The organism is Acinetobacter populi (genome assembly GCF_002174125.1).
Classification (GTDB): Bacteria; Pseudomonadota; Gammaproteobacteria; order Pseudomonadales; family Moraxellaceae; genus Acinetobacter; species Acinetobacter populi.
In genome coordinates this window covers 173015-288357 of sequence record NZ_NEXX01000003.1, presented here as the reverse complement: position 1 = coordinate 288357, position 115343 = coordinate 173015, and the positions used below count along the sequence as shown (strand labels likewise).

At 41.1% G+C, this 115343-nt stretch carries 114 protein-coding genes, 1 tRNA gene and 3 pseudogenes (2 of these 118 running past the window's edge); 77 read left to right on the top strand and 41 right to left on the bottom strand.

Annotation, left to right across the window (positions count from 1 at the left end; genetic code table 11):
• On the bottom strand, positions 1 to 373 hold the beginning of the coding sequence (locus tag CAP51_RS10460; protein ID WP_087620698.1) for an alpha/beta fold hydrolase. The gene continues 533 nt to the left of window position 1, outside the view; the window shows 373 of its 906 coding nt (coding positions 1-373); its start codon is at positions 371 to 373; its stop codon lies off the left edge, out of view.
• A gap of 4 nt (positions 374 to 377) precedes the next feature.
• Positions 378 to 929: a PadR family transcriptional regulator gene (locus CAP51_RS10455; RefSeq protein WP_087620697.1), complete on the bottom strand. Its 552-nt coding sequence runs from the start codon at positions 927 to 929 to the stop codon at positions 378 to 380.
• Positions 930 to 1113: 184 nt separating this feature from the next.
• On the opposite strand from CAP51_RS10455, the gene CAP51_RS10450 reads away from it, so the two are divergent.
• Positions 1114 to 3138 (top strand): NADPH-dependent 2,4-dienoyl-CoA reductase, encoded by a 2025-nt coding sequence (locus CAP51_RS10450; RefSeq protein WP_087620696.1) that lies wholly within the window; start codon positions 1114 to 1116, stop codon positions 3136 to 3138.
• A gap of 80 nt (positions 3139 to 3218) precedes the next feature.
• Complete coding sequence (locus tag CAP51_RS10445) at positions 3219 to 3944, top strand: SGNH/GDSL hydrolase family protein (protein ID WP_087620695.1); 726 nt, start codon at positions 3219 to 3221, stop codon at positions 3942 to 3944.
• A 103-nt stretch (positions 3945 to 4047) separates the two neighbouring features.
• Here CAP51_RS10445 and CAP51_RS10440 read toward each other — a convergent pair whose 3' ends face one another.
• The 6 genes from CAP51_RS10440 to rpsU all read right to left on the bottom strand — a co-directional run bounded on the left by CAP51_RS10440 (position 4048) and on the right by rpsU (position 8552).
• On the bottom strand, positions 4048 to 4983 hold the full coding sequence (locus tag CAP51_RS10440) for a hydrogen peroxide-inducible genes activator (protein WP_087620694.1): 936 nt from the start codon (positions 4981 to 4983) through the stop codon (positions 4048 to 4050).
• Positions 4984 to 4997: 14 nt separating this feature from the next.
• Positions 4998 to 5936 (bottom strand): alpha/beta fold hydrolase, encoded by a 939-nt coding sequence (locus tag CAP51_RS10435; RefSeq protein ID WP_087620693.1) that lies wholly within the window; start codon positions 5934 to 5936, stop codon positions 4998 to 5000.
• A gap of 75 nt (positions 5937 to 6011) precedes the next feature.
• Positions 6012 to 7187, bottom strand: coding sequence for an NAD(P)/FAD-dependent oxidoreductase (locus CAP51_RS10430; RefSeq protein ID WP_087620692.1), 1176 nt, complete (start codon positions 7185 to 7187; stop codon positions 6012 to 6014).
• A gap of 85 nt (positions 7188 to 7272) precedes the next feature.
• Positions 7273 to 7437 (bottom strand): rubredoxin RubA, encoded by a 165-nt coding sequence (gene rubA, locus CAP51_RS10425; RefSeq protein ID WP_000760495.1) that lies wholly within the window; start codon positions 7435 to 7437, stop codon positions 7273 to 7275.
• A 408-nt stretch (positions 7438 to 7845) separates the two neighbouring features.
• Positions 7846 to 8292, bottom strand: a complete 447-nt coding sequence (locus tag CAP51_RS10420) for a GatB/YqeY domain-containing protein (RefSeq protein WP_087620691.1) — start codon at positions 8290 to 8292, stop codon at positions 7846 to 7848.
• Positions 8293 to 8336: 44 nt separating this feature from the next.
• Positions 8337 to 8552, bottom strand: a complete 216-nt coding sequence (rpsU, locus tag CAP51_RS10415; protein ID WP_087620690.1) for a 30S ribosomal protein S21 — start codon at positions 8550 to 8552, stop codon at positions 8337 to 8339.
• A gap of 152 nt (positions 8553 to 8704) precedes the next feature.
• Between rpsU and tsaD the strand changes: the two genes are divergently transcribed.
• Together tsaD and CAP51_RS10405 are read left to right on the top strand one after the other, a co-directional pair.
• Positions 8705 to 9712 (top strand): tRNA (adenosine(37)-N6)-threonylcarbamoyltransferase complex transferase subunit TsaD, encoded by a 1008-nt coding sequence (gene tsaD / locus CAP51_RS10410; protein WP_087620689.1) that lies wholly within the window; start codon positions 8705 to 8707, stop codon positions 9710 to 9712.
• A gap of 311 nt (positions 9713 to 10023) precedes the next feature.
• Positions 10024 to 10236, top strand: coding sequence for a KTSC domain-containing protein (locus CAP51_RS10405; RefSeq protein ID WP_087620688.1), 213 nt, complete (start codon positions 10024 to 10026; stop codon positions 10234 to 10236).
• 91 nt (positions 10237 to 10327) lie between these two features.
• On the opposite strand, the gene coq7 is transcribed toward CAP51_RS10405, so the two are convergent.
• On the bottom strand, positions 10328 to 10963 hold the full coding sequence (coq7, locus tag CAP51_RS10400; RefSeq protein ID WP_087620687.1) for a 2-polyprenyl-3-methyl-6-methoxy-1,4-benzoquinone monooxygenase: 636 nt from the start codon (positions 10961 to 10963) through the stop codon (positions 10328 to 10330).
• A gap of 22 nt (positions 10964 to 10985) precedes the next feature.
• Positions 10986 to 12290 (bottom strand): MFS transporter, encoded by a 1305-nt coding sequence (locus CAP51_RS10395; RefSeq protein WP_087620686.1) that lies wholly within the window; start codon positions 12288 to 12290, stop codon positions 10986 to 10988.
• Between the two features lie 665 nt (positions 12291 to 12955).
• Between CAP51_RS10395 and CAP51_RS10390 the strand changes: the two are divergent.
• The 3 genes and pseudogenes from CAP51_RS10390 to CAP51_RS10380 all read left to right on the top strand — a co-directional run.
• Positions 12956 to 15121: pseudogene (locus CAP51_RS10390) on the top strand (autotransporter assembly complex protein TamA); the annotation flags it as partial.
• 27 nt (positions 15122 to 15148) lie between these two features.
• Positions 15149 to 19681, top strand: coding sequence for a translocation/assembly module TamB domain-containing protein (locus CAP51_RS10385; RefSeq protein WP_087620684.1), 4533 nt, complete (start codon positions 15149 to 15151; stop codon positions 19679 to 19681).
• Between the two features lie 320 nt (positions 19682 to 20001).
• Complete coding sequence (locus CAP51_RS10380) at positions 20002 to 22641, top strand: bifunctional aconitate hydratase 2/2-methylisocitrate dehydratase (RefSeq protein ID WP_087620683.1); 2640 nt, start codon at positions 20002 to 20004, stop codon at positions 22639 to 22641.
• A 431-nt stretch (positions 22642 to 23072) separates the two neighbouring features.
• On the opposite strand, the gene sstT is transcribed toward CAP51_RS10380, so the two are convergent.
• The gene (gene sstT / locus CAP51_RS10375; RefSeq protein ID WP_087620682.1) at positions 23073 to 24293 is read right to left on the bottom strand and encodes a serine/threonine transporter SstT; all 1221 of its coding nucleotides are present in this window, start codon (positions 24291 to 24293) and stop codon (positions 23073 to 23075) included.
• Positions 24294 to 24614: 321 nt separating this feature from the next.
• On the opposite strand from sstT, the gene tkt reads away from it, so the two are divergent.
• The 4 genes from tkt to CAP51_RS10350 all read left to right on the top strand — a co-directional run bounded on the left by tkt (position 24615) and on the right by CAP51_RS10350 (position 29241).
• A complete protein-coding gene (tkt, locus tag CAP51_RS10370) occupies positions 24615 to 26600 on the top strand; it encodes a transketolase (RefSeq protein ID WP_087620681.1) in 1986 nt (661 codons plus the stop codon).
• 271 nt (positions 26601 to 26871) lie between these two features.
• Positions 26872 to 27459 (top strand): IMPACT family protein, encoded by a 588-nt coding sequence (locus tag CAP51_RS10365; RefSeq protein WP_087620680.1) that lies wholly within the window; start codon positions 26872 to 26874, stop codon positions 27457 to 27459.
• 211 nt (positions 27460 to 27670) lie between these two features.
• Positions 27671 to 28300 (top strand): acyltransferase, encoded by a 630-nt coding sequence (locus CAP51_RS10355; protein ID WP_087620678.1) that lies wholly within the window; start codon positions 27671 to 27673, stop codon positions 28298 to 28300.
• Between the two features lie 98 nt (positions 28301 to 28398).
• Positions 28399 to 29241: a universal stress protein gene (locus CAP51_RS10350; protein ID WP_087620677.1), complete on the top strand. Its 843-nt coding sequence runs from the start codon at positions 28399 to 28401 to the stop codon at positions 29239 to 29241.
• A 175-nt stretch (positions 29242 to 29416) separates the two neighbouring features.
• Here the strand turns inward: CAP51_RS10350 and CAP51_RS10345 are convergent, their stop codons facing one another.
• Complete coding sequence (locus CAP51_RS10345) at positions 29417 to 30118, bottom strand: O-methyltransferase (protein ID WP_213062691.1); 702 nt, start codon at positions 30116 to 30118, stop codon at positions 29417 to 29419.
• Positions 30119 to 30582: 464 nt separating this feature from the next.
• Here CAP51_RS10345 and pheA point away from each other — a divergent pair, with 464 nt between their 5' ends.
• The 3 genes from pheA to CAP51_RS10330 are packed head-to-tail and all read left to right on the top strand — an operon-like array spanning position 30583 to position 35106.
• Positions 30583 to 31683, top strand: coding sequence for a prephenate dehydratase (gene pheA, locus CAP51_RS10340; protein ID WP_087620676.1), 1101 nt, complete (start codon positions 30583 to 30585; stop codon positions 31681 to 31683).
• A 48-nt stretch (positions 31684 to 31731) separates the two neighbouring features.
• Complete coding sequence (hisC, locus tag CAP51_RS10335; RefSeq protein ID WP_087620675.1) at positions 31732 to 32847, top strand: histidinol-phosphate transaminase; 1116 nt, start codon at positions 31732 to 31734, stop codon at positions 32845 to 32847.
• 6 nt (positions 32848 to 32853) lie between these two features.
• Positions 32854 to 35106, top strand: a complete 2253-nt coding sequence (locus tag CAP51_RS10330) for a bifunctional prephenate dehydrogenase/3-phosphoshikimate 1-carboxyvinyltransferase (RefSeq protein ID WP_087620674.1) — start codon at positions 32854 to 32856, stop codon at positions 35104 to 35106.
• 120 nt (positions 35107 to 35226) lie between these two features.
• On the opposite strand, the gene CAP51_RS10325 is transcribed toward CAP51_RS10330, so the two are convergent.
• From CAP51_RS10325 to ptsP, 3 genes and pseudogenes are all read right to left on the bottom strand, one after another.
• A complete protein-coding gene (locus CAP51_RS10325) occupies positions 35227 to 36960 on the bottom strand; it encodes a fructose-specific PTS transporter subunit EIIC (protein ID WP_087620673.1) in 1734 nt (577 codons plus the stop codon).
• Positions 36961 to 36964: 4 nt separating this feature from the next.
• On the bottom strand, positions 36965 to 37897 hold the full coding sequence (gene pfkB / locus CAP51_RS10320; RefSeq protein ID WP_087620672.1) for a 1-phosphofructokinase: 933 nt from the start codon (positions 37895 to 37897) through the stop codon (positions 36965 to 36967).
• 4 nt (positions 37898 to 37901) lie between these two features.
• A pseudogene (gene ptsP, locus CAP51_RS10315) lies at positions 37902 to 40754 on the bottom strand (phosphoenolpyruvate--protein phosphotransferase).
• Between the two features lie 374 nt (positions 40755 to 41128).
• Here ptsP and CAP51_RS10310 point away from each other — a divergent pair.
• Positions 41129 to 42169 (top strand): NAD(P)H-dependent flavin oxidoreductase, encoded by a 1041-nt coding sequence (locus tag CAP51_RS10310; RefSeq protein WP_087620671.1) that lies wholly within the window; start codon positions 41129 to 41131, stop codon positions 42167 to 42169.
• A 50-nt stretch (positions 42170 to 42219) separates the two neighbouring features.
• Here CAP51_RS10310 and ygaH read toward each other — a convergent pair whose 3' ends face one another.
• Together ygaH and CAP51_RS10300 are read right to left on the bottom strand one after the other, a co-directional pair.
• Complete coding sequence (gene ygaH, locus CAP51_RS10305; protein ID WP_087620670.1) at positions 42220 to 42561, bottom strand: L-valine transporter subunit YgaH; 342 nt, start codon at positions 42559 to 42561, stop codon at positions 42220 to 42222.
• Positions 42551 to 43282: an AzlC family ABC transporter permease gene (locus CAP51_RS10300; protein WP_245809132.1), complete on the bottom strand. Its 732-nt coding sequence runs from the start codon at positions 43280 to 43282 to the stop codon at positions 42551 to 42553. The genes ygaH and CAP51_RS10300 overlap by 11 nt, the downstream gene beginning before the upstream one ends.
• Before the next feature lie 109 nt (positions 43283 to 43391).
• Here CAP51_RS10300 and CAP51_RS10295 point away from each other — a divergent pair, with 109 nt between their 5' ends.
• The 6 genes from CAP51_RS10295 to CAP51_RS10270 all read left to right on the top strand — a co-directional run bounded on the left by CAP51_RS10295 (position 43392) and on the right by CAP51_RS10270 (position 48918).
• Positions 43392 to 43868 carry a hypothetical protein gene (locus tag CAP51_RS10295; protein ID WP_087620668.1) on the top strand — a complete coding sequence of 159 codons (477 nt, stop codon included), beginning with the start codon at positions 43392 to 43394 and terminating at the stop codon, positions 43866 to 43868.
• 424 nt (positions 43869 to 44292) lie between these two features.
• Complete coding sequence (locus CAP51_RS10290; protein ID WP_087620667.1) at positions 44293 to 46245, top strand: TonB-dependent receptor plug domain-containing protein; 1953 nt, start codon at positions 44293 to 44295, stop codon at positions 46243 to 46245.
• 11 nt (positions 46246 to 46256) lie between these two features.
• Positions 46257 to 46793: a molybdopterin-dependent oxidoreductase gene (locus CAP51_RS10285; RefSeq protein WP_171294774.1), complete on the top strand. Its 537-nt coding sequence runs from the start codon at positions 46257 to 46259 to the stop codon at positions 46791 to 46793.
• Between the two features lie 57 nt (positions 46794 to 46850).
• Entirely contained in the window at positions 46851 to 47588 is a 738-nt protein-coding gene (gene modA, locus CAP51_RS10280; protein ID WP_245809139.1) for a molybdate ABC transporter substrate-binding protein, read from the top strand.
• Between the two features lie 17 nt (positions 47589 to 47605).
• Entirely contained in the window at positions 47606 to 48301 is a 696-nt protein-coding gene (modB, locus tag CAP51_RS10275) for a molybdate ABC transporter permease subunit (RefSeq protein WP_087620664.1), read from the top strand.
• Positions 48301 to 48918: a molybdenum ABC transporter ATP-binding protein gene (locus tag CAP51_RS10270; RefSeq protein WP_087620663.1), complete on the top strand. Its 618-nt coding sequence runs from the start codon at positions 48301 to 48303 to the stop codon at positions 48916 to 48918. The genes modB and CAP51_RS10270 overlap by 1 nt, the downstream gene beginning before the upstream one ends.
• A 4-nt stretch (positions 48919 to 48922) precedes the next feature.
• Here the strand turns inward: CAP51_RS10270 and CAP51_RS10265 are convergent, their stop codons facing one another.
• A complete protein-coding gene (locus CAP51_RS10265) occupies positions 48923 to 49276 on the bottom strand; it encodes a winged helix-turn-helix domain-containing protein (RefSeq protein ID WP_087620662.1) in 354 nt (117 codons plus the stop codon).
• A gap of 82 nt (positions 49277 to 49358) precedes the next feature.
• On the opposite strand from CAP51_RS10265, the gene CAP51_RS10260 reads away from it, so the two are divergent.
• Positions 49359 to 49958 (top strand): NTP transferase domain-containing protein, encoded by a 600-nt coding sequence (locus CAP51_RS10260; RefSeq protein WP_087620661.1) that lies wholly within the window; start codon positions 49359 to 49361, stop codon positions 49956 to 49958.
• Positions 49959 to 49997: 39 nt separating this feature from the next.
• Here CAP51_RS10260 and CAP51_RS10255 read toward each other — a convergent pair whose 3' ends face one another.
• The 5 genes from CAP51_RS10255 to moaA form a co-directional block, all read right to left on the bottom strand.
• The gene (locus tag CAP51_RS10255; protein ID WP_087620660.1) at positions 49998 to 51230 is read right to left on the bottom strand and encodes a molybdopterin molybdotransferase MoeA; all 1233 of its coding nucleotides are present in this window, start codon (positions 51228 to 51230) and stop codon (positions 49998 to 50000) included.
• On the bottom strand, positions 51227 to 52150 hold the full coding sequence (gene moaCB, locus CAP51_RS10250; protein WP_087620659.1) for a bifunctional molybdenum cofactor biosynthesis protein MoaC/MoaB: 924 nt from the start codon (positions 52148 to 52150) through the stop codon (positions 51227 to 51229). Before moaCB ends, CAP51_RS10255 begins: the two co-directional genes overlap by 4 nt.
• Positions 52151 to 52247: 97 nt before the next feature.
• Positions 52248 to 52754: a molybdenum cofactor biosynthesis protein MoaE gene (locus CAP51_RS10245; protein ID WP_087620658.1), complete on the bottom strand. Its 507-nt coding sequence runs from the start codon at positions 52752 to 52754 to the stop codon at positions 52248 to 52250.
• 7 nt (positions 52755 to 52761) lie between these two features.
• Positions 52762 to 53010: a MoaD/ThiS family protein gene (locus CAP51_RS10240; protein ID WP_087620657.1), complete on the bottom strand. Its 249-nt coding sequence runs from the start codon at positions 53008 to 53010 to the stop codon at positions 52762 to 52764.
• Positions 53011 to 53081: 71 nt separating this feature from the next.
• Complete coding sequence (moaA, locus tag CAP51_RS10235; RefSeq protein WP_087620656.1) at positions 53082 to 54104, bottom strand: GTP 3',8-cyclase MoaA; 1023 nt, start codon at positions 54102 to 54104, stop codon at positions 53082 to 53084.
• A gap of 323 nt (positions 54105 to 54427) precedes the next feature.
• Here moaA and CAP51_RS10230 point away from each other — a divergent pair, with 323 nt between their 5' ends.
• A complete protein-coding gene (locus tag CAP51_RS10230; RefSeq protein ID WP_087620655.1) occupies positions 54428 to 55303 on the top strand; it encodes a MaoC/PaaZ C-terminal domain-containing protein in 876 nt (291 codons plus the stop codon).
• Between the two features lie 101 nt (positions 55304 to 55404).
• Here the strand turns inward: CAP51_RS10230 and CAP51_RS10225 are convergent, their stop codons facing one another.
• Complete coding sequence (locus CAP51_RS10225) at positions 55405 to 55869, bottom strand: hypothetical protein (RefSeq protein WP_140404430.1); 465 nt, start codon at positions 55867 to 55869, stop codon at positions 55405 to 55407.
• A 240-nt stretch (positions 55870 to 56109) separates the two neighbouring features.
• Here CAP51_RS10225 and CAP51_RS10220 point away from each other — a divergent pair, with 240 nt between their 5' ends.
• From CAP51_RS10220 to CAP51_RS10175, 10 genes are all read left to right on the top strand, one after another.
• Positions 56110 to 57750: a CTP synthase gene (locus CAP51_RS10220; RefSeq protein WP_087620653.1), complete on the top strand. Its 1641-nt coding sequence runs from the start codon at positions 56110 to 56112 to the stop codon at positions 57748 to 57750.
• A 15-nt stretch (positions 57751 to 57765) separates the two neighbouring features.
• Positions 57766 to 58623, top strand: a complete 858-nt coding sequence (gene kdsA / locus CAP51_RS10215) for a 3-deoxy-8-phosphooctulonate synthase (RefSeq protein WP_087620652.1) — start codon at positions 57766 to 57768, stop codon at positions 58621 to 58623.
• A gap of 61 nt (positions 58624 to 58684) precedes the next feature.
• Positions 58685 to 59974 carry a phosphopyruvate hydratase gene (eno, locus tag CAP51_RS10210; RefSeq protein ID WP_087620651.1) on the top strand — a complete coding sequence of 430 codons (1290 nt, stop codon included), beginning with the start codon at positions 58685 to 58687 and terminating at the stop codon, positions 59972 to 59974.
• Between the two features lie 21 nt (positions 59975 to 59995).
• Positions 59996 to 60379 carry a septum formation initiator family protein gene (locus CAP51_RS10205; RefSeq protein ID WP_087620650.1) on the top strand — a complete coding sequence of 128 codons (384 nt, stop codon included), beginning with the start codon at positions 59996 to 59998 and terminating at the stop codon, positions 60377 to 60379.
• Positions 60348 to 61055 (top strand): 2-C-methyl-D-erythritol 4-phosphate cytidylyltransferase, encoded by a 708-nt coding sequence (gene ispD, locus CAP51_RS10200; protein ID WP_087620649.1) that lies wholly within the window; start codon positions 60348 to 60350, stop codon positions 61053 to 61055. Before CAP51_RS10205 ends, ispD begins: the two co-directional genes overlap by 32 nt.
• Before the next feature lie 169 nt (positions 61056 to 61224).
• On the top strand, positions 61225 to 61761 hold the full coding sequence (locus tag CAP51_RS10195) for an RNA polymerase sigma factor (protein WP_087620648.1): 537 nt from the start codon (positions 61225 to 61227) through the stop codon (positions 61759 to 61761).
• The gene (locus CAP51_RS10190; protein ID WP_087620647.1) at positions 61758 to 62654 is read left to right on the top strand and encodes a FecR family protein; all 897 of its coding nucleotides are present in this window, start codon (positions 61758 to 61760) and stop codon (positions 62652 to 62654) included. Before CAP51_RS10195 ends, CAP51_RS10190 begins: the two co-directional genes overlap by 4 nt.
• A gap of 123 nt (positions 62655 to 62777) precedes the next feature.
• Positions 62778 to 65333 (top strand): TonB-dependent receptor, encoded by a 2556-nt coding sequence (locus CAP51_RS10185; protein WP_245809131.1) that lies wholly within the window; start codon positions 62778 to 62780, stop codon positions 65331 to 65333.
• 39 nt (positions 65334 to 65372) lie between these two features.
• Positions 65373 to 65969 (top strand): biliverdin-producing heme oxygenase, encoded by a 597-nt coding sequence (locus CAP51_RS10180; RefSeq protein WP_087620646.1) that lies wholly within the window; start codon positions 65373 to 65375, stop codon positions 65967 to 65969.
• A 9-nt stretch (positions 65970 to 65978) separates the two neighbouring features.
• Positions 65979 to 66407: a YbaN family protein gene (locus CAP51_RS10175; RefSeq protein WP_087620645.1), complete on the top strand. Its 429-nt coding sequence runs from the start codon at positions 65979 to 65981 to the stop codon at positions 66405 to 66407.
• A gap of 110 nt (positions 66408 to 66517) precedes the next feature.
• On the opposite strand, the gene lpxB is transcribed toward CAP51_RS10175, so the two are convergent.
• Positions 66518 to 67696: a lipid-A-disaccharide synthase gene (lpxB, locus tag CAP51_RS10170; RefSeq protein WP_087620644.1), complete on the bottom strand. Its 1179-nt coding sequence runs from the start codon at positions 67694 to 67696 to the stop codon at positions 66518 to 66520.
• 230 nt (positions 67697 to 67926) lie between these two features.
• On the opposite strand from lpxB, the gene mtlD reads away from it, so the two are divergent.
• From mtlD to CAP51_RS10150, 4 genes are all read left to right on the top strand, one after another.
• Positions 67927 to 70086: a bifunctional mannitol-1-phosphate dehydrogenase/phosphatase gene (gene mtlD / locus CAP51_RS10165; RefSeq protein ID WP_087620643.1), complete on the top strand. Its 2160-nt coding sequence runs from the start codon at positions 67927 to 67929 to the stop codon at positions 70084 to 70086.
• 272 nt (positions 70087 to 70358) lie between these two features.
• Positions 70359 to 71237, top strand: a complete 879-nt coding sequence (locus CAP51_RS10160; RefSeq protein ID WP_087620642.1) for a sulfite exporter TauE/SafE family protein — start codon at positions 70359 to 70361, stop codon at positions 71235 to 71237.
• A 108-nt stretch (positions 71238 to 71345) separates the two neighbouring features.
• Entirely contained in the window at positions 71346 to 72437 is a 1092-nt protein-coding gene (locus tag CAP51_RS10155) for a 3-deoxy-7-phosphoheptulonate synthase (protein ID WP_087620641.1), read from the top strand.
• A 35-nt stretch (positions 72438 to 72472) separates the two neighbouring features.
• Positions 72473 to 72985 (top strand): protein tyrosine phosphatase family protein, encoded by a 513-nt coding sequence (locus tag CAP51_RS10150; RefSeq protein ID WP_213062686.1) that lies wholly within the window; start codon positions 72473 to 72475, stop codon positions 72983 to 72985.
• Positions 72986 to 72992: 7 nt separating this feature from the next.
• Here CAP51_RS10150 and CAP51_RS10145 read toward each other — a convergent pair whose 3' ends face one another.
• A complete protein-coding gene (locus CAP51_RS10145; protein ID WP_425426799.1) occupies positions 72993 to 73535 on the bottom strand; it encodes a DUF1287 domain-containing protein in 543 nt (180 codons plus the stop codon).
• A gap of 50 nt (positions 73536 to 73585) precedes the next feature.
• Positions 73586 to 74062: a 2-C-methyl-D-erythritol 2,4-cyclodiphosphate synthase gene (gene ispF, locus CAP51_RS10140; RefSeq protein WP_087620639.1), complete on the bottom strand. Its 477-nt coding sequence runs from the start codon at positions 74060 to 74062 to the stop codon at positions 73586 to 73588.
• A gap of 128 nt (positions 74063 to 74190) precedes the next feature.
• Here ispF and CAP51_RS10135 point away from each other — a divergent pair, with 128 nt between their 5' ends.
• Entirely contained in the window at positions 74191 to 74835 is a 645-nt protein-coding gene (locus CAP51_RS10135) for an A1S_1983 family putative colistin resistance protein (RefSeq protein WP_087620638.1), read from the top strand.
• Positions 74836 to 74837: 2 nt separating this feature from the next.
• On the opposite strand, the gene CAP51_RS10130 is transcribed toward CAP51_RS10135, so the two are convergent.
• Positions 74838 to 75410 carry a 5-formyltetrahydrofolate cyclo-ligase gene (locus CAP51_RS10130; protein WP_425426789.1) on the bottom strand — a complete coding sequence of 191 codons (573 nt, stop codon included), beginning with the start codon at positions 75408 to 75410 and terminating at the stop codon, positions 74838 to 74840.
• Positions 75411 to 75540: 130 nt separating this feature from the next.
• Here CAP51_RS10130 and pnuC point away from each other — a divergent pair, with 130 nt between their 5' ends.
• The 5 genes from pnuC (at position 75541) to CAP51_RS10105 (ending at position 79196) form a co-directional block, all read left to right on the top strand.
• On the top strand, positions 75541 to 76116 hold the full coding sequence (pnuC, locus tag CAP51_RS10125; protein ID WP_087620637.1) for a nicotinamide riboside transporter PnuC: 576 nt from the start codon (positions 75541 to 75543) through the stop codon (positions 76114 to 76116).
• A gap of 118 nt (positions 76117 to 76234) precedes the next feature.
• On the top strand, positions 76235 to 77728 hold the full coding sequence (locus CAP51_RS10120; protein WP_087620636.1) for a DUF3336 domain-containing protein: 1494 nt from the start codon (positions 76235 to 76237) through the stop codon (positions 77726 to 77728).
• Positions 77729 to 77734: 6 nt separating this feature from the next.
• Complete coding sequence (locus CAP51_RS10115) at positions 77735 to 78544, top strand: protein kinase domain-containing protein (RefSeq protein WP_087620635.1); 810 nt, start codon at positions 77735 to 77737, stop codon at positions 78542 to 78544.
• Positions 78545 to 78631: 87 nt separating this feature from the next.
• Positions 78632 to 78716, top strand: a tRNA-Leu gene (locus tag CAP51_RS10110).
• A 177-nt stretch (positions 78717 to 78893) separates the two neighbouring features.
• The gene (locus tag CAP51_RS10105; protein ID WP_087620634.1) at positions 78894 to 79196 is read left to right on the top strand and encodes a helix-turn-helix domain-containing protein; all 303 of its coding nucleotides are present in this window, start codon (positions 78894 to 78896) and stop codon (positions 79194 to 79196) included.
• A 16-nt stretch (positions 79197 to 79212) separates the two neighbouring features.
• On the opposite strand, the pseudogene CAP51_RS17485 reads toward CAP51_RS10105, so the two are convergent.
• From CAP51_RS17485 to CAP51_RS10065, 8 genes and pseudogenes are all read right to left on the bottom strand, one after another.
• Positions 79213 to 79719, bottom strand: a pseudogene (locus CAP51_RS17485) (tyrosine-type recombinase/integrase); the annotation flags it as partial.
• 12 nt (positions 79720 to 79731) lie between these two features.
• A complete protein-coding gene (locus tag CAP51_RS17480; protein WP_245809128.1) occupies positions 79732 to 80418 on the bottom strand; it encodes an Arm DNA-binding domain-containing protein in 687 nt (228 codons plus the stop codon).
• A 246-nt stretch (positions 80419 to 80664) separates the two neighbouring features.
• Entirely contained in the window at positions 80665 to 81066 is a 402-nt protein-coding gene (locus tag CAP51_RS10090) for a hypothetical protein (protein WP_087620633.1), read from the bottom strand.
• Positions 81067 to 81074: 8 nt separating this feature from the next.
• Entirely contained in the window at positions 81075 to 81440 is a 366-nt protein-coding gene (locus CAP51_RS10085) for a hypothetical protein (RefSeq protein ID WP_087620632.1), read from the bottom strand.
• Between the two features lie 16 nt (positions 81441 to 81456).
• The gene (locus tag CAP51_RS10080) at positions 81457 to 81888 is read right to left on the bottom strand and encodes a hypothetical protein (RefSeq protein ID WP_087620631.1); all 432 of its coding nucleotides are present in this window, start codon (positions 81886 to 81888) and stop codon (positions 81457 to 81459) included.
• Between the two features lie 11 nt (positions 81889 to 81899).
• Entirely contained in the window at positions 81900 to 82190 is a 291-nt protein-coding gene (locus CAP51_RS10075; protein ID WP_087620630.1) for a hypothetical protein, read from the bottom strand.
• A 26-nt stretch (positions 82191 to 82216) separates the two neighbouring features.
• Complete coding sequence (locus CAP51_RS10070) at positions 82217 to 82510, bottom strand: hypothetical protein (protein WP_087620629.1); 294 nt, start codon at positions 82508 to 82510, stop codon at positions 82217 to 82219.
• A gap of 127 nt (positions 82511 to 82637) precedes the next feature.
• On the bottom strand, positions 82638 to 82820 hold the full coding sequence (locus CAP51_RS10065; protein WP_087620628.1) for a hypothetical protein: 183 nt from the start codon (positions 82818 to 82820) through the stop codon (positions 82638 to 82640).
• Positions 82821 to 83136: 316 nt separating this feature from the next.
• Between CAP51_RS10065 and CAP51_RS10060 the strand changes: the two genes are divergently transcribed.
• On the top strand, positions 83137 to 84072 hold the full coding sequence (locus CAP51_RS10060; protein WP_087620627.1) for a DNA cytosine methyltransferase: 936 nt from the start codon (positions 83137 to 83139) through the stop codon (positions 84070 to 84072).
• Here CAP51_RS10060 and CAP51_RS10055 read toward each other — a convergent pair.
• The 3 genes from CAP51_RS10055 to CAP51_RS10045 all read right to left on the bottom strand — a co-directional run bounded on the left by CAP51_RS10055 (position 84056) and on the right by CAP51_RS10045 (position 86764).
• On the bottom strand, positions 84056 to 85084 hold the full coding sequence (locus CAP51_RS10055; RefSeq protein ID WP_213062685.1) for a none: 1029 nt from the start codon (positions 85082 to 85084) through the stop codon (positions 84056 to 84058). The genes CAP51_RS10060 and CAP51_RS10055 overlap by 17 nt on opposite strands.
• 13 nt (positions 85085 to 85097) lie before the next feature.
• Positions 85098 to 86258 (bottom strand): hypothetical protein, encoded by a 1161-nt coding sequence (locus CAP51_RS10050; protein WP_087620626.1) that lies wholly within the window; start codon positions 86256 to 86258, stop codon positions 85098 to 85100.
• Positions 86259 to 86371: 113 nt separating this feature from the next.
• Positions 86372 to 86764: a hypothetical protein gene (locus CAP51_RS10045; protein ID WP_087620625.1), complete on the bottom strand. Its 393-nt coding sequence runs from the start codon at positions 86762 to 86764 to the stop codon at positions 86372 to 86374.
• Between the two features lie 149 nt (positions 86765 to 86913).
• Between CAP51_RS10045 and CAP51_RS10040 the strand changes: the two genes are divergently transcribed.
• The 24 genes from CAP51_RS10040 (at position 86914) to CAP51_RS09925 (ending at position 103762) form a co-directional block, all read left to right on the top strand.
• Complete coding sequence (locus tag CAP51_RS10040) at positions 86914 to 87165, top strand: hypothetical protein (protein ID WP_087620624.1); 252 nt, start codon at positions 86914 to 86916, stop codon at positions 87163 to 87165.
• 24 nt (positions 87166 to 87189) lie between these two features.
• The gene (locus tag CAP51_RS10035) at positions 87190 to 87660 is read left to right on the top strand and encodes a phage regulatory CII family protein (RefSeq protein WP_087620623.1); all 471 of its coding nucleotides are present in this window, start codon (positions 87190 to 87192) and stop codon (positions 87658 to 87660) included.
• The gene (locus CAP51_RS10030; protein WP_087620622.1) at positions 87653 to 88651 is read left to right on the top strand and encodes an SH2 domain-containing protein; all 999 of its coding nucleotides are present in this window, start codon (positions 87653 to 87655) and stop codon (positions 88649 to 88651) included. The genes CAP51_RS10035 and CAP51_RS10030 overlap by 8 nt, the downstream gene beginning before the upstream one ends.
• 2 nt (positions 88652 to 88653) lie before the next feature.
• Positions 88654 to 89988 (top strand): replicative DNA helicase, encoded by a 1335-nt coding sequence (locus CAP51_RS10025; RefSeq protein WP_087620621.1) that lies wholly within the window; start codon positions 88654 to 88656, stop codon positions 89986 to 89988.
• A gap of 2 nt (positions 89989 to 89990) precedes the next feature.
• Entirely contained in the window at positions 89991 to 90932 is a 942-nt protein-coding gene (locus tag CAP51_RS10020; RefSeq protein ID WP_087620828.1) for a hypothetical protein, read from the top strand.
• Positions 90933 to 90994: 62 nt separating this feature from the next.
• Entirely contained in the window at positions 90995 to 91750 is a 756-nt protein-coding gene (locus tag CAP51_RS10015; protein WP_087620620.1) for a hypothetical protein, read from the top strand.
• 320 nt (positions 91751 to 92070) lie between these two features.
• Positions 92071 to 92763 carry a DUF3800 domain-containing protein gene (locus CAP51_RS10010; protein ID WP_245809127.1) on the top strand — a complete coding sequence of 231 codons (693 nt, stop codon included), beginning with the start codon at positions 92071 to 92073 and terminating at the stop codon, positions 92761 to 92763.
• A gap of 195 nt (positions 92764 to 92958) precedes the next feature.
• The gene (locus CAP51_RS10005) at positions 92959 to 93150 is read left to right on the top strand and encodes a hypothetical protein (RefSeq protein ID WP_087620826.1); all 192 of its coding nucleotides are present in this window, start codon (positions 92959 to 92961) and stop codon (positions 93148 to 93150) included.
• A 110-nt stretch (positions 93151 to 93260) separates the two neighbouring features.
• The gene (locus tag CAP51_RS10000) at positions 93261 to 93461 is read left to right on the top strand and encodes a hypothetical protein (protein ID WP_087620619.1); all 201 of its coding nucleotides are present in this window, start codon (positions 93261 to 93263) and stop codon (positions 93459 to 93461) included.
• Between the two features lie 177 nt (positions 93462 to 93638).
• Positions 93639 to 94127, top strand: a complete 489-nt coding sequence (locus CAP51_RS09995; protein ID WP_087620618.1) for a DUF2280 domain-containing protein — start codon at positions 93639 to 93641, stop codon at positions 94125 to 94127.
• Complete coding sequence (terL, locus tag CAP51_RS09990) at positions 94105 to 95631, top strand: phage terminase large subunit (protein ID WP_087620617.1); 1527 nt, start codon at positions 94105 to 94107, stop codon at positions 95629 to 95631. The genes CAP51_RS09995 and terL overlap by 23 nt, the downstream gene beginning before the upstream one ends.
• 8 nt (positions 95632 to 95639) lie before the next feature.
• A complete protein-coding gene (locus CAP51_RS09985) occupies positions 95640 to 96953 on the top strand; it encodes a DUF1073 domain-containing protein (RefSeq protein ID WP_087620616.1) in 1314 nt (437 codons plus the stop codon).
• Positions 96922 to 97737 (top strand): phage head morphogenesis protein, encoded by an 816-nt coding sequence (locus tag CAP51_RS09980; RefSeq protein ID WP_245809126.1) that lies wholly within the window; start codon positions 96922 to 96924, stop codon positions 97735 to 97737. Before CAP51_RS09985 ends, CAP51_RS09980 begins: the two co-directional genes overlap by 32 nt.
• 36 nt (positions 97738 to 97773) lie before the next feature.
• The gene (locus tag CAP51_RS09975) at positions 97774 to 98970 is read left to right on the top strand and encodes a DUF2213 domain-containing protein (RefSeq protein WP_087620615.1); all 1197 of its coding nucleotides are present in this window, start codon (positions 97774 to 97776) and stop codon (positions 98968 to 98970) included.
• Between the two features lie 15 nt (positions 98971 to 98985).
• Complete coding sequence (locus CAP51_RS09970) at positions 98986 to 99456, top strand: structural cement protein Gp24 (RefSeq protein WP_087620614.1); 471 nt, start codon at positions 98986 to 98988, stop codon at positions 99454 to 99456.
• Between the two features lie 5 nt (positions 99457 to 99461).
• Positions 99462 to 100436 (top strand): DUF2184 domain-containing protein, encoded by a 975-nt coding sequence (locus tag CAP51_RS09965; protein WP_087620613.1) that lies wholly within the window; start codon positions 99462 to 99464, stop codon positions 100434 to 100436.
• A 13-nt stretch (positions 100437 to 100449) separates the two neighbouring features.
• Positions 100450 to 100848 (top strand): hypothetical protein, encoded by a 399-nt coding sequence (locus CAP51_RS09960; protein ID WP_087620612.1) that lies wholly within the window; start codon positions 100450 to 100452, stop codon positions 100846 to 100848.
• A gap of 9 nt (positions 100849 to 100857) precedes the next feature.
• Positions 100858 to 101241, top strand: a complete 384-nt coding sequence (locus CAP51_RS09955; protein ID WP_087620611.1) for a DUF4054 domain-containing protein — start codon at positions 100858 to 100860, stop codon at positions 101239 to 101241.
• A 9-nt stretch (positions 101242 to 101250) separates the two neighbouring features.
• A complete protein-coding gene (locus CAP51_RS09950) occupies positions 101251 to 101439 on the top strand; it encodes a hypothetical protein (RefSeq protein ID WP_087620610.1) in 189 nt (62 codons plus the stop codon).
• A 7-nt stretch (positions 101440 to 101446) separates the two neighbouring features.
• A complete protein-coding gene (locus tag CAP51_RS09945) occupies positions 101447 to 101932 on the top strand; it encodes a hypothetical protein (protein ID WP_087620609.1) in 486 nt (161 codons plus the stop codon).
• A complete protein-coding gene (locus CAP51_RS09940) occupies positions 101925 to 102368 on the top strand; it encodes a hypothetical protein (RefSeq protein ID WP_087620608.1) in 444 nt (147 codons plus the stop codon). The genes CAP51_RS09945 and CAP51_RS09940 overlap by 8 nt, the downstream gene beginning before the upstream one ends.
• A 60-nt stretch (positions 102369 to 102428) precedes the next feature.
• Positions 102429 to 103196 (top strand): hypothetical protein, encoded by a 768-nt coding sequence (locus CAP51_RS09935; protein WP_087620607.1) that lies wholly within the window; start codon positions 102429 to 102431, stop codon positions 103194 to 103196.
• A 6-nt stretch (positions 103197 to 103202) separates the two neighbouring features.
• A complete protein-coding gene (locus CAP51_RS09930; RefSeq protein ID WP_087620606.1) occupies positions 103203 to 103511 on the top strand; it encodes a hypothetical protein in 309 nt (102 codons plus the stop codon).
• 56 nt (positions 103512 to 103567) lie between these two features.
• Positions 103568 to 103762: a hypothetical protein gene (locus CAP51_RS09925; RefSeq protein ID WP_245809125.1), complete on the top strand. Its 195-nt coding sequence runs from the start codon at positions 103568 to 103570 to the stop codon at positions 103760 to 103762.
• 14 nt (positions 103763 to 103776) lie between these two features.
• On the opposite strand, the gene CAP51_RS09920 is transcribed toward CAP51_RS09925, so the two are convergent.
• Complete coding sequence (locus CAP51_RS09920; RefSeq protein ID WP_087620604.1) at positions 103777 to 104079, bottom strand: HigA family addiction module antitoxin; 303 nt, start codon at positions 104077 to 104079, stop codon at positions 103777 to 103779.
• Positions 104080 to 104089: 10 nt separating this feature from the next.
• Complete coding sequence (locus CAP51_RS09915; protein WP_171294773.1) at positions 104090 to 104368, bottom strand: type II toxin-antitoxin system RelE/ParE family toxin; 279 nt, start codon at positions 104366 to 104368, stop codon at positions 104090 to 104092.
• 89 nt (positions 104369 to 104457) lie between these two features.
• Here CAP51_RS09915 and CAP51_RS09910 point away from each other — a divergent pair, with 89 nt between their 5' ends.
• The 9 genes from CAP51_RS09910 to CAP51_RS09870 all read left to right on the top strand — a co-directional run.
• Positions 104458 to 107430, top strand: a complete 2973-nt coding sequence (locus CAP51_RS09910) for a caldesmon family protein (RefSeq protein ID WP_087620602.1) — start codon at positions 104458 to 104460, stop codon at positions 107428 to 107430.
• 10 nt (positions 107431 to 107440) lie between these two features.
• Positions 107441 to 108097, top strand: coding sequence for a DUF2460 domain-containing protein (locus CAP51_RS09905; RefSeq protein ID WP_087620601.1), 657 nt, complete (start codon positions 107441 to 107443; stop codon positions 108095 to 108097).
• On the top strand, positions 108094 to 108951 hold the full coding sequence (locus CAP51_RS09900) for a DUF2163 domain-containing protein (RefSeq protein WP_087620600.1): 858 nt from the start codon (positions 108094 to 108096) through the stop codon (positions 108949 to 108951). The genes CAP51_RS09905 and CAP51_RS09900 overlap by 4 nt, the downstream gene beginning before the upstream one ends.
• A 66-nt stretch (positions 108952 to 109017) precedes the next feature.
• Positions 109018 to 110517 (top strand): hypothetical protein, encoded by a 1500-nt coding sequence (locus tag CAP51_RS09895; RefSeq protein ID WP_087620599.1) that lies wholly within the window; start codon positions 109018 to 109020, stop codon positions 110515 to 110517.
• Positions 110518 to 110520: 3 nt separating this feature from the next.
• On the top strand, positions 110521 to 111333 hold the full coding sequence (locus tag CAP51_RS09890; RefSeq protein ID WP_087620598.1) for a hypothetical protein: 813 nt from the start codon (positions 110521 to 110523) through the stop codon (positions 111331 to 111333).
• An 11-nt stretch (positions 111334 to 111344) separates the two neighbouring features.
• On the top strand, positions 111345 to 111755 hold the full coding sequence (locus CAP51_RS09885) for an NlpC/P60 family protein (protein ID WP_087620597.1): 411 nt from the start codon (positions 111345 to 111347) through the stop codon (positions 111753 to 111755).
• A 1-nt stretch (position 111756) separates the two neighbouring features.
• Positions 111757 to 114246: a phage tail protein gene (locus CAP51_RS09880; protein ID WP_087620596.1), complete on the top strand. Its 2490-nt coding sequence runs from the start codon at positions 111757 to 111759 to the stop codon at positions 114244 to 114246.
• A 79-nt stretch (positions 114247 to 114325) separates the two neighbouring features.
• On the top strand, positions 114326 to 114613 hold the full coding sequence (locus CAP51_RS09875) for a phage holin family protein (protein ID WP_245809124.1): 288 nt from the start codon (positions 114326 to 114328) through the stop codon (positions 114611 to 114613).
• Positions 114610 to 115343, top strand: the 5' portion of a protein-coding gene (locus CAP51_RS09870) for an NlpC/P60 family protein (protein WP_087620595.1). Its footprint extends 22 nt past the window's final position; the window shows 734 of its 756 coding nt (coding positions 1-734); the start codon lies at positions 114610 to 114612; its stop codon lies off the right edge, out of view. Before CAP51_RS09875 ends, CAP51_RS09870 begins: the two co-directional genes overlap by 4 nt.

Here is a 115343-nt window from a genome sequence, read left to right as displayed (position 1 = left end):
TTTGATCAATATGTAAATAGCGTTTGATATATTGATTAAACTGACCATATTTTAAACCATGCATTGTTGTCGTTGCGCCCATGGAATAGCCAATAACATCAATTTCCCCGATATTAAGCTGTTGTAAAAGTGCATGTATATCTTGCCAGTGACTATCAATGGCATTTAGGGCAGATGGAATTTTACAATGTCTTGAACCCCCAAAACCGCGAAAGTCAGGAATAATAAAGGATCGTGATTTTAAACTTGGCAGAATAAACGGTAACCATTGCCAGCTACTCATGCCCAGACCGGATAAAATGAGCACAGGTTCACCTGTTCCGATTTGGCGGACATAGAGTGATTCCTGATCAGGCATGAGATAGTGTGGCATTCAATTATTCCTTTGAGTCGTGATCTTGTTGCAAAATATCTATCATTTCTTCAATCCAGACGATCCAGCCAGCCTCTAGTTGGATACCAAGTTCGAGAATTTTTTGCTGAATCATTACGGTACGTGTCTGACCATTAGATTGCTTTTGCTGATCTTTTGCAAAAATATTTTTATATAAATCGTGTTGCGTGCGATGCAAAGTCAAATGTCTTTTTAATTCAGGTAAGATTAAATCTCCACCCAATTGTGCTTCGGCACGTAATTTTACCATTAATTCATCACGAAATTTTGCGGGCTGGCTTTCCTGTAAGATCCATTGATACAGTTCCTGCTTGCCAATGTCTTCAACCTGATAGGTTTTTTTGCGGGAATCTGTATCTTCGGTTTCAATGGTACTAATCCATCCTTTGTTCTGCATTTGTCCCAATTCGCGATAGATTTGCTGATGGGTGGCATGCCAGAAAAATCCCATCGAACGATCAAAGCGACGTGCCAAAGCAATACCAGTACTTGGTTTTTCTAATAAACTGGTCAAAAGAACATGGGATAAGGACATAAGATATTAGTACTCCGTTTTATCTATTTTAATTGTAAATTATTATGCAACATATTGCATAGTTTATTTCTATCGTTTATAACACCTTCTAAAGATTATGCAACATATTGCATAGTTTGCTGTATGATGAATTTATGATCGCAAAAATTTGCCAGCAATTGTATTTGCCAGCTAAGGAGTTTAAATGTCTGCATATCCACATTTATTAAAACCATTGGATTTGGGATTTACCACACTTAAGAATCGGGTATTAATGGGATCTATGCATATTGGTCTGGAGGAACAGGCCAATGGCTTTGAACGTCTTGCTGCATTTTATGCCAAACGGGCGCAAGGTGATGTTGGACTAATTGTAACTGGTGGTATTGCACCCAATGCCGCCGGTGTGGTGTTTGCTGGCGGCTCCAAGCTGGAAACATTAGAAGAGGCAGAACAGCATAAAATTGTTACGCAGGCTGTCCATGATGCAGGTGGCAAGATTGCTTTACAAATTTTGCATACTGGGCGTTATTCTTATCAGGAACATATTGTTGCACCTTCTGCAATTCAGGCACCGATCAATCCGGTGAAACCTCAAGCATTAACGTCTAATGAAGTTGTGCAAACCATTGATGACTTTGCCAATTGTGCAAAACTAGCGCAATATGCCGGCTACGATGGTGTGGAAGTCATGGGGTCAGAAGGTTATCTGATTAATGAGTTTATTGCAGCCCGAACCAATCATCGGGAAGATGAATGGGGCGGAAGCTATGAAAACCGGATACGTTTTCCGATTGAAATTGTAAAGCGCATTCGTGCAGCAGTTGGTGAACATTTTATTATTATCTATCGCTTGTCTATGCTGGATTTGGTCGAAGGCGGTTCAACTTTTGATGAAGTTATTCAACTTGCCAAGGAAATTGAAAAGGCTGGTGCAACCATTATTAATACTGGGATTGGCTGGCATGAGGCCCGTATTCCAACCATTGCCACCAAAGTTCCTCGCGCTGCATTTACCTGGGTTACAGAAAAACTTAAAAAACATGTCAGTATTCCTTTAATTACTTCGAATCGGATCAATACACCAGAAATGGCTGAATATGTATTGGCACAAGGGCAAGCCGATATGATCTCGATGGCGCGTCCAATGCTTGCTGATCCGGATTTTGTATTAAAGGCAGCTCAGGACCGTAGTGATGAAATCAATACCTGTATTGGCTGTAATCAGGCGTGTTTAGATCATATTTTTTCCCATAAAACAGCCACCTGTTTGGTTAATCCCGAAGCAGGTTATGAAACCGAATTACTATTTATTCCAACCACACAGCCTAAACATATTGCCGTGGTTGGGGCAGGGCCAGCAGGTTGTAGTTTTGCCATTTATGCGGCACGTCGTGGTCATAATGTCACGATTTTTGAAGCAGAACATCAGATTGGTGGTCAGTTTAATATCGCCAAAACCATTCCGGGCAAGGAGGAGTTTTATGAAACCTTACGATATTTTAATCGTCAGATTGAGCTGCATCCTCAGATTGAATTAAAACTGAATCACAAAGCTACTTTTGCAGAATTGAATCAGCCCGAATATGATGAAGTTGTAATTGCCACTGGTGTAACACCACGCCATTTGGAAATTGAAGGCAGTGATTCAGATAAGGTGCTGAGTTATCTGGATGTATTGAAATATCGCAAACCTGTAGGTAAAAAAGTAGCGATTATCGGTGCTGGCGGTATCGGTTTTGATACGGCAGAATTTTTGGTACAGCATGGTGAAAGTGCCACAGTAAATCCAGAAAAATTCTATCGTCAATGGGGCATTGATCCGCAATATACGCATGTGGGTGGTTTAAAGCCTGCACAATATGATGTGCCTGAACGAGAAGTGTATTTATTACAACGCAAGGCGATTCCTGTTGGTGCAAATCTTGGCAAAACCACAGGCTGGATTCACCGTACTGGCTTAAAACATCATCAGGTCAAGATGATTTCCGGTGTGCAGTATGACAAGATTGATCAGGCTGGTTTACATGTCACTATAAATGATCAGCAGACTGTACTGGAGGTCGATCAAATTGTGGTGTGTGCCGGACAGGAACCCTTTACTGCCATGTTTGACGAGTTACAACAGGCAGGAAAATCTGTACACCTCATTGGTGGTGCCAAACAGGCAGGTGAACTGGATGCCAAACGTGCAATTCGTCAAGGTGCCGAGTTGGCAGCGCAACTATAAATAAGGTTTTGGGGTATTGTCATATGCCCCATTATTTTTGATTTTATAAACTTTAACCCAGCCAAAACAGGGGGATAACAATGTGGTTAAGATTCACAACGTTTGCTTTATTACCCATTATCATGCTGCAAGGGTTTAAAGTCCGAAAGAGTATTCCAAGGCTTGCAGAGCCGAGTGGCGAGCGTGAAGGGATCAGTGGACAGGGCTTGCCCTTATCACTTCTTATTTTAGGCGATTCAGCGGCGGCAGGTGTTGGGGTTGACACTCAAAAACAGGCACTCTCTGGTGCAATTCTTACAAATTTGGAAAATGAATATTGTATCAGTTGGAAATTGCAGGCGCAGACTGGGCATACCAGTAAACAGGTATTGCGTGATCTACAACAATTGGATTCACGCAATTATGATGTGATTGTGACATCAGTCGGTGTCAATGATGTGACGCAATTGATCTCAACAAAAAAATGGTTAAAACAACAGCAACAGCTATTTACCCAATTACAAAACCGCTTTCAACCTAAAGTGATTATCGTCTTTAGTGTACCGCCGATGCAGCATTTTTCTGCTTTACCGAATCCTTTGGCTTGGTTACTGGGAAAGTATGCCAAGCAGATGAATCAATCATTAAAAAAATATTTGGCTTTACAGGATCAATTCAGATGGATTGAAAATGATATTAAAACATTGCAAGCACTCAATCTGCCTATGGCCCGTGATGGATTTCATCCCGGTAAGGAAATTTATGCCTTTTGGGGAGAGCAGGTCGCAAATATAATCAAAGCAATGTCTTCATCGAAGCTTAATTAAAAAAGCCAGACACTAATCAAAATGATAGGGTCTGGCTTTAAATTTTTGCTTCATCAATTGTTTGTTGATTAAGCTGAATTAGTAAATATCAGTTATACGCAACTTATTGCTTATCCAGATATTTGGCATTTTCAGATAAAATCGTTTGACTGATGGTCACAAGAATTTGTTGTAATAAATCAAATTCGGTTTGTAATGGCGTGCTTTTACGGGTAATTAAAGCAAGCGTTCGTTCTGGTGGATTCTTGATTGGATGAATCAGCAGTTTTTCATGTGACATCAGATTTGCATTTTGAATGGCAATTTCCGGCAACATGGTAAAGCCCAGATCGGCCAGTACCATTTCTAGCAGTGTAGGCAACGAACTGGCTTTTAGCCGTGAGTCATTTTTACGGTCATTAATCGGACACACACTCAAGGCATGATCCCGCAAACAATGACCTTCTTCCAGTAGAATTAAACGGGACAAATCCAGATCATCAATGGTCTTGGCCTGAATGGTCTGTTTATCATTGCGATTACATACAATAAATAATTTTTCAGTCGCAATTTCTTTGACTTTTAAACCATGCGTATCAAAAGGCAAAGCCAGAACCACCATATCCAGACTACCATGTTCCAAACCTTCGAGAATTTTTTCACTCTGGGCTTCATGGAGGTGGAGTTTGATGCGTGGTAACTGGGTTTGTACCGCTGTCAGAAGTTGCGTCAAAATAAAAGGTGCAATGGTTGGAATAATACCAAGATGCAGATCACCTGTTAGAGGCTCGCTCATTTCACGGCTGAGTCGCATCAAATCCTGTGCATCTGCCAAAAGAACACGTGCTCTGGTGACAACTTGTTCACCCAAAGGTGTTAATCGCACATTTTGTCGATCTCGTTCTACAAGAACTCCTCCTAAAAGGCGTTCTAATTCCATAATCCCACCGGATAGAGTGGATTGAGTGACAAATGAACGACGTGCAGCTTCGGTAAAATGCAAAGTCTCAGATAAGGTTACCAGATAGGAAAGCTGACGAAGTGAAGGTAAAGCGGCCATAATGTCCTAGGAAATCAATGATTAAAATATTGTACAAAGGTTTGAACCAGTTTGGGAATAAAATAGGGCTGAATATCATGTCCCATGCCTTCTACCAGTTCAAATTTTGCATTTTTGATCGCTTTTGCAACCGCTTTACCATGAGCAGGTGGCAATAACCGATCACGACTACCATGCACGACTATCGTAGGCTGTTGAATTTGTTTGTCAAGATGTAAAAGTGACCCTGTACAAAGAATTGCCAAAAATTGTTGTAAGATTCCTGTAGGATAATAGCTGCGCTGATAGAGTTTACGTGCAGTTTGTGCGGTTTCGATTTGATTAACAAAACCTGGCGAACCAATTGTATTAAAGACTTTGATCGAATGACGGATGATACTTTCTTCATCACGATTTTCCGGGCGACCAATCAGGCTAAATAATTGTTTGGGAAAAGGTGGCGGTAAAAAACGCTGATTGTTGCTGGTAAACAATAAACCAAGACGATCAACTTTTTCAGGATATTGCGCTGCCAAAATTTGTGCAATCATACCGCCCATTGATGCGCCAATCACATGAACTTTACTTAATTGCAGCACGTCCAGTAAAAGCTTTGCATCTTCTGCCATATCATACAGATTATAGGGTGCACCCTCATTACTCAAACCAAAGCTAAAGCGGCCCATCATTTTAATGGTATTTAACCTTTTGCCCTTTTTTTTAATTTTGCTGGATAAACCAATATCACGGTTATCAAAACGAATGACCTGAAAACCAGCATCAATCAGTTGTTTACAAAATGCATCGGGCCAGAATAATAATTGTGCACCTAAGCCCATAATCAGCAAAATAGTTGGATTGGCTGGATCACCGCCTATTTCCACATGCAGCTTTTGTTGATTGGGGAGTTCAACTGTTGCTTCCTGCATAAAGTGAGTATAAGGCGATGTTTTTAATGATAAAAGATTTGTCATTGTTTTTATCCTATGCAAGTTCATCATTAGACAGATATATGGGGGTCTAATGATGAAAAAACAAAACAGTTTTTCTTAGCTTTGAGGAATAAGATCCGGAACCAGTTTTGCCAAGGTCAGACGTTGTTTGCCTGCTGTTGCGCCTAGTAATACAAAACCACGTAATGTTCCTTGCGGATCAAAAGCCTTGGCCAGCATACCATCATCGAATTCTTCGGTTTCCCAGTTTACTTCAACATTGGCTGGTGCTGGTAAAACGGTTAGCGGTGCAGCAGGGGTTTTGACGGCAACTGGCATGGCAGGATAATGCACACGCGTAGTTTCACCCGCCAGTGTTTTGGCCAAGGCACGGGCTTGCTGCATCAGCGGCATCACATAAGGTAATAATGTACCATTTACTTCTGCACAATCGCCAATGGCATAGATATCCGGCAGATTGGTTTCCAGTAATGAATTACTAATAATGCCACGGCTGGTATGGATACCTGCTTGTTTGGCCAAATCCAGATTTGGTTGTAAACCAATGGCCGACAAGACCACATCTACCACAAAACGCTGTCCATTTGCCAGTGTTACTTCATAATCATCATTGGCGATTTTATTGACTTTATCAACGGTTGTACCAAGAATAAATTTGATACCTGCTTCTTCAAGATTTTGACGAAATGCAGCGGCTGTATGCGCGGGTAATAAACGACCCAAAGGTTGTGGTGCCAAATCGACCACAGTAACGTGGTGATCGGTATTTTGCAGGTCATTGGCAAATTCACAACCAATTAAACCGGCACCTAAAATCAGCACACGTTTATCGGGGCGTTGATCCAGTCGTTCACGAAAAGCGCGATAATCAGTTAGATTGTTGACGACATGAATATCTTCGGCACCATCACCGGAAATGGCCAGACGAATTGGATTGGCACCCACAGCTAGAATGAGTTTTTGATAAGACAGTGTAGAATGTTCACCCTGATGTTCAAGTGCTATGGTATGCGCTGTACTATCAATTGATTTGACCCAGGTATGTGCCTTGATGGTCATTTTAAGTTGAGAACTCATTTTGTCGGCATCACCCAAAGCAATTTGTTCTGGTACTTTTTTACCAACAAGTGCATTTGATAGTGTTGGCTTGGCATAATTGATAGCATCATCTGCACAGATCATCACCAGTTCCTGCTCTGGATTAAGTTTACGATACTCTCTTGCAAGTGTATAACCAGCCATACCAGAACCAATAATGACGATAGGATGCATTCTAATCTCCACGCTAAATGATAAAATTTTACAACATTAAATAAATAAAAAAACCATGCAAAGCGCATGGTCTTTATAGTTCGATTTAGATCTCAATCATTTCAAAATCTGCTTTTGACACGCCACAATCCGGGCAAGTCCAGTCATCGGGAATATCTTCCCATTTTGTTCCAGCGGCAATACCATCTTGTGGCCATCCTTCTGCTTCATCATAAATCCAACCACAAACGATACACTGATACTTCTTCATCTAAATCTCCAAGCGCTGACTAGGTGGAACATTCTGCCTATCAGACAAAATAAACTTAAGCAAATGGTCAATTTAACTTAAATTTTTTTACTGCGCTCTCATATTAAAATGCTACGCAAAGAAAATAAAGTCTGATTTGAGTTTACCACTCTACGATTTATTAGATATGTCTAAATTGGCAATACTTTAAGTCAAACCTGCAAATAATGATTTATCATTTTAAGACAATTTATCATTTTTTATGCTGTGATTTCACTTGATTGGATAAAAACTGTGGGGCGAGGAGAGGGGCAATTGGGCAAAATATTATGCAGCACACAAAAGCCTGCCATCATTTTGGATGAGGCATATGAAAAAATAAAATGTAGGAAGTTAAGACAACCAGTGTTGGCAATTAGTTTTTGCTAACTAGGCCAGTTTGGCTTTTATTTTTGCGGAAACTTGTGAAGGATCGGCACGTCCGGCTATGATCGGACGTAGAGAATTCATCACCTTACCCATATCTTTCATGCTAGTGGCACCTTGAGCAGTAATTGTTTGCTCAATGAGAGAATCAAGCTCGTCCTCAGTCATAGCTTCTGGTAGAAATTGAGAGAGTACCTCAAGTTCGGCTTGTTCTTTACTAGCTAAATCTTCTCGACCTGCGCCAGAAAAGGCTTTGATCGATTCTTTGCGTTGTTTTACCTGTTTTTCGACGACAGAAAGCACTTGAGCATCGTCAAGTTCAATACGTTCGTCTACTTCAATTTGTTTGATCGCTGCCTGTAGACCACGAATTACTGTTACAACTGCCATATCTTTGGCACGCATTGCGTTTTTAAGGGTATCAGTAATTTGAGTTTTTAAAGTGGTCATAGTAGTCGCGTTCTTTTTACAAATTGTAGATTAATGAGAACAAGTTAGTATAGGCGAGTTGTACGGATAGATTCACGAGCAACTTTTTTTGCATAACGTTTAACAGCAGCAGCTTTTTTACGTTTACGCTCTTGAGTTGGTTTTTCGTAGAATTCACGTTTACGAACGTCGGCTAAAACACCTGCTTTTTCGCATGAGCGTTTGAAACGACGGATAGCAACGTCAACTGGTTCGCCTTCTTTTAACTTAACTTGTGGCATATAGAATCCTCTGTTAGATGATGGATAAATAAATGCAAGTACGCCACGTACTTACGGTGAATGAGTGCAGCATTTTACGCTTTTACAATCATAAGTACAAGTCTATAATGACAGCGAATCCAAATAACCCCATAGAAATAGGCATTTTTGACATGATTGTACTTGGTTTGGAAACTTCTTGTGATGAAACAGGCTTGGCTTTGTATGACAGCAAGCAAGGACTTTTGGGGCAGGTACTCTATAGTCAGATCAAGCTACATGCAGAATATGGTGGTGTGGTGCCGGAATTGGCATCACGAGATCATGTGCGTAAACTGATTCCTTTACTGGAAGAGTTGCTGGCACAAAGTGGCCTAAAGAAATCTGAAATTGATGCGATTGCTTATACCCGTGGACCAGGTTTGATGGGCGCATTAATGACAGGTGCATTGTTTGGGCGTAGTCTGGCATTTGCTTTAAATATTCCTGCGATTGGTGTACATCATATGGAGGGGCATTTGCTGGCGCCATTATTATCAAAAAATCCGCCACAATTTCCTTTTGTGGCTTTGTTGGTATCAGGTGGACATACACAATTAATGGCAGCACATGCGCTAGGGCAATATGAACTTTTGGGCGAGTCGATTGATGATGCCGCAGGTGAAGCCTTTGATAAGGTTGCCAAAATGTTGAATTTACCTTATCCCGGTGGCCCACAAATTGCCAAACTGGCATTGCAGGGCAATCCTGATGCCTTTGCATTTCCACGTCCTTTGATGCAGCAAGCCTTAAACTTTTCTTTTAGTGGTTTAAAAACAGCCGTGTCGAGTCAGATCAAGGCCGTAGAAGGACAGGGACGAGAAGCAGATATTGCAGCATCTTTTCAGGAAGCTGTGGTGGATACATTGGTCAAAAAATCTATTAAGGCATTAAAAGCAATTGGTTTAAAACAATTGGTCATTGCTGGCGGGGTCAGTGCCAATCAACGATTAAGAGAAAAACTGGAAAACTCTTTAAGTGGGATGGGGGCCAAAGTCTATTATGCCGAACCTGCTTTATGTACCGATAATGGTGCCATGATTGCTTTTGCCGGTTATCAGCGTTTACAGGCCGGGCAGCAGGATGATTTGGCAGTTACCACTACACCACGCTGGCCGATGACAGAGTTAAGTTTGGTTTAAACACGATTAATAGAAGCTATGTTGTCTAAAGGAGGGCATGGCTTCTATCTGTTTAAAATAAGCATAATTAGAATAGATGATTTACAGATACAAAACATAAGTAAATTTGCATGATTTTTAGAAGAGGAAAATCACTATCGTAAAATTTCAACAAGCATATGCAAAAAAACTATAAATCAATACCTTAATCTTTTGTACAAAAGCAATTTTTCATGCTATGACTGTCTAATGATTGATCATTGTGTTGATCAATCGGTATAAAAATTGCAAAGCTAGCTTGTACCGTTTCACATACAAAAGAGAGGTGCTTTATGCTCGATTTAAAAGTCACGATGTTTAAATATGATGCGTCCTCTAGATGCCTAAAACTATTTTATAGTGATGGCAGTGGGGCAATCTTTAAATCTGTGCCTGAATTTGTGCACCGGAATCTTTTGCGATGTGAGGATAAAGCAGCTTTTGTGCAGAAATATCTGGAATATGATTTACATTTTACCAAGATTACCTTGATGTCTGCTGCATAATAAAAAGCCCTGATTTGAGTGATCAGGGCTTTTTTAGTCATTTGATTTTTATCTACAATAAAATTATAAAGCATAACGAGTTAAAAGCGAATTATACATAATAACTGGTTTTGGTCATGGTTTTTGAAATAAGGGTCATGACAATACGTACCGGAACAGGCAAGTCTACACCACCGGCATTTAAGGCTGTATCACGATGATGTAACTCATCTTCATTCATCTGTTCCAGAATGACTTTTGAGCGTTGATCCTGTGCAGGGAGTTGTGCAAGATGGGAAAGTAGATGTGCGCTGACTTGTTTTTCCGTTTCTGCGACAAAACCCAAGCTGTATTTATCACCAGCAATACCGGCTGCTGCACCCATGGCAAAAGACAGGCTATACCAGACTGGATTTAACAGACTAGGATAACTATTTAACTCTTTTAAGCGATCTTCACACCATGCCAGATGATCCTGTTCTTCTTCGGCCGCATGTTCCATTTCCAGACGCACACTTGGTAATTTTGCTGTCATGGCCTGACCATGATAGAGCGCTTGAGCACAGACTTCGCCACTATGATTTACCCGCATCAAGCCTGCGACATGGCGTGCCTCATTAATCGTAAGCTGTGAGTCTAAGTCGGCAGCCGGATTATGACGGTGTGCAGCGGTTGCGCCGGGCACCAGACTGCGTAAAGCCTGATCAAAAGAATTAATCATGCGGTCTAAACCAGTAAATTGACGCATCGCTTTTCCCCCTGAATGCATGTTATGGCGTATTTAAGCGCTGACGAATTTTGACAACTAACAGACCTGTCACCACAGCACTTAGAATAGCGGTAATGTTAAATAAATGTAATAGTGTCAACTGTAAACTACTCAGTACGATGATGCAAAAAATTGCAGCGGTGACCATAAAAATTGCATTAAAAATGTTATTGGCTGCGACAATTCTGGCACGCTGGGTTTCTGGTGATTTTGCCTGCATCATGGCATAGAGCGGTACGATATAAAAACCGCCACTTATTCCGAGCAGGGTCACGGCAGCAAAAACATGGTAATAGCTGATGCCTTGTCCAAATACTTGTGCAATATTGAAATATTCGCCCTGTTGTTGCGGCACACTGCCTAATGCCCAAGATAAATAAAATGCAAACAGGGTTAAACCAATTGAGCCAAGCGGCACCATTTTAATATTAACGCTATTGCCACTAAGTTTTTTACATACTGCCGAACCGATCACCACACCTACAGAAAAGAAAGTCAGTACCACACTGGATACATTTTCATTGCCATGCAGATATTGCTGAGTCATTTGAGGAATTTGTGTGATGACTGTTGCACCATAAAACCAGTACCAAGAGTTACCAAGTAAAATTAAGAAGATGAGTGGTAAACTATAGCTAAGGCGGATAATTTGCCCGCTGGTGACAAAAAAATTCCAGTTGACTTTTAATGTTGAGTCAGCAATCTTTTGTTTTAAAATCTGGCGACTAGAGAGATAGCCTAAGACTGCCACAGCCAGAACCGTCAGGCTAATCCACCACATACTGCCAGCCGAGAGTGAAATGACAATCCCGCCGATGACCATACCGAGTAAAATAGCCAGTGAAGTCCCGGATTGAAAGATGGCGTTACCGGACATCAATTCCTGTTCAGTTAAAATATCCGGCAAGATCGCATATTTGATCGGACCAAAAAATGCAGCTTGTGTGCCGGTTAAGAATAAAGCACACAATAAAATCCATAAATTGCCAAGAAAAAAACCGACAGTTGCCAAAAGCATAATGCAGATTTCACCAATTTTAAGCCAGCGGATCAGTTGCGAGCGTTCATAACGATCGGCAATTTGTCCAGCAGTGGCAGAAAAAATAAAAAAAGGTAAAATAAACAAAAGTGCCGCAACATTGTTTAATGTGCTAATGTTGATCTCGCCACGGTTGATCCAGCCATAAGTAAATACCATGAGTAAGGCGTATTTATAAATATTATCGTTGAATGCGCCAAAAAACTGGGTGAGGAACATCGGTAGAAATCGGCGTGATGTGAGTAAGCTGGTTGACTTGGTTGGCATTTATTCGCCCTGTAAATATGAATTTTGGGTAAAATTTTGTCTGTAGTTTAAGATAGTTTGTAAAGTATGAATATAGGTGCTTTACAAGTTGGTGTTAACAAAAGAGAATCATATCTTGGGAAACGCCAAATTTAATTGAGTTCAATATGCCGAATCCAAACAAGAAAATACTTAATCGATCTCTATTGGCAGTTGCTATTGATGATTTATTGTATGTATCTCGTCATGGCAAAACTGTTTTGCTTGGTATAAGTTGTGTGTTTTCTACCTTGTCTTATGCAGAGGACATGGTGCTCTCTAGTCCCGATAGCAGCCTTGTTGATACAGCCATTGAAAAGCATGAACAGCAACAAACACAGCAGATTCAGGACGCATTACAACAACAGGCAGAAAATGCCCAGACCGATCAACAAAACTTAAATACGGCATTGCAGGAATTTCAGACCGAAGCAGTGTATCAGCTTAATGATGCTGATATCCCTCCGGTTGATCAGAATATGCTGAATGAAATCAATCAGATCGCAGTAGAGGCACAACAAGAAGCAAAACAGCAGGAACAACAATTACCGACAGTGCAACAGGCAATTAATGCGCAGAAGACCGACAGTTCATCACAGGAAGCCATTTTTGTTGCGCCACAGGAACAGCAAGCCAAAGTCGATCAACTGATGCAGGAGTTGCAGGCGGATCAGATAGAATTACCACAATTTCAGGCAAGTGGTTCAAGCGAAGATCCAAGTAATCCTCAAACCAGTGCCATGACCGAAACCAAAAAACGTGGTTTTTTTGCACGTTTATTTCGACGTGGAAATGATAATAACGAACAGGTTGAAGCATTACCTAAAATTAATGTGACTGTCACCGGAACCAGTAGTGAACCGGATGAAGCGCTTTTGGCAGAGAATATTGATGCAAAACTGTCTACTTTTACTGTAGATGCGTTTGAAGATTTTAATGTTGCCTTGCCACAAATTAGAAATATGGCCACACTGGCAGCGCAGGCAGTAGGTTATTATGAATCTGAGTTTAAATTCACCAAAAAAGATGAAAACGATCTGGTGGTGGATGTCAAGCCGAAGGAACCTGTTACGGTAAAATCACAACTGATTGAATTTTCAGGTGCGGGTGCAACCCGTCCAGCTTTTCAGGTAATTTCCGTCGTACCGGATTTAAATGAAGGTGATGTTTTTAATCACGGTTTGTATGAAACCACCAAAAACCGTATTAGCAGTGCAGCCAGTGATCAGGGCTATTTTGATGCGTATTGGCGCATGCATGATGCCAAAGTCACCTTGCCGGAAAATACAGCGGATATCAGCCTAAAATATGAAACCGGTGAGCGCTATGTATTAAATGGTGTTGAATTTCGCATGAGTGATCCGGATAAACCATTTCCCTTGCGTCGATCTGTACTGGAAAAGCTGGTGCCATTTAAAGAGGGTGATGATTATACGAGCTGGCGGGTAAGTTTATTATCAAATAATCTGATTAACAGTCGTTATTTTAATTATGCACTGGTTAATGTGATTAAGCCGGATCCAATTGACAAACCTTTGGAACTTCCTGATGACGTAAAAGAAATCTTACAACAAAGTCAGGCTCAACAGAATGATGCGACAACTTCTGAAAATAATGATCAGGTTGCCGTGGAGTCTCAGCAAGTTGTGGATGAAACGGTTTTTGCCGGTGCACAGGATGACCAAACCCTCAAAACTGCATCTGATGCAGACACCTCACAAAATGATGACGAAAATGAACAATTAAAGGCCAAAGCACGAGAAGAGAAAAAGATTCCGGTAATTGTCTATCTCAATGCAGATACCTTAAATAACCTTGAAACAGGTATTGGTTATGGCACCGATACAGGCGTACGCTTAAGAACGCAATATCGCCGGTCTATCGTTAATGATCGAGGACATAGCTTTGATGCCAACATGGAATTGTCGCAAGTCCGACAATCTATTGATGGACGCTATATGATTCCATATAAGGATCCACTCAATGATTATTTTAATATTGTCGGTGGTTATGAACGTGAAGTACGCGGTGATATTGGACAAGGCGTAGAGTTGGATATTGAATCTGCTGTAGTTGGGGCAGAACGGACAATTAAACGGCCTTTGGGTGAATGGCAACATAATTTATCCGTGCGTTACCGTTTGGATCGAATCACCACCAAGGGCGACAATATCGATTACGATGATATTCCGGATGCGTTTAAAGTTATTAGTTCAGATCCGGAACAGGAATCTCTGCTGTTTGGCTATGAAATTAGTCGAACCAATCAGGATAATCGGGTTAATCCGACCAAAGGTTTTCGTCAATTCTACCGTGCCGAAGCAGGGTCAAAAAGTTTGTTGACCGAAACCGATATGGCCATTTTAAGTGCAGGCTGGCGTTTTATTTATTCTCTGGGTGAAAATGCCGATCATCAGTTTGTTGGACGTGGCGATCTTGGTTATATTGTGACGGATAATTTTGATCAAGTGCCTTATAATTTACGTTATTTTGCCGGTGGCGATCAAAGTATTCGTGGTTATGATTATAAAAGTCTGTCACCTAAGGAAGATGATTTATTGTTGGGTGGTCAGGTCTTGGCCGTTGGTTCGCTGGAGTACAACTATCAATTTAAAGAAGGCTGGCGTGCAGCCGTATTTACTGATGTGGGTAATGCCTACGATAAAGATTTTAAAACCGAAACCAAATACGGCGTAGGTTTGGGCCTACGCTGGGCTTCACCGATTGGTCCGATTCGTATTGATGTCGGTGCAGGGATTAGTGAAGATAGTATTCCAATTCGTTTACACTTTTTTATTGGACCACCACTGTAATAAAAACAATTTTATTTTGGATAAGGTATGACTGAGCAATTACCAGAAACAACACCTCCACAATCAAAAGGGAAAATCTGGCGCATTATTCGCTGGATCGTTCTTGGTTTGATCGGTTTTCTTCTTGCACTCATCATTGCATTGGGTTTATTGGCAAGTTCAGATCGAGGAAGTCACTGGTTGCTTGATTTTGTCATGAATCGTCAGCAAATGGTGCATTACCAGTACGAACAGGGCAATCTAGTTCGTGGGCTTATCCTAAAAGATATATTGGTTAAGGTGAAAGATGTTGAGGTACAAATTGACCGGGCTGATGTACGTCTGGGCTGGCGGGCACTGGTCAAGCGCGAATTACACTTCATGACTGCCAAAGTGGGCACGGTTCATGTCATTAACCATGCACCGCCCAACGATGATCCATTTAAATTCAGTGAGTTAAAATTACCTTTTGTGCTACGGCTAGATGATGCAAATTTGGCCAAACTGGTGATTCAATCGGCAGAATCTACAGTTAATTTTTATAATATTCACTTAAATGATGCTGTCTGGTCGGGGACTAAAATCCAGTTGGTCAATTCGTCACTGGATATGGACTTTTTAAATGTCAAAAAAGTCACAGGGTTTATTTTATTACAAGATAAATATCCGTTAAATCTCCGTGCAGATTTGACGATTCCAGCATTAAAGGATTTAAATTTACATCAGATTAAGGTTTCTGCCCGTGGTGATGTGGATACCTTGCGAGCAGGGGTTGCTTCTGCTACGCCAGATGTCATTTCTGGTTATGTCGTGGCTCATCCGGTACGCAAAGATGTGCCGATGCAGGGTAAATTAAGCTGGCAAACATTCCATTGGCCGATCGCACCCGAACAAAAATTATATTCGGAAAAAGGTCAGATTGATTTGTCGGGAGACTTAAAACAGCTCAATTTTGTGCTGGATAGTGATCTTGAAGGTGAAAATATTCCCAAAGGGAATTATCAGGCATTGTTAAATACCGATCTGAAACAAATGAATATTGAAAAATTCGTGGGTTCACTCATGAATGGTCAACTGGATTTATCTGGTCATCTCAACTGGGAAAATGGTCTGGTTTGGGATATCAAAGGTCGTGCTCAGGGTCTTAATCCGAAAGATAAAAATATTCCCGAAGAGATACAGGGTTTTCTGCCGCCGGATATGAGTAGTCAAATTTCCTCCAAAGGCAGCATGGATAAACAGTCTGATATTCTAGCGACGCTTGACTTTGATCGCTATGAGCGTTGGGATGTGCATCTAAAACAGAATCCATCTACACAAAATCAGTCTGCACAGAATCAGTCGAAGGAAAAACAACAACCTTGGTTGATGAATGTCAGCTGGAGTAATATCAATCGGGAAATGCCTTATATTGGTTGGTTGAATAGCCGAAAAGGGGATGTTGATATTGTATTGGCAGAACAAGGGCAGGATATCAAGGTTGCAACAGATATAGATGCCAATGAAAAATCAAGTTTACCTGCTGGTCATTATCAATCGACATTGAATTTCGCCAATAATATCTTGAATATAAAGAACTTCAGTCTAACACAGGGACAAAGTTCGCTTTCTGGTCAGGCAGTGGTGAATTTACCGACTGATAAAACGCAGTTGAAATGGCATGCCGATTTAAATGCCAAACAGTTTAATCCGCAAACCATTAGTTCTGCTGCACCTGTTAATCGTCTTGATGGTCGTCTGACTGCACAGGGTTATCAGGACAATCTTAAACAAGTTATTCAGCTGAAAGGAATTGATCTTAAAGGACAAATTCCGCAAGGCAATACTTCGCAAAGTGTCTCTTTAACCGGACAATCGACTGCTGTTGTGATTATGCATGATGGCAAAAATCAGAGTGGTTTAAAAAGCTTTGCCGTACAGTATAACGGTGCCTTGAATGCACAAAATTATAGTCAGGGGCCTTTACGTCTGAATCTTTCCGGCACGCCTAGCATGATCAAATTGACCGAGCTGTATCATCAGGGGGCGGCAGGCGAGATCAAAGCCAACGGGACTGTAAACTTGGCGCAGGGACTGGCGTGGGATATTCATGCCAATTTACAGCAATTTAAACCGCAATTCTTTGTCTCTACGGTCAAGGGTGAAATTACCGGACAGGTCAATAGCACAGGTCAATGGTCGGATCGGCAGAAACATATTTCAATTCGTGATCTGAATTTACGTGGCCAATTAAACAATAAGCCGTTATTAGGACAGGGTAATCTGGCACTCAGTTTCAGTGATGTGAATGGTTTTGTACCCAAGCAGTTTGAAGCAAATAATCTGGTGTTGAGTTATGCCAACAATATTTTGCATGCCAGTGGTAATGCACAGCGCTTACAGTTAAATATCAACGCTTCCAATTTATCCGAACTTTATCAGGGATTACGCGGCACGGTAAAAGGCTTTATTTCTGTACAAACCCATCCAAAATTAAATGCCAGATCCAATCTTATTGTTCAAAACTTTGCCTATAATAATGTGGCTAGTATTGAAAATTTAAGTCTGGTGGGAACCTTGCCGACAGGGGATCAGGCATCACAAATGGTGATGCATTTGCAGAATCTTCGCAGTGGTGAACGGGGAATAGATGATGCCAAACTGGAATTACAAGGTACACGTGCGGCACATCTTTTAAAAATTCAGGGTCAAAACAGCATCAGTAAATTCTATGTTCAGTTTGCTGGTGGTCTGAACCAGAATAATGATTGGCTGGGCCAAATTCAAAAAGGTTCTTTTGAGTCAAAACGGGTGTCACTGCAACAAAGCCAAAATGCAGCATTGATTTTCCGTAAAAATCAGAATCAACTTGCCATTACCCAGCACTGCTGGATCAGTCAGGGACGTGAACAAAGTCAGATTTGTCTAGATCAGCCATTGATTGCTAGTCAGAATCAGGGGGCCGTTTCTGTACAGATTAAAAATATCGAATTGGGCGATTTTGCTGCCTTTATGCCAACTGGCTTGGCTTTAAGCGGAAAATTAAATGGTTATAGCCATGTATCATGGCTGAATGGTCAGCCGATGCAAATGGATACCCAGCTTGTCACTAAAAGCGGTAATATTGGGATTTCCAGTGATGATCTGGATGTCCCTGCTGCTTCTCTTGCCTACAATGAGTTGCGTCTGGGTGCAAAAACGCTGCCTCAGGGCTTGGCACTGCGTTTAAATGCAGATACGCCATTATTGGGGACAGGGTTTGTTAGTTTATTGGTTGGTACTCAAGGACAAGATAAAGCCATATCAGGTGATATTGCACTTGATCAAGTCAAACTCAGTTTATTTAAGCCATTTATTTCCGATATTCGTGTATTGGACGGAAAATTATCGGCAGCAGGAAAATTAAGCGGTACGCTGCAACAACCGTTGTTTAATGGCGAAATTCGTCTTAAAGATGGTCAGCTTGCCATGATTAGTGTGCCACTTAATTTGCAAAATATTCAGCTAGCATCGTCAATTCGTGGCAGTCAGGCAACGGTTACCGGCGGATTCAATGCGGGACGCGGTGTTGGTAAAATTAGCGGTAATGCCGATTGGGGTGCATCGCCAATTATCAAATTGAATCTTTCAGGGCAGGAGTTATTGGTTGCCCAGCCACCATTGGTGAGTGCTTCGGTATCACCTGAGATTAATGTCGATATTCGACCAGCGCTTAAACAATTGACAGTCAATGGTAAAGTTGACGTACCGCGTGCGGTCATTTCCATGCCGGAAAGTAGTCCAAATGTGATTGCAACCTCGGCAGATGTACGAATTGTCAAAAGTGGACAGGACCAGTTGGCGATTCTCAAAGCAGCAACACCCTGGAATATACGTGCAGACATTGCTGTAAGTTTAGGTGATGCAGTGGTGTTCCGCGGCTTTAATAGTGTGATTCCATTGGCAGGTCGAATTAATCTGTCACAACGTGGAACTGCAATTGCCATGCAAGCCAGTGGTGCAGTCGGTGTAAGCCAACAAGTTAAAATTGAAGCTTATGGACAAAGTCTGGATCTTAACCGTGCTATTGCACGTTTTGGTGGTGAACTTGCCAATCCATCGCTGGATATTGATGCCACCAAAAGTGTGCAAAACAGTACGGTTGGTGTGCGTGTTACCGGTGTGGCAAGTCGACCAAATATCCAGATTTACAATGATGCAGGTCTGACTGAACAAGAAGCATTAAATGCCTTGTTAACTGGTCGTATCAGTAGTGGGTCCAGTGGTGTAAATAATACAGAAGGCTTTAAATCTGATGTAAATAATACCATTGCGGCAGCCGGTATCAGTATGGGGCTGGGTGGAACTCGAGCGTTTACCAATCAGATTGGTCGTACCTTTGGTTTAAGTGGTCTAGCGCTAGATGCACAGGGTTCAGGTGATGATACTCAAGTGAGTGTCACCGGGTATATTACACCGGATCTATATTTGCGCTACGGTGTCGGGATATTTACCCCGGTAAATAAATTGACCTTACGTTATCAGGTAAATCGCCGTTTATATATGGAGGCCAGTTCATCCGTTGAACGTGCTGTAGATATTTTCTACAACTGGAAGTTTTAACATATGCAGGCATTATTGATGATGATGCTGAAATTTGGGTGAATAACGTCTCAAAATATCGCCATGCTAGCCAAAAGTGGCATGGCGAACAGGATATGCAATCAGCATATAATAGGAAACAAAGATTTAGTGACTTAAAGTTTGTTAGCAGGACATGATGTCTGGTATTTATTTTAAAAATAATCGACATCATTTTTAAAGCACAGTTTCTGCATTAACTTTCTTGCCTAAATTTAGTAGAATTTGACAGTTCATATTATTTGTGTACGCAACAATTGCGAGTCATCACAAATAATTTTTTAAAAAAGAGGAATAACACCGTGCTAGAAGCTTACCGCCAACACGTAGAAGAACGTGCCGCACTCGGAGTCCCACCGAAGCCACTTGACGATGCCCAAACTGCTGAATTGGTTGATTTGTTGAAAAATCCACCCGCTGGCGAAGAAGCATTCTTGGTTGATTTACTTGAAAACCGTGTTCCGGCAGGTGTTGACCAGGCTGCATATGTAAAAGCTGCGTTTCTAGCGGCTGTTGCAAAAGGTGAAGCAACTTCACCATTGGTAAGCAAACAACGTGCTGTAGAATTACTGGGTACTATGCTTGGTGGTTACAATGTTGCACCTTTGGTTGAATTACTTGATGATGCAGAATTGAGTAGCTTGGCTGCTGAAGCTTTAAAGAAAACGCTTCTGGTATTTGATGCATTCCATGATGTTGCAGAAAAAGCCAAAGCTGGTAATGCCAATGCCAAAGCTGTTTTACAGTCTTGGGCAGATGCAGAATGGTTTACTAGCCGTAAAGATGTACCAGAAGAAATTAAAATCGTGGTATTTAAAGTTACTGGTGAAACTAATACCGATGATTTGTCTCCAGCACAGGATGCGTGGAGTCGTCCAGACATTCCTTTGCACGCCAATGCAATGTTGAAAAACGAACGTGATGGCATCTTCCCGGAAAAACCAGGTGAAGTTGGTCCATTAAAACAAATTGAAGAATTAAAATCTCGTGGTATTCAGGTTGCCTATGTGGGTGACGTGGTTGGTACAGGTTCTTCACGTAAATCTGCAACCAACTCTGTGCTTTGGTTCTTTGGTGACGAAATTCCACACATTCCAAACAAAAAAGATGGTGGTGTGTGTCTGGGTTCTAAAATTGCACCTATTTTCTTTAACACCATGGAAGATGCTGGTGCATTACCAGTAGAAATTGATGTTGCTGAAATGAATATGGGTGATGAAATCACGCTGAAAATCAACAAAGACACTGCTGTTGTGACTGCATTTAAAAATGGTACACAAATCGCAGAATCTGAGTTGAAAACACCTGTACTTTTAGATGAAGTACGTGCCGGTGGTCGTATCAACTTGATCATTGGTCGTGGTTTAACGACTAAAGCACGTGAAGAATTAGGTCTTGCACCTTCTGAATTATTCCGTCATCCAAAACAACCAGAAGATACCGGTACTGGCTATACACTGGCACAAAAAATGGTTGGCCGTGCATGCGGTTTACCAGAAGGTAAAGGTATTCGTCCAGGTACATATTGTGAACCAAAAATGACAACTGTTGGCTCTCAAGATACAACAGGTCCAATGACACGTGACGAGTTAAAAGACTTGGCATGTTTAGGCTTCTCTGCCGATCTTGTGATGCAGTCGTTCTGTCACACTGCTGCATATCCAAAACCAGTTGACGTACAAATGCAACATTCACTACCAGACTTTATCATGAACCGTGGTGGTGTATCTTTACGTCCGGGCGATGGTATTATCCATTCATGGTTAAACCGTATGTTGTTGCCGGATACCGTTGGTACTGGTGGTGACTCACATACCCGTTTCCCAATTGGTATTTCTTTCCCTGCTGGTTCTGGTCTAGTTGCGTTTGCCGCAGCAACAGGTGTAATGCCATTGGATATGCCAGAATCTGTATTGGTAAAATTCAAAGGTAAAATGCAACCGGGCATTACCTTACGTGATCTGGTACATGCAATTCCTTACTATGCGATTAAAGAAGGCGATTTAACCGTTGAGAAGAAAGGTAAGAAAAATATCTTCTCTGGACGTATTCTTGAAATCGACTTAACAGAAATGGAAACAGAACTGACTGTTGAGCAAGCATTTGAATTGTCTGATGCATCTGCTGAACGTTCTGCTGCGGGCTGTGCAATCACATTGTCTGAAGAGAAAGTTGCCGAATACCTGCGTTCTAACATTACCATGTTGAAATGGATGATTTCACAAGGTTATGGCGATGCACGTACTATGGCACGCCGTGTTGAAAACATGGAAAAATGGTTGGCAAATCCAAGCTTGCTCAAAGCGGATGCCGATGCTGAATACACCAAAGTTTACGAAATCGATTTGTCTGAAATCACCGAACCTGTACTTTGCTGCCCGAACGATCCAGATGATGCAAAACTGTTGTCTGACGTACAAGGCGTAAAAATTGATGAAGTGTTTATTGGTTCTTGTATGACCAATATCGGTCATTTCCGTGCAGCTGGTAAATTGCTGGACAAAGTACCGGGTGGTTCTTTAACAACGCGTCTATGGATTGCTCCACCGACACGTATGGATGAAAACCAGTTGATGGAAGAAGGTTTCTACAATACCTATGGTAAGGCTGGTGCTCGTACAGAAATGCCGGGCTGTTCATTATGTATGGGTAACCAAGCACGTGTTGCACCAAATACCACATGTGTATCTACATCTACCCGTAACTTCCCGAACCGTTTAGGTCAGGGTGCAAATGTTTATTTGGCTTCTGCTGAATTGGCATCTGTTGCTGCGGTACTGGGTAAATTACCTACACCAGCAGAATATCAGGAATATGCTGCACAAATTGACAGCATGTCTTCAGACATCTACAAATATTTGAACTTTGATCAAATGTCTGATTACACCAAAGCTGCTGATGGCGTAGACACCAAGAAAATTGCTGCTGCACAATTGACTTAATTTATTGAAATATAGATAAAATTAAGTGATGATAAGGGCTGAGTAATCAGCCCTTATTTTTTGTAAATAATCTTTAACCTGTATTGAGAATTACTCTTTAGATCATAAAGAATTGTAAGAGTGTTTTTGTATCCTCTTTAATAAGAATGACATGAGAAACTTGAGACCATATTCCAAAAAAAGTCCTTTGATTGATCGTTAAAGGTAATGTGATCATTTAAAAAAACAATAACTTACTGATTTTTAGGGCGAATGCGTAATAGATTAAAGCTAAAATAGACTTAAGATTTTTAATCAAATGAGATTCAGTGAATATTTTTGTTTTTTTATGGTGATGCAACAAAAGTAGTCATAAAAAACAGGTGATATATTCGAATAAATACTCAAAATATATCACCTGTTTAGATCGTTAAGCCTATAAAAATTCTAGATTATTCAGAAGTGATTAAACCTTCTTTTTGCTTTAACGCCTGATCTGCTGCAATGATAAATAATACATCCGTTGAGGAGTTTAATGCAGTTTCAGTTGAGTCCTGTAAAATACTAATCACCATACCGACAGCCACAACTTGCATAGCAATATCATTACTGATGCCAAACAGGCTACAAGCCAATGGAATTAGCAAAATAGAACCACCTGCAACGCCGGCTGTACCACAGGCACAAATTGCAGAAACAAGTGATAATAGCATCATGGTGCCAAGATCAACCTGTATATCAAGTGTATGTACAGCAGCCATAGTTAAAATACTGATCGTTACCGCAGCACCTGCCATATTAATAGAAGAGCCAAGCGGTACAGCGATGGAATATAAAGATTTCTCAACACCCATACGATCGGCCAGTGCAAGATTGACTGGAATATTGGCAGCAGAACTTCGGGTAAAAAATGCAGTTACGCCACTGTCTTTTAAGCATGTAAACACCAGAGGATAAGGATTGGCGCGAATAACAAAAGCTACGATCAGTGGATTAATGACCAACGCAACGAATAACATCGTGCCAAGTAATACCAACAAGACATGCAGATAATTTTTGATGGCATCAACTCCAGCATCGGCAATAGAAACCACGACTAGACCAAAAATACCGATCGGGGCACATTTGATAACCAAAGTAATAATATAGGAAATACTATTGGAAAAATCCCGAATCACTTGTTTGGTGGTTTCACCTGCATGACGGATTGAAATACCGATACCAATTGCCCATGCCAGTACACCGATAAAATTGGCATTAGCCAATGCATGTACAGGATTATCAATAAAGTTAAGCAATAAACCTTTTAAAACTTCACTGATATCACTCGGTGGTTGTACTGCTGCATCATAAGCATGTTTGAGATTTAACTCGGAAGGAAAGACTAAACTTGCCAGTACCGCAGAACCGGCAGCCAAAGTGGTACCAATCGCATATAAAATAAAAATATAGCGAATTTGTTTATTATTGGAGGGTTGATAATTGGTAATCGCAGAAATCACCAACATAAAGACCAAAATAGGTGCGACGGATTTTAAGGCTTTGATAAATAATTCGCCTAGAATTTCAAAATATGCAGCACTTTGTGGGAAAATAAATGCCACCACGATACCGAGAATAAAGGCAATAAAAATTTGTGTAACCAGATTTAGTTTAGTCAGTATTTGAAACATTGGTATGTGCGATTTAGCCAAATGGAAGGCGCAAAGGTTAAATCATTACAACAATAATGGCTAGAATTTTTTATCGGGCTTAGTGATATGGGAACAGTTGAAATGCTTATGTCGATACAAAATATCTAATTTTTGGCTGTAAATATAAATTATTAATCTGACAGTTGTGTGATGCCTAGGTGGTTTGGCGTTTTTTTGTGTGCTAAGGCAAATTTTTCAATACAATGCTTTACCCATTTGATTTTTTTTAGGACAATATGCAACATCTCTTTGTAGTCCTGTCTACAAAACCCACCGAGTTAAAATTTTGGAATCTGATCTATGACAACCCAACTTAACGAACGTCGTATTGCCAACGCAATTCGTGTATTGGCGATGGATGCTGTACAGCAGGCAAATTCGGGTCATCCAGGTGCGCCAATGGGTATGGCTGATATCGCCGATGTGGTCTGGCGTGAGTTTTTAAATCACAACCCAAGCAATCCTCAATGGGCAAACCGTGATCGCTTTGTGTTGTCTAATGGTCATGGTTCAATGTTGCAATATGCATTATTGCATTTAACCGGTTATGACTTATCCATTGAAGATTTAAAACAATTCCGTCAATTACACTCTAAAACACCGGGTCATCCGGAATTGGGCTATGCACCGGGGATTGAAACCACAACCGGACCTTTAGGTCAGGGGATTGCCAATGCTGTGGGTTTTGCCATTGCCGAGAAAACACTGGCTGCACAGTTTAATAAAGCTGATTTAACCGTTATTGATCATTATACCTATTGTTTCTTGGGCGATGGCTGCTTAATGGAAGGTATTTCCCATGAAGTCTGTTCACTGGCCGGCACCTTAAATCTGGGTAAACTGGTGGTGTACTATGACGACAACGGTATTTCGATTGATGGTGAAGTTGAAGGCTGGTTTAGTGATGATACCGAACAACGCTTTCACGCCTATGGCTGGCAGGTTCTTCGTGTAGATGGTCATGATACAGATGCCATTCGTGAGGCAACGCTTACTGCCAAAGCCGAAAGCAACAAACCGACCTTGATCATCTGTAAAACAGTGATTGGATTAGGTTCACCAAATAAACAGGGTAAAGAAGACTGTCATGGTGCGCCATTAGGTAAAGATGAGATTGTCCTTACTCGTGAAGCATTAGGTTGGAATGAAGATGCATTTGTTATTCCGGCAGATATCTATGCTGCTTGGGATGCCAAAGCCAAAGGACAGCAATCCGAACAGGCTTGGAATGAAATTTTTGCACAATATCAGGCAAAATATCCAACCGAGGCAGTGGAATTAAAACGTCGTATTGCGGGTGACTTACCGGCCGACTTTGCTGCACAAGCAGACCAATTTATTGCCGAAACCAATGCCAAGGGCGAAACCATTGCAACACGTAAAGCCAGTCAAAATACTTTACAAGCATTTGGACCATTGTTACCTGAATTACTGGGTGGTTCTGCCGATCTTGCAGGTTCAAACCTGACATTGTGGAAAGGTTGTGAAGGCGTTCAGGATAATCCTGCGGGTAATTATATCCATTATGGCGTACGTGAATTTGGTATGACCGCAATTGCCAATGGTATAGCATTACATGGTGGTTTTATTCCTTACGTGGCAACATTCCTGATGTTTATGGAATATGCGCGTAATGCAGTACGTATGTCGGCATTGATGAAACAGCGTGTGATCCATGTTTATACTCATGATTCTATTGGTCTGGGTGAAGATGGCCCAACACATCAGCCGATTGAACAAATTGCTTCTTTGCGTGGTACACCGAATTTAAATACATGGCGCCCAGCAGATACCGTTGAAACAGCAATCGCATGGAAATCTGGCTTACAGCGTCAAGACGGTCCAACTGCACTGATCCTTTCTCGTCAAAACCTGCCGTTCCAGAATCGTACTGCGGAGCAACTGGATAATATTGCCAAAGGTGGTTATGTATTGGCTGCTGAAAAAGGTGAGTTAAAAGCCATTATCATTGCAACAGGTTCGGAAGTTGACTTGGCAATGCAAGCTTATGCTGAGCTTGACGGTGTACGTGTGGTTTCTATGCCATGTGCTGAAATCTTTGTACAACAGGACGCGGCATATCGTGAGGCTGTTTTACCTGTACAAGTTCGTGCCCGTGTTGCAGTCGAAGCTGCGCATGTCGATTACTGGTGGAAGTTTGTCGGTCTGGATGGCAAAGTGATTGGTATGACTACTTATGGTGAGTCTGCACCAGCCAAAGATCTGTTTAAATATTTTGGTATTACCAAAGATGCTGTCGTTGAGGCAGTTAAAGCTGTCATTTAAAATATAAGTGATGTATTTACAATCGAGCTTTGGGGGTGTGCGTGCCGCCAAAGTTCTCTGGCAATTTTTGTCGTCAATGGCGATAAAAATTGCTAAACCATATTCAATATTATTAATATAATGTTCTGATTATAATTAAGTTTTATCTATTTAGGATTGTGTTTATTTATTTAACTTTATTGTATTGCTTTAATTCTGCCGATTTATAGATACAAGAAAAATCATAATTTTTGTATAATTGGTTCACAAATTTATTTTATTTATCATTTTTATGGCATTTACCATTGCAGCATTGGTCGAATCTGAACAAGAAATTAAAAAAAGTCGTTTTCAGGGCTTTGCCGTCCCAGTACAGTCCGAACAAGAGGTCAAGGATTTTTTGGAGCGCAACAAGGACATCAGTACCACTCATCAATGTTGGGCATGGAAAATTGGCCATGATGTGCGTTTTAATGATGATGGTGAACCCTCTGGTACCGCAGGACGTCCCATTCTTGCCAGTATTGAAGGCAATGATTTAACCAATGTTCTGGTTTTGGTCAATCGCTGGTTTGGCGGCATCAAGCTGGGTACAGGTGGGCTAGTGCGGGCATATGGCGGTTGTGCCGGGCAAACTCTGTTATTGGCAGAAAAAATAGAACTCATTCCGACCAAAACTGCACAACTGACGTGTCATTTTTCCGAATGGGCAAAATTACAATATGAATTAAATCATCAGCAGATTGAGTATCAGGAAGATTATCATGCAGAAGGTGTGACATTGCTGTGTGATTTAAAGTTGGATCAGATTGCACCACTGAAACTGTTTTTACAGGATTTAACTAGAGGCCGCGAACAATTACATGTACTTGATGAATAGGGTTATGCGTCCTCTCTTGCGAGGCAATGCCTCTCAGGCCGCGAACAATTACATGTACTTGATGAATAGGGTTATGCGTCCTCTCTTGCGAGGCAATGCCTCTCAGGCCGCGAACAATTACATGTACTTGATGAATAAAGTTATGCGTCCTCTCTTGCGAGGCGATGCCTTTCAGACCGTGAACAATTAAGAATTCTTGAGGCACAAGAAAATGGTTGAAGATCATGATCCTTTATTGAAATATCGGGAACAGCATCAGCATCGTCTTAATTATATGCCGTGGCTATATTGGAAATTAAAGCCCAAACATTTGCAGTGGGCCAGCGCATGGCAGCAGGAATATCAGGCATATTTACAGGATATGGAAGATATCGAGATTGGTAAAGATTGTTTTATCTCACCATTGGCACATCTTTTTGCCGAACCGGGACGTAAAATTAAAATTGGTGATCGTTGTTTTATCGCAGCAGATTGTGTCTTACATGGACCTTTAACGCTTGGTAATGAAGTGGCGATTAATCATCACTGTACACTAGATGGCGGTCGGGCAGGGATTCATATTGCGGATCAGGCACGTTTGGCTGCCTATACGCATGCCTATGCCTTTAATCATGGCATGAAAATGCAGGCACCGATTTATGATCAGGCAGTCACATCAAAAGGAATTTATATTGGTCGGGATGTTTGGATTGGTGCCGATGTTGGTATTGTGGATGGGGTGAAAATTGCCGACTATGCAGTGGTTGCAATGAATAGTGTGGTGACCAAAAATATAGAGCCGTATTCTATCGTGGCAGGAAATCCAGCCAGAGTCATTGGCAATCGACGTAATAAAAAGTAAATTGAATCGATAGGTTACAGAAACACATAAAAAAAAGATGTGATGATTAAACTTTTGTCTTAGTATAAATAGAATTAGATAAAAAACAGGAGACTGTGATGAAACGTGTCATTGCCTGTATCGATGCTTCACCGTGTGTCAATGCAACTGCCGAAGCTGCGGCATGGATTGCACAAAAAACACAACGTCAGCTCGTTTTGCTACAAGTATTAGATTATCGTCCTGCCAGTTATCATTTAGGGGAAATTAGCGGGGTGATTGGTTTTGAAAGCAATGCTATGTTGCTTAAAGAGCTGGCTGATCTGGATGAAAAACAGTATCAGCTTGCGCAGCAATATAGTGATGATTTACTGCATTATATTTCCAAATTAATTGAAGATAAGTTTTCCATTCATCCGCATATTGTCCAACTGAGAGGGGAGTTCCTCGAACAGTGTTTTAATGAACTTACGGTTGATGATATTGCCGTTGTTGGAAAGATTGGTGAAAATGCCGCAGAAAATAACAAACCGGTTGGCAGTAATGTCGAAGGTTTGATTCGGGGCACAAAATCAACCGTTTTAACAGTAGGTGAAAAATTTACCCCGCCAACAAGCTTCTTATTTGCCTATGAATATTCCCCGATTTGTCAGGCCATGCTCAAACGGGTTGGACAGAGCGATTTACTGAAGGATTTAACTTGTCATCTGGTCTATGTCGGCGATCAAAATGGTATTCTGGATCAAGCCATTGATTATTTGAACTTTGCTGGCATAAAGGTACATTCAGAATATTTATATGGTGATGTGGCAGAAACCTTGCTGGATTATCAAAAGCAGCATGCAATTGGGTTAATGGTCATGGGGGCATTTAGTCATAGTAAATTGCATCAGTTCTTTTTGGGGAGTACCACTTTAAAAATTTTTAAAGAATCAGATGTACCGATGCTGGTCACTCGTTAAGCATTTACAGTTTTACACAGTTATCCTCAAAATATGTGGATAACTGTGTTTATAAAAGCTCGGAAGCCTTATGTTTATTAGTGTTGCATCGGGTTGGTTAAAAAATGGCTATTGGGTGGTAAGGTGCTGATATTATCATGTTGATTCCTCAAATAGCGATTAGACCAACGTAGATTTATTTAACAATGGCCAGTGCAAATCCATCATAGCCTTTGCTACCCACAGTTTGCATGGCGGTACACGAAGCAATTTTTGGATGATCTTGCAGGGCTGTAAATAAATCTCTTAACCCGTTAATGCTAGGCTTTTGATTTTCAGGATTGATAATTTCTGCGGCTCGAATGACATTGTCCATGACAATCACTGTACCAGAATGGGAACGGGCCAGACATAATTCCAGATATTCGGGATAGCTTTGTTTATCTGCATCAATAAAAATAAAATCAAATGGAGCGGTATCTGCGGGTAAACTGCGAATGACATCGGCAGCACGACCAAGACGGGCATCAATTTTATCGGCATAACCTGATGCATCAATATTTTCCTGTGCCAGTGCAATATGGGTATCCCGTCCTTCAATAGTCAGGATATAACCATCTTCCGGTAACGCCTTGGCCATATAGATTGTGCTGTATGCTGCAAAAGTACCTAATTCCAGCACGCGCTTGCATTGATTCATCTGAATCAGCATGGCCAGAAACATGCCTTGATTGGATGCCACATGTAGATGTCCGGGAAACCCCAGTTCCTCTGTATGTTGCAGGGTTTTTGTCAAGATTGGATCAGGTGCAAATAAATGCTGTTCGATATAATCATCGACAGCAGTCCAAGTGTCTTGTGCAGTTATCGTGGACAGGTTTTTTTCAATCTCTGACATCTTTGGTTTAAACATTTGAAAAGATGCCATATTCTAAACGTTGAACTATCGACTTTCTAGCCAGCGGTAACATTAAAGTAAAAGTTTTAAAATTTCTCTGTTTGGCATCTGTATTTTATTTAAGACACGAATGGCATTGGCACTTAAACTGCCAAAAATACTGTGGTGGCAATACAAAATAACCAGATGAAATAGCGTGATAGAAAAGTATTTAAAAATTTATTACGAATGCTTTGTGCTGGGTTTTGCATGGGATAAACACCATTTCCTTGCTTATTCTGAGTGGTCGCTGTGCAGTAAACTAATAAAAAGCTCAAGCCAACTAAAGTTATTTTCCGAATGAAGATAAAATATATCAGCTTGTTGTAAAAATAGACAATATTCTGTTTAGAGCGCTTAGTAAGCAAGATTTTAGCTGATAGCCTTGCTATACTGTACGGCAAAATTGGTGAAGGCAAATCAAGATGCAACAAGATAAGGACACAGCTTTGGATCTCCAGCAAATTCGTCAAGAGATTGATCAGGTCGATGAACACATCCAACAATTATTAAATCAACGTGCCAAACTTGCCGAGACAGTTGCCAAGGCAAAATTTGCCAGCGAAACCAATCCAATTTTTTATCGTCCGGAACGGGAAGCGCAGGTATTGCGTAAGGTGATGGAGCGTAATACCGGTCCATTATCCAATGAAACCGTAGCACGATTGTTCCGTGAAATCATGTCCGCCTGTCTGGCACTCGAAGCACCGCAATCCATTGCATTTCTGGGGCCTGTGGGCACGTTCACTCAGGCCGCAGCCATTAAGCATTTTGGTCAAGATGCAATTACCAAGCCGATAGCCTCTATTGATGAAGTATTCCGTGAAGTAGAGTCTGGTTCGGCGCATTATGGCGTGGTGCCTGTTGAAAATTCATCAGAAGGCGTGGTAAATCATACGCTGGATTGTTTTAAAGCTTCACATTTGCATGTGATTGGTGAAGTAGAATTACCAATTCATCATCAATTTTTAATTTCAAGCAATACCCGTAAAGACAGCATCAAACAGATTTATGCACACCAGCAAACCTTGGCGCAATGTCGTCACTGGCTGGATGCACATTATCCGGGTGTAGAGCGTGTGGCTTTAAGTTCCAATGCCGAAGCTGCCCGCCGTATCAAAAATGAATGGCATTCTGCGGCAATCGCCAGTGATGTGGCAGCACAGATTTATGAGCTGGAAATTTTACATGCCAATATTGAAGATAATCCTGAAAATACCACACGTTTTCTGGTGATTGGCCGTGAAAAAGCAGCAAAAAGCGGACATGATAAGACATCATTACTGATTTCTGCACATGACAAAGCTGGGGCATTACTGGAAATTCTGGCGCCATTTGCCAAGCATAACATTACTTTAACCAGTATCGAAACGCGTCCGGCTTTACCTGAAAAATGGGCCTATGTTTTCTTTATTGATTTAAAAGGGCATGTTGAAGATGACAATGTGAAACATGCTTTAGATGAAATTCGTCCGCATGTCAAAGAGTTAAGGGTTCTGGGTTCTTATCCAATTGCAGTGTTATAAGTCGTTCCATAAGATCATTATTGTGCAAATTTTAGCGAGTTTTATATCATGACATCTACATTTACGCCAACGCGATCTGAAACCATTACAGTTGCAAATCAGGGTATTGAACGCCTTAAACCGTATCAACCGGGTAAACCGATTTCCGAACTTGAACGTGAATTAGGCATTCATGATATTGTCAAACTGGCTTCCAATGAAAATCCATTAGGTTGCTCGGATAAGGTTAAACAGGCAGTGATTGATCAGGTGGCTGAAATTGGACGTTATCCTGATGGTGGTGGTTTTATTCTTAAAGACCAGATTCATAAACAGTTTGGTTTTGAGCATGATCAGATTACGCTCGGTAATGGCTCGAATGATTTACTGGAAATTATTGCCCGTACTTTTGTCTCAGAACAAGACTCTGTGATTTATAGTGAGCATGCATTTGCTGTCTATGCATTGTTAACACAAGCCATTAATGCACAGGCGATTGAAGTACCAGCTAAAGATTTTGCGCATGATCTAGAAGCGATGGCAGCAGCGATTCAGGACAATACCAAACTGATTTTTATTGCCAATCCGAATAATCCGACAGGTACATGGTTTGAAGAAGCAGAATTTGTGCAATTTATGCAAAAGGTTCCAGCGCATGTGGTCGTCGTATTGGATGAAGCCTATGTGGAATATTTCCCGGAAAACTTTAATAGCCTTAAATTTCTAGCACAGTATCCAAATTTAATTGTGAGTCGTACCTTATCCAAATGTTATGGACTGGCAGCATTACGGGTTGGTTTTGCACTGGCATCTGTACAGATCACCAATTATTTAAACCGGATTCGTCAACCTTTTAATGTCAATCATCTGGCGATGGTGGCAGCCGTGGCCGCATTACAGGATCAGGATTTTATTGAAAAATCCCGTCAGGTCAACAAAGCCGGCATGGCGCAATTACAACAAGGCATTGAACAATTAGGTTTAAGTTATGTGCCTTCTCGTGCCAATTTCTTATTGATTAACATTGATGCTGATCCAGCTCAAACCTTTAATGCTTTGTTAAAGCAGGGCGTGATTGTGCGTCCGGTTGGCATTGACAAACATATTCGTGTATCAATCGGTACAGAAGCCGAAAATGCCAAGTTCCTGACAGCATTGGCAACTGTGCTTGGGTCTAAGGAATAAGGATCGATGTCACAAGCTGTATTATTTGAAAAAGTTGCTTTTATTGGTCTGGGGCTGATTGGCTCAAGTCTGGCACGTGTGATACAGGCGCAGCATCTGGCAAAGTCAGTGGTAGCATCAACACGCTCGGTCAAAACTTTACAGGATGCCAAACAACTGGGTCTGATTGATGCAGGTTTTCATGATGCAGGTGAAGCAATTAAAGGTGCCGATTTAATTGTACTGGCTTTACCTGTGCAAGCCACACAATCTGCACTGGAAAAAATTAAACCCTTCTTGCGTGAAGATGCCATCATTACTGATGTCGGCAGTACCAAAGGTAACGTGGTTGATGCAGCCAAGGCAGTATTTGGTGAGAATCTACCTAAAGGTTTTATTCCTGGGCATCCGATTGCAGGTAGTGAGCATAGTGGTGTACATGCAGGTAAAGTTGATTTATTTGCCAATCACAAAGTCATTCTAACGCCATTACAAGGTAGTGACAAAGAAGCGGTACAAAAACTTATTCAGCTTTGGCAAGCAGCCCAAGCCGAAGTGATCTGTATGGATGTTGATCGTCATGATGAGGTATTGGCACATACCAGCCATTTACCGCATTTAATGGCGTTTAATCTGGTTGAGCAACTGGCAAGTCGCAAGGATAATCTGGATATTTTCCGTTATGCTGCCGGGGGATTCCGTGATTTTTCCCGTATTGCTGCCAGTGATCCGCAGATGTGGCATGACATCTTTTTTGCCAATAAAAAAGCAATTTTAAATGCTGTTGCAGGATTTGAACAGCAGTTACAACAATTCAAGCAAGTGATTGAAAACGAAGATTCACAAAAATTAATGGGAATGTTAGGTCATGCCCGTGCTGCACGGCAGCACTTTAATCACATGCTTGCCAACCAACCCCTGATGGAGAACCATACTGTGACACAACAATTCACGATTTTGCCGGGCACACAAAAATTTGAAGGCAAATTTACCGTACCGGGTGACAAGTCTGTGTCACATCGTTCAATTATGTTTGGTGCGATTGCCGAAGGCACCACACATGTCACCGGTTTTCTGGAAGGCGAAGATGCACTGGCTACCTTACAGGCATTTCGTGATATGGGTGTTTCGATTGAAGGCCCGAAAAATGGTGAAGTGACCATTCATGGCGTGGGCATCAATGGCTTAAAGGCACCGGCCAGTGCTTTATATATGGGTAATTCTGGGACCAGTATGCGTTTGCTTTCCGGTATCTTATCGGCACAACAATTTGATTCTGTTATGACTGGTGATGCCTCCTTATCCAAACGTCCGATGGAGCGGATTGCCAAACCACTACGTTTAATGGGTGCGAAAATTCAAACCACCGGTGAAAAAGGTACGCCGCCAGTTAGCATTACTGGTAGCCAGCAACTTCAAGGTATCCATTATGATTTACCGATGGCATCGGCACAGGTAAAATCCGGTATTTTACTGGCGGGACTATGGGCGAATGGTGAAACGTCTGTTACAGAGCCAGAACCGACTCGCGATCATACCGAACGCATGTTACGTGCTTTTGGTTATGAGGTAAAAACTGAAGGTAATAAAATTTCACTCATAGGTGGTGAGAAGTTGACGGGTACGGATATTCAAGTACCTTCCGATATTTCCAGTGCAGCATTTTTTATGGTCGGTGCAGCTATTACTCAGGGCGCAGATATTACTCTCGAAGCGGTTGGGATTAATCCAACACGTACTGGTGTGATTGAAATTTTAAAACAGATGGGCGCAAACCTTACAGTTGAAAATGAACGTATTGCCGGTGGTGAACCGATTGCCGATATTCATATTCGTGGTACCCAAACCTTAAAAGGCATTCATATTCCGGAAGATCAGGTGCCTTTGGCGATTGATGAATTTCCTGCATTATTTATTGCAGCTGCATGTGCAGAAGGTGAAACAGTATTGACTGGTGCGGCAGAATTGCGGGTTAAGGAATCTGATCGTATTCAGGTGATGGCCGATGGTTTAAAACTATTGGGTATTCAATGTACGCCAACAGCAGACGGCATTATTATTCAAGGTAAAGGCAAAGCAGGCGATTGGTCACCTGTATTTGCTGGTGGACAAATCGAGTCACATCATGACCATCGGATTGCCATGAGTTTTAGTATGGCCGGATTACGTGCTGCCGAGCCGATCACTATTGTGGGTACAGAGACTGTAGCAACCAGTTTTCCAACCTTTACTGAATTGGCAACACAAGCAGGGCTGTTGTTGCAAGTGAGTAATATATAGATATATCATTGTATTTATAAAAGATTTAGTTTTTAATATGATGCAAATTTGATTAAATTAAAAAGAGTCCAACATTTCTAATGCTGGACTCTTTTTAATGATCATTTTAGTTTTTTACTATTATTTCACCGTTACCACTGTATTTGTAACAAGCAATGGCTTTTTAAGTAAAGCATAAGAAATTCCAGTAACCAGACTTCCGGCAGAAATCGCAACCAAGTAAAGTAAGGCATGATTAATTGCATTTGGAATTAATAGAACGAATACACCACCGTGCGGTGCCATCAATTCACAATGAAATAATGCCACCAATGCACCCGTGAGTACACCGCCGGCAATGCTGCAAGGAATAACCCGCATCGGATCCTTGGCTGCAAATGGAATGGCGCCTTCGGAAATAAAACAAAGTCCCAGTACAAAGGCAGCTTTACCTGCATCACGCTCGGCTTGATTAAATTTATTTCTGGCAATCAAGGTGGCAATCGCCAAACCTATGGCTGGCACCATACCGCCTGCCATAGTTGCTGCCATTGGCATATACGTTTGTGTGGTGAGTAGTCCGACAGTAAATGCATAAGCTGCTTTATTAATCGGACCACCTAAATCCACACACATCATACCAGCCAGAATCATACCCATTAATACGGCATTGGTGGTGCCCATACTATTGAGAAAATTTTGCATCACTTCAAAAATTTGTGCGACAGGCTGCCCAACCACATAAATCATCAGCAATCCCACCAGCAAACTGGTGAGCAATGGGATAATTAGAATCGGTTTTAAAGCTTCCAAACTGCTGGGTAATTTGATCTGTTTGGCAAATAATAAGGCCAGATAGCCTGCCAAAAAGCCGGATACAATTCCACCAAGAAATCCAGCCTGTAGTTGTGTTGCCAGTACACCCCCGATTAAGCCAGGTGCAAGACCAGGGCGATCAGCAATCGAGTAGGCGATATAGCCAGATAACATCGGCACCATCAGTAAAAAGGCAGCATCACCAATCTGTTTTAATGCAGCTGCCAGCGTACCAGCTTCCTTAAAGGCATCAATGCCAAAACAGAATGACAGGGCGATGAGTAAACCGCCTGCCACAACCATTGGTAGCATAAATGAAACACCTGTGAGTAAGTGTTTATATACGCCGATTTTTTCTTTTTTCTCGCTTGTGCTGTCGCTATTTGTGGCGTTTTGTTGTTTGCCTGATTCTAAAACCTTGGCTTCTTTGATCGCATTTTCAAAGGTTTTATCCGTTTGTTTCAGGGCAAAACTTGTACTACAGCGGTAGACTTTTTTCCCAACAAAGCGATCAATATTCACTTCGATATCGGTGGCTAGAATCACAATATCAGCTTGTTCAATCACCTGATCAGATAAAATATTTTTTGCCCCAACGGAACCTTGTGTTTCGACCTGAATCTCATAGCCGTGTTTGGTTGCGCCTTGCTGTAGGGCTTCTGCTGCCATAAAGGTATGGGCGACACCTGTGGGGCAAGCCGTAATTGCAACAAAACGGTGTGCTCCTGATGTTGTAGTCTGCGTATTTTGAAGGAGCTCATCAATATTGCTGGTGTGCGCTAATGCATATTGCAATGCTTGATTTGCATCTTGCTGTACATCTTTAATGGCAATGACGGCAACTTTTTTATCTTTTAAGTTTTGTGGAAGGTTACTTTGTTGACCGACAAAAACAATCACATCAAAAGCATTGAGAGCTAGTGCATCGGTATTTTGGTTAACCTGTGCGTCAAAACCTGATGTTGTCGCAATCGCGGCAAGTTTTTTGGCACAAATTAAAGCATCAATGGCTTGCTTGGGGGAATTTGCAATAAATAATATTTGTTGAATCGCTTGCATGATATTAATTTAACTCCTTGGTGGAGATGTTTTGTTTCAAATCTTCAATCAAGGATAAATCTGAAAGATGAAAACCGATTTGGGTGACGGCATGACTGGCAATCGCAGTTGCGGTGATCAAGGTCTGTTCTGGTGTGGTTTGCGCCAATAAGCCATGAATCATGCCTGCCAGTAAAGAATCACCGGCACCTACAGTACTGATGACCTGAACTTTCGGTGCAGTAGCATGTAATGGATGCTGAGGATGCAACCAGTTCACACCATGCTCACCCATCGATACCACAATATTTTCAATCTCGGCATCGAGTTTGGCAAACAATTGTTGTTGTTCGGCAGCAGTGGTGGCGGGCAGTTGGTAGGTTTCAGTCAGTTCATCACTATTGGGTTTGATGAGCCAAGGATTGGCGGTAATCGCTGCACTCAAAGCATTGCCACTACTATCAACAGCAACTTTTTTGCCTTTTGATTTTAACCAAAGGATTAGTTGTGTGAGTTCTTCCGGGCTAAATCCTTGTGGCAAACTGCCTGAGATCACCACAACATCAACCTGATCCAATATAGTTTCAATATTGTGCTGTAATTGTTGCTTTGCCTGTACATCAACCCAGAAACCTTTACCGTTGATATCGGTCATTCGTCCCGATTGTTCGGCAATTTTAATGTTCTGGCGGGTTTCCCCAGCAATATAGACAAAATGGTTGTCAAAGTTTTGTGCAGCAAAATGTGTGTCAAAGATTTGACGGTTATCTTGTCCGAGAAAACCACTGATGATCAGTTCATGTCCGAGATCTTTGAGTACCTGAGCGACATTCAGCCCTTTACCTGCGGCATGGCTCTGTAGAGCATGATGTCGATTGACTTCACCTACTTTTAAGGTGTCGAGTTGCAGCGTAATATCAATTGCAGGATTTAAGGTAATGGTTAAAATTTTTGCCATGTTGTTAGGCTCCCAAAGCACGAACAGATGTTGCACTATCACACTGTAATGCTTGATGAGCGAGTGTCTGACAATCTGTAAAATTAAGTTGACGGATTTGTGCTTTTACTAATGGAATGCTGGTACTGGACATACTCAGTTCATCTACTCCAAGTCCCATTAGGATTGGCACTGCTTTGGGATCGGCAGCAAGTTCACCGCAGATACCCACCCATTTGCCATATTGATGGGCAGCCCGTACAGTTTGATCAATGAGTAATAAAATACTCGGATGTAAGCCATCTGCTTCGGCAGAAAGTAATGGATGTCCTCGGTCAATCGCCAGTGTATATTGCGTCAGATCATTGGTACCGATACTAAAGAAGTCGACTTCCTGTGCCAGAATTGGTGCCAGCAAGGCAGCCGAAGGAACTTCAATCATGATACCGACTTGTAGATTTTTACAAGGATATTGCTGGCGTACTTCATCTAAAATGGCTTTGGCTGCACGCCATTCTTCTACACGGCCAATCATCGGAAACATGATGCGTAAAGGCCGGTCATCCGCAGCTTTTAATAAAGCAATCAATTGTTGCTGTAATAATTCTGGTTTTCTCAAGGTGAGACGAATACCGCGTAAACCCAGAAATGGATTTTCCTCGCTAGGGAGTGGTAAATAGGGCAGTGGCTTATCACCCCCGACATCCAGTGTGCGGACGACAAGTGGGCGACCTGCCAGTGTATCCAGTACCGTGCGGTAATCTGCTTGCTGAATCTCTTCACTTGGCGCATTTTGATGTGCCATAAATACCAGTTCGGTACGTAATAGACCAATCGCTTCGGCACCATCATTGACCGCTTGTTCGGTGGCGTGGATATTGCCGATATTGGCTGCAATTTCAATCTGATGGTGATCCAGCGTAATGGCCGGTGCCATACAGTGTTTTTCCGCTTCCAGACGGAGAGTATGTTGGCGTTCACGCTCATGGATGGCTTGTTCAATCAGTGTGGCATCCGGTTGTATGATAAATTCGCCGCTATCACCATTGATCAATACAGTCTCATTGTTTTGAATGTCCAACACATGCTGACCTGCACCAACAATGGCTGGAATACCCAATGCTCGGGCAACAATGGCGCTATGCGCACTTGCACCGCCAACAGCGGTTAAAATCCCGGCTACACGTTCTTTATTTAAACGTGCCACATCACTGGGCCCTACATCTTGCATGATCAATATATAGGGAGAATCAGGCGCAATCTGTTCTTCCACGCCACATAAATGCGCCAGAATACGTTCACCAATATCGCGTAAATCGGCAGCACGTTCGGCCAGTAAGCGATCCTGTAAGGCTTCCTGTGCCTGTGCTGCCGATTCAATATAATCATGCCAGGCCGCAGCGGCAGACAAACCCTGTTTTAAGCCTTTTTGCACATTGTGAATGAGTTCCGGATCATCAAGCATTTCCAGATGTGCCGTGAAGATTTGCTTAATGTCATCGACATCAGTTTTGGCAATCAATTGATAAATATTATTTTTAACCGTATGCAGGGCAATATCGAGTTTTAGGCTTTCATCCTTGATATTGCTTGCTAGCCGTGGGTAATCATATTGACGCGGCTTAATCACATATGCCGGACCATAGGCCAGTCCGGTTGAGGCGGCAATGCCTTGTGTCTTGGCATCTGTATCTGTATTAGATTCAAATGTTAAAATTTCAGGCTGTGTATTTGCAGTATTTTGCTGTGTATCAATGGGTTGAATTTCTTCTCCCAGACCTTGCTGGACCGCGGCAATGATCTGGCTTAATCCTTCTACCGCGTCGCTATCAGGTTCGGCAATAAAGGTCAGGTGCTGTCCACGCTGACAACCCAAGGATAAGAGTTTGGTCAGACTTTTGGCAGAAACAAAGGCACCATCATCGACTTGAACATGTATTTCGCCCTGAAATTTTTTGGTGAGATTTACCAACTGGGTGGCTGGTCGTGCATGCAGGCCATGGGCATTGGCCAACTGTACGGTTTGCGATGGTCAATCCGGAATAATATCCGCACCAATCAGCTGTGCCAGTTGATGTGCATCCTGTTCTGCATTGATTTGAGACGATTGCTCTGGATTGAAAAAAATATCCAATAGTCGATTAAGCTGTGAAAGATCCATTTGATCATTGTTTGCAATACAGACCAATGTTTGTAAATTTTTATCCTGATACTGTATGGGAGATTCTGATTGTACAATCGCAATTGCCGGACTTAAAACCTGTTGATGTGCGCTAATCGACCAGATTTCTTCATTGAGCTGTATTAGGTGTTTGGGGTTAAGCGCGCTTAGAAAACCACATTCAACATAGTGATGCTGTTTTAAGCGTTGCGTTGCCTGCCAGAAAAAATCCTCAATATCCTGTGCGGCAACTTGCGTAGCAATCAGTTGTTCATGCAATGCCAGTGTTGCAGGCTGTGCCTGTAATAGCTCGACCACTTGTTCTGGTGTGTTTGCAGCCTGAATTTGTTGTGATATATCTTGATTTAGGGCTTTGGTTAATAATTGTAAGACCTGCAAATGCTCATCGGATTTTGCGGCAATTACCACAGCTAAATAAATTGTATTTTCACCATCCCAAAGTACGCCATTGGGGAAGTGTGCCAGTCGGATACCTGTTTGCTGAATATATTGCCTCGATTGCGGCGTCCCATGCGGGATAGCGATGCCTTGTCCTAAATACGTTGGACTTTGTTGTTCACGTGCGGTCAGGCCATCGAGGTATTCGGGACTGACCAGTTGATCTTCTACTAAAATATCGACTAGACACTGTAATGCTTGCGCTTTATCGTCAGCATGTTGATTCATTCGAACATGTTGTATATCTAGTGCTAACATAAAGATTCCTTGAAAATATAAATCGAAAGAAAGGGCGTGATAAAATCTGGCAGGCGCATTGCCATGAACTTCACTTCATCTTGTGGTATTCACGCCGCATTGATGAAATTTTAATTTAAAAACACAATGCCTTAATGAATTGTGCTTACGCCTCATCTGGATCGAGAAAAACAAAGTACAAATTTTACTATGAAAACCGATGAAATATATATTTTCATTGGCTTTGATTAAATGCTTAGCTATTTTTTGATCAAAAGAATGCCGATGAGCGGTTTAAATTACTATATGATGTAAATAACCAACATCACTGAACAAAATTCAGCAGGGCGAAATTCATGTTAAGCTAAGTGTTTGATATTAATTTGAGACCAATCATGGATTTATTACAACAACTTGATATTGTTCATCCCATTTTTGTTGCGCCTATGGCAGGTGTATCGACACCAGAACTGGCTGCTGCGGTTTCTAATGCAGGCGGTTTAGGAGCATTAGGTTTAGGTGCAAGTTCAGCTCAGGCTGCAAAAACAGCGATTGAGAAAACCCGTCAATTGACACAAAAACCGTTTCAGGTCAATTTTTTCTGTCATCAACCGGTCGAATATGACCCACAGCATGCCCAGCAATGGATCGACTATTTAAGCACTCAGTTTGCCGAGTTTGATGCGGCACCTCCACAAACTTTGCAGAAAATTTATCAAAGTTTTGCGGAAAATGATGATTTACTTGATGTTGTACTAGAAACAAAACCAAAAGCGGTGAGTTTTCATTTTGGTTTGCCCCGTCCGGATCAAATGACCGCTTTAAAACAAGCCGGTATTTTGACTATGGTGTCTGTGACACAACTCAGTGAAGCGCTTGCAGCACAACAAGCTGGCATTGATATCTTAATCGCTCAGGGGATTGAGGCGGGCGGACATCGCGGTACTTTTAATCCGCAGTGTGATGCAGGTTTGGCAACACTGGATTTGTTATTGTTGCTTAAGCAGTATATTGATCTGCCGATTGTTGCCGCAGGTGGCATTATGACTGGCGAAGATATTCGTTTATATCGTGAATTGGGTGCAGATGCGGCTCAGCTTGGTACGGCTTTTGTACAGTGTGCAGAATCGGCAGCCAATGATGCTTATCGTGCTGCTTTATTTGAGCAACCTCTTACTCAGATTAGCGATAGTATTTCTGGTCGGGCAGCACGTGGTTTGTTTAATGCGTGGCATCAATATGTCGATTTACCTGAGCGTCCACAACATGCTGGCTATCCATATAGTTATGATCTGGGCAAGCAGTTACATGCCGCAGCCAGTAAACAAGGTGAGCAAGGCTTTGGCGCATTCTGGGCAGGCAGCAATGTGGCGAATATTCGCCGTCTGGATGCTACGGCGTTGATGCAAACCTTGCTTGATGAAATGAGTGAGTAAGCTATAAATGATTTGGCTTTGGGCTTTTATCTAATGATCTGAATAAAAGCCTAAACCGGAAGATAGGTAAATACCAAGCCATAACAAAGTGCGGCCAACAGTGTCGCCAGTACAATTTTTTTAGTTAAGAAATACACCAATACCAATATCGAAAAGCCACATACCATTGCCAGCGTTTTTGCGGGATTTTCCAGTAAAGGTGGTAATGTTGCGACCATCAGCATGGCACAAATGGCGCTGATGCCAATACTGCCCATAGCAACCCCAATCCATGCATGACCTTTCTGAGTTTGCTTGCGATGTTTCCTCTGCAAAAACCATAGTGGGGCAAAACGGCTTAAAAAATTGGCAATACCGACCACAATACCGATGATAATAATTTCAAGATGCATGTGTGATCCTTTTATGATATTGATACTGCACGATGGCGGTCAGCATACCTGCAATAATCCCAATAAAAATTGCAAAGGATAGCCCAACAAAAATACAGCCGAATGCACTAACGAGCATTGAAATGGCTATCACATATTTTTGTTTGTGTTCAAATGCTGCCAGTAAAAAACTTAAAAATAAAGCCGGCAATAAAAAGTCCAGACTGGCCTGTAAAAATTTGGGTAAATGCTGGATCTGATTGGCAAATAAACCACCCAGTAAAGAACCAAGTGCCCATGAGGCCCATGACGTTAAACTTAAGCCCAGCATCCACGATTCCGACCAATGTTGTCTACGCTGGGATAACTCGATCAAACCACGGGCAAAGACTTCATCGGTCAGGCCCCATGCCCAAACCGCAGTTTTTTTTAGTTGTAATGGCTTGGGGATATTTTGGTATAACGCAGGACCATAAAGTACATGACGAATATCCAGTGCAATGACGGTAATGGCAGCAAGCCAGATCGAACTGCCTGAAGCCAGCAAGGCAATCACCAGAAACTGACTGGCACCAGCATACATGGTACTGGAAAGGAACAGGGCTTCCCAAGGACTAAAGCCATAACTGACCGCACCAACACCAAATGCAAAAGATACTGGTAAATAGGTAAAAACAATGACCAAGGCATCTTTTGCGCCATCCCGGAATGTACCGGGTGAAATTAATATTTGTGAATTCAAAATAAAACCGCTGTTGTAGCAAAAATCAAAACCTGCAAAGTATTGAGTATTCTAAAGCAATTCCTTAGTATTCCCAGTACAAATATCATCAAATCATGGTTAGTTTTTCATGAACATTAAAACGGTTTCTATTTTATCTGCATTATGTGTCAGTTTGGCTCTGGCGGGATGTGGCAACAATGAGCAACAACAAGAAATTAAACCAGCACAGAAATTAAGTAATGATGCATCTGCTTTGGCAAATGAAGCATGGATATTGATTAATCAGCTGGATCAGGTTTTATACTCAGGTGAAACAGATAATCTGGATGAGGGGGTACGTAAGCCTTTACGTGAGCTTTCCACACGTTGGCGGATTGAGGTGAAAATGACCGATGCCGTGACCGAAGGGAAATATGCGCTGTGTCGTAAATCGCTAACCACACTTGATGCATGGGCACGAAGTATTAATGAACATTCCAGCGATATTGAAAAGAAAAAAGCAGATTATGAACGAGATAAGGCATTGTGTAAAAATGCGATTGAACATCCGGAACTCGGCAATACTTCACCAAAATTAATGGCTAAGCCAAATCCTGAGGGTTAAAAATCTGAGATAGATATTCTTTATATTTTTAATTTAAATATGCAAAAATCATGCCATAAAATGAAAAATTGTTGACCTATTTATTTCTGTTGTGTATATATTTATTGTACCGCATTGGCAAAGTCGCCAATGACACAAGGGTTGTTAAAATCTTATGAGTGAATAGATTTTAACTGTTGATGCAATTGATTTTTGCATTGTACGTACACCCTGAATGACATATTGAATTTTCAGCAAAGTGATATTGAACAAAGGCGTTCAAGTCTAGCAATCATCAATTGATTGTCAGAGACTTGGCGCTTTTTTTTTACGCATCGTTATATTTTTAAGAATATAGCGATGCGAATTTTAAGGGGATGAGATGGGATACAGAATATTTAGGCAGCAATATTTAAATTGTGCTTTATTTGCATGCATTAATAGTATGCTTGCACCAAATATGGTCATGGCAATGGAAACAGAGGTGGAATCTGCCGATCAGCCTTTTCAATTGGGCGTGATCCGTATTCTTGCCGAGCAGGATAAATCTGATCAGATTGCTTCAACAATCAATAGTACCCAGTTGCAACAGTTCAATGCTTCAACTGTCGGTGATGGTGTTAATTTATTATCTGGCGTGACCTTGTCCAATAATGCCCGCAATGAAAAAATGGTTTATGTCCGTGGTTTTGATGCGCGACAAGTGCCTTTATTTATCGATGGTATTCCGGTTTATGTGCCTTATGATGGTTATATTGATTACAATCGATTTACTGTTGCCGATGTGGCTGCAATTCAGGTTGCAAAAGGGTTTAGTTCGGTCAGCTATGGTGCAAATACACTAGGCGGGGCAATTAATCTGGTTTCGCGTAAACCAACAAAAGCCTTTGAAGGTTATCTGGATTTGGGGATTGCCGATGCGGGTGAGAAACAGACCACTTTACATGTGGGCAGTGCCCATGCGTTATGGTATATGCAGGCAACTGCTGCTTATCTGGAACGGGATGGGTTTAAATTGTCGTCGGATTTTGTGCCGACAGCGACTGAAGATGGTGGACTGCGCAATAATTCCTATAGTAAAGATAGTAAACTGGATTTAAAGCTGGGTTTAACGCCGAATGATCATGATGAATACAGTCTTAGTTATATCAAACAGGATGGTGAAAAGGGCAATCCGCCAACTACTGGCAATAGCAGCATTCGTTACTGGCAATGGCCATACTGGGATAAGGAAAGCCTGTATTTTATTTCCAATACCGCGTTAAGCGCGCATGAAACGATTAAAATCCGTGCTTATCATGATCGTTATGACAATGAATTGGACTCCTTTACCGATGCACATTATAGCACCTTAAAAACTTCGGGACAGGGGAGTGTCAGTACCGGACGCAGTATTTATCATGATCGTGTCAATGGTGCATCTTTAACGCTGGAATCAACCCGACTGACCAACCAGACCATTAGCTTGGTGAGCCATTATAAAACTGATGAGCATCGCGAGCTTGATGCCACAGGAGCGGAAAATACCTATTTTAAGGATCGGATCTGGTCGATTGCTTTGGAAGATAATATCCGGTTGCATCCAGATGTATTGTTGTCCTTAGGTTTGGCCCAACATACGCTTGATCCTGAAAAAGTATTTAGTGTTGGAAATCCTTATTCATTACCGAAAAATCAGACAGCGCGTGATGCACAGATTGGATTGTTTTATGATGGGATTGCTAATATTCAGCTGTATGCCACGGTTGCCAAAAAAAGTCGTTTACCTACCTTAAAAGATCGTTATTCACAGCGCTTGGGAACGTATATTGAGAACCCCGATTTGGCAGCAGAAAAAGCGATGAACTATGAAATTGGTCATCAGACCCAGTTGAATGCTCAGTTATCATTCGCGACTGCGCTTTTTCTTAGTAATATCAAAAATAAAATCCAAAGTGTTGCCAATGTTCAGGAAGATTTGGCGCAAATGCAGAATATTGGTCGGGTACAAATTTATGGGACAGAAATTGAATTTAATTATCAACCCTGGCAATGGCTGCGTTATGGTGGTAATTACACCTATTTGAAACTGGAAAACAAACAGCAAAATGCAATCCGAATTACCGATATTCCGCAACATAAGCTTATTAACTATGTTGTGATTCAGCCAGCCGAACAGTGGGAGCTACAGCTTGAACTAGAGCGTAATAGCAGTCGCTGGGTATCCAATGTTTTGAAACTTGACGGTTATCAGATTTTAAATACGCAAATTGCCTATCAGCCAAAATTGAATAGTGTATCTGGACAATGGCGTTTTGCAGCGGGTATTCAGAATATTACCGATAAAAATTATGCGCTGGCGGATGGTTTTCCTAGTGCGGGTCGTATGTGGTTTAGTAAAGCCACATGGGCATTTTAGCGGGGGGACATATGAAAAAAATTTATTTGGCACTGTGTTGTGTGATTTTGCCTTGTTTTAGTCCGCTAACACTGGCACATGCCCCTACAGAAAATATTCAGCAGTATATTTCGACTGAATTAAAAATTGTGGGACAGGTGAAACAGGCATTGACGCTGGATGTAAATGCTTTAAGCCAGTATCCCCAAGTGATTCAAAATATGCAGATCAGCAAGAAAAATGGTGAGATCAGTGAATTGATCCAGTATCAGGGCGTGCGTCTGACTGATGTGTTAAATGCAGCAGATATTATGACCACGCACCATAATGATGTGAAAAAAATCATCGTGATTGCTTCTGCAAAGGATGATTACCAAGTGGTCTTTTCATGGAATGAATTATTTAATTCTCCAAATGGCGAGGGTGTCATTGTGATTTATCAACAGGATGGTCATATGCTGGATGATAAAACGGGCAGAATCGCATTGATTTCCAGTCGGGACAAACTCACAGGACCCCGGTTTGTCAAATGGTTGGATGAAATTCGCGTGGTACAAATCTCAAATTAAATTTGTTTAAAGTGGAGTTAATGTATGAATAAGTTTGCAAAAATACGGTTATGGGTGATGGGCGGATTGGTGATCGGTGTGAGTTTTGCCAGTCATGCTGCGGATACAGTGACCATTTATGCCGCGGCAAGTCTGACCAATGCAGTGAATGATCTGGAAAAAATTTATGAGCAAAAAAGTAAGGTCGATGTAAAAACTTCCTATGCTGCATCTTCAACGCTGGCAAAACAGATTGAAGCTGGCGCACCCGCCAATATTTTTATGTCAGCAGATTTACAGTGGGCGGATTATTTGCAAAATAAAAAAATAATTGATTCCAGACAACGGGTCAATTTACTTGGTAATAAACTGGTATTGATTGCACCAAAAAATCAGAATATTCAGATAAAAATTCAAAAAGGTGTTGATCCGACCAAAGCATTTACAGGCCGTTTGTGTACCGGTAATGTCAATAGTGTGCCCGTGGGTAAATATGCAAAACAGGCTTTAACAACATTAGACTGGTGGACAAAGATTCAGCCGCGTCTGGTTGAAACAGAAGATGTACGCAGTGCATTGTCTTTTGTTGAGCGGGGTGAGTGCCAATTGGGTATTGTCTATGCAACCGATGCTGCCGTTAGCTCAAAAGTTAAGGTGGTTGGTGAGTTTCCTTTAAATAGTTATCCACCTGTGGTATATCCATTGGCCGTTACCAAAGACTCTGCACAGGCAACTGCATTTTATCAGTTCTTACAAAGTCCACAGGCAAAGACAGTTTATAAAAAATACGGCTTTACTGTTTTAAATCAGCGTTAATTGGCTTGACGAATATCATGATTTTTAATTTAACGCCCGAAGAAATCAGTGTCCTGCAACTGTCGTGTAAGGTTGCAGCAAGCTGTTTATTGATCAGCCTTATTCCTGCAATTTTTATTGGCTGGTTATTGGCTCGTAAGGAATTCTGGGGAAAATCATTGCTGGAAACACTGGTGTTTTTGCCTTTGGTACTTCCACCGGTTGTACCGGGTTATCTGTTGCTACTGGTGTTTGGTAATAACGGTATTTTGGGACAATATCTGGCGCCACTCGGCATTGAGTTTGCATTTAACTGGAAAGGTGCAGTGCTGGCATCGGCAGTCATGGGTTTTCCCTTACTGGTTCAGTCGATTCGGCTGGCAATGGAACTGGTGGATCAACGATTGGAAGTTGCAGCAAAAACGCTGGGTGCTTCGGCATTTGATACCTTTCGACATATTACTTTGCCTTTGGCGATGAGTGGTATTCTGGTCGGTGCGATTTTATGTTTTTGTCGTAGTCTAGGGGAGTTTGGTGCAACCATCACCTTTGTGGGGAGTGTTGCTGGAGAAACCCGAACCTTGCCGCTGGCCATGTACAGTCTGATGCAACAACCTGATAGCGAAGCAGCTTTAAATCGTCTGATCATGTTGTCACTAATGGTAGCATTTCTGGCATTGTGGTTTGCGCAGTGGTTTAACCGTCGGCAAAAAAGACAGCGCGGAGGCAGATGATGTTTGATTGTAATTTCACGGTGCAACTGGGGCATTTTCAGTTAAGGCAACATTTCCAGTCCGATCAAAAAGTTGTGGGTTTATTTGGTGTATCCGGTGCGGGCAAAACCACAATTTTACATAGTATTGCAGGGATCATGAAGCCACAACAAGGTTGGATACGGATTCAGGACAGGACATTTTTTGATTCGCAACAGCATGTTAATTTGAGTATTCAGGCCAGACGTACCGGAATGGTATTTCAGGATGCGCAACTTTTTCCGCATTATTCGGTACAACAAAATTTATTGTTTGGTTGGCAGCGTATAGCCCATTCCGAGCGTAAATTTGAACTGGATTATGTGGTACAGCTATTAAAGCTTGAACATTTGTTGGCACGTATGCCGGTCAAGCTCTCTGGTGGAGAAAAACAGCGAGTGGCATTGGGTCGCGCCTTGTTATATTCACCTCGGATTTTGCTCTTGGATGAGCCTTTATCTGCACTGGATGCGCATCATAAAACCGAAATTATTCCATTTTTTCAGAAAATTCGCGATGAGATCAATATTCCAATGTTGTATGTGAGTCATGATCCTGAGGAGATTGCACAATTAACCGATACACTGTGGCAGCTTTGAATGGCTAAGCCTTTAAATGCTGGCTGATTTGTGCAACATATGACTCCATACTTTGTTTGGCATGTTGTTCCATTTCACGGAAGGATTGCAGAATTTGCTGTCCAATTGGCGTAACAACTGCACCACCGCCATGTGTTCCACCTGTCTGGGTTTCGACCAGTGCCGATGCAAAGCACTGATTCATGGTGTCAACCAGTTGCCAAGCCCGGCGGTAACTCATGTTCATGCTTTTGGCTGCCTGTGAAATTGAACCGGTACGCTGGATGGCCTCGAGTAACTCGGCTTTACCGGGACCAATAGCAATGTGTTCATCATATAAGATGCGTAAGCGTAGATGTGATTGAATCGAATGTGGCATTTTTTGTCCTGATCAGGAAGCGGTTTTTGTATGTAATGGTTCATACACATTTACTATAGGTTGGATTAGGGGAGTCGGCAAGATGTTGTTAAGTCATGAGATCAAGCAGCAGTGTGATGCAGTAATCCTAGCTGGTGGTCAGGCCAGTCGTATGCAGGGTTGCAATAAATTATTGCAATGTTTTGATGGGCAACAAAGACAACTGGAAAAACTAGTTGAGGTGATTCAGCCACAGGTACAACAGCTTTGGATTAATAGTCATCGTGATCACGAGATTTATCAGGCATATGACCCGAATATTGCCATTTTTACCGATATTGAAAGGGGTTTTTTTGGACCGATGATGGGAATGCACAGTGCGTGGCAATATAGTCGGCAGGACTGGATTTTATTTGTGCCTTGCGATCTGTACCAAGTGCCGACCAAATTACTTGATACCATGGTTGCTACTGTACAACAACAGCATAGTCCACTATGTTATGCAGTTTTTGGACAGCAAGCGCTATATCCTTTGTGCCTGATGCACCGCAGCGTAGATAGTCTATTACAACAACGCATCAAACAGCAGGATTACAGTTTATATCGTTGTTTTGCCAAGTTAAAGGTCTGCACGGCATACTTTGCTCTCACAGAGCAGCAACCGCATAGTATCAACCACTGGTCGGAACTGGATCATCATTAGCTTTTAAGAGTGCATGTATGATGAGTTTTATCTCAATATTTATAAAGCAATAAATTCAACTAAATTTGAGTGTTGTGCATGCGCCGGTCCTGCTTTAATTCGTGCAATTGCATTGGCCTGATTTAAATTGCTTAGCATATGTGATTGCTGCTTTTTCAAGGGAATTAACTGTAATTGTCCATGTGCTGAACAGGACAGTTTCATTCTTAACAATTGTTCACGGGAATCCGTTTTAATCTGGCTTAAGTCAACTGTTGCTTTTTGCCAGATTGGCTGAATTTGACTTGCACCTTGCAAGGCACGCAAAATGGTTGCTACATGAATGGTCAGGCCGATGAGCACTGCCGCAGGATTACCCGGTAGTCCGATTAAATACGAGCGTTGTTGAGTAAGCTGTTGGTTGGCTTGATAACGGGCAAAATACAATGGTTTGCCGGGTTTTTGCGCCACTTGCCAGAAAATTTCCTCGGCGCCTAATGCCATGGAAACAGGGCGGATCAGATCATAGTCTCCAACGGAAACACCACCTGTGGTGATCACCAGATCATAATAATTTAAGGCATGAGACAGGGCGAATTCAAGCTGTTGTCTGTCATCAACCACATGCTGTAAATCTACCTGCTGTAAACCTTGCTCTTTTAACCAGGTCAGGATCATCGGACTATTGGCATCAAATACTTTGGCATCATTGTCCAGTTGTGTACTGACCTCATCTCCGGTGATTAATACGGCAATCTTGGGTTGGCGATGTACGGTAACATGCTGGACACCTGCCATGCTTAATGCTGCAATTAGGTTGCTATTTAAATACTGTCCACGTTGTGCCAATAACGTACCTTGTTTGAGCTCTTCACCCTGATAACGAATATCTGCACCAACTGCAATTTTTTGAGTTAAAACGATTTTATTCTGGTTTCTACTGACAATTTCCTGTCTTGCCACGGTATCTGCCGACTCCGGAAGACGACCACCGGTAAAAATACGCAAGGCTTGTCCCGCTTCTAACTCAAAATGTTCTTCAATCCCTGCGCGAATTTCACCAATCAGTTCAAACTCTGTTTGTCCAGCAGCAATATCACTCTGGCGTAGCGCATAACCATCGACTGCACTTTGGGTAAATAATGGTAAAGCTACCGGCGACACCACATCATCTGCCAGAATATGTTGATGTGCCTGTAACAATGATAAATCACATGATGAGAGTGATTGTATCTGGTAATAATGCGCCAAAGCCTCATCCAGACTGATCAGGTTGCCATGCTCGCAGCTCATTCATAACCTCCAGGATGAGGAAGATCGCGACATACGTCAAAAATATGTACCAATGCAGGTAAGATGGCTGCCATGGATTCACTGGCACCACCGCGACTGCCCGGTAAAGTGATGACTAAGGAACGGTCAATAAAGCCGGCAATACCACGGGAAAGTGCTGCATAAGGGGTGCGTTTTTGTCCGAAGGCACGGGCAGCTTCCATTAAACCATTGAGTTCTCGGTGTAATAAGGGTTGTAAGGTTTCAACAGTAATATCTCGTTTGCCAATTCCTGTACCGCCCACGGTAATAATACAGGCATAGGATTGGCTTAATTCCAGTACCAATGCTTTGAGTTGTTCTGATTCGTCAGGTAGAATCTGATAATGAATTGGGTCAAATCCTGCTGCTGTTAAGCTCTCAAGAACGGATTTTCCTGCGGTATCTGGTTTGCGACCTGCTGCGACAGTATCGGAGAGGACAATTACCGCAGCCGACACCGCCTGACGTAAATGACGTTTATAATGTGATTTTCCGCCTTTTTTAACGTCCAGTTTACATTGCTGAATGATCAGTTCTTCCGGTTCACAATGCGGCTTGAGCATATCATAAATGGTCAAGGCTGCCAGACTTGCTGCTGTCAGGGCTTCCATCTCTACGCCAGTCGGTGCGATGGTTTCTACACTGGCACGAATAATTACCCGATCTGCCAGTAATTCAAAATCAATATCAGCGCGATAAATTGGTAGCGGATGGCATAAGGGAATCAGTTCATCAGTACGTTTTGCTGCCAAAATTCCTGCGATACGTGCAGTTTTCAGCGCATCGCCTTTTTCGGTGTTGCCATCTCTTAGCAATTGAATACAATGTGCGGGTGCCAGTAACTCGCTACTGGCGGTAGCAATACGGTAACTTTCAGGCTTCATGCCAACATTTTTCATAGAATAATCTCAAACTTAAAAGCAATCTCAAATTTCAAAACAATCTTAAGCTTTAATTCAATACAGCAGATCCATAACATTTAGGCAAACGGTTGGATTAATCATGATGGCAATGTTCATGTGTTGCATGATGATGTTTTTCCTGTGCAATGTCTGCAACATCCCGGCGAATACAGCAACCCTCGACAAAAATGCTGGTACCATCATGATAAAACTCCTGCTTCCAGACAGGAACTTCATGTTTGACTCGTTCTACCGCATCTTCACAGGCAGCAAAAGCTTCACGACGATGCTCGGCACGGGCAACAGCATAAATAGCGACTTCACCAATCTCTAAATGTCCGATACGATGTACCACACGAACATAGGGGATAGCATATTTTTCTGCAATGTCCTGTTCGATTTCCCGAATCATTTTTTCTGCCAAGGGTTTATAGGCAGTATATTTTAGACTTTTAACCGATTTGCCTTGATGATGATTCCGTACTGTACCGACAAACAGGGCCAAACCACCACATTCGGGAAAGTCAGACATGGCCAGTAATTGATCAAGATCAATCGTATGCTCCTGAATACGGGCAAGGTCGGCATTGATAGTAGTCATGATTAGATTAACCTCCAGCAACAGGAGGTAATAAAGCGACCAATGTATTTTGTGAAAGCACAGTATCTCGACGCACAATGCTATCGCCAATCGCGCAAGCACAGCGTTCCAGATGTGCTTCAATCTGCGGTTTATCTGTGACTAGCGTCGCTAACGCATCGGCAAGTAATGTTGGCAATTTTATTTCAAGCGTATATTCGGTGGTTTCAGCAACATCTGCCAATACGCCATAAAATTCAAAAGTTACCTGTGACATCAATACTCACCTATATCTATCAAAATATTCATTCAGATGAATTTATCCAACGCATCTATTCATCATCTGTATTAACCGCCAATGGCATGCATACTGATTTTACGCAGCGGCGCCTGTTGCTGTGCAATAAAACCGGCTTTTTTATGCCAAACAGCCTGCCGAATGGTTGCAAGCAAGAATTGTTCCCGATTTGGTTGTAGCAAATCACGTAATGCTGTCCCTGTATTGGCAAATAAACACGTAAATAGTTCACCTGTGGCAGTTAAGCGCAAACGATTGCAGCTTTGGCAAAAGGGCTTGCTAATGGTGGAAATAACACCTAGTTCATAGTGATCATTTAAACGATAAATTGTCGCAGGATCGTGTTGACGCTGCTGCTTCTGAATCTGAAAATAGGGTTTAAGTTGCTGAATAATCTCATCTTCACTAATCACTTTGTGACGTTGCCAATGTTCTGGCTGATCCAGTGGCATATACTCAATAAATCGCAAGGGTAATTGCTGTTGATAGGCCCATTGTGTCAATTCTACAATTTCACTGGCATTTTTATCCGCCAATACCACACAATTCAATTTGATTTTCAGACCAGCCTGTTGAGCGGCGGCAATGCCTTCCAAAACAGGTTCAATATTTTTTTGTGTCATGGCAAAAAAAGTATTTGCCTGAATACTGTCCAGACTGATATTGATATCATCCAAGCCTGCCTGTTTTAGTGCAACAGCATGTTTTTTAAGATAGAACGCATTACTGGTCATGGAAATACGTTTTAAACCCTGTGTTTTGAGCTGTTGCAAATCCCGAATAAAATGAACCACACCTTGGCGCATTAAAGGTTCGCCACCAGTTAAGCGAATATGTTCAATCCCGAGTTGCACCATTACCTGACAAAACCTGAATAACTCTTCAAAACTAAGCAAATCTTTTTTAGCCAGCCATTGCGGGTGATCTGGCATACAATAAGCACAATGGAAATTGCAGCGATCTGTGAGTGAAATACGCAATTTTTGTTTATAACGTCCAAACTGATCGACCAGTTGAGATGTATTCTGCTCAACTGAAGACGTCAATGCTGGAAACGCTATAGGATGCGTCATACTTAAATCAGCCTTTTATTTGCCATGGATTGTTGCCAATGATTGGGAAGGGATATTGTCATTAAAATAGCATAGAACAAAAACAACATAAATTCATTGCTTTTTGTAAGGTTGCGGTCTGTTTTATTTATTAATCTTAACAGGAGCGCTTATTATGTTTATCAGTGACTTTTCATTTTTAATAATTGGTTCTATTATGGAACTTAGCTGATTTTAATAAGGAATTAAAATCAGCTTGGATCAAACAAAGTATATAAAGTAGCGATGTTTGAGTTCAGACAGGCTTCTTGCTTTTAACATTCATGCGTTGAGGATAAAAATAAATGAGTAAGCAACGACTTCCACTTTCTTTGCTGCGATATCATCAGGAAACTTTCAAAGGGCTGGGTAAAATTGTATTGCGTAGTTTAAAATTAACGCAGTCCCAACAAGTCATTGATGATTGGCGGCAGATCCCGGTCATATCCAGAGTGATTCCGGCACCGAATGATGTGCTGGTCAATCATTATATCGCATGGAGTGGGGCAGCAGAATCACGTTATCAGCAAAGCATTCCACCACATATGGTTTCACAATGGGGCTTGGCGCTTGCCACAGATTTGTTGTTACAGACCAAATATAATTTAGCCAGCGTCATTAATCAGGGTGTGACATTAAAAATAAATGGTGATTTGCCGCGTCATCAAGATTTACTGGTTCAGGCCAAAGTTTATTCGGTCCATGAACAATATGGTCTGGCACGAGTATCGGTACAGATTATCACAGGGACAAGTGTGCAACCCAATTTGGTCGAAACCATTTTACATATGGCATTTTTGCTTGCTGATTTCAAAAAAAGCAAGAAAGTCAGACAAGCGGATCACTTGCAGTGGCAACAACTAGGGCAATGGCAGGCAACGGCACATGATGGGTTGAAATTTGCTTTATTAACTGGAGACTTTAATCCGATTCACTGGATTGGTATTGTCGGGAAATTATCGGCATTTAAACAAAAGGTATTGCATGGGTTTGGTATGCTGGTACGAACTTATGAGTTTTTACCAGTTCCTATTTATACTCTGGATGTTCGTTTTTTAAAGCCTGTCTCTTTGCCATCACCACAGTTAAATGTTGAGGTTGCCGAACTGGAGAATGGGAAACATGCATTGCGCTTGATTGGTACAAATGGCGTAATTCATTTATCTGGTCAGTTTCAATAAAAATACTTAGGGTTGTCATACCCGAATTCACAAAAAAAGTGATGCCACATGGTACTGGCATCACTCTTAATCATGTTGAAAATAAAGTTTTAAATTCTTTATTATAAAGCAGGTTGTGCAGCTTTCATGGCTGTAGCAATGGCATCATCTTCTGATGCAGCTTCTTCATTATTGACAGTTGCGGCTTTTGCAGGTGTTGCATTACTTGTATTGTTGCTGGCCGAAGTAGCCGGTACCGAACTGCTAGGTTTGCTTTCGACATTCGGTTGAGTTGGTGTAGTGGTTGTCGCAGTTTTTACATCTGACTGGCCATTTTCATTATAAATCAGCGTTTGTTGGTCATCACTGATACTGGCATGTGAAGATGCAGCAGGTTCAGAAGGTATTTCTTCCAAAGTCGTGTATTGCGGCTGAGGTTGTTCCTGTAAAGTCGTTTCAGCTTGTTCGTTGTTTTGAACTTCGGTGTCGTTATTACTTTGCTCTTGTTCCGGTTGTTCTTTTTTTACACATGCACTGAGGACAACAGTGCTGATCAGGCAGACTAAACCAAATTTAATTAATGTCATTTTCATCATCAATTGCATACAGTGGTTGAAAAGGGTTTATGAGTATAGCAATCTTTTGTTACTTTGGAATATGGCCTAAATGAAACTTTCTTTTAAAAATTTTTAAAATGTTCTCTATTCACCCGATTAACGATTTTGATTGCGAATTATCGACAATTCGCTTTGCTTTATAGGGGCATAGTAAAGTAAAATTGCCAAACATTGCATGCCGATTATTGGCGCCATTGTACGAGAATTTGAATGACCCATTATATATTCGTCACTGGTGGTGTAGTTTCATCACTGGGTAAAGGTATTTCTGCTGCCTCTGTTGCCGCACTTTTGGAAGCCCGTGGCTTAAAAGTCACCATGGTAAAGATGGATCCATATATTAATGTCGATCCTGGCACCATGAGTCCATTCCAGCATGGTGAAGTATTTGTCACCGAAGATGGTGCAGAAACTGACCTTGATCTTGGCTATTATGAGCGCTTTTTGAAACGTTCAAAAATGTCCAAGCTAAACAACTTTACCAGTGGACGGGTTTATCAGGATGTTTTAAATAAAGAACGTCGTGGTGATTATCTGGGGGGTACGGTTCAGGTTATTCCACACATTACCGATAATATCAAGGAACGTGTACTGGCTGCCGGTGCTGGTTTTGATGTTGCCATCGTGGAAATCGGTGGTACGGTGGGTGATATCGAGTCCTTACCGTTTATGGAGTCAGTACGTCAATTGCTGGTGGAGCTAGGCGATAAACATGCCATGCTGATGCATTTGACCTTGTTGCCTTATATCAAATCTGCTGCGGAATTAAAAACCAAACCAACCCAGCATTCGGTGAAAGAATTACTGTCTATCGGTATCCAGCCGGATATTTTGATTTGCCGTACCGAACATGATGTTGATGCCGATACCAAGCGTAAAATCGCCCTGTTTACCAATGTACAGCCGGAAGCAGTGGTGGTGTGTAAAGATGCCAAGACCATTTATGAAATCCCTCGTAATTTTTACGAGCAGGATGTTGATGACTTTATTTGCGAACGTTTTGGCTATACCAATTTGCCAGAAGCCGATTTAAGCGACTGGGATCAGGTTTGTGAAGCATTGTTTAATCCTGAATTTACCGTGCGTGTTGCCATGGTTGGTAAATATGTGGAATTACCAGATGCCTATAAATCTGTGAATGAAGCATTGTTGCATGCCGGAATTAAAAATCGCGTTAAAGTTCAGATTGATTATGTCGATGCCGAACGTTTGGAGAGCGAAAACGAAGATGAAGTATTAGCCACTGCTGATGCAATCTTGGTTCCTGGCGGTTTTGGAGAACGTGGCACCGAAGGAAAAATGAAAGCCATTCGCTATGCTCGTGAGAACAAGATACCTTATTTGGGGATTTGTCTGGGGATGCAGTTGGCAGTGATTGAGTTTGCCCGTCATCAGGCCGGTTTGACCGAAGCCACTTCGACAGAGTTTAATCGCAATACCAAACAACCGTTAATTGGCCTGATTACCGAATGGTTAGATGAACGTGGCGAATTACAACAGCGCAGCGATCAGTCAGACTTGGGTGGAACCATGCGTTTGGGCGCACAAAAATCCGAATTGGTGGAAGGTGCAAAAATCCGCGAGATTTATGGTCGTGCAGAAATTACCGAACGTCATCGTCACCGTTATGAGATGAATAACCGGTTTATTGATGAGCTTGAAAAAGCGGGTATGAAAATTTCTGGTTATTCTTCTGTACAACATTTGGTTGAAACAGTTGAAATTCCCGATCATCCGTGGTTTATTGCGGTACAGTTCCATCCGGAATTTACCAGCTCACCGCGTGACGGACATCCGTTATTTGCAAGTTTTATTGCCGCAGCGAAGCAGCAACACCAAAAGACCAATTAAAACACAGGGAATACAATGTCTAAGCTACATGCAAAAGAAATTGTCGAATTAGGTGAAATCAAAATGGCAAACCATTTGCCATTTGTATTATTCGGCGGGATGAATGTTCTGGAATCCAAGGATTTAGCCTTCGAAATTGCCGAAACCTATATTGAGATTTGCACGCGACTGGATATTCCCTATGTATTTAAAGCCAGTTTCGATAAAGCCAATCGTTCAAGCCTCCATTCTTTTCGTGGCCCCGGGCTGGAAAAGGGAGTGCAATGGTTAGCGGAAATCAAGCAAAAATATCATGTCCCGATTATTACCGATGTACATGAACCGTATCAGGCTGCTCCTGTGGCAGAAGTTGCGGATATTATCCAGTTGCCTGCTTTTTTAAGTCGTCAGACCGATCTAGTTGAAGCCATGGCAAAGACAGATGCCATTATCAATATTAAAAAAGCACAATTCCTGTCGCCACGCGAAATGAGTCATATCTTGAATAAATGTCTGGAAGCAGGCAATGATAAACTCATTTTGTGTGAACGCGGATCGGCATTTGGATATAACAATCTGGTTGTCGATATGCTTGGCTTTGATACCATGAAAGCCATGAATGTCCCTGTATTTTTTGATGTGACACACGCATTACAAACACCAGGCGGACGTGCCGACTCGGCAGGTGGCCGTCGTGCTCAGATTACTACTCTGGCACGGGCAGGTATGGCCACTGGTTTGGCTGGACTTTTTCTGGAAGCTCATCCCAATCCGGATGAAGCAAAATGTGATGGACCATGTGCTTTACGACTTTCACAATTAGAGCCGTTTTTGGCGCAATTGAAAAAGCTGGATAGTTTAGTTAAAGGTTTTGAACCATTAGATACGCACTAATTCATAGTTTTAGTCGTATCTTTTTTTATTGATTGATTTAACAACGATTGAGGAAATATAAATGAGCCAAATCGCTGACATTCGCGCACGTGAAATTTTGGACTCTCGTGGTAACCCAACCATTGAAGCAGACGTAATTTTGGAATCCGGTGTGGTCGGACGTGCATGTGCGCCAAGTGGTGCATCAACAGGTTCACGTGAAGCACTGGAATTGCGTGATGGCGATAAAGCTCGCTACCTTGGCAAAGGTGTTCGTCAAGCGGTTCAAAATGTCAATCATGACATTCACGAATTGCTGGTAGGTCAAAATGTACTGGAACAAAAAGTACTGGATGACAAAATGATTGCATTTGATGCAACCGAAAATAAATCTAAACTCGGTGCAAATGCGACATTGGCTGTGTCTTTGGCGGCTGCACGTGCGGCTGCAACTGAGCAACAATTGCCATTATTCCAATATATCGCAAATTTGCGTGGTCAAACTGCTTTAACCATGCCAGTGCCAATGATGAATATTTTAAACGGTGGCGCACATGCGGATAACACTGTCGATATTCAGGAATTTATGATCGAACCTGTTGGCTTTACGTCATTTGCTGAAGCTTTACGTGCCGGCGCAGAAATTTTCCACTCTTTAAAATCTGTGCTTAAAAAGCAGGGCTTAAATACCGCAGTGGGTGATGAAGGTGGTTTCGCACCTAATCTTCGTTCTAATGAAGAAGCCATTACTGTTATTTTACAAGCCATTGAACAAACTGGATATAAAGCAGGATCAGATATTTATCTGGCATTGGACTGTGCATCTTCAGAATTTTATAAAGATGGTCAATATATTCTGGCAGGTGAAGGCAATAAAGCATTTACCAGCAATCAATTTGCCGATTATCTGGCTGGCTTGGTAAAACAGTATCCAATTATCTCGATTGAAGATGGTCTGGACGAATCTGACTGGGATGGCTGGGCTTATTTGACCTCAATCCTTGGTGATAAAATCCAGTTGGTTGGTGATGATTTGTTTGTAACCAATCCAAAGATTTTACAACGTGGTATTGATGAAAAAGTTGCCAACTCAATTTTGATCAAATATAACCAGATTGGTACATTATCCGAAACGCTGGATGCAATTTATCTTGCCAAAGCCAATGGCTATAGCACTGTAATTTCACATCGTTCTGGTGAAACAGAAGATTCTACCATTGCCGATCTTGCAGTGGGTACAGCAGCAGGTCAAATCAAGACAGGTTCACTTTGTCGTTCGGATCGTGTCGCAAAATATAATCAATTGCTTCGTATTGAAGAATTGATCAAGGCACCTTACCGTGGTAAGGCAGAATTTAAGGGCTTGAACTAATTATTGGGCCTTTAAATTATTATGTTGCATACCACAACAGGTAGATTCATTATTGGGCTTGCGATCCTTTTGGTCGCAGGTCTTCAATATACGTATTGGTTTGGTGAAAGTGGCTATTATCAACATCAAAAATTGATGAATGATATCAGCTTGCAGGAAGAAGCCAATAAGGAATTAAGAGAGCGTAACCGTATTCTGGCTGCGGAAGTTTATGACCTGAAAAATGGTGCCGAAGCTGTTGAAGAATATGCTCGCCTTGATCTGGGTTTAATCAAACCACACGAAACATTTATTCAGATGAGTATGATTAGCGGTGCATATCAGCCGATTTATCTGAATGATATAAAAATTGATCCAAAAGACGAACTGACGAATGAATCCGAAGACGAAGATAGTACCCCCTAAACTCTGGGCGGTTATTCCAGCTGCTGGTTCCGGTCGTCGTTTTTCTTCCTCAGCATTAAAACAATACCAACATATTGCCGGAAAGACTGTGCTTGAACATACAGTCAACAGCTTATATCAATTACCACTCGCCGGTTGTGTGATCGCCATTGATCAACATGATCAGTTTGCCAAAACAATTAATTTCTCGCAGTCGGTCCAATTCTGTCATGGTGGTCAGGAACGTATGGATTCGGTGCTGGCAGGTTTATATCATCTTCGACAATATGCACATGATGATGATTATGTACTGGTGCATGATGCTGCTAGACCTTGTTTGCATTCGGCACAGATTGTACAAATTCAGGAATTTTGTCAGAGCGGGCAACAGGCTGCAATTGTTGCTGTACCAGTCAGAGATACCTTAAAAAAAGCAGATAAAGATCAAATAATTGAAAAAACCATTGATCGTCAACAGTTATGGCAGGCGCAAACTCCTCAAATTGTGAAATATTCAGTCTTGTTTAATGCACTGGAAAATGCCATCGCACAACATATTTTGGTTACCGATGAAGCAAGTGCTCTGGAACATCTGAATATTCCTGTCCATCTTATTGCTGGCAGATCAGATAATATTAAAATCACCTATGCCGAAGATTTGGATTTGGCGAGATTAATTTTGGCATCCAGAGATTGAAAGTTTCTGGTTCATGCCAAGCTAAGCATGTATTTTGTTTTATTATAAAATTATATTTTCTTGAGCGTAAAATTAGATGCGTTTTGCGCTATAAATTATTAGGAACAGCTTGAGTTATTTTAAATTTTAATGAATAATAATCATTATCGTTTATTGATTGAATTTTTGTATGGGTATTTCTCAACAAAAAATGATTAATGTATTGGTCATTCATCATGATGAATTGGTCAATTATATTAATGCCCGTTTTGGAAACCGAAATTTTGCGATGGAAGTGGTTCAGGAAACTTGTTTACGGTTATTAAGTAAAAAAAGTGATGACTTTGATCACGTGACTGCACCCTTACCATTACTCAAGCGTATCAGTATGCATCTGGCGATAGATTTATACCGACGTGATCAATTAATCGGACAATATTTTGATCACACAGCAGAACTTTCTGATGTGGTTGAGGAGGTAGAATTAGAAAAATTTACTTTACCTGAACTTTGTTTGGCTAAATATCAATATGAAAAAATGCTGCTTCAGGCGATTAAAGCATTACCTACAGTTTGTCAGGATGTATTTATTCTGACGCAACTTTATCATCTTACACAAGTAGAAACAGCTGAACAATTAGGTATTTCCCGTGGTATGGTTGCTCGCCATCTTGGCAGGGCTTTACAAAGTTTGATCCCAGTATTATTTGAGCAGGATGACCAGTGAAACACTTTTCTACAAAAACGCATCATCTAAAAAGAAAGGATTATGATTTAAGTGATGTTCAGGAAGCGATTGCACCATTTGAAGACACATTATTGGCACAATTGCCGAGTAAGGAAGAGATCATAGCGCGTGCGCGTCAGCGTCGTTTAAAAAAACATATTGGCTCATCGGCTTTATTATTATGTATGGCTTTAAGTGGTTATATATATTGGCTTAATCCAGTTTATCAAACACAATATTTGTCAACAGAACTTGGCCAGAACCAGCGGGTTGATTTAGCAGATGGTAGTCGTATTCAGCTCAATACGTCGACTCAGATTATTGTAAATTATCGTCTCCGCTCCAAAGAAATTCGCTTACAGCAGGGAGAAGCAACATTTACTGTTAAGCATTATCCTTGGCAGTTCTTGCGGCCATTAGAGCGGCGGTTTGTGGTCACTTCAGGCAATATGCAGGTTGAAGATATTGGAACTGTATTTAATGTGCAGCAATATAGTCCACAGCATAGTAAGGTCACTGTTTTACAAGGACATGTAAGGGTATCTCTGCTTGATCGTCCGGATCTTCCTGCATTGGATTTATATGCACCACAAAGTGCAGAACAAATTCATCAGCAACTTACCTATCGTTTGGATACCGATATTGAGGTAGAAACAGCATGGCATTCCGGCAATATTCAGTTTAAGGCCCTACCTTTATCACAAGCGATTACTGAATTTCAGCGTTATCAGCCATTAAATGTCAAATTTAATGATTATGCCAGCCAGAATATTCGCATTTCAGGGCGATTTAAAGTTGATAATGCTGACCAGTTTATGCAACTTTTGCCACAGATTACAACTGTTCAGACCTATAAAGATCAGACTGGGCAATGGATTGTGAAAGCAAAATAATATAGATACGGAGAAGAATCATTTTTATTTGAAAATTTTTTTTAATTGCAGGTATACATTTGCCTTTGCCCAAACGGTTATAGAGATGAAGACATTAAAAATTCATTGGTAGAGGTTTTGGTGATGGGGCAATATCCATATTTTGCAGTGAAAAGAAACGGGAAATCTGACTGGAAGTTAAAAGCAGTCAGTCTAATGGTGGGGACAATGTTGTATTCGAGTGTGTTGTGGGCACAGGAAACAACAGTAAACCTTGATCTGGCGGCACAGCCTTTGCATCAAGCGGTTGATCAACTTGCCAGACAAGGTAATATCCAGATTTTATATGCCAGTGACATGCTGGAAAATCGCAATGTTTCTGCATTATCCGGTCAATACACAGTTGAACAGGCTTTACAGCGATTATTGCAGGATACTGATCTGAGTCTACGTAAAGAGGGACAGACATTTTATATTGTTAAAAAGGGAAAAACACCTTTAAAGCAGGATAGGACATCAAATCAGGCCAATGAACATTCACTTTATCAAATGTCGCCAATTGTGGTACATGCTGATGAACCTATCCAGTTTGGTCAAAGTGTCTTAACTCAAAAGGCCATTGATCGTTATCAGGTCAATAATGTAGCTCAACTGTTGGATAATATGCCTAGTGTGTCATCTACAGGTTCACCCCGGCCAGGTGGGCAAACCATTAATATTTTGGGTATGCAAAGTGTTGAAGATGTACCTATTACTTTAGATGACTCAGTAAAAACATTTGATAAATATCGTCAGGGTTCAGTATTTATAGAACCAGAAATCTTAAAGCAGGTGACTGTTGATAAAGGCCCGCATAATGTAGAGGTCGGTAATGGCGGTTTTGGTGGAAAGGTGACGTTAGAGACCAAAGATGTAAAAGATTTACTATTAGACGGTAAAAATGTTGGTGCTTTTTTAAAATATTCTCGATTTAGTAATAATGATCAGAATACCTATACTGGTGCAGCGTATGCTCAAAGTGAAAATGGTTTACTTGATGGCCTTCTCTATTATACCAAGCGTGATAGTGGAGAAATAAAACGTCCGGATGGATCAAAATTTCTATATTCTGCTCAGGATCAAGATACCTATATGGCAAAATTAAATTTTTATCCTACGGATGAGCAAAAAATTTCCTTGAATTTTATGCAAAGTGGTCATAACGGTTGGGAGCCTTTTGCTGCAATGCGGGATCAAGATGCAGTACCAACAGCAGCAGATATTGAGCGCTATGGTTATGATGAAGCATGGAAACGACGCTTGGTTTATCGGGATCAGGAAGATACCAGTTATTCGGCAAGTTATGAATATGATCCTACAGAAAATCCCTATATTAATATTAAGGCTGTAGCATCTTATTCAAAGACTAAACAACATGACAAACGTTTGCCAACAGTAAATATGCTTGCTGCCAATTTAGGTAATGAAAGTTGGGTTGATTATAGTAATACGGCGTTAAAAATTACCAACCTGAGTGATTTGGTGACAAATTATGGCAAGCATAAAATTAAAGTGGGCTTTCAATACCAAAAAATGGAACAAAATTCTCTTATCCATGTGCTGAGCTATGATAATAATCCCGATTATAACTATGGTTATTTTGAGCCAAATTTTATGCCGGCAGGTGAACAAAAATTATTTGCTTTATTCCTTGAAGATCAATATCAGATCAATAAATTTACGATTACGCCATCGCTTCGATATGATCATATTACCAATCAGGGATTTGGTAATCGTGCACCTCGATATAGTCATCTTGAAGTTGGTCAGGATTATTCAAGCAAAACCTATACAGGGTGGTCTCCACGACTGGCATTAGCCTGGCAACAAGCAGAATTTATAACCTGGTTTGCGAACTTCAGTAAAACCTGGCGTGCTCCACGCGTGGATGAGCAATATTATGTGGATGGCCCCACAGCCACAGTTCCTTCAACCAGCCTTTATTTATTACCAGAAAAAATGTTGGCAATTCGTTTAGGCAATGAAATGAATTTTGATGACTTATTTACTGACAATGACCATCTGCAAATACGTTTAACCTATTATGATAACCGAGGTTCTAATGAAATTTTTAGAAACCGTTCGGTTTTTTGTCAGGCACAAGCCGAGATAATTGCAGCGGGGGAAAGTGCAAATGCCAATGTTTGCAATGGTAATTATAATCACGGTTTTTATCGAAATATTACGGATTATACGATTAAGGGATATGAGGCAGAAATGTTTTATAACCACCCGTTGTATTTTGCTGGCATCACCTATTCCTATATACGTGGTCAACGAGATAATTCACCAGTAAATCCATGGTTCAGTCAAAAAACATGGATTGAAGAAATGCCTCCACGTAAAGCAACGGCAACACTTGGGTTTAATTTGCCTCAATATAATTTTACAGCTGGCTGGCGAGGTATTTTTGTCGATGCACAGGACAGAAGTATATTAAATACAGATAACTCTATTGGTGCTTCTGGGTTTTCTTTACCGCGTACCAAAGGTTATGCATTACATCATTTATTTGCGGTATGGCAACCAATATCTCAAAAACCTTTAACGATTAATTTTGGAATCGATAATGTTTTTAATCGAGATTATAAAATGTATCTCGGTGAATATATGACAGGTACTGGTCGTGACTATAAATTAAGTGTGTCTTACCAGTTTTAATCTGGATCAATCAATTTAAAAATTTAAGAGATTAATGAAATGAATATACGCCTAACAAAAGTTTTAACATCCATGCTTTCACAACGGCTAAAAATCGAAACCAGCCACGAACATGACCGTATGGAACAGCTAATGGAAAAAGCACAAGTCTTTGCCAATCGGCATAACTATGCACAGCATACATTGGCACAATACTATTTCCAGCAGGATGTCGAAAATCTATATCGACATGTAGAAGTAGAAAAAATCATACCGGATTTAGAGGTAAGGGGACGTTCACAGGCCGCAATACTGGACTTACAGGATTTAGGACTTGAACCACAAAGTGAAGAGATTGCCACATTGAATGTTGGTTATCCAGAAGCCTTGGGCTGGATCTATGTCTCAGAAGGTTCAACATTGGGGGCAGCTTTTTTATTTAAGGAAGCACAAGCAAAATTAGGCTTATCAGCAGAATTTGGTGCAAGAAATCTGGCAGCCTATCCTGAAGGTCGCATGCGAGTCTGGAAACGATTTAAACAGGCTTTGGATGATGCTAATTTTAGCAAAGAAGATCAGGACAAAGTGATTCAAGGCGCTTTGGATGGTTTTTCCCGTTTTGGTACATTATTGGAAAATCTGGATCAATTGAAGTAAATAGGGATCATGATGCCGATGCAACCAGCCAAGCCAGAGCATAAAATTGGAAAACAACCAAAACTGGCAAAATCAGCGATTATTCGCTGGTTATGTATCATCTTGGCTTGGGCTTGTATCATCATTGGTACGATAGGGATTGTCGTGCCGGGTTTACCGACCATTGATTTTTATATACTGGCAGGTTTTTTTGCTGCCAAAGGTTCACAGCGTTTACATTTCTGGATTTATCACAATCGTTTTATTGGACCGATCTTGCAGCAGTGGCATGAGCATCGTAGTATTCCAAGAAAAGCCAAATATATTTCCCTGATCAGTATGAGTATTGCAGCAGGGATCATGATCTGGAAAGTGCCACATCCATGGTTTGTTGGGATCACTATTGGTTGTATGGTGCTGGTACAGATTTGGCTGTGGACGAGGTCTGAAAAAACTTAAATATAGGACTTTTCTATTTCTAAGGCAATTATGTGAAATAGCATTAGAGCTATTTAGATTACCGACTGAATACTTACAGGACGCTAATTTATCATGGTTTATGCTTTTCTTTAAACCAAATGAAAATGTTGCAAAATAGCCTGTGCCGGATCCTGAATCGATTGATCTGAAATTAGCATTTCGTGTAATGCAAGCAGTTGTTGCTGTTGTAACAGGCCTTGTTCGGTATTGAGTAAACGCGTTAAGTCTCGTTCTATATTTTGTGCAGTTGCATCAGATTGAATCAATTCGGTGACGATTTTTTTCTTTGCAATAATATTTGGCAATGAATAATCAGGAATTTTCACCATCCATAACATAATGCGATAGGTTAGCCAATGCAGTTTGTAAATCACGACCATCGGCTTATGTAGCAATAATGCTTCAAGTGTCGCTGTGCCAGAAGCCAGAACTACAGCATCACTGGCTTGCATGACCAGACGACCAATATTTGAGCTAGTATGCGTATTGTCAATGACGTGTATTTTTTCTTGTACAGTATCGGGTTGGGTAGCTAATAAGGTTTTGATTTGCTGTGAGCGCTGTGCATTGATTGCCGGAATCAGAAATTTTAATTGTGGTTGAGACTGCATCATGCGTTGTACCGATTCCAGCATTACTGGCAGCAATTTTGATACTTCACCGCTACGACTGCCAGGTAATAAGGCAATGTAAGCTTGTGCCGGATCTAATTGCAATTGTTGTTTGGCTTGTTGAGCATCCGGATTTAAAGGTAATTGTTTTGCCAATGGATGTCCAACAAAGACAGCAGGTACATCATATTTTTGATAGAAATCGACTTCAAAGGGGAACAGGCATAGCACCAGATCAATCGCATATTTGATATTAAAGACACGCTTTTGTCGCCATGCCCATACCGAAGGACTAACGTATTGTACGGTTTTAATCGGTAACTTCTTATCTTTAATGAGTTTTGCCACACGTAAATTAAAATCCGGTGCATCAATACCAATATATAGATCGATAGGTGCATTTTCCCAATGCTGGATTAATCCGTCACGTACAGCAAACAAGTCTTTGAGGTGTTTTAATACTTCAACTAGTCCCATAACTGACAAAGTATCCATCGGATAAAGACTCTTAAAGCCTTCCGCAATCATTTGTGGTCCACCAATACCTTCAAAATCTGCGTCAATTCCTTGTGCTTTAAAACTACGAATCAGTGCTGCGCCTAGCGTATCTCCCGATACTTCTCCGACAACTATTGCAATTTTTAGCCGTTTTGACACAGTAAATCCTTAAAAATATCCGATTTAAAATGAATTTTAGCATGTAACAGGGTTTATTGATCATTAACAATTTGAAATAAAGTTTATGTCGTTTGACTGAAATATAGGCATTTTATGTATATTTTATGTATCAATAGACCTTAATTTTGCCAATATCATTATAAAGATCAATTTTTATACTAGGCTAAACGCTATAAATTGAAATGTTATTCCCTAATTTAGGAGTTTAGATGTTGGATTATCATGGCATTGCCATAGCGGGTGCAATTTTTGATATGGATGGAACAATGTTTGATACCGAGCGGTTACGGTTTCAAACCTTGAAACAGGCATCTCAGGAGTTAATCGGACAAGCATTCTCAGAGGATTATTTAATGTCCTGTCTGGGCTTGAGTGCAAAACGTGCACAAGAACTTGCCAGAGAAATATATGGTGAACAGGTTAATTATGCCGAAATCCGTCAATATGCAGATCAACTAGAACTGGCGCATGTGCGGCAATATGGTGTCCCGATAAAATCAGGATTGGTCGAAGTATTGGAACGGTTAAGAAAATCTGGTTTGCGTATGGCTGTTGCAACCTCAAGTAAACGTGTGATCGCCGAAGAATATTTGATCAATGCCAATGTTTATAAATACTTTGACGTGGTAATTTGTGGTGATGATGTGGAGCAGGGCAAGCCGCATCCAGAAATTTTCTTGCTGGCCGCCAGTAAGTTAAATCTGCAACCCCAGCAATGTTTGATGTTTGAAGATTCGGAAAACGGTTTAAAGTCAGCATATGCAACACAAGGGCATACTGTTTTATTACAGGATATTAAAGTACCAACACCTGAGATGCTGAAGCTTGCAGAATTTTTTTATGACGATATGCAGGCATTATTACAGGATCTCAATACGTATGTTGAATCGGTAGGTATGCCACAACCGATGGATCGCTTTCCGCAGGCCTACAATCAACATATTGTTGGTATTCATGGCTTTGGGGCAATCGGTGGTGGTTATTTGGCACAAATATTTGCGCATTGGGACGGCTACACCCGACCTGCAAAAATCTTGGCGACCACCAGCAATGCGCTGTATAAAGAGTCTATTCAGGCATTTGGTAAATATTGTATTCGCTATCATCAAGAATCTTATGATGAAATCATAGATGGCATAGAGATTATTGATTCAAATCAGGAACAGGATATTGTTTCGATGTATCAGCAATCGTCAATTGTTGCCTTGTGTATGCCTGAACATGCAATTGAAACGATTAGCCCGCTGATTGCCAGAAGTTTAATCGAGCGTCACGCTGCTGATGCACAGCCATTAACACTGATGATTATTTTGAATAAAGTCGGTGCCAAACAATTTGTATTGGAACATATTGAGCATGCGTTATTGACGTTGACTGATCAGCAGACTGCACAGGAGATTTTGGCGCAGAATATTTTTGTTGATACCGTTGTCAATCGTATGGTGTCCAAGCTCAATGACAAGGCACTGTATCGTCAATTAAGAATTAAATACAATTTATTTCAGCAATATCAACTGGATAAAAATGATGATGATCCACTGGATATTGAGGATAGTACTTCATTGACGGCTGAACAAGCCAAATTTATGGATACCACCATTGCCGATTTAAAACAAAACTTTCAGCCAAGTCATGTATTACAATCCATGGATTTGATTCTTTTCCATAGTGAAAGCGATATGCCTATCTATGTGGAAAATAATAGCCCATTGTTAAATCAGCTGAGACAGGTGATTGCTGTTGATGACATTACCCAGATCCAAACTGTGAAAAATCGTCTATGGAATGGCGTGCACAGCATGATCGCATGGTATGGTCTGTTACTTGGACATGAAACCATTGGTGTCGCCATGGGGGATGAGCGTATTCAGGCCCTTGTTGAGCGCCTACTCGATCATGAAGTTGGGTTGGGTTTGAGTTATGAGTTTCCCAATATCAGTAAAATTTTACCGCAATTAAAACACAGCTTTTTACAGTCGTGCAGAAGTGCGTTCAAGGATCCCTGTATTCGGGTAGGACGTGATCCGATCCGCAAGTTACAACTGAATGATCGGGTTTTTGGCTCGATTCAAATGAATGCACGACATGAACTTGCTGTTGATGCCTTATTATATGGTGCAACACTGGCAGTATTATATGCCAAATCGAATTTATCCAAAGACGATGAAGAAATCCAACTATTCCAGCAAGCACTGGATCAAGGACAATCACTTTCACAGGCTTTACAGCATGATTTAAGCGAATTATCAGTTGCTCAAACACAATATCAGGATTGGTTACATCAGATTGAATATTTACTGGGCTTATATGATCAGGATGCGGAACATTTTCTGCAATCATGGCAACAATCAGCCCTAGAAAATATGTAAAAAATTTGTATGGATAAGTCTAGGCAAGTCTGGACTTATCCATGTGTTGTTTAAAAAAAGTACACTTGATTTTGTCGTTTATAAATTCCTATAAATCGAATTATTAGATAAAATTATCTTAAAAATATATATATCAATAAATTATAAGCGGTTTCGATAATTCGGTATTTGCATATATCTTTATTTTTCATAAGTAATCCAAATATGTGAATAACGTATTAGCATTAAAAGTTATAGTATTCGCAAAATTTTTCATAATTTGTGGAATAGCCATGCTTGATGCCATCCATTTTATTCTTGCCGGAATGTTAGTCGGTTTTTGTGTCGGCATTACCGGTGTAGGTGGCGGTTCTTTAATGACACCGATTTTGATTAGTCTATTTAAAATTGAACCGCATATTGCGATTGGTACCGATTTGCTCTATGCCGCAATTTCCAAATTTTGTGGTTCATTGGTGCATGCAAAAAAATTAAATATTGTTTGGCCAATTGTCTTATTTCTAGCATTGGGCAGTATTCCTGCATCATTGATTACCACTTGGGTATTGGATCACTATTTAAGTCAGTCTGTTCATTACAAAACTGTATTGACCATGTTTCTGGGTTTTATGCTGACCATTACCGGTATTTCAATTATTTTCCGTCCACAAATTGAGAAATTTTTTAGCCGTTATCGTAGTCAAGAGCAAAACATTTCAGACCAAGAACGTCATGAAATTGCCAATAATAAACGTGTCTATATTGTGATGATGGGGATTATTCTCGGGGTATTTGTGACCTTATCTTCTGTTGGTGCAGGTGCATTTGGGATCATGGCACTGATTATTATGTTTCCGAATTTACCCATGATTCGTATTATTGGTTCTGATGTAGTGCATGCGGTCATCCTGACGCTAGTTGCGGGGATTGGCCATATGAGTGCAGGTAATGTAGATTTTACCTTATTAATGTGGTTACTGGTCGGTTCGATTCCTGCCATTATCGTGGGGACATTAATTAGTTCAAGAATGCCTGAGAAATTGATTCGTCGTATTTTGGGGATTACCTTATTTGCGCTGGGGGTTAACTTTATGATTAATCCTGTAAAAGCAAAGCCGAAAGTTGAAGTTGCAGTGGTTCAAATCATGCCAGTAGAAAAAATATCAGCTTAAAAAATAGCGTGACTTTTCCAGTTTTATCAATTGGCTAAGCTGATAAAAACAGCAATTTTATGCTATATTGATCACATTTATAGATGTTGATAAGTTCTTGAGACGGTAATGAGTGATTTAACTGCCCAAAAAGTGGCAAATACTGATGTAAATGATATTAATGTGGCCAGCGTACAACCTTTGATCACGCCAGCACAATTAAAAGCAGAATTACCTTTGAGCGAAAAAGCTCGTGCTACTGTCCTTGCAGGTCGTCAAACTGTTCGTGATATTTTAGATGGCAAAGATAAGCGTTTGTTTGTAGTGATCGGGCCTTGTTCGATTCATGATCCAAAAGCTGCACACGAATATGCTGATCGTTTGGCTGCATTAAGTGAAAAAGTCAAAGATACTTTATACATCATCATGCGGGTTTATTTTGAAAAACCACGCACTACTGTGGGCTGGAAAGGATTGATTAACGATCCGGACATGAATGATTCTTTTGATATCGAAAAAGGCTTACATCTTGGGCGTAAATTATTACTGGAATTAAATGAAAAAGGTCTGCCATGTGCAACCGAAGCACTTGATCCCAATTCACCGCAATACCTACAGGACTTAATTTCCTGGTCTGCTATTGGTGCACGGACTACAGAAAGCCAAACTCACCGCGAGATGTCTTCCGGTTTATCTTCCCCAGTTGGTTTTAAAAATGGTACTGATGGCGGTTTAACCGTTGCGACCAATGCAATGCAAGCTGTGAAATCCGGTCATAGTTTCTTAGGCTTAAATGATCATGGTCAGGTGTCGATCATTCGTACCAGTGGTAACCCATATGCGCATGTGGTATTACGTGGTGGTAATGGCAAACCCAACTATGATGCCAGCTCTGTTGCACAGGCTGAAGATGCATTGAATAAGGCCAAGGTCAGCAACAAGATCATGATTGATGCCAGTCACGCCAACTCTAATAAAGATCCATACTTGCAACCGCTGGTATTAAGAAATTTAACCGAGCAGATTGTTGATGGTAATAAAACCATTGTGGGTGTGATGGTTGAAAGTCATCTTAAAGGTGGTCGTCAGGATATTCCAAAAGATTTGAGTCAGTTAGAATATGGTCAATCTGTTACCGATGGTTGTATTGACTGGGATACTACCGAACAGGTGTTACTTGAAATGGATGCCGCTTTAAAAGACGTTTTACCTCAACGATAACTTATGGAGCGCCATCGAAAGATGGCGTTTTTTCTATGCAGCAACAAGACACCATGCAGGAACAGTTCAACACGATTCTTGCATTTATGCCTGTACATGAGCATCTCTATACTTCCGGCCAACCGACCGCAGAACAACTGAATCTGATTAAGGAAAATGGTTTTAGTACCATCATTAATCTTGCCCTGACAGATGCCTCAAATCATTTACCATTTGAAGACCGTATTTGCTTGGAGCTGGGACTGGACTATATTCAAATTCCACTGTTGTGGGATTGTCCAAATAGTAGCGCTGCTTTGCTGGTGCTGGATTTGGTTGATCATCTGGTTCGAGAGCAACAAGTCTGGTTGCACTGTGCCAAAAATTTTCGTGTTAGCAGCCTGATGTATCTATATCGTCAATATTATATGGGCATGAATATTGCCGAGGCTGATGCATTATTACAGCAAATCTGGCAACCGAATGAAACCTGGACGGGCTTGATGCATGCGCTACAATTGCAATTGCAAGCCAGACAGTCCACTAAGGAAATTGAGCAACTCAGTTAGATTAGACTTAGGGAAGACGATAATGTCCGGTAATGTTGTAGCTGTACAAAATATTATCTTCCTGCGTACCACGCCCGATATTATGAATAATCAGCGGTGTATTTTTGATGCGGCTTTTACGGTCTGAAACAATGCCGATATGCACCAGACCTTTGCCTAAATCCCAAGTGACAATATCACCTGCCTGATATTGGGCATGCTTGATTTGATAGCCTTGCCGTTTGAAGTATGTTGCAATATTGGGTACTCGTCGATGATCAATATTACGATCTGTGGATTTTAGTCCCCATTTTTGCGGATAAGCCTGAAAATTTTTCGCCATATCCTCATGAATTAATTGCTGTAAATCAATATTCTGTTGACGTAAGGCACGAATGATGACATCGGTACACACGCCTTTAATCATTGGGACATCACCCATCGGATAGGGCAATTTGCTATAAGCCGGATCATAATATAGGGTTTTGCCAATTTGTGATCGTGCATCGACCACAAGTTTCTGTGCAGATATTGCCCAAGCCTGACTCAATGAAAAAGCCAGAACAATCATGACCATTTTTAAGCATTTAATTGGCAAGGGCTTTATCCTATATAATTGTTTTAAATTTTTTGTAATAAAACCACCGCAGAAGCAAAAATCCCTTCCTGACGACCAGTAAAGCCTAGCTTTTCAGTAGTGGTGGCTTTTACACTAATTTGTGACAATTCTACATTTAAATCTTCGGCGATATTTTGGCGCATGGCAAGATTATGCGGTGCCAGTTTTGGGCGCTCGCATGCAGCAGTAATATCAGCATTTAGGAGTTGATAGCCTTGATTCAATATTAACTGATAAACATGCTGTAAAAGTACACGACTATCCGCACCTTTGAACTCCGGATCGGTATCAGGGAAATGTTGTCCGATATCTCCAAGTGCCAATGCCCCCAATAGTGCATCTGCCAACGCATGCAAGATGACATCACCATCGGAATGTGCCTTTAAACCTTGTGTGTGTGGAATTTTTACACCTGCGAGTGTTACAAAACTGCCTGCTTCAAACGCATGTACATCCAAACCTTGTCCTATTCGTAGCATTTTTAAACTTATCCCACCGCTTATTTCATATGAATGACTTGTATAAATATAAATGAAACACGTATAGTAAGCATATCTTACTTTATGGCTTAGTCATATTCTTAGTCACTATTTTTATGAACAGTTTTATGAATAGTCATTTACTTATTAGTCGTTTTTTTTCGATGGTCTGTCTGGCTTTGCTTCAGCAACATGTATTTGCTGGAATGCCTGATTGTGAAAAAAAATTGTCCGGTGCCTTTGATCAGAAGGTCTGTAGCCATCAAGAATTAAAAGATTTAAATCAACAAATCCGGGAAAAATATCTGAATGCTCAGTTGATGTCGAATGCGCCATTAAAATTATTAGAGACTTCGAATCGCGCTTGGGAAAAATATGTTAAATCCTGCAAGTCGGTACAGTGTATTCATCGGGAATTTGAACAGCGAATTGATGACTTAACTTTTTTTACCACCATAAACCAGAGCCTGACTCAGCATTATATTCGTTATAAAAGTGCAGCTATCGATTCTCAAATGACGCATATTCAGTTACAGCAATTAGATAAAAACAGAATTAAAATTGAAGGCATACAATATCGTAGTCCCAACAACAGTGAAGCAACGCGTATTGCCTATTTACGTTCTTATAGCTCGCCGGATCATTTGACAGATATCACCGATCTGGAAAATAAATGTATTTATAGCCTGATTCGAACAGATCATACCTTGGAATTTCAATCAGAAGATCCAAAATGTCAAAGATTTGTTGGCTTATATAAACTTTACGATTGAGCCTATCTAAAATTATAGTGCCTTGTTGGTGTAAGCACAGTATTCAGTTTCTGATCCCATTTTTGTTGCTTTAAGATCATTTTACTTTTTTGAAAATCATGTGCCAGGCCAAGTCGATAGGGCAAATGTGGGTGCATGGCAAGCGTGCGATCATAAAAGCCACCACCCATTCCTATGCGTTGTCCCAGTTGATCAAATACCACCAAAGGCATAATTAGCAGATCAAGATGTGAGATGTTTAAGGCACGATGTTGGACTGCTTGTTTCATACCGAGTTGGTGTCGTGTAAAGCGTTGATTTCGCATCTGCTGAATAGAAATCTCTTGCCATAGCAAGTGTTGATTCATCGGACAAATCACTGGCAGATAGACTTTTTTATGCTGTTTTAATAATGCAAAAATCAATGCACGTGTCGGAACTTCGCCAAATGCATCGAGATAAATGCCGATACGGCGTGCAGACCGAATTTTAGGATGACGGCTTGCCTGAAATAATATCTTTTGTGCAGCCTGTGCCAAAGCATAACGGGATAATGTACGGCGTTGTTTGCGAATATCTTTGCGTAAGGTGTTCATGCCTGTCACTATAATGAGATACTGATAGCAGTATAAAAATATAAGCTGCTTGATGATAGTGCCACACAAATATCTATCGTATTTTTAGAATTGATTTATACTACTTTGAAGCCTCATATGACGCATGATTATGTCAAACCTAGAAATTTTTGCTGTTGTGATCAGTATTATTGGCGTCGCATTGACCATTAAACGTAATATGTTGTGCTGGTTTTTTAATTTCGTTGCTTTTGTTTTATATGCTTATTTATTTTATACCTTTAAGCTATATGGCGAAACCATCCTACAATTTTTCTTTATGCTGGTTAATTTTTATGGATTTTATAACTGGCTTAAGGGCAAACAAAAAGATCATGACATTCGGATTGAACCGATTACAAAATCAGTCGTCGCACTGCAAATGTTACTCGCTGCCGTTGCAGGATTATTGTTTGGGCTGATTCTAAAACACTTTACTGATGCTGCGGTACCAATGCTTGATTCACAACTGGCAGCCTTTAGTCTATTGGCAACTTACTGGACCAGTCGCAAACATATTGCCACGTGGATTCTATGGGTGTTTGTCGATATTGTTTATGTCGGTATGTTTATGTATAAGGATTTATGGTTGACCGCAGCTTTATATGCAGCTTTTGTGGGGATGGCTTCATTCGGCTGGTGGCAATGGTTACAGGTTAAACAAAAACAGGATCTTGCCAAACGATAATATGCATAGGATTTGTGTCCAAAAATAGCTGTCATTTAAGTATTGGTTTTTCGGCTAGCTATGATAATGTTGCGATAAATGACCATATTGATCAAATCGGAATTGTATAGGGAAGTGCATGCATCAACATTTTCTCCATCAAAAAAATTCGCATCAGCGTTATGTGATTGCCAAATTAAAACGAGATTTGCAGTATGCGGATAATTATCAACAGTGGAAAAGTATTGCTTTGGCGCTGGATCAGGCCTCCGGTTTGGAAGCATGGAAATATGAAAATGCTTCGCCATATTATGGATATGAATTTATTGCTCAGCGTCTGACCCGAATAAAACGGCTAAAAAATCAGGACCAGCAACTTGATCTGGCACAATATTTAAGAGAAGGCTTAAATTTTGATATTGCTAATATTTCCCATCCCTTACTTTATACCCAAACTTTTTTTGGCACCAAAAAACTGATTGAAGACTATATCGAGCAGGTCTGTGAAGCATTTGCCTATATTGCTTGTGAAACATTTACTGCATTGAGTCTGACCGAAAAAATGAAGTATTTTGAAGGTGCATTACAGGCTTATGGTCAGCCTGCATTAATGTTTTCAGGTGGGGCGACATTAGGATTATTTCATAGTGGCGTATGTAAAACTTTATATGAGCAGGATTTATTGCCAAAAGTGTTTTCCGGATCAAGTGCCGGTGCATTGATGGCGGGCATGATGGCGACCCGAACTGATACAGAATTAATGGAATTGATCCACGGTGATGGGTTTTATGAAAATGCTTTTAAATTCCGTAATATTTTTAAAATTATTCGTGATCGTAGCGGGATTGCCGATATACAGGCATTAAAAAAGTTTTTGCGCGTAAATTTAGGCGAATATACCTTTAGTGAAGCCTTCTCAAAATCTGGACGACATGCTTCAATTGTCGTTGCGCCCTATATTGCAACGCATCATCCAAGAATCATGAATGAAGTGACCTCTCCAGATTTATTGATCTGGAGTGCGACCTTGGCTTCATGTGCTGTGCCTTTATTATTTCCACCTGTGAAATTAACCACCAAAAGACCGGATGGTGTTTATACGCCCTATATGGCAAATACCCGTTGGGTAGATGGCAGTGTACGTAGCGATTTTCCACAAGAAAAAATGGCAAGGCTTTATAACATTAATTATTCAATCGCTTGCCAAGTTAATCCACATGTGGTGCCGTTTATGCAAAGTGATATTGAGCGTTATCGTAAAGATTTATTGAGCTGGCCAACCCGTTTTATGCGCCATCAGGCAAAAAGTCTTGCACTGGAAGCGATGGATTTTACCCGAACGCATTTGGAACGTGTACCGATCATTCAGCGTTTGGTTGATCATGGCTTTGGTATTGTCGGACAGCGTTATTATGGTGATATTAATATTGTCGGTCACTATAGCTTAAGACATTATGGCTATATGCTGCAAAACCCTACACCTGCCTTATTTAAAAAATTACAGCGAGAAGGAGAACGTGCCACTTGGCCGAAAATTTCCAGTATCGAAGCACATGCCCGAGTCGGTAAAACATTGGAACATTGTTTGACTGTATTACGTCAACAACAAACATCACTTTGTCAGACAGGTTAGAGTGATTTGTTTGATTTAAACCAACCATTTCAATGGAAAAAGTGTTTAAGTGCTTTGCCAACTCAACAGGCAGGGCAGTATGTATATTTAATTACACAACAAGAACAGGCTTATATTTTTAAATTTTTAGGTGAAAATGCCGAACAAGGCATTAGACAAAGTTTTGCACATGAACTTAACGCCTATCGACAATTTCAAACAGAACAATTTTGTGCTGATTTTTTGATTTATACGGCATCTAATGTGGAAAATATAAATTTCCCTATTCCTGTAATCAATGAAATTTTGGTCATGCCATATTATCAGACCTTAAATATAGATTTGAGTAAGCAGTTTTCCACGGATAAAAGAATACAGATTTTTCAGGATATTTGTCTAAGCGTACAACATTTGCATGACCTTGATTACGTGCATGGCGATTTAAAATCACGCCATATCACGTTTTCTAATCCAGTTAAATTATTGGATCTTGCACAAACCTCACAAATTTATGAGGTCACAAGACAAGCTGAGATTTCGGCAACACCTGCTTATATGGCACCCGAACTTTTTCTTGGTGAGGCCATATCCATACAAAGCGATATTTATGCATTGGGGATTATTTTTTATGAGATATTGATGGGTGAGAAGCCTTTTATGGGTAAAAATTATCAGGACTGGGCAACGCAACATTGTCAGGCAGATATTCCATTATTCGCAACAGAATATTCTCTTTACCAAAATATACTCGATGGAATGTTGGCAAAACTCAAAAAAAATCGCTTTTCTGAAATCAAAACTCTGATAAATGCTTTGAATTTAATCAAAAAAACATAATTTGATGATAAAATATGCATTCGTATACTTTTTTATAAAATAATACTTGGCAAGATAAAAACTCATTGCTAATATACGCAGCACATCGGGGACGTGGCGAAATTGGTAGACGCACTGGATTTAGGTTCCAGCGCCGCAAGGTGTGAGAGTTCGAGTCTCTCCGTCCCCACCAATATTTTAAAGAGGAATCAATCACTTAGGTTGGTTCCTTTTTTTATGGGCACGTTTTGGGCACGTTTGGTAAAATTTAGTTCAGGTAAGCTTTATAAGAGCAATGTCAAAACCATAAGAATAATCTTTTTTCCAATTGCGGAAAAAAGCTATCAACAATATCTTGAGGAGTCAGATCATGGCAAAACCAATCAGTGAACTCATGGATACACTATCTTTGGAAGATCAAGCGATTATTGAAGCCAAAGCAAGTGACATGATTACAGCAATCCGTCTGGCACATCTACGTAAAAAACTGGGCTTTACACAAGCACAGGTTGCAGATGCAATGCATATTAAACAACCTACAGTTGCACAACTGGAAAAACGTGCAGATATTCAGCTTTCAACTTTGCGTCAATATTTACAGGTGCTTGGGGCAAATCTAGAAATCAATGCCACCTTGCCAGATGGTTCTCGTATTAGTCTAACTGGTCAATGAATCATGACGATTAGACTTAGCTAATTTTTAACTTTCCATTTTGAAACGTGTGAGCATTGGTCTTACTCAACTTGGCAATTTCTTCTTTATTCTTATCCGAATTGATCCAGCGTGCGTAGCGTTTCATCAGCATGACCAGACTATGCCCGAGCTGTGCAGCCACATAGACCGGATTTAAGCCATTCATCAGGCAGACGGTGGCATAGGTATGTCTGGCATTATAGGCAGGGCGATAGCGTACACCAGTTGCTTTCATGGCCTGTTTAAAGTTTTTATATAATGATTGTTCTGTGGTGTATTTCTCATGGGTTTCGGCACAAATAAAGACATGGTCATATTTTAGATACGACAATTGCCGTAACTGTACAAAGGCATCAAAAGCTTCCTCGTTAAGATCGACAAAGCGTTCCTTTTTGGTTTTGGTAGCAGCTTGGTCCACACCCTTGACCCGACCTTTATTGATCAGGATCTGTTTATTGTGCATATCGACATCTTGCCAGGTAAGGGCAATGAGTTCGGAAGGGCGGCAACCAGTTCAGAAAGCTACTTTAAAATACAGGTAAATCACCGGGCGTTCGGTGAGGTACTGGCTTTTTAACCATTGTAGTAACAGGTCCCGTTCGCCGGTAGTAAATGGATCGGGTATGGATTCCTTGTTTTTCTGGTTTTTTAAGCGGTCGCATGGGTTCTTATCAATCACTTCATCATCAAAGGCCAGTAGGAAGGTACCACGTAACGGGATCAGGGCATCGTTCCTGACTTTGGCCGATGACCATTCCCGATTATTCACGGCATTGCGTAGCATCTGGCTGCTGATGGTATCGATTGGCATTTCGGCAAAGAGTGGCATCCAGATTCGCTCTAGAATGGATAGGTATTTTTCTTTGGTACCGATGGTATGGTCGTTGAGGTCGTATAGGTATTGCTGGGCGTAGTAGGCAAATGTCGGTTGGCTGGACGGGATAATTGTGTCGTCTTCTTCCTCAGCATTCTTAAATGGCCGTCCGGTGACTTGTTCGATATCCTTGGCAGTGAGGATACCGAATTGTGCTTTCTGGATTAATTCCGCTCTAATCTTAGATGCTTTGGCGAAATTAGCGTAGTGGTCTTTAAGCGGGAGGACGAGCCAGATTCGTTCGCCGTGCCAAGTAAAGTTAATCTGGATACTGCCGCGTTTTGCTCTTGTTCCTTTTGGATATTCTGAGCTGTGTGTTCTACCCATTGATTAAACCCTTTAATTGAGTACAAAATACGACGTTTTGAAATCTTTGCCCAGACTTTGCCTTCTTCCCACTGTGGGCGTAGATTTTTCAGATTGGAGGGCTGTTCTCCGATGAGTTCGCAAAAACGCTCCGGTGTGACCCAATCTACTTCATCAACCATTGATCCCATAGTTTATCTCGCTGTTTATAAACGTTGTTGGGCTTGCACTACCGGGGTAGTGCAAGCACGTGGAGACGGTTTTAATTCAGGTTGCATTGTGTGGTTCCTGTGGATTTAACAGGCTAGATGGAAATTTTCGGGGAATTAAACAGATTGCCCGATTAAATGCCAGTGCCTTGGCTGCGGCTTTGTCATCCGATTTGCCCGAACTTAGGTACTTGGCCAGTTCTTTTTTACGGTGGTCGCTTAAGATGACACGCAGTAGCTGCATGATCATCCGATAGCGTTTGTTGTCGTAATATGCCCGTACCAGCATTAACCGGGTATTAAGGCGTAATTCCTCAATATTGCTGGTGTTGAGGTCAAATGACACCATGTCATCTGCTTCGGCAAGAAGTGCCTTTACCATAGGATCGTTTAGATCCACGGGTAATTCTGGCTGTGGTTCCGGCATGGGCGGTGTTGGAAATTTCACGATGCTGTTCATGCGGACTCCTAGCTTCTGCCTAAAGGTTGCGATGGTAATTGTTTGGATTCTTCACTGTATTTTTCTGCGATTTCTTGATGACATCTTTGTCGTTCTTCAAGGAAAAATTCATACATCTTAAAAAATGCAGTTAATTTTTCAAAATGAATCTCATGAATATGATAATTTTTTTGCATACATTCTCGGAGTTCAAAGAACTTATCTTTAAGATCACCGACCATATAATGCGCCCACTCTAAGTCGGCTGCTCCCAGAGCGTAGGCATTACATAAATCCATTGCAACACGGCTTCTTGTCGTAGGTAATTTTTCTGGAAGTTCAGCTTTACTTCCATTCTTTTTAGGATCTGGTTGCGGAGTTACGATAGCGTTCATAGTGTGATTCCTTTTATTATTGAATTGGAGTTGAAGTATTAAGAGAGTTGTTAATACATTCTGATAGATTGTCATAGATATATTGGACTGCGTAATACACACCATACAAAGCACTAACAGTGTGGCTTTTTACTAAGAAGAATTTAGAAATTTCTTCTATGGCTACAATTACTCCATCCATTTGCTGTTGAAAATCTGTTAAATAATCAAATCCAATCAATGATGCTTGATCTATTTCCCTTAAGAACTTTTTTGAAATATTTATACTTACTGTAAGCATTAATTCAGTTTTTTCATCAGTTAAGCCCCATTGTTCATAGCTAGTAACTGTATGCAGTAGTGCTGATCTTAAGGTGCCAATAACACACGAAGCATCTTCTAAACAATCTACTACGGTTTTTGTTGGCTTTAATTGAGGTGCTTTTTTTGGATCGAATGGTGCGTTCATGTCGTATTCTCCTATGCTTTATTAAGTACATTAGAAAAGTGGACTCGTGGAGAAAGGACTTCTTCCGCCCACTGTTCTTGCCAATGGTTGGCACGAATTGCACCTAAATCTCCCAATGTTTGTGCCCTATAGCACTCAGAAGTTTTCTGGATAGAAGAAAATAAGATACTCAACTCAATGAAAGCACCTTCCATTTCATTGCAAAGAGCGATTAGGGCTTCCAGATGTGATTTTGAAACCATCACTTGATCTGGTCCTAGCTGTGCTTGGGTAAGGTTTTTGATATCTACTTTTGCATTCATAATAATATCCTCTTAAATCCTTGTGGTTAGGCTTTGACTGTTTCGAGTGGAGAAAGTTTTTTGACATTTTCCTCTATGGAATCCACACAGCTAGACCAGCTATCACAGGTAAAATGCCCGAGCCTTGCCAAGTCTCTAATTTGAATAATAGAAGCTCCATTTTCATCTTCTGCTAGTTTCGCAATAAGGCAGAATAATGTTCCCATTTGATTAAGAATGTCGTTTGTACATCCCACATCAAAGCTGAGAAACTCTATCTTCCGTTCAAACTCTTTAAGTTGTTCCGGAGTGATCGTTAAAAATTGCGCTTGTGCATTCATGGTAGTATTCCTTTTAAAATTTGTTGAATCGTTGCTTATGCAACCGAAATTGAAATTTAGATGAATATTTTGTCTAAATTTTGTACGTTAATTTCGTTTGCTGTTTCAGTTTGTTACGTTGGTTTGCTTACCAGCCGATGACCAGTGCATAGGCACCAGTAAGGGCAAGGCAGGTGATTCCTGTAAGGGCAGCGTAGCCAAGGGCTATACGTGCGACTGCCTTAATTTTTTCTTTTGGCGTAGGTGTGCTTGTAGGCGTTGGGTAACGAAGTTTGCTTACTGCTTGATTTGGGATAGGGTGTTGTGACATATTTATCTCCGCTGTTGTGAAAAGCCTCTGATCTCTTAGCCGTAGTCAGAGGCTTTTTGTTGTCTGTGAGATATATATTACCTAAATGGTAATTTAGTGCAAGATATTTTTACAAAAAAGGTAATTTTTATTATTTTGATGCGAGAAACTCCATTCAAAAACCGACAATAATTGTCGCATTTGATTAAGATTCTATAAGGCAGTTATAGAGATTTTTTTGCGCTTAAGTTACTATTCACCACTTGAGAAAGTATATTAAAGGCATGTTAGCAAAGCCTGTCATGAATATATTTAAATAAAGTGTAAAAGGAAGAAAATGAAAGCTGTATCATTGTTCTCAGGTTGTGGTGGCTCAGATGCTGGTCTAATTAAAGCTGGCTTTGAAGTCGTGATGGCCAATGATATTTTACCTTATGCAAAAGAGGTTTATGAGGCAAATCATCCCGAAACGGATTATCTTCTACAGAATATAGAAATAGTTAAGAGCTTTCCATCAGCTGATGTATTGGCAGGATGTTATCCTTGCCAAGGATTTAGCCAAGGTGGGAAGCGCCAAGCAGATAATAAACTGAATTATTTGTATTTAGAATTTGCTAGGGCGCTAAATTTAATTAAACCTAAAGCATTTATAGTTGAGAATGTTTCAGGTATGACAAGAACAACATTTGATCATTTGCTTAAGGATCAAATAAAAGTTTTTTCTGAAGCGGGCTATAATGTAGTATTTAAAGTTCTTAATGCAGCAGATTATGGTGTAGCACAAGAACGAAAAAGAATTTTTATTGTAGGAACCCGTAATGATTTACAATTAAATTTTCTTTTTCCTGAGCCGACTCACGGAACAGAATTAATACCTAAGAAAACTATTCGAGAAGCACTTGAAGGATTACCACTATGGCCAGAAAAAAGTGAATATTATGATTATGGTTTTCATTGGTATTATATGTCTCGTAATAGAAAGCGTAATTGGGATGAAACATCTCGAACAATGGTGAGTAGTCCGAGGCATATGTTACTACATCCCATAAGCCCAGATATGGTTAAAATTAGTCAGGATCATTGGGAATTTGTTTCTGATGCACCAGCACGTCGTTTTACTTATAAAGAGGCAGCAAGAATCCAAGGATTTAATGATTTAATATTTCCTAGAGAAAATGAAACTTCTCTCGAAAATAAATATAAGGTGGTAGGGAATGCAGTTCCACCACCACTATTTGAAGTAATAGCTAGAAAACTTAAGTTTTTACTATAGGAGAAGATATTGGGATTTGTTGTGGAGTTTGGTTGCCAGTTCCATGTTGAAGAGTTTCAAAGAAATAAGAGGCTTTAAATTTTTCTCCATGTGGTATTGAATTAGAAATTAATTCAATTATCTGATTATTAAATTCTTCTCGAATGTCATTAAATTTTATATAGAGACTAGATAGTGAAACTCTATCAAATAACCAACCTGCACTAGAAGAAACTCTATTTATTTCATTATCAGATAAAATGAATGGAACACTCATAACTTTGACAGGTTGAACATATGTAAATGGTCGGAAATAGCTTTCTATCTTTTTTAAATCTATATCATGATATTTTTGCACATAGTCTTGTCCACACGCACACTGACCTAATAAAAAAAGATGAGAGTGTTTACGACTATCTGGTCTTTTAATCCATATTATTTGGTCAATACCAAGATCTTTTTGTTTATTTAGATCTTGAATATTATAAGGCAATAAACTTACATTCATTTCATTTTTAAGATCTAATTGAGATTGTAATTGATTCATCGCATCGATAATACCTAGACCATCTTCCCTAGGAAAGCCAAAATGATGGCTATATGCAAATTCACCAAGAGATTTTTGTATGATTTTTAAAGTTATTTTCTCAAATAGTCGTGCCATTTTTTGATTATGTGCTGTTTCACCTTTTTTAGCTTTTAACTTTGATTTTGATATGATTAAACAGAAAATATAAAATAAATTTGTGTTTTCAAAACGTAATTTAATATTTGATCCATTAATATCAAAAGGATAGGCATGTTGTAATAATTGGAAACGATAATTAATCTCAGTGGAAAGATTAGAGCTTAAATTATCTAATTCTGCATCTTTAGCCGCCCAATCCGAACTATCTAAGGCTATTAAATCTAAGGTATCTAAAGCTGAAGCCTGTTTATCATCAGTAATTCCCGCATCTATAGGTGAGGAAGAGTTAAATAATGCCTCTAATTCGGTTTGATCCGCATCTTCAATAATTTTTTGGTTAGACATAATTGAGTACCTATTATAGTTCTAATCCATCTGAATTTTCGATTTTAAGTTCGGTAAACTGCTTATTAATCATTCTTAAGACTTCATTTACATTTTTAATTTTACGCTCACTCTCTATTATAGTTGTGTCAGAAATTTTGTCTTTATCTATTATTATTCTATTTGAGCCTTCTTGTAATAATTTAATACATTCAAAAAAAATATTTTCTAGACGAGTATTAATATCTGTAGTTAAGTTTGTCACATCTTTTAGTGATTCTCCTTGCTTAAGAAAATAAACTTTTTCAGGGTTACCTAAAGCTTCAGCGAACCTTGGTAACTCCCTAGAATCACCTAAAAGAGCACTCTGCCCAGTCTCACTATTACCAAACATGGCATCAACAACAAAGACAGCATCATCTAGTTTTTCCTGAGGAATAGGTCGTGGATTTGGCTGTTCATTTTCATCAAAAAAATTTAGTTCTAAATAATTCCTAGCTGTAGGATAATTGAATAAAGTATATACCCATGAAAATGGATAGCTCACATTACTGCCACGACCTTTTCTAACGGTATTATCACGTTTGAATTTTCTTTCTTGCTCAAGTTGAGTCATGAAATTATAGCCAGATAATAAGCTTTTAATCGTACCGCTTTTATCCCCAGTCATAGTTGATATATCTTTAATAGATATTTTTTTATTAATAATAGTCTCATGGATCCATCTAGCTTTAGCGTAAGAGTCCCAATCTTTTGTAGATACAATATGTCTAATACCTAAATAAGCACTGATTTTACCAGGATCTTCATTTTCTGGAAAAATTACTACAGGTAACTCTGAAACATTACGAGAACCTTGATCCCTGTGTAATTTTATAAAATATTTGAAATTTTTTGCATATTCTTCTGCGCGTGGGTCTCCACTCAAGATTAAACTTGTTACTAAACGCCTATTTCCTTCTATGACAAAAAGTTGACCATTCTTTTCTTGGCAGACTAATGGTTCAGCATCAAAATAACCATTAAAAGCCATTGAGCTAAGTAAATCATCAATACCAAAATTTTCAATTATTAAAGAAATAATCTGTTGCTGTGTAATAGTTTTCCCTCCCAATTCTCCAAGTCTTGGATTCATTGGATCTAGGAAAAGCTCATTCACAGGAATATGTTTAATCAAATTATCATTTATATTCATATGTTAATCTACCTTAATTTATTGAAAGTTTAGATATAAATGAGCAATTTTAACTGACATGCAGTGGTTGCTTATTCTGATCAGCTGAGATTTAAAAAATATTCTTTCTTAAATTAATTTCCTAAAGCAATTACTGCATATAAAGCTTTAATCATTTCAGGTGAAAGTTGACCATTTGAATTCAATAGATTTAGGGTGTTAATTAACCGTAAAAATTCCTTATTTTCATTTGTTACTTCATCTTGGATATTAGATAAAGAACTATTGAAATTAGCAGATAGCTCATTTACATCAGTATGTAGGATATCAAGCCATCCATAAGGTTTTTCAAAAGCGTCCTCAATTTCACGTGCGACTTTATTGCCGATCCCTTTGATGGGATTAGTACCTGCAAACTGGCTTGTTTGAGATTGCCCTTTACCGATTTTATCGGCGAAGTTAGATACACCACCCACAGAATCTACGAGTAATCGAGTGTTTTGATAACGAATACTTTTACTATCCATATAAACTCAACTTGATAAAAATTCACCCAAATAGTGATTTTTTTCACCTTAACTAAGTTTACTTAGCTCACCAAAAAGGTAAACAAGAAAAAAGGTTGTATTTTAATTACCAAAAAGATAATATTTAGGTTAATTAAGAGGATCAATCTATGGAATTTCGTGCGTTCATTCTTGAGTTGAATGATGTTGAACTTGAAAAATATGCAAAAGATTCAGGTACAACAACAGGTTATCTCAAGACACATTTACTTTATGGCTATAAAGAACCTCGTAGGGCTTTGCGTAAAGCATTAGTTAAAAACAGCAATGGCAAAGTTTCTGAGCTTGAATTGATGCGTCATTTTGCGTCGTACTCCGAAGGTAATATTAATAACCAAAATAGTAATGCCACCACCATCTAATAAACACGTTCAAAGGACACCATCATGAACATATTAGATGCTGTATATCACACGGTTCACGACTTTAAGGGCGGGGCAACGGCTTTGGCCATACGGCTGGGTATCAGAAGCCCGGCTGTGCTCAACAGCAAGGTCAATCCCAATACCGAAACCCACCACATCACCTTACTCGAAGCAGTCAAGCTGATGGTTATTACAGGCGATTACCGCATCTTGCAAAGCCTGTGTGCAGAACTCGGCAAGGTCGCCATAGACCTGCCAGATATCCCAGAAAGCCAACGGGATACCACGCTCATGGAACTCATGCTCAATGTCGATATCAAAAAAGGCGACTGCTCGGGCGTGTTTAAACAAATGATGGCAGATGGTCGGATCACCGCCGGAGAAGCCCGTGACATGTCCACCATCGTCCATCAAATGATCGAGCAACTTGTGACGCTGGAAAAACAAATTAATCGCTGTGTAGACAGCAATAGAGAGGTAACGCATGTTTAGCACAGGCAATTCTACAGTCGATCAAATGAACAATTTCCCCATCGAGGGCAATGTCATACCGACACATTGGTTCAATATCTTCAAACTGGATAATGGCAAACCTGATGTGAATGCCGTGATCTTGCTGTCTGAAATCGTGTATTGGTACCGACCTGTCATCGTGCGTGATGAAAAAACAGGGCAGACCATCGGCATGAAAAAACGCTTTAAAGCTGATTTTTTACAGCGTAGTTATAATAGTTTTTCCGATCAATTTGGTTTCACAAAAATTCAAGTTCGTGATGCTCTAGAACGGCTGGAAAAAGCGGGGGTAATTACCCGTCATTTTCGAACAATTCTGACAGGAAATTCAAAATCGAATAATGTTTTATTCATCGAATTACATCCATCTACATTATTAAAATTGACCACCCTATCAAGTTTTAACTCGATAGGCTATGAAGTTTTAAATGATGACCCTCCCCAGTTAAAACAAGATACCTATGGAGTTATAAATGGGGAGTCTCCCCAGTTAAAAGTGGGGACAAATACAGAGAATACTACAGAGATTACTACAGATATTATTTTTAGTGCTGACGCAGCGAAAAAACCGAAAGCGGAAAAAGCAATTTCTGAAAAACCCAAACCCGACAAAGAAAAATTTTCATTCGTCACTGCCTTAAAAAATTTGGGAGCAGATCCGAAATTAATCACCGATTGGTTACATGTCCGAAAAACCAAAAAAGCCAGTAATACCCAAACCGCATTTGATGGTTTTGTCCGTGAATACAAAAAATCCGGTCTGGACCTGAATACCGTGCTGCGAATCTGCGTTGAGCAAAACTGGAAGGGTTTTGACGCATCGTGGAATTGGCAAGGCGCAGTGGCAAGTTTACAGACACAGGATAGCCCCTTGCCTGAACGACACATCCACAATCCTCAGCAGCAACGACCCCTCATGCAGCTCAATCAGCGACCATCGAGTGTCGTTGCCAAACCGATGGAGTGGTGAGCATGTCTGAACACGAGCTGCACTCCACCAGTCTGGAAATGTCGGTATTGGCTGCCCTGATGACCATTGCCAACTGTTACGAGCAACTGGACACCAAACCCACAGTCGATGATTTCTATGCCGCGCGTCACCGTTATATTTTTACTGCGATTGAGCAACTGGCACTACGGGGTGAAGAATACGACATGACCCTGGTCAAAAACCATCTACAACAACAGGGGCTATTTGATGATTGCGGTGGTGACGATCACCTGAATACGATCATGTATGAATCATCCACCTCACTGTTCAACGTGAACAGCTACGTGATCAAACTGAAAAAATTTACCGAGCGTCGTCAGGTCGATGAAGTCGGTAAAAAAATGATCATACTGGCAAAATCACCCGATGCCGATGACCTGACGCTAAGGGCACAGGATTTGATCAATACGCTGGAAAATCCGGATCGTAACAAGACCCTGATCCATATCGCCGATGCCAGTATCGAGGCGCTCGATATCATCGAACAACGATTGAGTCGTCAACGTAATAATACCGGATTGGCCTATGGCGTGAATACCGGATTGAGTACGGTCGATTATATCGTGGGTGACATCGAACCAACGCATTTTTGTGTGATTGCGGCACGGCCTGCCATGGGTAAAACGACACTCGCACAGATGATTGCCCTGAACGCAGCCAGACGGAATCATGCGCCTACGCTGTTTGTTTCCTGTGAGATGACAGGCGACCAGATTGCAGCCCGAATGGTCAGTGCCTTGGGTCGGATTAAATTCTCGGATATCAAGCGCGGCACCATGAGCGAACAAGATTATGCGATGTGGATAGATACTACCACTCGCATTCTGAATGACCTGCCGCTAAAAATCGAGCAGAAAGCGGCAGCGACCATTCCCGAGATACGGGAGTCTGCCAGAAAGGTCAAATCAGAATACGGCAGCATCGGCTTGATCATTATCGATTATTTGCAATTACTGCGTGATCCGACCCAACGCAACCGCTATGACGAAATTTCGCAAATTTCCCGTCAGTTGAAAAAACTGGCCAAGGATTTTCATTGTCCCGTGGTGGCCCTGTCACAGCTCAGTCGGGATTGTGAAAAGCGTAAACCGCCTAGACCGATACTGTCGGATCTACGGGAGTCGGGTCAGATCGAACAAGATGCCGATCAGGTCCTGTTGTTATACCGGGACGAAGTCTATAACCAAAATTCTCAGGAAGTTGGGGTGGCAGAAATCATCGTGGCAAAAAACCGCCATGGTGCAACCGGAACGGCTCGGGTGGCATGTGTATTGGAAATGTGTCATTTCGCAGATATTCAGGGGGAAGTTGAATGAACATGACAGGGATAAATCCGATTGAACAAGCAGCAGATTTGAAACAATACGCTTTAATTCAGGATATTGGCGAGATTTTTTCCAGACCGAATTTTGTGGAAAAAGCATCGGTCAACTTTGCCGGTGATGACGGTATCAAACTGGATAACATCATCGGGCAGTATCAATTTCGGGATAAGGTCAAGTGTGGAATTGCCAGTTGTGGCACCAAACATGCCAAAGGCTATATCGCTTCATTGTCCAATGGTCAGGAGATCATGATGGGCCATGTCTGCGGAAAGAATAATTTTGGTGTGGACTTTACCAACAAGGAAAAAGAGTTTCGGGCACTGCGTATCCATGCCGATCAATTTCATGCACTCAAAGCAGCCTACGAGCAGCTAGAAGCGTCACGACAGGTGTTTGAACATACCTTACAGCATACAGGCAAACTTTCCTTTGTTGAGATTAAAAACGGTATCTATGGACTGGTCGGTGGTGGTTTGAGTTACTGGATCACGCAGACCATCAAAAATAAGGTTTCAAGCTTGGGAATGATTTTTGAGGAAGTTCCCAAAACTGATGAGGAAAAAGCGATTGAACGTCACATGAAAGGCGATGAATCCAGTGACACACAGCGTTATGTGCGGGACACCAAGAACATATTGGTCGCAGAGATTGAGAATTTTGATGTGGTCTATCAATGGCATGAAGCCGAAAAGCTTAAAGACTATTTTGAAAAGATCCATCGTGAGATCCGAAATCCTGTCGGTATGCCGGATGATGTATTTAAAAAACTGGTAAAGCGCCTGAAAGACTATGACCAGAATTTACAGGAATTACGTCGATTTTGCGTGCGGGGCAATAAGTTATTGAAGAAAGACAACCTGATTAAATTGACGTGTCTGTTTCGCCATTCAGATGAAATCAGAGCGATTGAACAGTTTGCCGGGAAGTATGGGTGAGTGATGATCGGACCCAGTCAGATAATCAAGAAATGTATTGAGAACAAAACAGGAAGGCGATTATGTTAGTTGAACGATTTGATTTTTTAGAGTTATTACGCCTTGCTATTGCTCAGGGTGTGGCAGAGGGGAAGAATATCTCAAAGGACGTGGTGCTGGGGGAAATGGCACTGTTATCACGACCGGCACATCTATGGTCCACTTTACTGCTGGAAAAGGTGGATTTTGAGCGTATTGCCATCATTACCCCACCACAAAAACAAACCCGGACGTTTTACAGTCGATACGATTTTAACTACCAGTACGAACGCCGGATTGAGGACGTACCCGGTAAAGTTGAATTTGTGCATGGACCGATTAAATCTGCTAATTTTTTTCGGGTGCGTAACCAGTTGGCATTTATGATCCATCAGGAAATGATCAAAAATAATTTTAAGCCGAATAACGCACAGGGCGATTTAAGCCATATTGCCAAGGGTATTGCAGAAGTGGTGTTACGAGGACACCTTTTTGTCAAGGCCATGTGTGGCTATTGCTGTGGACTAGGTAAACTGGAATTATTTAAAGCCAGCCAACATATTGGTCAAAAGTTGTGTGAAAAGTGTCAGGGCACAGGTAAACGTCCATATACACTCAATGAAAAAATCACGATTGCAAAGTTGAATGTTACAAAATCCGGATATTCCGAACGCTATGCAAAATATGAGTTGTTGGGAGAATCGATCGTGGCGCAGTGGGAAAATGAAATTCGAGGACGGCTAAAACGCTCATTTTATTTTGAAGTAGATTGTCCAGAACAACAAGAATGCTTGACATAGACAGAACATCTGAGGTTAAATATTTGTATAGTGGGCGTTTTATCAATTAAGCGCTCGATTGAATGAAGCTCGCATGAATATGTGGGCTTTTTTAATATCGGTAAACCTAAAGGATTAAAACTTACAGGTATCTCTGATCCTAGCTTGAAATAGTAACTGAGTTGCTCCATAATAGAAATGTAGTCGCAGTGCGGTATAAATACACCCACGCCTAGATTCAGGTACGATAAATTCTGCGATAATCGTAAACTTACTGTAAGTAAGTTGCCTCTAGGTGCCGCACCTGATTTTGAGCCTCATTTAAATATGGGGCTTTTTTAATGCACTGGATAATTATGCGAACCCTGATATATCTCGATGAAAGTGGTGATTTAGGTTGGAATATGGAAGAACCATATCAGAGAGGTGGATCCAGTCGTATGCTTACATTGGCAGCTGTATGTATGCCAGAATCCAAACAGAAATATGTTCAACGAATCGTGCGTGCATTATATGCAAAAAGAAAAAGGCCTCTTAAAAATGAATTAAAATCTGTAGATTTAAACTCTGCTGATAAAGAGCTATTTTTAAAATTAACCACTAAGCTACTTACTGAACACAAAGACATTCAATTACGCTCTATTACTGTACATAAAGAATACGTTAATAAAAGAATGAAGAGTGATCCAAATGTTCTTTATAATTATATGGTTAAATTACTAATACTTAAGCCGGTTTGTGAGTCTGAGTTTGTGGATTTTATTCCAGACCGAAGAAGTGAGCGTGTTAATACAAAATGGAATATGGGGGAATACCTTAATCAGATGATTCAGGAAGAGAGCCTGGAGAAGCATGTACTAAACCAGCAATGTAATGTTAGTCCAATGGATAGTGCAAAATATTTAGAACTACAATTTATTGATTTTTATGCAGGTTTAGTTTGGGCAATGTATGAATATCAAGATAAAAGAATGCGTCAGTTCATGTGTCATGCCCGCATAACGAATCATAAATTATTCTTCCCTTTCGAATAGTTGCTTGATCAAGGTAAGTGCTATTTTTATGGTAAATTGGTCGTAGTTGTTAATAAATGACCTGAAAGATTTGAGAGCTCGCATGAAAATGTGGGCTTTTTTAGTTTTAAAAATTGTAATTTTGATAGCTGCAAACGCACTACTATTAAATTTAGGGCGTAGAATAAATGTACTATTATGATGTGGGGTAAAAAAATGCTTCTAAAATTTGTCACCCGGTTTGCAGTTATTTTATTTGCAGTGATTGCGCTTACAGCAATTGGTATCCATTTCTTCTTTTCAAGCAATACCACTACATTCTGGATCATGATGATGCCGATAATCTTGGGTATTCCAATTGTCGCGTCTGTTGTTTTGGCTACAGATGAGGAATTAAGTGCGGTATAAACAATATTTAGCCTTGAATTAGAGCCTGCATTGATGTGTGGGCTTTTTTGTCTTTGTAGTTTCACATTAGTTTGCTTTGATGTAGATTCCAATAACCATCGGGAACGATCATGAAAGAAGCTTTAGAAGAATATCGTCTTGAACGTGCGAATTTAGAAAATGAAATTGCAGAGTTTTTAGCGCAGAAATTTGCCGATTTTAAAGAAAAGACAGGTGCAGAGGTGATTTATCTCGATGTGGAATTTGAATCGTCTGAAGATTTGGATGAGGACTTTTTTATTTCCAGTGTGTTTGTCGGTACCGATCTTTAAATCAGTTTAATAATAAAGCCCGTCAGAAATGATGGGTTTTTTTATGGGTGAAATTTATAAATCAACTTGGCTTTGTGATACAGCAACGTCCGGATTGTGCATGCGGTACCTGTTATTAGAAGGTGATTTAAATTTTTTTGTTCATTTACTTGGACGAAGTTGGACGGATAGAGAGCAATGGCAACGCTAAATCAAAAGCACAAACTCTTTATCGTGCGTAGCCTGGCACAGTGGAATACACCTACTGAAACCGTTGAGCTTGTCCAACAAGAGTTTGACATCACAATTTCACGTCAGCAGTGTGAAGCTTATGATCCAACTAAGCGGACAGGTCAAAATTTAAGTAAGGCATTATCTGATGAATTTTATAAGACTCGAGAGCAGTTCCGAAAAAATACAGATGAAATGCCCTTGGCCAATCTCGCTGTACGGTTGAGACATTATGAAAATTTGCTGAATAATCCACAAAACAAACGTAACCCGATATTGCAACTGACGATCCTTAAGCAAGTGGCTGAGGATGCTGGTGGTAAGTACACCAACCAAACCAAAACTGAGCTTACCGGCAAAGATGGGAAACCCCTGCAAACTGAAAATATAACCTATGTCACCGCCAAGCCTGGAGATATTAAGCAGGTATTAGATGAACTCGAAAGTAAATACTAGCCTGCTGGAAATGCAGCTTGAACGGGAAAAATGTGAGCGGGACCATCTATTTTTTACCCGCCGTTTTTTTCTGCCACGTATGGGCTTTAAGTTTTCGGTCAATTGGCATCATGAATATATTGCCGACAAGATCGATGAAGTAATTGCAGGCAAAGTAAAAAATCTGGTGATTAATGTCCCACCGGGTAGTGGTAAGACTGAACTTTTAACCAATCTAATTGCCCGGGGCATTGCCAGAAATGCACGTTCGCGGTTTTTATATTTGTCATTTTCGCAGTCTTTGGTGGAGGACGTATCGGCAACGGCACGTAATATCGTCAAGTCTGAGGATTTTCAGAAACTATGGTCAGTCAATATTTCCACGGCAACCGATGCAAAATCCAACTGGAAAACCACGGTAGATGGTTATGATGCCGGTCATGTTTATTCAGCCAGTATGGGAGGACAGGTTACAGGTCGTCGTGCAGGGACATTGGCTAATGAGGGTTTTACCGGGGCGATTATTCTGGACGATCCTTTAAAACCGGAAGATGCGTTTAGTCAGACTGCCCGTAAGAAGGCAAATCGGAAAATCCTTAATACGGTCAATTCGCGTAAGGCTAAGTCAGATACACCGATTATTCTGATTATGCAGCGCTTGCATGTTGAAGACCCGACCAACTTTGTCATGACGGGTAATGTGCCGGGGGAATGGGAACAAATCTGCATTCCTGCCTTGATCGATGACGATTACATGCAGTCATTACCCAAACATATCCAGAAGAAAATACCGCGTAATGTAGATCGTGATGAAAAGGGTCGTCAAAGCTATTGGCCACTCAAGGAATCATTAGATTCATTGTTGCAATTGGAACAGGGCGGTCAGGACAAAGACGGTGCCATTGTTTCCCGTTACACCTTTAGCAGCCAGTACCAGCAGCAACCTAAAAAATTAGGTGGTGATCTGGTCAAGGCAGAATGGTTTGGTCGCTATGCGGAATTACCAGTTCTGAAATGGCGTGCGATCTGGGTCGATACTGCGCAAAAAACCAAAGAGCATAATGACTATTCGGTCTTTCTATGTGGTGGTCTGGGTCATGACAATAAGCTGTATATCATTGATGTCAAGCGTGGTAAATGGGAAGCACCAGAGCTGATCAAGGAAGCCAAGAGCTTTATTACCAAGCATCGGCACAGCAATACCAAGATTGGCAAGTTACGTCATATGGCAGTTGAGGATAAATCCAGTGGCACCATGTTGATTCAGACCATATCACGGGGAAATATATTTCCGATTAAAGCGATACAACGTAGCACGGATAAACTCACTAGGACCATGGACGTGGTGTTCTATGTCGAAGATGGGCGTGTCATGTTGCCTTATTCGGCGCCATGGTTATTGAATTACATTGAGGAAATAGAGGGTCTGACTGCGGACATGACACATGATCATGATGACCAGTGGGACCCGACCATTGATGCGATTAATGAAACACTTGCCGAGTCACCCACTGTATTTGATTAGAGGTATATATGGCGAAAATAAAAAAGCCTGATGCAATTGGTGATGCCGGCGCATATACCAATTTTGTGTCTAATATTGGTACTGGGCGAGATAAGGCAACACACGGACATTTCGTGCGCCATGATATTCCTGATGATCAACTGGAAGCGGTATATCAGCATTGGTTGGCAAAACGGATTGTTAATCGTCCTGCCAGTGACATGCTGCGGGCAGGCTGGTTTTATGAAGGGATTCAGAATGGTGACTTGATCAAGCTAGAGGAAGCGTGTAAGCATTTCAATCTTAATCAGGTGTTGTTATCGGGTTTGATTCTATCCAGGTTGTATGGCGTTGTTTATGTGTTATTGGGTACTGTGGACGGTGGTCATCTAGATCAGCCGTTTGATTTAGAAAAACTGGGTGTGGGTCGCTTAGAGTTTTTTACGGTGATCAAGAAAAAATACATTAAGGCTGATACCAATCAATATTTACCGCCTAGTCAATGCGGTGGTCTGCTAAAACAGCCCGTGTTTTACAATCTGCAAATGAATGATGGTCGACCTCAGCAGAAAATTCACCACAGCCGTTTGATTAAGATTTGTCATGCCGATATTGTCAATGAAGAGCCGCAAAGCATTTTGCAAGAGGTTTATCAGGATTTACTTGACCATGCCAGTATTAAGAGTGGTTCGGCAAGCCTAGTACACGAATCCAAGATTGATGTGATTCGGACGCCGAGTCTGGTCGATAAAATCCGGGAAGATATGCGGGCAGTGACAGAGCGTTTCTTGAGTGTGGGATTGCTTAAAAGTTTAAATGGCATGCTGGTGTTGGATAAGGAGGAAGAATATGACTCCAAAACCTATAACTTTGCAGGCCTACCGGACATGATGCGGGAGTTTTCGATCCAGACCGCAGGTGCAGCGGAAATTCCCTATACCATTTTATTCGGTCAATCGCCAGCGGGTATGAATGCCACAGGGGAACATGATACCCGCAATTATTACGATAGCATTGCCACAAAGCAGGAATGGCAGCTTAAGCCAATTATGATGAAGTTTCTGGCAGTGATTTGTCAGACGACATTTGGTCGGCAGTTTCCCGATTTAAATATCGTGTTTAATCCCTTGTGGCAAATGGATCCTAAAATCCGTTCTGAAGTGGAAAAGAACAATGCCGAACGGGATCAAAAATATCTGGAGATGGCAATTATCACCGAACCACAGATCGCCCGGCAGTTGTTGGTAGACGGGGTTTATTCCGTGATTGATGAGGATCATATCAAGTTACTGGAAAGTATGGTGAATGTAGATGAAAAAGATGACACTGATTCAACTGCTTAAACCACAGCTACAACAGATTCACAAGCGTAAAAAGGGGCCTAAGGCAAAATCCAAACCTATCAAGGTCAATCGTCGTACAGAGCTGTATTACACCCGGCAATTACTGGTGATTTCTAAATTTTGTCAGGATCAGGCCAAAGATCTGATTATACCGACTGTAGGTGAAAATATTGGTGATAGTTGGCTGGATAATATGTTGAGTAGCTTTCGCCAGCGCATTGAAAGTTTTATGGTCGAAATTGCGTTGCCATTGGCCACAAAGATTGTAATAGACGTGCGTGAGGAAGTGGATCAACAAATTTCTAATCATTCCAAAGCCGCAATTGGTGTTGATCTTACCGCATTTTATCAGGCAGAAGATATTCAGGATACGGTAGACAATAATATCCGTGCCAATGTGGCATTGATCAAATCCATTCCAAAGCAATATGCAGATAGGATTGAAACACTGGTGTTGAATGCTTTACAGACTGGTCAGACCAACGAGGAACTGGCAAAGGAAATTAAAAAACTGGGGCATAGTACCGATGCCCGTGCCAGATTAATTGCACGGGACCAGATGGGAAAGATCAACAGTAACATCACCAAAACCCGTCATTTATCTATGGGTTTTGAAAGTTATACCTGGCAGACCGCAAAAGATGACCGCGTACGACTGGACCATCAACATAAACAGGGTAAGACATTTCGATGGGACAGCCCACCAAGTGGCGGACATCCGGGGGAATCGATTGGTTGTCGGTGTACGGCAGTACCAAATTATGAGGATATTTTAATTGATTAGCCCACCATTCGGTGGGTTTTTTATTGAGCGCAATTTATGAAAATCCTATATCAACTCAAAATTGGTGATTTTGCACCAAGTGAATCCTCACGTTCATTTACTGCTGAAGGGTATCTGAAATGTATCAATGTCCGTATGGCAAAGGCACCACAGGTACGCCAGTACTATGCTTATGAATTTCCTTCGCTGGAGGGATTTACAGCAGACCAGATCATTAATGTTTATACCCCGGCAGATGAATTATTTAAGCCTGACACGGTGGCTAGTTTTAATGATGTCGATGCAACGGATTATCATCCACCCAAGAACGAAATTAATGCTTCTAACTGGAAAGAATATCACATTGGTTATTGCGAGAATGTTCGGCAGGAAGGGGATTATCTGATCGGCGATCTGCTGATTAAAGACAAAAACAGCATTGACCTGATCCAGAGTAATGAACGCATTGAGATGTCGCTTGGCTATGCTGCAAATCTGGTTTTAGAGCAGGGCACGGCACCAGACGGTACGCCGTATCAGGCCAAATTTATCAATTTTAATGGCAATCACGTGGCACTGGTGAAATACGGTCGCTGTGGCGGTGATTGTCGCATCGGTGACCAAAACCCCAAACCACAAGAGGAACACACAATGGAGATCATTGTAAATGGCATTCGCTTTGATATTGGTGATAACAAACCCTTAGCAGATGCCTTAAAACTTCAACAAGAGCAGCTTGAAAATTTAAAGGCTGCAAAATTAAAAGTCGGTGATAAGCAATTTTCGATTGGAGATGAATTGACTGCTGTGCAGGCCGTGGTTGATCAACTACATACGGAAAAAGCCCAGCTTGAACAGAAAATTGTCAATCTGGAACAAAACCAGCTTACACCGGAAAAACTTGAACAAGCCACGGCAGAACGTGCGGCAGTGATTGCTGATGCCAAGGCATTGGTGTCCACAGTGAAAACTGAAGGCTGTAGCTGTGAGCAGATCAAGCGTGATGTAGTTGCTGCAAAGGCTGGTGATGCAGTGGTCACAGCGGTACTGGGTGGTATTGCTGTAGGTGATGCCAAGCCTGAACAGATTGATACGGTATTTCGTGCGTTGTCTGCTGTTAAAGGAATTCACCCGAATAATCCGGTTGGTGATGTTCTAAACCAACAGCAGCAACCAGTAAAAACAGGTGATGAGCAGCCAAATGGTCATGAACGTAGCGGCTATAACAAAGCCGATGCATACAAAAATATTTAAGGGAGAATGAACACCATGGTTCAACAATATGATGTGGTACCGGGTATGAAAGCCCATCTCTATGGTCCGGAAGATATTTTATCTTTGCCGGTTTCAGGTACGACAGTGGTAAATGATGGTGATGTGGTCGTGCGTAATAGTGACGGTCAGACTGTTTCTGCGGTGACAGGTGCCAGCAATACTAAATTCGGCATTATCTTACGTCATGGTGTGGGTAAATCAGGCAAGACAGCATTAGGCAAGGAGGCATATCAGGCAACCGATGTGGCGCCAGTCATGACCATTGGTTCGATCTGGGTAAAAGTCACTGCCCCCGTCATTGATATCAATGCCAAAGTCTATGTAAAAACTGCAAATGCCACGGCTGATGCACCACTGGGTTCTTTATCGTCCACGGCAAGCGATGGTACCGAATTACCCAATGCATCTTGGGAATCAATTTCAAATGAACAAGGCTTTGCTGTTGTTCGCTTATTAGGGGCATAAAGAAGATGAGTAAAGTTGCTCAAATGAAGCTACGTTTAACACCCGTAGCCCAAATCGTTCAAGCATCGGTAGGTGATGCTTTTAATATCGAAAAGTTGGCACAGTTATTTGTCAAGTTGGAAGAAACCAACGAAATGACACCGCAACTGGAACAGGTCATGGATTATGCCAAATATATTCCTGTGGCCCCGGTAAATGGTGTGTTTGGTGGTGGAGAGGTATTATCCCGTAAATGGGGTGTCGGTATTGGTAAGGATTATGCCGGGACAGGTAATGATTTGCCTGTGGCAGAAGTCGAATTTGATACCGTATCATTACCAATTAAAGTCGGTGTGATCAGTTATTGGTATTCCATCATGGAACTGGCAGCTGCACAAAAAATGGGGCTGCAACTGGAATCGGATAAGGTTCAGGCTGCCCGATTGGCTGCGGAAAAACATTTAAGCCAGATTGCATGGTATGGCAACAGCAAGACCGGTGTAAAAGGTTTCTTGGAACAGACAGGTGTCACTGTAGTCACAGCTCAACACAATTGGGCGACTGCAACCATCGAAGAAGTTTTATCGGATTTTAATGCCAGCTTGTCAGATGCAGATGATTTGTTTGATGGCGATGTATCGGTCCAGCCAGATACCTATTTAATGGCCTCCAATCAATATATGCACCTATCAACACGTGTTGTTCCAGATTCTGGTGGTAAAACCTTCCTGAAATATATTGAAGAAAATAATATCTTCAGTACACAGGGAAAAACATTAACTATTCGTGGATTGGGTCGATCCAATGCTAAGGGTACGGCCGATGCTGATCGCTCTATCATTTACCGTCGTGATCCTTCCTGTATTCAGATGAAATGCGACGATGTTTCTTTTCTGGCAGCACAACCCGATGGTCTGGATATTAAAGTACCCGGGCACTACAAATATCAGGGCGTGTGGTTAAAACGTGTGGATTCTCTCCGTTATCTGGATCATGCATAAGGATTAAATCAACATGGCGAAATATACATATACCTATGGCGGCTCTCAAGCCGCTTTCGTTTTTTCTGGTGTGGTGATTTTATCTCAAGGCGTGGCCACAGCAGTCGATGAAGATGTTCACCAGAAACTTTCCGGAAATAAGTTTGCAAAGTATCTAATTGATAAGGGCGAACTGGTGATTGAGGAAATTACTGAAGATGCTGCTACAAAGGCAAGCAGTAAAACTGGATCTGGTCGAGGTAAAGGTGGCAAGACAGGTACCGCGGCAGCCAATGCTGAAAAAGCAGCAAATGAAGCAGAACAGGCGGCATTGACTGCCGTTAAAGCAAGCTTAACAGAATTGCAAATCACGTTTACTGATGATGAAAGTCTGGAGCAGCTGCAAGCGAAGCTGGAACAGGCAAAAGAATAAGGCGATGGTATGGACATACAGGCATTTCGGCAGAAGTTTGCCGTAGATATGGCATTGGCGAACTTACCCGACACAACGATTCAGGACGCATTGGAAGAGGCCAACGATGTGGTGTCGCAAATTGAGTTTGGAAATCTAAAAGAACGTGCTGTAGGTCTATATGCAGCACATATTCTCAAAGTTGAAATCAATAGTAAAAATGGCACGGCTTATTCCAATGCCGTAAGCCTACAGCTGGCAGGACAGGGTGTGAGTTACTCTCGTTCTGGTAAGGAAACATTCTATGACCAAAGTATTTATGGTCAGCGTTATCTTGCCCTTAAAAATTCTATACCAATTGATGATCAAGGTACCAATCCCAATCGCTTGGGTATTGGTGCTTTTGTGATCTAGGAGAAAATGATGTCCTTTAAATATCAAGCACCGGAAGGCTATAAGCCAACCACAATTGTAGTGTCCGGTGAGCAATTACCGGTGAAAAACGGAGTGATTGAATCTGGGCAGGATATTTATCACATCTTGAAGCCCTTAGGTTTTGAGCGGAATGTGGAAATACCTGACAGCAAAAAAGTGATTTCGGCAAAATCATAGGTGCCGTATGGTGGACTTTACAGTTGATCATCGTGTCCGTTTCGATGCGGAAAATGAGCGGGTAAAGGCTGAAATCAAACGAACCATTGTGGCATTGACGGGGCGTTTGGAAGAAGTAGTCAAACGGAATCTAAGCAGTGGTTCGCCTTATTTAAAAGTTGATTCCGGGCGTTTACGTGGTTCTGTGGTTGGTCGTGTCACAGAACAGGTCGATCAAGTAAAGGGTGCAGTCAGTGCAGGTGGCAGCCATGTGAAGTATCTGTTTATCCATGAGTTTGGCTTGACTGCGCAAGTGGGGATAAAAGCCCATTTACGCCAGATCAAGCAAGCCTTTGGCAAGCCGATTACACCTCGTCAGGTTATGGTGGGTGCCCATTCCAGAAATGTGAAATTTAGAGAACGCCGTATGATGCGAGATGCACTGCAAGAAGTGGCCAAAATTGTACCCAAGAATATCGATGCTGCAATTCAGCGAGGGTTGAATAGTGGATAGTGAAGCGATTTATCAGGCGTTGTTTGATTGGTTGAGTATGCATATAGAGGGATTGGCTACAGTAAACCGCCGTTTACGTCACTTTAGTCATGTACAACCAGCAGAACGACCTGCCTTATTCATTACCCAGGGTAATCAGCAGGAAGTCCCTATCAAGGGGCTTGATGCCAAAGTCGAGCTGGCAGCGGAACTCTATCTTTATATTCATGAAGGTGATCATGATAAAGCACCGTGTACCCAATTGAACCTTTATATTGACAGGATCCGTGAAGCCATTAAACCGGCGCATCCAGAGGTGTGCGAATATCAAACCTTAAATGGATTGGTAGAGCATTGCTGGATTGATGGCACCATCGAGGTCTATGAAGCAGTAGAAAATCTGTTAGATGATCAGGCAATCGCCATTATCCCAGTGCGAATCCTGACCACCAATTAATTTAATATCATTTTTATAACCGCCTGTTCTGGCGGTTTTGTCATTTTAGTGAGGTAAAAAATGGCGCAATATTTATTTGGTGCAGGTAAAGTCTTTGCCACACCAATCCAGGATATTTATGGTCAACCGATCAGCAACCCCACACCTGTTGAAGTTGGTGTTCTGCAATCCGTATCTGTAGATATGAGTTTTGATTTAAAGGAACTGTATGGTCGTGGCCAGTTTCCCGTAGATGCAGCACGGGGTAAAGGTTCCATTAAATGTAAGGCAAGTTTTGGTCGTATCAATGGCGCATTACTGAATTCGATTTTCTTTGGTGGGGTAGTGGCTGAGGGTGGTATTGAAACCGTGGCACAAACCATTAATGGTGAAGTCGTTCCAGCTGGCGGGGTAATTACACCTGTAGTTCCTAATGCTGGTACCTTTGTAAAGGATTTGGGTGTAACCGATGCTAAGGCAGTTCCTATGGTGCGTGTCGCATCTGCACCAGTTTCGGGGCAATACAGTATTAATCCGACCACAGGTGCCTATACATTTGCTACGGCAGATGTAGGAAAAGTGGTTTTCATTAGTTTTAAATATGCAGCTACTGTGGCTGGAGCCAAATCTATTGTCGTTTCCAATATTGACATGGGATATACACCAGAATTTGCGGTGGACCTACAGCGCGATTACAAAGGGAAATTCCTAGGTATGGAGTTTTATCGATGCACAAGTAACAAGTTGGCATTTAGTTCAAAACAGGATGATTACGATTTACCTGAGTTTGAATTTCAACCTATGGCCGACGATCTTGGTCGTATTTATAAACATATTTTATCGGAGTAATAGCCCATGACATTTAACCAAGTCGAAAACCCACGTGGTACACCGGTTGTCATCGATGGCCAATCTTTTGTATTTGCGCCTTTATCATTGGGTGCAATTGAAAAGTTGTTACCGGCATTACAGACTTTTCAGCCCAATGATGTCGGTACTGTCATTGATGTGGCACATAAATCATTGAAACGTAATTATCCGGATATTCAGCGTGATGATGTTGCCGATCTGATTTATATGGATCAGTTAAGCGAAGTAATGGAAGCGGTAATGTCTGTGTCCGGATTAAAAGGTCGTGGCGAGGGTCAAGCATCGGGGGAATAGACTGGGAGGAACTTTATACGCATTTGGTACTGAGGTTGGCTAAGGATTACGATTACGTGCGTAACGAGGTTGATCTTCCTAGATTAAGTGCCTTGAATGCGTATTATGAAAAGTTTCCTCCCGTTCAGGTGAGTATGCAGCGAGTATGTTTGATGCTGGAATCATTTTTTGGCATCGAAACTGAAAAACAAGATACTAAAAACGATGAACCCGATTTACTTGATATGTTAATGCAGTTTCCACAGGGGTAAAACATCCTTGTGGCTTAAGCATATTGATAAGGATGAATTTCCTGACGTATCCGATCTGCCGATTCAATTTCTGCAATGCGTAATTCATACGTTTTTTGCAGATTTAACCAGCTTTGTGCATCACCACCAAAATATTGTGCTAAACGTAAAGCTGTATCGGCTGAAACCCCTCTACGTTCCCGAATAATTTCATTAATACGTGCAGGCGTTACACCTAATGCTTTGGCTAATGCATTCGCACTCATATCAAGCGGGACAAGATAGTCTTCTCGAAGGATTTCACCAGGATGGATCGGACGCATACCGTTTTTAATCATGATTTGACTCCTAAAGGTAATCAATAATTTCAACATCTAATACGCCTTGCTCTGTCCAGACAAAGCAAATGCGCCATTGTTTGTTGATGCGAATACTGTATTGACCTTCGCGGTCACCAGCGAGTTTATCTAGATGATTCGCTGGTGGTGAACGCAAGAATTCTAACGTAGCCGCAGCATCCAGTTGTGCCAGTTTCCGCATCGCAACATTCGCAATGGCACTCCAGCGTTTCGTTGTACCTGTCGTGAATAAAGTTTCGGTGTCTTTACATTTAAAACTTTTGATCACGAACAATATTCCTCGCTGAATTTAATTTATTGTATATCGGTAAACGATATGTGACAAGTTTTTTGATATCTTTAATTGCAGGTCCAACCATGGCTGACGAAAACAAAATTGAAGTAAAGATTTCCGCTACGACGTCTGATTTAAAGAAAGGTCTGGATGAGGCTGAACAAAAGGCTAAAACCACAGCCAAAGAAATTGAAAATGCTGGTAAAGACATTGACTTGGATATTGATACCTCAAATTTAAAACAGAAGTTTTCTGATTTGGGTGATGATATTAAAAGTAAATTTCAATCTATTGGTAATGATATATCAGGGATTTTGTCTAAAAGTTTGGCATTATCTGTTGTTGGTATAGCGGGAGTTGCGGCGGCAGGTATTGGTACACTTGGTACGCTTACTAAAAATGTAGGTGAAGCAGCCAAACAGATCGAGAATCAGGCACGTATTGCCAATGCCACTACTACAGAATTACAGGAATGGCAATTTGCCTCAAGCAAAGTCGGTGTAGAGCAAGAAAAGCTTGGTGACATTATGAAAGATGTCAATGACAAGCTGGGTGACTTTATGCAGACCGGTGGCGGAGAAATGGCCGATTTCTTTGAAAAAGTTGCACCTAAGGTGGGTGTGACAGCCAAGGAATTTCAGGGTTTATCCGGTCCACAGGTGTTGGGTAAATATTATAACACCTTACAAAAGGCTAATGTCTCGCATGCCGATATGATTTTTTATATGGAATCAATCGCCGATGATGCTTCGCTGTTATCGCCATTGCTGGAAAATAATGGGGAAATGCTTAAGCAGTATGCCGAGCAAGCGCATAATCTTGGCATCATTATGGATCAGGAAACCATTGCCAAGACCAAGGAGTTTAATTCTGCATTAGGTTTGGTACAACAAACTGTACAAGGCACCATGAATCGTATGGCTGCTCAGGTTGCACCTATATTGACCGAGCTGGCCAATGATTTTCTAACATTTGCGACTGATAACCGGGAAGCAATTGATGGAAGTGTTCAAGCCATTATTCTGATCTTTCAGGAATTACTGGGTATTGTGCAGGATATTTTTAATACCATTGGTGATTTATGGCGTGATTTAACTGCAACGACTGATTCTGAAACGATCCAGCAGATGAGTATTCTGGATATTCTAAAAGGTGCTTTTCAGGCATTAGCGATCATTGTGGCTGCTGTGCGTGCGGCAATTCAGGCTGCTTTCGCCTTGATACGCCAGATCGTGGTTGAAGCCCTTTCTATTGTGATTGACCAAGTCATTATCGCAGAAAAAAACTTTGCCACCTTTAAAGCCAATGTGCAGTTTTATCTGGATGCTTTGGGTTCAGCCTTAAAAACCTTTGCCAATATTGCCGAAAATGCTTTAAATCTGAATTTCTCAGGCATTCAGTCGGCATGGGAGCAGGGCTTTAATAATCTTGAAAATCTGGCCAGACAACGTGCCAACTCGATTGCCAAGATCAATCAGGAGGCAATGGCAAAATCCCAAGCCAATATTGCCATGCGTGATGAAGGACGTACCAATTTCAAAAATACGTTTTTTAATTCTGTATCTGGTATCAATAATATGATTCTGGGAATGGGGACAAAAAATTACTCATCTTCATCAACTGTACCACAACTGGCTCCAAATATCCGTTCCAGTATGGGAACTGGGACCACCCCATCATCGGGTGGTGCTAAGTCCGATGGTGGCAAGGCTAAGGCTAAGGCTGATGCCGAGGCAAGGGAAAGAAAGCGACTGGCTGAACAGGCTGAAAAAGAACGTCTGGAGCTTGAGTATAAGTACGCCGATGAATTAAAGAAAATTGCAATTGATCTGAAGAAAGAGTTGGACAAAATCAATGGCTCAACTTTGACACAAGATCAAAAACGGGAATATGTACTTAAGGCAGAACAGGCCGCTGAGGAAAAGCGTTTAAAACTCAAACAGGATTCTTTTGATAAACAGAAGAAGCTGGAAGAGCAGGCAATTGAAGAATCTGAAAAATCTGCACAACGTCAGTATGAAATTGAAATGGCCTTGTTACAGGCTGAATTCGATGCAGGAGGTTTATCCAATCTTCAAAAAGCTCAACGTGAACAACAGCTGGAAAATCAGCTTTATCAGATCAAACGAGACGGTTTATTACGACGTCTTGATCTGGAAGATCAGCAGACAGCATTGACTGGCAAACCAGCCGGGCAGAGCGGTTTAAATCAGCAAGTGTCTGATTTGGATAATCAACGTACCATTCGTGATGTCCAGATGCCAAGTCTATTGAATAATGCCGAAATGAAAGATTTTGAAGATAAGTTTGGTGGATTTACCAATCGAATTTCTAGTCTTTGGGATAAAGGTATTACGGCCATGATGAATGGCACATTGACCTGGTGTAATGCAACCAATGCTGTACTTACAGATATGGCAAGTTTTGCGATTCAGACAGCTACACAGGAATTGCAGCAATGGCTGAAATTACAAGCCATCAAACTTGCCCGTAAGTATGGTTTTATCGCAGCCGAGACCACAGCCGAAGCAACAGGACAAGCCGCACAGACGGGTGCTGTCGTTGTTGGAGAAGCTGCAAAAACAGCAGCTACAGGTACAGGTGTTTTAGCAAGGTTGGCAATGAAGATAGGGGAAACCACCAAATCAATTTTGCTAAGTGCATGGGAAGCTATGGCAAAAACGATGGCTTCAATTCCATTTCCGTTGAATGTTGGCTTGGGTGCGGCTGCATTTGCTGGTGTTGCTGCTCTGGTAGGTAAAGTTGCCTCTGCGCGAGGAGGCTATGATATTCCGGCAGGGGTAAATCCACTGACTCAATTACATGAGCAAGAAATGGTCTTACCTGCACAGCATGCCAATACCATCCGTCAGCTTGGTCAAATGATAATGAATGGTGGTGAAGGAAGCACACCGGCAATGGCGGCCACTCCTAGTATGGGTGATACTTATAATATTCAGGCATGGGATAGTCGGGATATCAAACGCTTTATGCGTAAAAATGGTAAAGCTGTGGCGGGTGGGCTAAAAAGTTATGGCCGTAATTTTGGTAAATAAGGAGTAATACGTGTCTGACGAAATCTTTCCTGAATTACCTGGTTTACAATGGGAAGCCACAAAAAAGCCTGTCTTTCATACCAAAATTATGCAATCGGTAAATGGCCGTGAACTGCGTGCAAGTTATCAGGCAGTACCCACCTATGAAATTGGACTGTCATTTGATTTTCTACGGGAATGGCAGGATAAACAGGAATTGCAGCAACTAGAAAGTTTTTTTATAGAACGTCGTGGTGCTTTTGATTCCTTTTTATATAAATTCCCAGAGGATCATGATTACCAATGTGAGTTTGTAGGTGATGGTAACACGACACAATTCCAGCTCTATAAGACAACCTATAGCTTGCAGATTCCTTTATCTCATACAGAAGAAGTGATTAACGGGCAGGCAAATCCACTGATGTGGAATCAGAATCCACACAAATTGATGTGGTCAACCGATGATACAACTTTGATGTGGACGGTAAATATGAGTTACCACATCACAAAAGATGGGTTATTAACCTTGTCTATGCCTTTGGCAGAAGGGCAGATTTTGCATGTGGCTGGTACATATTATTACCGCTGTCGTTTTGCTGAGGATGAACAGGAGTACACACATTTTATGCATAAACTCTGGAAAGCAAAGCGGGTCGATTTGATCGGTTCTTTAGGGAATAAAATATGAGACAGGTTTCAGACAGACTCAAAGCATTGCTTGCAGGTAATCAATTTGTCATGGCTGAACTCTATACGATTCAGACCACACAGGGCAATATTTATCGTTATACCAATTATGATTACCACCTCACCGTAGGTGGTTTTTTATATCGGTCAGATGGTCCAATTATTGAGCGTGACAGTTTGAGCTATAAGGTGGGTATTGAGTTAGATAGCTTGAGCGTAACGGTATTGGTAAATGATGATGTCATGCTTGGCTCATTGCCGTTTTTACAGGCAGTACATAATGGACAGTTAGACGGTGCACGCTTTAAGCTGGAACGGGTATTTATAGATATTGCTGATCCATTTGATACCGGTGCAGAAACCATCAAGTTATTTGAGGGCTTAATTGTTGAGCCTGATTTTACACGTAATAGCCTAGAATTTTCTGTGAAATCAGATTTAGATGTGCTGGACGTGCAAATGCCCCGTGATCTATGGCAACCGGGTTGTAAAAACACTTTATTTGATGCCGGGTGTGGTCTATCTCGTGAAGAACATGCTGTGACGGCCATTGTAGAAGCAGGCAGCACTTTAAACCGGATAGTGTGTAGCCTTAATCAACCACAGGGATATTTTACCCAAGGTGTGGTGCAGTTTAGCCAAGGAATCAATCAAGGCATTAAACGTACCATTCGCCTGCATGAGTCCGGATCCTTATTGCTTACCTTGCCTTTACTTGAGTTACCGGCAGTAGGCGAGCAAATCAGTGTGTATCCGGGCTGTGATAAACGCCTAGAGACTTGTGATAATCGCTTTAATAATTTGAACCGATTCCGGGGCGAACCTTTTATTCCGGTGCCGGAAACTGCTGTTTAAACCTAACCTATTAACTAGAGCCTCGCAAATGCGAGGTTTTTTAATGTCTAAATTTTGGAGTAACATATGGCTGAATTACCAAGTGCCGATCAGTTTAATGCACCGACTGTGACAGAAGCACAGTTTAAAGAAGCCCAAGCCAAGCTGATTGACTATGTTGCAGAAATTGGAAATAAAACGGTTGCCATACAATATGGTTTTCAATCTCTTGAAGATTTTGAGGCGGATAAAACTAAGATCCCGGCTGGTTCTTCTGTTGTAGTTGCAGGAGAATTGTATATTTGGGATGGTGGAGCATTAACAAAGTCTGATGATGATCCATTATTAAATGCAAACCAACATACAAATGATTCTATACTTGAATTAGTCGATATTTATGCACAGAAAGAAGACATCACAGACGAGGATTTATTATTTGCAATTACTGATATTAATAATGTTAGAACGTGGATTGAAGCCGATAAAACAGGTGGTGTCACACAACAATCTGCTGAAAAAATTGCAACTGCTGTTAAAGAGCAGAATGCATTTTTAGAAAATAAAGACATCACAGACGACGATTTATTATTTGCAATTACTGATATTAATAATGTACCAACATCTTTATCTGTCAAAAAAAATGGTACGTTTTCAAATATTGCTATTCAAGATATTCAACAGCGTATTAATGTTGCAAATAGAGCATTTTCAGATACGACAAAATTTTCGGTATGGGGTAGTTCTACAATAGAAAACAGTCATACGCAATGGGCGCAACTTGCGAATGATTTGGGTTTCATAAATGTTCTTTTGGGTGGGAAAGGTGCGGAAACAGCAGAAACAATATGCGCAAGACAAGGTTCTATTCCTGCGAAGTTACTCATACCCAGCGGTATTTTAAGTGGCTCAACAGATAATCAAGCAGTCACAGTAACCAACTTTTATATTGATGCCGGAATTGGTGCATCAGCATTGAAGCCATTTGCTGGAACGCTATTCGGCATACATGGAACTTTGTCATATAAATCAGCAAATCCAACACAGCTATGGTTTATGCGTGATGAAGTAGGTGAAGACATCGTAGTTGACTCAGCTATGGAATATGAGTTTATTCCAGATTCTGTCGCATTTAGAAATTCAGTTTGTGTTCTGAATATTGGGAAAAATAATTTGAATTATGGTGTATCGCCCTATGGTTTGCCCGATTATGTTTTTGAATGCACAAAAAAGGCACACCAGTGGTGTAAGCCGTTTTATAAGTTTGTGTTGGTTATGGGGCACTTTGTAGATACAGGCGCAGATGAAGATCAAAAAACACGTGTTTTGACATATAACTCACTCTTAAAAACAGAATTTGGGGAGAGCTATTATGACCTGCAAGCATATTTAATGTCAGAAAAAGTATGGATAGACACTGCTATTACACCAACATCAAATGATCTTGCACAACAATCCGATAATCGTAAGCCTGATTCTCTTTCTTTAGATTCACTTCATATGAATGACGCAGCAGAAACAGCAGTCATTAAGCAAGTTAAACAAATACTTGTTGAATTTGGCTGGTACAACATTTTAAGCGAGGATTAACCAATGAGCAAAGCATTAATTATCAAAGCCAATGAAGCAATGACACCCGGTGCAATACAACGTACAGCTTTGACAGACAAACAAGTCTATGTTTTTGATGTACGAAGTTTAGCGCACAATACTGTGGGTTCAAGAATTAACTCTTTTATGCCCAATATCGTCAGCAAAACAAGTGCGCCAGATATCAAAAGTAACGGTGTGTGGAATTCGGGCGGAATTGGACCTTTTTTACGATTTGATTCGGAGGGCTATTATCTAGACTTATCACGAAGCAACAATGATGCTCGCTGTTATCTAAGATCTAATGCAGATCTACCGGATTCAAGTAATAATGGCAGCAACGGAATTTTACTTACAATAAAATTTAAAGTAACAAACTGGAATGCAGATTATCTGCCAGCTTGGAATGCTGGAGATGTATTAAGTAGTTTTCGAATTGCGAGTACAGGTGGAGTGAATGGTGCTAATCATATCATTCGAATTTGTCAGTTTAAAAATAAATTAATTGTAAGTGGGTTGGGACCAATTCCCTTTTTAACAATTGATGCAATAGATGGATGGATTACAATCTTATGTCATGTATCTAGCTCTCTTGAATTAAAGCACATTACATCGATTTCGAATGAAATATCAAAAGCGGCAGTTGCAAGCACAATCTCTGGAAATATTGATGCAATAAATATTGGAGAATTAGCTGTTAATCAAGGAAATTCAAGCTATACACCACAATTTTTCTTGAAGTATTTAGGTGTATATAGGGGAGATTTTTCAGACGCTGAAATCTTAGCAATGTTTGAATATGTGAAGTCGATTTAAGCAAAAAATCTATGCAAAACATCATCAACGAAGCCCGCGCTTGGCTTGGCACACCCTACCATCATCAAGGCCGTGTCAAAGGCGTTGGTACAGACTGTGGCATGCTGCTTTGTGAAGTCTATCATGCCTGTGGTCTTGTGCCTTATATCGATCCACGTCCATATCCTGCCGACTGGCATTTACACCAGATGGAACAAAAGTATCTGGGCTGGGTCAAACAATATTGTGACGAAGTACATGATCCACAGCCCGGTGATATCGTGCTTTATCACTTTGGTAAATGTATTAGTCATGCCGGGATTGTGGTGGAATGGCCAATGATCATTCATGCCTATATCAAACAGGGTGTCATACTCAGTGATGGCACTAAAGGAAGTCTAGCCCGCAGAATTGCGGGCTTTTATCGTATTAAGGGGCAGTAAAATGGGTGGCGTATTCGGTGGCGGTACCATCAGCACGTCTGATACACGGATCAATTCGATGCGGGTACAGACCTCAGCCTATGGTTTGCCACAGTATCTGGTGTATGGTAAAAACCGTATTGCCGCAAATATGTTCTGGTACGGTGATTTCAAGGCAATTGCACACACCACCACACAAAAAGCCGGTGGTAAAGGTGGCGGGGTAAAAACCAAAAATACCACTTATACCTATTCTGCCTCAATCATGCTGGGTTTATGTGCCAACAAAGTGCGTAAAATTGGGCTGGTCTGGAAAGACAAAGAACAGATTATTGCTAAAACAGAAAGTGGCATTACGCAAGAACCGATCGATCAGCTCAATTTTGAGTTTTTCAACGGCGATCATAATGCCGCATGGGGATATTTACAGACTTATCATCCTGATCAAGCCTTGAACTATCCATTTACCGCCTATGTAGCAGCTTCAAATTATGATATGGGGGATAGTGCCAGCCTGTCTAATCATAACTTTGAAGTCGTTTCTGAGATTACATTTTCAGATAGCATTCATGATGCAAACCCAGCCGATGTAATTGAAGATTTTATGCAAAACCCACGGTATGGTGCAGCACCGAATATCAATATTGATGATCTAACCGAATTTCGCAGCTATTGCACGGCAGCAAATTTACTGATTAGTCCGGCAATTACCGAACAGCGACCTGCTTATGAAATCATTAACGAGATTGTGGAGGCGGTCAATTGTGCGGTGGTACCAAGTGTAGATGGGCTAAAAATCAAAAGTTATGGCGATGCGGTATTAAGCAATCATGGTGTGACTTACACCCCGGATCTAACCGCAGTAGCCCATCTGACCGATGATGATTTTATGGATGAAGACGAACCGGTGCGGGTCAAGCGCAGTCGGGATACCGATGCCTATAACCATGTGCAGATTGAATATATAAACCGTAACAATCAGTACAACACCGAAACAGTCGAAGCCAAAGATCAGGCCAATATCGAAATGTACGGCTTACGCACAGAAGACAGCGTGAAATACGATTTTTTCTGCGAACCTAAAATTGCCCGGCATGCCGCACAACTGCGTTTACAGCGTCAGCTTTATGTGCGTAATCAATACGAATTTCGGCTGGGCTGGAACCATTGTTTACTCGAACCGATGGATATTGTCACCTTAACCGATCCATCACTGGGCTTGAATCAGTTTCCTGTCCGAATTCTGGAAATTGAAGAAGATGAAGATGGTTATCTGAATATCACGGCTGAAGAATTGGCGATTGGTACACGATCGGCAATTGAATATGACCTGCAATCTGCTAATGGCTATCAGGGGGGTAGTGAAGAACCCGGTGATGTCTATGCACCAGTCATCTTTGAACCGCCACTGGATTTAACCAATGGTGAAAATCAGGTCTATGTCGCTGTGGCAGGTGGCTTGAACTGGGGCGGCTGTAATGTTTGGGCAAGTTATGATAACCAGACGTATGAGGCAATTGGTACCATTTATGGATCTGCGCGCTATGGCAACTTGGTACAAGCCATAACAGCCACAGATACTGCTTTACAGGTACAACTCAATACCACCAACAACCAGATGTACAGTGGAACACAAGTTGATGCGGCCGCAGATGCAACCTTATTCAAGATTGGTAATGAATATGCCAATTATGTTGACGCCACTTTATTGGGTAGCGGCTTGTATCAATTATCCGGTGTGATCCGTGGACGATATGCCGATCCGCTTGCACATGCTGCGGGTGAACATTTTGTGCGATTGGATCGGGCCATATTCACTTACCAAATGAATAGAAGCTTAATCGGTAAAACCATCTATCTTAAATTCACCAGTTTTAACGGCTTGCAGGCTAAGGAACAAACGCTCGATGAAGTTGCCGCATACAGCTACACACTAAACGGTGGACAGCCTTCTGGTGTTGCCGGTTTATCTTTGCAGTCCGCATTTGTAGGTACTTCCTTTAAAGTGCAGTGGCAGCAAGTATCTGGTGCAGCCAAGTACATTGTCCAGATATGGGCCAACGGACAGAAATTGCGTGAAGTTGAAACCACCAATACCGATTATAGCTATTCTCTGGAAGAAGCCGAAACTGACGGTATCTGGCGCGCTTATACGATTCGGGTCGCCAGTGTTGCCAATGCACAAACCAGCACATTTGCTGAACTGAACATCAGTAACCCAATTCCTACAATGCTGGATAACATCTATGTGGCTGCAACCGGTGACAGCATCTCGATCAATTGGGGTGCCAGTACAGCACCAGACTTGAAAGATTATCAGGTATGGCTAAGTACAACGTCTGGATTTAATCCGGAAACTATATTGGCCAGTTGGACAGGAACGACCACTTCACACACATTCACTGGCTTGCAATCGACTACCAATTATTACTTGCGTGTCTGTGCTCGTGATAAATGGCGAGAAACATCCTGGAATTACTCAAACCAGATCAGTGTGACCACCAGTGAATAGTGGGATACCGATGATGGATTGGACAACATATCATAATCGCTCTTTTGGGCGATTTTTTACTTAAATATAAGGGGAAACTGTGGATGACTTTATAACATTCCTAACCAAGTTCTGGATCTCATTTCAAACAGCCATTGCAGCATTTGTGATGGCTTTTTTAATGGCAATTCTCAGGACTTACCAAACAACGGGGAGAGCGGACATGCTTGAATCAATTATGTGCGGTTTATTTGCGGTTGGAATTTGGACATTTTTAGACTGGTTATCAATACCCCAGATGGTTGCGGTCGGACTGGCCAGTGCCATTGGTTATTTTGGTACCCATGTCGTCAGTGATTTTATTAAGCGAAAGGTAGACAAACTATGAAGTTTATAGACGAAAGTGCATTTAAATATTTAAGTGTAAAGGCCCCATTGATCGGGGCTTTTATTTTGGGCGTGATTCCCGTGTTGTTGCAAAATGGCATGGACTTACAGCTAATTCCTGCTGAATATCATGCAGCAATTTTAACCGTGGTTTTACCGCTGTTGGCCGTTCTTGGGAAAAAGATCAAACAGCCGGAATTGCATGCTCCGGATCTGAATCAGTTTGCTACAATTCAGCCGCTTGTAAGTACAGCAACCGGTGATCTGGCTTGGATGATTGAAGCAAAAAAACATATCGGGTTGAAAGAGAACACCAGCAAAACCACTCATAATCCAACCATTTTAAAATGGCTTAAATCATTAGGTGCATGGTGGTCTGAGGATGAAACGCCCTGGTGCGGTGTCTTTGTGGCGTGGTGTTTGAAGCAATCTAGTGTCGCATATCCTAAACACTGGTACCGTGCATTGGCTTACACTGAGGGCGGGGCAAAGTTACTTAAACCAGCATATGGTTGTGTGGCGATTAAAACCCGCAGCGGTGGCGGCCATGTCTGTTTTGTCGCTGGTAAAACCAAAGATGGTAAACTGGTGTGTATTGGCGGTAATCAGTCAAATATGGTGTGTTACGCACTTTACAATCCCTCTGACTTTCAAGAATTCCGATGGTATGGCAAAACATCACGTCCGGCAGATAGTCGATATAATCTGCCAATCTTAAATAATGTTACTGC

Excerpts from the sequence above, each read along its gene's own strand:
- CAP51_RS10070 (WP_087620629.1), bottom strand. The coding sequence starts at position 82,510 with ATGAATGCACAAGCGCAATTTTTAACGATCACTCCGGAACAACTTAAA.
- CAP51_RS10085 (WP_087620632.1), bottom strand. The coding sequence starts at position 81,440 with ATGAACGCTATCGTAACTCCGCAACCAGATCCTAAAAAGAATGGAAGT.
- CAP51_RS10030 (WP_087620622.1), top strand. The coding sequence starts at position 87,653 with ATGTTTAGCACAGGCAATTCTACAGTCGATCAAATGAACAATTTCCCC.
- CAP51_RS10020 (WP_087620828.1), top strand. The coding sequence starts at position 89,991 with ATGACAGGGATAAATCCGATTGAACAAGCAGCAGATTTGAAACAATAC.
- CAP51_RS10090 (WP_087620633.1), bottom strand. The coding sequence starts at position 81,066 with ATGAACAGCATCGTGAAATTTCCAACACCGCCCATGCCGGAACCACAG.
- modA (WP_245809139.1), top strand. The coding sequence starts at position 46,851 with ATGGGCGGATTGGTGATCGGTGTGAGTTTTGCCAGTCATGCTGCGGAT.
- CAP51_RS10420 (WP_087620691.1), bottom strand. The coding sequence starts at position 8,292 with ATGACCACTTTAAAAACTCAAATTACTGATACCCTTAAAAACGCAATG.
- CAP51_RS09975 (WP_087620615.1), top strand. The coding sequence starts at position 97,774 with ATGAAAATCCTATATCAACTCAAAATTGGTGATTTTGCACCAAGTGAA.
- CAP51_RS10145 (WP_425426799.1), bottom strand. The coding sequence starts at position 73,535 with ATGATTGTTCTGGCTTTTTCATTGAGTCAGGCTTGGGCAATATCTGCA.
- CAP51_RS10365 (WP_087620680.1), top strand. The coding sequence starts at position 26,872 with ATGGCATTTACCATTGCAGCATTGGTCGAATCTGAACAAGAAATTAAA.
- CAP51_RS10015 (WP_087620620.1), top strand. The coding sequence starts at position 90,995 with ATGTTAGTTGAACGATTTGATTTTTTAGAGTTATTACGCCTTGCTATT.
- CAP51_RS09995 (WP_087620618.1), top strand. The coding sequence starts at position 93,639 with ATGGCAACGCTAAATCAAAAGCACAAACTCTTTATCGTGCGTAGCCTG.
- CAP51_RS10260 (WP_087620661.1), top strand. The coding sequence starts at position 49,359 with ATGTTGTTAAGTCATGAGATCAAGCAGCAGTGTGATGCAGTAATCCTA.
- CAP51_RS09965 (WP_087620613.1), top strand. The coding sequence starts at position 99,462 with ATGAGTAAAGTTGCTCAAATGAAGCTACGTTTAACACCCGTAGCCCAA.
- CAP51_RS09900 (WP_087620600.1), top strand. The coding sequence starts at position 108,094 with ATGAGACAGGTTTCAGACAGACTCAAAGCATTGCTTGCAGGTAATCAA.
- CAP51_RS10000 (WP_087620619.1), top strand. The coding sequence starts at position 93,261 with ATGAAAGAAGCTTTAGAAGAATATCGTCTTGAACGTGCGAATTTAGAA.
- eno (WP_087620651.1), top strand. The coding sequence starts at position 58,685 with ATGAGCCAAATCGCTGACATTCGCGCACGTGAAATTTTGGACTCTCGT.
- CAP51_RS09960 (WP_087620612.1), top strand. The coding sequence starts at position 100,450 with ATGGCGAAATATACATATACCTATGGCGGCTCTCAAGCCGCTTTCGTT.
- CAP51_RS09930 (WP_087620606.1), top strand. The coding sequence starts at position 103,203 with ATGACATTTAACCAAGTCGAAAACCCACGTGGTACACCGGTTGTCATC.
- CAP51_RS10445 (WP_087620695.1), top strand. The coding sequence starts at position 3,219 with ATGTGGTTAAGATTCACAACGTTTGCTTTATTACCCATTATCATGCTG.
- modB (WP_087620664.1), top strand. The coding sequence starts at position 47,606 with ATGATTTTTAATTTAACGCCCGAAGAAATCAGTGTCCTGCAACTGTCG.
- CAP51_RS10160 (WP_087620642.1), top strand. The coding sequence starts at position 70,359 with ATGCTTGATGCCATCCATTTTATTCTTGCCGGAATGTTAGTCGGTTTT.
- CAP51_RS10405 (WP_087620688.1), top strand. The coding sequence starts at position 10,024 with ATGCTCGATTTAAAAGTCACGATGTTTAAATATGATGCGTCCTCTAGA.
- CAP51_RS10050 (WP_087620626.1), bottom strand. The coding sequence starts at position 86,258 with ATGAATATAAATGATAATTTGATTAAACATATTCCTGTGAATGAGCTT.
- CAP51_RS10430 (WP_087620692.1), bottom strand. The coding sequence starts at position 7,187 with ATGCATCCTATCGTCATTATTGGTTCTGGTATGGCTGGTTATACACTT.
- CAP51_RS10295 (WP_087620668.1), top strand. The coding sequence starts at position 43,392 with ATGAACATTAAAACGGTTTCTATTTTATCTGCATTATGTGTCAGTTTG.
- CAP51_RS10450 (WP_087620696.1), top strand. The coding sequence starts at position 1,114 with ATGTCTGCATATCCACATTTATTAAAACCATTGGATTTGGGATTTACC.
- CAP51_RS10045 (WP_087620625.1), bottom strand. The coding sequence starts at position 86,764 with ATGGATAGTAAAAGTATTCGTTATCAAAACACTCGATTACTCGTAGAT.
- CAP51_RS10290 (WP_087620667.1), top strand. The coding sequence starts at position 44,293 with ATGCTTGCACCAAATATGGTCATGGCAATGGAAACAGAGGTGGAATCT.
- moaA (WP_087620656.1), bottom strand. The coding sequence starts at position 54,104 with ATGACGCATCCTATAGCGTTTCCAGCATTGACGTCTTCAGTTGAGCAG.
- CAP51_RS09895 (WP_087620599.1), top strand. The coding sequence starts at position 109,018 with ATGGCTGAATTACCAAGTGCCGATCAGTTTAATGCACCGACTGTGACA.
- ispD (WP_087620649.1), top strand. The coding sequence starts at position 60,348 with ATGAATCCGAAGACGAAGATAGTACCCCCTAAACTCTGGGCGGTTATT.
- CAP51_RS10245 (WP_087620658.1), bottom strand. The coding sequence starts at position 52,754 with ATGACTACTATCAATGCCGACCTTGCCCGTATTCAGGAGCATACGATT.
- CAP51_RS10195 (WP_087620648.1), top strand. The coding sequence starts at position 61,225 with ATGGGTATTTCTCAACAAAAAATGATTAATGTATTGGTCATTCATCAT.
- CAP51_RS09950 (WP_087620610.1), top strand. The coding sequence starts at position 101,251 with ATGTCCTTTAAATATCAAGCACCGGAAGGCTATAAGCCAACCACAATT.
- CAP51_RS10440 (WP_087620694.1), bottom strand. The coding sequence starts at position 4,983 with ATGGCCGCTTTACCTTCACTTCGTCAGCTTTCCTATCTGGTAACCTTA.
- CAP51_RS10065 (WP_087620628.1), bottom strand. The coding sequence starts at position 82,820 with ATGTCACAACACCCTATCCCAAATCAAGCAGTAAGCAAACTTCGTTAC.
- ispF (WP_087620639.1), bottom strand. The coding sequence starts at position 74,062 with ATGCTACGAATAGGACAAGGTTTGGATGTACATGCGTTTGAAGCAGGC.
- CAP51_RS09890 (WP_087620598.1), top strand. The coding sequence starts at position 110,521 with ATGAGCAAAGCATTAATTATCAAAGCCAATGAAGCAATGACACCCGGT.
- CAP51_RS10025 (WP_087620621.1), top strand. The coding sequence starts at position 88,654 with ATGTCTGAACACGAGCTGCACTCCACCAGTCTGGAAATGTCGGTATTG.
- CAP51_RS10120 (WP_087620636.1), top strand. The coding sequence starts at position 76,235 with ATGCATCAACATTTTCTCCATCAAAAAAATTCGCATCAGCGTTATGTG.
- CAP51_RS10060 (WP_087620627.1), top strand. The coding sequence starts at position 83,137 with ATGAAAGCTGTATCATTGTTCTCAGGTTGTGGTGGCTCAGATGCTGGT.
- CAP51_RS09920 (WP_087620604.1), bottom strand. The coding sequence starts at position 104,079 with ATGATTAAAAACGGTATGCGTCCGATCCATCCTGGTGAAATCCTTCGA.
- pheA (WP_087620676.1), top strand. The coding sequence starts at position 30,583 with ATGCAACAAGATAAGGACACAGCTTTGGATCTCCAGCAAATTCGTCAA.
- CAP51_RS10040 (WP_087620624.1), top strand. The coding sequence starts at position 86,914 with ATGGAATTTCGTGCGTTCATTCTTGAGTTGAATGATGTTGAACTTGAA.
- CAP51_RS10265 (WP_087620662.1), bottom strand. The coding sequence starts at position 49,276 with ATGCCACATTCGATTCAATCACATCTACGCTTACGCATCTTATATGAT.
- CAP51_RS10135 (WP_087620638.1), top strand. The coding sequence starts at position 74,191 with ATGAATAGTCATTTACTTATTAGTCGTTTTTTTTCGATGGTCTGTCTG.
- CAP51_RS10435 (WP_087620693.1), bottom strand. The coding sequence starts at position 5,936 with ATGACAAATCTTTTATCATTAAAAACATCGCCTTATACTCACTTTATG.
- sstT (WP_087620682.1), bottom strand. The coding sequence starts at position 24,293 with ATGTTTCAAATACTGACTAAACTAAATCTGGTTACACAAATTTTTATT.
- hisC (WP_087620675.1), top strand. The coding sequence starts at position 31,732 with ATGACATCTACATTTACGCCAACGCGATCTGAAACCATTACAGTTGCA.
- pfkB (WP_087620672.1), bottom strand. The coding sequence starts at position 37,897 with ATGGCAAAAATTTTAACCATTACCTTAAATCCTGCAATTGATATTACG.
- terL (WP_087620617.1), top strand. The coding sequence starts at position 94,105 with ATGAACTCGAAAGTAAATACTAGCCTGCTGGAAATGCAGCTTGAACGG.
- CAP51_RS09970 (WP_087620614.1), top strand. The coding sequence starts at position 98,986 with ATGGTTCAACAATATGATGTGGTACCGGGTATGAAAGCCCATCTCTAT.
- CAP51_RS10270 (WP_087620663.1), top strand. The coding sequence starts at position 48,301 with ATGTTTGATTGTAATTTCACGGTGCAACTGGGGCATTTTCAGTTAAGG.
- CAP51_RS10350 (WP_087620677.1), top strand. The coding sequence starts at position 28,399 with ATGAAACGTGTCATTGCCTGTATCGATGCTTCACCGTGTGTCAATGCA.
- CAP51_RS09935 (WP_087620607.1), top strand. The coding sequence starts at position 102,429 with ATGGCGCAATATTTATTTGGTGCAGGTAAAGTCTTTGCCACACCAATC.
- CAP51_RS10255 (WP_087620660.1), bottom strand. The coding sequence starts at position 51,230 with ATGAGCTGCGAGCATGGCAACCTGATCAGTCTGGATGAGGCTTTGGCG.
- CAP51_RS10230 (WP_087620655.1), top strand. The coding sequence starts at position 54,428 with ATGAGTAAGCAACGACTTCCACTTTCTTTGCTGCGATATCATCAGGAA.
- moaCB (WP_087620659.1), bottom strand. The coding sequence starts at position 52,150 with ATGAAAAATGTTGGCATGAAGCCTGAAAGTTACCGTATTGCTACCGCC.
- ygaH (WP_087620670.1), bottom strand. The coding sequence starts at position 42,561 with ATGCATCTTGAAATTATTATCATCGGTATTGTGGTCGGTATTGCCAAT.
- rubA (WP_000760495.1), bottom strand. The coding sequence starts at position 7,437 with ATGAAGAAGTATCAGTGTATCGTTTGTGGTTGGATTTATGATGAAGCA.
- CAP51_RS10035 (WP_087620623.1), top strand. The coding sequence starts at position 87,190 with ATGAACATATTAGATGCTGTATATCACACGGTTCACGACTTTAAGGGC.
- CAP51_RS10185 (WP_245809131.1), top strand. The coding sequence starts at position 62,778 with ATGGGGCAATATCCATATTTTGCAGTGAAAAGAAACGGGAAATCTGAC.
- CAP51_RS09910 (WP_087620602.1), top strand. The coding sequence starts at position 104,458 with ATGGCTGACGAAAACAAAATTGAAGTAAAGATTTCCGCTACGACGTCT.
- CAP51_RS10205 (WP_087620650.1), top strand. The coding sequence starts at position 59,996 with ATGTTGCATACCACAACAGGTAGATTCATTATTGGGCTTGCGATCCTT.
- CAP51_RS10150 (WP_213062686.1), top strand. The coding sequence starts at position 72,473 with ATGCAGCAACAAGACACCATGCAGGAACAGTTCAACACGATTCTTGCA.
- CAP51_RS10130 (WP_425426789.1), bottom strand. The coding sequence starts at position 75,410 with ATGAACACCTTACGCAAAGATATTCGCAAACAACGCCGTACATTATCC.
- CAP51_RS10055 (WP_213062685.1), bottom strand. The coding sequence starts at position 85,084 with ATGTCTAACCAAAAAATTATTGAAGATGCGGATCAAACCGAATTAGAG.
- rpsU (WP_087620690.1), bottom strand. The coding sequence starts at position 8,552 with ATGCCACAAGTTAAGTTAAAAGAAGGCGAACCAGTTGACGTTGCTATC.
- CAP51_RS10220 (WP_087620653.1), top strand. The coding sequence starts at position 56,110 with ATGACCCATTATATATTCGTCACTGGTGGTGTAGTTTCATCACTGGGT.
- CAP51_RS10180 (WP_087620646.1), top strand. The coding sequence starts at position 65,373 with ATGAATATACGCCTAACAAAAGTTTTAACATCCATGCTTTCACAACGG.
- CAP51_RS10240 (WP_087620657.1), bottom strand. The coding sequence starts at position 53,010 with ATGTCACAGGTAACTTTTGAATTTTATGGCGTATTGGCAGATGTTGCT.
- CAP51_RS10455 (WP_087620697.1), bottom strand. The coding sequence starts at position 929 with ATGTCCTTATCCCATGTTCTTTTGACCAGTTTATTAGAAAAACCAAGT.
- CAP51_RS10225 (WP_140404430.1), bottom strand. The coding sequence starts at position 55,869 with ATGACATTAATTAAATTTGGTTTAGTCTGCCTGATCAGCACTGTTGTC.
- CAP51_RS10310 (WP_087620671.1), top strand. The coding sequence starts at position 41,129 with ATGGATTTATTACAACAACTTGATATTGTTCATCCCATTTTTGTTGCG.
- pnuC (WP_087620637.1), top strand. The coding sequence starts at position 75,541 with ATGTCAAACCTAGAAATTTTTGCTGTTGTGATCAGTATTATTGGCGTC.
- CAP51_RS09985 (WP_087620616.1), top strand. The coding sequence starts at position 95,640 with ATGGCGAAAATAAAAAAGCCTGATGCAATTGGTGATGCCGGCGCATAT.
- CAP51_RS10155 (WP_087620641.1), top strand. The coding sequence starts at position 71,346 with ATGAGTGATTTAACTGCCCAAAAAGTGGCAAATACTGATGTAAATGAT.
- CAP51_RS10080 (WP_087620631.1), bottom strand. The coding sequence starts at position 81,888 with ATGAACGCACCATTCGATCCAAAAAAAGCACCTCAATTAAAGCCAACA.
- CAP51_RS10325 (WP_087620673.1), bottom strand. The coding sequence starts at position 36,960 with ATGCAAGCGATTCAACAAATATTATTTATTGCAAATTCCCCCAAGCAA.
- CAP51_RS10005 (WP_087620826.1), top strand. The coding sequence starts at position 92,959 with ATGCTTCTAAAATTTGTCACCCGGTTTGCAGTTATTTTATTTGCAGTG.
- mtlD (WP_087620643.1), top strand. The coding sequence starts at position 67,927 with ATGTTGGATTATCATGGCATTGCCATAGCGGGTGCAATTTTTGATATG.
- CAP51_RS09980 (WP_245809126.1), top strand. The coding sequence starts at position 96,922 with ATGAAAAAGATGACACTGATTCAACTGCTTAAACCACAGCTACAACAG.
- CAP51_RS10075 (WP_087620630.1), bottom strand. The coding sequence starts at position 82,190 with ATGAATGCAAAAGTAGATATCAAAAACCTTACCCAAGCACAGCTAGGA.
- CAP51_RS09955 (WP_087620611.1), top strand. The coding sequence starts at position 100,858 with ATGGACATACAGGCATTTCGGCAGAAGTTTGCCGTAGATATGGCATTG.
- CAP51_RS10010 (WP_245809127.1), top strand. The coding sequence starts at position 92,071 with ATGCACTGGATAATTATGCGAACCCTGATATATCTCGATGAAAGTGGT.
- CAP51_RS10105 (WP_087620634.1), top strand. The coding sequence starts at position 78,894 with ATGGCAAAACCAATCAGTGAACTCATGGATACACTATCTTTGGAAGAT.
- coq7 (WP_087620687.1), bottom strand. The coding sequence starts at position 10,963 with ATGCGTCAATTTACTGGTTTAGACCGCATGATTAATTCTTTTGATCAG.
- CAP51_RS17480 (WP_245809128.1), bottom strand. The coding sequence starts at position 80,418 with ATGGGTAGAACACACAGCTCAGAATATCCAAAAGGAACAAGAGCAAAA.
- CAP51_RS09880 (WP_087620596.1), top strand. The coding sequence starts at position 111,757 with ATGGGTGGCGTATTCGGTGGCGGTACCATCAGCACGTCTGATACACGG.
- CAP51_RS10355 (WP_087620678.1), top strand. The coding sequence starts at position 27,671 with ATGGTTGAAGATCATGATCCTTTATTGAAATATCGGGAACAGCATCAG.
- tkt (WP_087620681.1), top strand. The coding sequence starts at position 24,615 with ATGACAACCCAACTTAACGAACGTCGTATTGCCAACGCAATTCGTGTA.
- CAP51_RS10285 (WP_171294774.1), top strand. The coding sequence starts at position 46,257 with ATGAAAAAAATTTATTTGGCACTGTGTTGTGTGATTTTGCCTTGTTTT.
- kdsA (WP_087620652.1), top strand. The coding sequence starts at position 57,766 with ATGTCTAAGCTACATGCAAAAGAAATTGTCGAATTAGGTGAAATCAAA.
- CAP51_RS10175 (WP_087620645.1), top strand. The coding sequence starts at position 65,979 with ATGATGCCGATGCAACCAGCCAAGCCAGAGCATAAAATTGGAAAACAA.
- CAP51_RS09885 (WP_087620597.1), top strand. The coding sequence starts at position 111,345 with ATGCAAAACATCATCAACGAAGCCCGCGCTTGGCTTGGCACACCCTAC.
- CAP51_RS10330 (WP_087620674.1), top strand. The coding sequence starts at position 32,854 with ATGTCACAAGCTGTATTATTTGAAAAAGTTGCTTTTATTGGTCTGGGG.
- CAP51_RS10395 (WP_087620686.1), bottom strand. The coding sequence starts at position 12,290 with ATGCCAACCAAGTCAACCAGCTTACTCACATCACGCCGATTTCTACCG.
- CAP51_RS09945 (WP_087620609.1), top strand. The coding sequence starts at position 101,447 with ATGGTGGACTTTACAGTTGATCATCGTGTCCGTTTCGATGCGGAAAAT.
- CAP51_RS10345 (WP_213062691.1), bottom strand. The coding sequence starts at position 30,118 with ATGTCAGAGATTGAAAAAAACCTGTCCACGATAACTGCACAAGACACT.
- tsaD (WP_087620689.1), top strand. The coding sequence starts at position 8,705 with ATGATTGTACTTGGTTTGGAAACTTCTTGTGATGAAACAGGCTTGGCT.
- CAP51_RS10385 (WP_087620684.1), top strand. The coding sequence starts at position 15,149 with ATGACTGAGCAATTACCAGAAACAACACCTCCACAATCAAAAGGGAAA.